The sequence below is a fragment of the Novosphingobium sp. PP1Y genome (assembly GCF_000253255.1).
Classification (GTDB): Bacteria; Pseudomonadota; Alphaproteobacteria; order Sphingomonadales; family Sphingomonadaceae; genus Novosphingobium.
The window spans coordinates 265,554-378,090 of the sequence record NC_015580.1 but is presented as its reverse complement, the minus strand read 5'-3'; the positions used below and the strand labels follow the sequence as shown (position 1 = coordinate 378,090).

Genomic DNA, 112,537 nt, shown 5'->3' with positions numbered 1-112,537 from the left:
CCTGGCACCGCAGCGATACCGACCTCGTCGTCATCGTTGGCTGGAAGCTGGTCAAGGACAAGTACCTGAACCTGCTGCAGGCCGCAGGCGAAACCGCGACCGAGCGCGAGGCCGCGCATCGCATCCTCACGCTGCCAAAGCAGCTGGCGGGCAAGCGCGCCGTGATCGTGCCCTTCTTCCCCGAAACCTCGATGCTGATCACCAGCCTCGATAACCTCTCGATCTATTGGCAGGAGGAAACCCGCCGCCGCCAGATCAGGGACGAGCCCGCGCTCGACCAGATCGAGAACTACGAATCGGTGAACGAAGACTACGTCGTCGAAGACTACGGCCGCACCGCCCTCGTCGAGAACGTGGTCATGGGCAAGAAGCCCGCCGCCTGATTCCGGCCCTCCGGTAACCGAACCCAACACCGCTCCACCTGACAGGACACGCACATGAGCCTCGCTCGCCGCCACCGGGACCGCATCCTTGCCTCCCAGACCGTCGCGTCCGCTCCCGATGGTGGAGCGGCTGCCGCCCCCGCTGCAGCCCCTCTTCCGGCAGCGGGGGCGGCCAACGCTGCCCCGGCCGATCGCGCCGCCGCGCAGATCGCCCTTCGCCTGACACATGACCTGCGCCGCCTGAAGGAGATCAAGTCGATCGACCTGAAGATCGCGGCCAAGCGCGAAATGCTGCCGCATTACCGTGACTGGCTTGTCGGCCTGCACAAGGCTGACGCGGGCGTGGGAAGCGGCATCGCCGCCGAAGTGCTGCCGACCTGCATGGTCTGGATGATCGATGTCGGCGAATATTCAGACGCGCTCGACCTTGCCGAATTCATGATGCGCCACCGCGTCGAGATGCCCGCGCGCTACCAGCGCGATACCGCGACCGTGATCCTCGAAGAAATTGCCGAGGCCGCGCTCAAGACGCAGGCGGCGGGTGAAGAGTTCCCGCTCGCCATTCTCGATGGCGCAGATCACCTGACCCATGGCGAGGACATGCACGATCAGGCCCGCGCCAAGCTGCTCAAGGCCATCGGCGTCGAGCAGCTGCGCAGGGCCGAGGAGTCCGAAGCCTCAACCAGCGCGCCGCGCCTCAATGCCGCGCTGGATGCCCTGCGTGAGGCCCAGCGCCTCCACGATCGCATCGGTGTGAAGGACCGGATCAGGCGGGCGGAAAAGCTCCTCGTCGCCGTCACGCCCGAACCCGAAGAAACCAACGAACAGGGCGGCCAGAACGCCGCCTGACAGGCTCGCCCCCGGCGCTCGGGGGCGGATCGCGCGGGGCGGGAGGCTTCCTGAAGCCGCAGGGCCGCCCTCTGACCCGATCCCCACCCCCGTTAGCCGGCGGGCCGAACAGGAGGCACCATGACATTCGTTGCCCGCCCGCCGGAAGCGGAAATCGATCAGGCCCCGCCTGCCGAAAGCGCCGTGATCAATGACGGCTTCTTTCCGGATATCGAGCCCGCCCGCGTGCGCGAGGCTGCCCGCATCCCCACCAGCATCACGCCCGCCCGCCTGCGCGCCGCCATCCTTGGCGCGATCATGTCGGTGGAGATCGATCTGCGCACCTGGGCGAAGGACCGCATGGCCGAAGGCTGTGCCACTCTCGCCGCCGTTCCGGCACCGCAGCTGGACGGGCAGAGCGTCCAGTCGATCCGCTACAACCGCGCCATTGCCCTGTTCACCAAGGCCGAGCTGATCGAGCGGCACCGCGATTTCGATACGACCGCGGCCGGCAGCAATCAGGCAGACGAGCTGGAAGTGTCCATCGGCGAACTGCGCCGCGATGCCATGCACGCGATCCGCGACATCCTCGGCACCACGCGCACTACCGTGGACCTGATCTGATGGCGGCCGAGCAGCGCCTCGTGGCCCGCGCGGGAGACAAGTTGGACCTGCTGCTGTTTCGCGAGGCCGGGCTCGGTCCGTCCGACCTGACCCGCATCCTCGATGCCAATCCGGGCCTTGCCGATCTTGGCCCGATCCTCCCGCTGGGCACGATCGTGATCGTTCCCGCCACTGCCGAGATAAGCGCCCCGCGCGTGCGGCCCCTCATCCAGCTCTGGGACTGAAACCATGGACCTGCGCACCTTCCTCCCCTCCATTGCCGATGCCATCGGATCGCTCACGCCTTCGCTAATCGGCTCGGCTGTTGCCCAGGCATGGAAGCCGGGCCTCTCGTGGCGCCAGCGCTTCGTGCAGTGGATCGTCGGCTCCACCGTCAGCTTCTACGCCACCCGCGCCATCATCGAACTGACGGGCTGGAATGACTTCGTCGCGCAGTCGATCGCCTTCGGCATCGCGCTGCTCGCCTTCGACGCCACACCCCGCCTCGCAAAGGCCGCGACCGACGCGCTTGCCAGCGTGCCGGGCCGCCTTGCCGACCGCTTCCTGCCGAAAAAGGACTGAACCCATGCAGCTGTCGCCAAACTTCAGCCTGGACGAATTCACCGCATCGGCCACCGCCGAGCGCGAACGGATCGCCAACTCCCCCGATGCGCAGCAGATCGCAGCCATGAAGCTGCTTTGCACCAAGGTGCTGGAACCGCTTCGCGCCCATTTTGGGCAGCCGGTTCGGATCACTTCCAGATTCCGGTCTCCCAAACTGTGCCTTGCTGTCGGTTCGACCACGGGCAGCCAGCATGCGAAGGGTGAGGCTGCCGACCTTGAGATCGCCGGCATCGACAATCTCACCGTGGCCACCTTCATTCGTGACCGCCTGCCCTTCGACCAGCTGATCCTTGAGAATTACGTGCGCGGCAATCCGAGCAGCGGTTGGGTGCATGTCAGCTATCGTGACGGTCGCCTGCGCAAGGAAGCACTGACCTTCGCGCGCCGTAACTATTTCAAGGGACTGCTCGCTTGATCGGCGCATCCCACCTTGCCCTTGCCGGGGCGCTGGCCACCTGCCTCTCCGGCATCGGCGGCTTCGCCTACGGCACGCATATCGGCGTGACGCAGGAGCGGGCCGCGCAGAAGCGTGCGGACGATGCCGCAGATGCCGTCCGCCGCAAGCTGCAGGGCCAGATCGATGCGTCTGCCGAGCGCGCCCAGGCCGCCGAATATGCGCGGCAATCCAGCGTCAGGGAAATCTATCATGAAAGCCAGAAGGTCATCGAACGCCCGGTCTATCGCAATCTCTGCATCGATGCTGATGGCGTGCGCCTGCTCGACCGTTCCGCCGCGATCGCCAATGCCGAAGGTGTCGCCCAGCCTTCTGGCACCGCCACCGCCCCTGCCGAAGGTGCAGCGCAATAGCGCAGGCGAGATGGATGGCGCGGATGCCGTCGCCAGCCTGAACGCGCTGTACGATGTGGCTGGTCAGATCCGCGCCATGCTGATCGAACTGCAGGCACAGGTCCGCATCGCTTCGGAGGCGGATTATGCGCAAGGCCGATAGCCTGCGGCGCTGGCTGACCGCCTTCCTGCCCGATTTGAAGACTCACCCGGATCTCCTGCAGGTTTACCTCGAAGGCGGCCAGGTCGGCGCGCGCCGATCCGCTACGCTGTCATTCGCCTATGCCTATACGGTCAAAGCGCTCATCACGGACTTTGCGGGCGATACCGATACGATCATGGTCGCCGTTCTGGCATGGATCGAGAAGGAACAGCCGCAGCTGCTGCAGGCAAGCGATAACAAGCCCTTCCGGTTCGAAGCCGAACTGCTCGACAGCGAAACTTACGACATAGAGCTGTCGATTGACCTGACCGAACCCGTGCTGGTCATCCCACGCGTGGACGGCAGCGGCTACGATGTGACCCACCCCGAGGAACCGGCCTTCCCGCCGATGTTCGACGGCGTGACCGCGTCCTTTCTGCAGGGCTTTGGCAATGTCCAACTGCTCGCCGAGACCACCGATCCTGATGCCGTTCTGACACCGGCGATTCCTCCTGACGCATGACGGACGATCTGGCCGAAGTCGAACGCATCGCAGGCGCCCTGCTGCGCAGCCTTTCGTCGGGCAAGCGGCGCGCGATCATGCGAAAGATGGCCCGCGAACTGGCAATCAGCCAGCGCCAGCGCATCACCGCCCAGCACCAGCCCGATGGCAGCGCCTTCGAACCGCGTAAGGCCAAGCAGCCGCCGGTATCGGGCCGGGGTACGGCCTGCTTTCTCTATCCCGCACACGGCGGCGGCCCGCCGCGCCGCGTGATCATGAAGAGTTTCACTTGGGGCACAGGCCGCTCGATGACCGGCTTCGATATCGGGGCCGGCGGCATCCGCACCTTCGAATTCGACAAGGTGGTCAAGTGGCTCCCCGTACCGGAAGAATATCGCAACCGCGGCGCCGGCAAGCTGCGCCGTCGTGGTGGCCTGCGCCGCAGGGCCATGTTCCGCCGCCTGGCAAGTTCGCGTTTCCTGAAGACCCAGACCGACGACCAGGGCTTTTGGGTCGGCTTCACCGGCAAGGTCTCGCAGATCGCCAGCGTCCACCAGCAGGGTCTTCGCGACAGGCCATCGCTCCGGGCAAAGGCCGTGCCCTATCCCCGGCGTGAACTGCTGGGCGCCACGCCTGCCGATCGGGAACGCATGCTGGACGCGCTATACCTGTACATTGCTGGAACTTGATTTTAAGTAGCGTTTTCAGATCTTTATTCTGAACAGCAATTCTTTCGGATGCTCTGACAGAGCCCTCATCGCGCATATGGTCAGTATGCGCCCATTCATGCCGTTCAACCGGAAAAGTCGCGCGCCTACGAGTGGTCAGTCCGGTTATGGCCGGAGGTGAGCCGAAGGCTGACCGGCGGCTGCGAGTCTCTACGCATTGTCAATGGCGTGCTCGCGGTTTCGCAAGTATTTGCGTTTCACACTCGATCTACTGCTAGTTGGGCGGGTTGAAATGATTCGGGGGAATGAATGCTCAAGGTTACGGAAACCGGACTGCTAAAAGCCGACTTGGCGAGGGGCGTGAACCTATTCACAGGTGCAGGCTTTTCGACGCTTGCCCGCAACGGCGGCGGCGACACGCTGCCCGTAGGTGATGGGTTAAAGACGCTCCTGATCAAAGAGTTCGGCCTCGACGCATATGCGTCGCTCGACCTTGCTGGGCTTTACGCGGTGCTTCTGTCCGACCGTAGGGTGGCGCTGAGGGAGTTCCTGGAGAAGTTATTCACGGTCGGAACGTATGATGATAGATATGACGCACTGCGCAGGTTGAACCCCGAATTCCTGTACACCACGAACATAGACGATTTGCCGTTTCACATATTCAACGCCCGTCAAGGGGAGCACACGCGCGTGCTGCATGACGTCACGCCCCTAGGCGCCCCGAGGCAGCCCGGCGAGGTCGTCCAGTTCGTCGCGCTACACGGGAACGTACGGCACTCGGATGCCGACTTCCTGTTCACTCCCGGACAAATCTCCTCGGCCTTCGCCTCAGACCGAGAGACTTGGTATGTGTTCCAGCGGGAGTTGCAGGCAAGGCCGACCTTGTTTCTAGGGTATGGAATGCATGATGCCGGCGTGCTTCAGGGTCTGCACGACAGCTCGTCTCGCTCCCAATTCAACCGCTGGATCCTCCTGCGGCGGGAGGACGAAGGCGCAACGGCCCTCTATACCGCGCTCGGCTTCCACATATTGTTCGGCGAGATCGAGGACTTCCTCCGCTATGTTGTCGATGAGGTCGGTACGGACGCGGTGACGCAGGCAACACCGAGCCATCGAGCCTTCACCGGCCAGGTTCCCGCGCCAGGCGAGGTCGCGCAGCGCCCGATACGCAACTTCTTCCTCGGCTCCGAGCCGGAATGGTCCGACGCCTATTCGAACCAATTGGTGCGGAGGCGGGTGAACGCAGCGGTAAAGAACTCAATCTACAACGGTCGCCATGTAGCACTGGTTGGATTGCCGCTCTCGGGAAAAACGACCGTGCTTATGCAGGTTGCGTCCGAAATCGCGCCGGAGCGCCCGGTGCTCTACTTTGATCGCATCACCGCGCCGCAGGCCGACCAGATCGTAGCGGAACACTCCGGAAAGCCCGATAAAGCCTTGGTATTTGTAGACAATCTGATCGATTCCCGCGATCCGATCGACCGCCTTGTGCGGGACATCGGCGCGCAGATCGTATCTGCTGAGCAAAGCATTTACTTCGACTCAGTCGGTCTCAGATCGATGCAGGGCCGACTGGACGTACATTCGAGTTCCGAGATCATTCCGCAGGATCTGCAGGGGATTATCGACTCAATACCCGTGGATATCCGGAGGTGGCATCCGGACAATCTTGAGACGGTCGAACGTGACAGCGGCGAGGTTGGACTGTTCGAGTCATTCCGTCGACACGTCTTTGACGAGAACCTGACTTCGAGGTTTCGCGCCAAGCTCTCCGAATTCGAGAAGAGGGATCCTGTAGCGTTCGACGTTTACATGATGGCTTGCTACGTCGCGGCCTGTCGCACAGTTGTATCTTTTGACATGATTTACGCTTTTCTATCCGGGCCCCAAAAGCAGTACACCGATGTCTATGATATCGCGAAGCGCATAGACAGTTTCCTCGTGGAGGTGGACTTGGAGGACGACCCCCACCAGGATTACTTCTCAGTACGCTCCGGCGCTCTGGCGCGCATCGCGCTCCGAGAGTGCCAGCCACGGGCGTTCAACCGCATATTCAGTCGCTTCCACAGCGCCGTCCCAACCCGTCTTATCGTCGATTACCCGGTTTTCAGGCGATACGCATACGACAACGACTTCGCCCGACGAGCGTACCCTCGGGTTGCAGATGGACAGCGGTTCTACGAGCGGCTAGTGGCGTCGACGGAAAACGCATACGACTATCAGCACGGAGCCATCTATCTCTCTAAGATGAAGAGCTTCACCGAGGCCTTCTCTTGGATTGACACGGCCCTTTCTCGGAGTCGAGGCCGCGTATTCTCAATTAGGAACACCCACGCGCGTATCCTCTTTGAGGCAAACATTGACGTACTTAGGCGCAATCTCGCCGATCGCACGGCCCTCGACGGCGTCGAAGAGAGCATGGAGGTTCTCGAGCAATGCATCAAGAACGATGCGCGGAGGTCCTACCATCTGCTCAGATACAGTGACCAAGCTCTGCAGTATGCGCAGATAGCGGACGACGAGAAGGCTGTAGCATGGCTGCAGCACGCCTTCAAAAACCTCGATCTGATCGTGGAACAGGCCAAGGTATCTCGAAGCAGGGAAAGCTACAATCTGCGCAAGTACCGTAATCTCATGTCCGAGGTACGGGCCGCCCTCGCGGGGCGGTGACGATCTAACTGGCGTCAGCGGCTCCATGAACAAATGTCCGCTAACATCAGGAGCAGAAGTTCACGGCGGCTGGTCCGAACGGCGTGTTCTGGTCGACAGCCAGCTCCGAGTGAGCGTCAGCTAATCTCACAACCCGGCTCCGAACCAGACCTTCGCCTACCGGCCCCTCTCCGCCATTCGAGCCGCAGGCGCTTCCTCTCCAATGCTGCTCACCAGTCGATGACCTAATGGCCTGAATTCCGGCGTCGACACTCGCATTTGGTCAGCCGCCCATCCAAATGCAGCCCATAGCCATCGCCCTGCCAGCCCAGCGACATGGGCGGCATGGCCGATGCTACCTTCACCGCTGTCGATCTGTCGCGCCTGCCTGCGCCCGATATCGTCGAGGAACTGGATTTCGAAACCATCCTTGCCGATGCCGTCGCGCGCATGCAGGCGCAAATGCCGGAGTTCATCACGCGTGACAGCGATCCGGCCACCAAGCTGCTGCAGGTGTTCGCCTATTTCGCCCAGCTGCTGCGCCAGCGCGTCAACGATGCCGTGCGCGCCGTCATGCCCGCCTATGCGGTTGGCGCGGATCTCGACAACATCGCCGCCCTCTTCGGCATCACCCGCTTTACCCTGGCCTCGGCCGACGAGGCGCTGGGCATTCCCGCCGTCATGGAAAGCGATGCCGATTTCCGCCGTCGCATGGTGCTGGCGCCGGAAGGCTATTCGGTCGCCGGGCCGGAAGGCGCCTATATCTTCCACGCCTTGTCGGCCGATGCCGATGTGCTGGATGCCAGCGCCACCAGCCCGGCCGCAGGCGAAGTGCTGGTCTCCGTCCTCTCCCGCACCGGCTCGGGCGCAGCTTCGGCCGCGCTCGTCAGCAAGGTTGCCGCCTACGTCTCGGACGAAACGCGCCGCCCGCTGACCGATTTCGTCACCGTCCAGTCGGCAGAGATCGTCACTTATGCCGTGGAGGCTACGCTCACCACTTTCAGTGGCCCCGATGGCGGCGTCGTCCTCGCCGCCGCGCACGCCAATCTCGATGCCTACATCGCGAGCAGCCACCGCCTTGGCCGTGACATTACCCGCTCAGCCATCTTCGCCGCCCTCCATGTTGAAGGCGTGCAGAATGTCGAACTCAGCGCCCCCGCTGCCGACATCATCGTTTCGCGCACGCAGGCGCCGCACTGCACCGGCACCACGATCAATTACGCCGGGACCGGCGAATGACGTACCCAACGCTGCTGCCTCCCGGTTCCACTGCGCTGGAAAAGGCGCTCGAGCAGGTCGCCGCCGGTCTGCTGGAGATCCCGACGCCCGTCCGCTCGGTCTGGTCGCCCGACGACTGCCCGATCGAGCTTCTGCCCTGGCTGGCATGGGGCCTCAGCCTCGATAACTGGTCGACCAGCTGGCCCGAGGGCATCAAGCGTGAGCGCGTGCGCCAAGCGATCTCCATTGCCCGGCGCAAGGGCACCGCGGAATCGGTGCGCGCGGTCATCGCCAGCTTCGGCGGATCGGTTGCCATTCGTGAATGGTGGCAGAGCGAGCCGAAGGGCGCCCCGCACACCTTCGATCTTGTTCTGAACCTCGATCAGGCAGGCGCCCCGGCCTCGGCCGCCTTCGTCGATCAGGTCATTGCCGAGGTCAGCCGCGCCAAGCCGGTGCGCAGCACTTTCACTTTCACGCAGGGCATCAACACGCAGGCCGGTGTCGGCCTGGTCGCTGCCGTGCGCCCCACCATTTTCGCCCGCCTGTCCTGCACGGCGCCGGCCGCGACCTGACCGGAGGAATTCATGGGTCTCACCCTCACCGTCACCAATGCAGGCCGCGCTGCGCTCGTGGATGCGAGCAACACCGGGACCGCCCCGGTCACGATTGCTGAGGTCGGCCTGACCGGCACCGCGGTCACGCCCGATCCCGGGGCGACTGCTCTGCCCGGCGAGTTCAAGCGCATCGCCACGCTCTCGGGCGATGTCGTGGCCGACGATACGATCCACCTGATCGTGAGGGACGAGACCGGCGACGTCTTCACCGTGCGCAGTCTCGCGCTCTACCTTGGCGACGGTACGCTCTTCGCCATCTACGGGCAGGCGGACGTGCTGGTCGAGAAGTCGGCGCAGGCGCTCATGCTGCTCGCGATCGACGTCCAGTTTGCCGATGTGGACGCGACGGACCTGACCTTCGGCGATGCCAATTTCCTGAACCCGCCTGCGACCACCGAGCAGATGGGCGTCGTCGAACTCTCGACGCTGGCGGAAGCCATCGGGGGGACCAGCGCGAGCCGCGTACCGGCTGAGAAGATGGTCAAGGACGCCGTGAATGCGTGGCTCGATGCCCGCTTCGGCGCGAACAATGCCGGTATCTGGCACCCCGGTAACGATGGCGCAGGTTCAGGCCTCGATGCCGATCTGCTCGATGGGCAGCAGGGCAGCTGGTACAGCAACATCCCGGCACGCCTCGGCTATAATCCCGTCCAGCAGGGCACCGGCAACGGGCAGCTTGCCGGTAACGTCATCAAGATCGGGTGGTCCAGCGCCAGTCGCCTCAAGGCGACCGTCGACGTCACCGACCAGGGCAACCTGGTGACGGACCCTTATCTGGCGGCCGGCGCTCTTACCGTGAATGGCGCCGCCATGAGGCGCGGCGGTTATGATGTGTGGGGGCCAGATAATGACGGCGCCGGATCGGGCCTTGATGCCGATTTGCTGGACGGCCAGCACGGTAGCGCGTTTGCAAGGCTAAATTTGCCACAAAGCCAGGCTTTCAGCGGCAATTTGCTTGTCGGCATGGGGCAGGCAAGCGGCTTTGAAGGCGGCCAGATTGACTTTGCAAAGGCCCCATCCGGGGCAATGACGGGCGATCCGTCAATTGATATCTATAACAATGGCTTCCGGATGATCGGCCCTTTTTCCGGCGGCACTAGGACTCTCGAATTTGATTTCGGCGCGAGCGGCGGCAAGGTTTGGCACGCCGGCAACGACGGCGCCGGGTCGGGCCTAGACGCCGATTTGCTGGACGGCCAGCACGGCAGCTATTACGCCGACATTCCCGCCCGGCTTGGCTATACGCCGTTCAATAGGGCTGGCGACACGGTCACGGGAACTTTGGCGGTTTCCGGTTCTGGAAAGATCCTGTTCTCGTCGGTCCACACAAGCGAAAAACACATTGAATTCGAGCGGAGCGGCCAAACTGCGTACATGTACGGCAGTGCCTCGGGGCTGGGCGTCTATGACACGCAATATGGCGAGGTCTGGCGCTGGGGTTATGGCAGCACATTCACGATCCAGGGCGCCCTTGCCTGGACAGCAGGCAATGACGGTGCCGGATCTGGCCTGGACGCCGATTTGCTCGATGGCCAGCAGGGGGCCTATTACGCGGACATTCCCGCCCGGCTTGGCTATACGCCCGTCAGCAAGTCGGGCGATAGCTTCACGAACGTACTTTCATTCACAAGCGGCGACAGTCAGGGGATTGCGTCAAGGCCAAGCGATTCGACGCCTTTGGAAGTGAGAGGCAACGGCACCGGCGCGGCCGTCATGACGTTCCACCGGCCCGGCTCCTTCGCGGCATTCCTGGGCCTCGATACCGACAATTCGTTGCGCTTTGGCGGTTGGTCGGCCGGCGCCGTTTCGCACCTTCTCTGGCATTCGGGCAACGATGGCAGCGGATCGGGCCTTGATGCCGATTTGCTCGACGGCCAGCAGGGCAGCTATTACGCGGACATTCCCGCCCGCCTTGGCTACACGCCAGTCCAGCAGGGCGGCGGCATTGGTCAGGGCACGAACAAGATCTACATCGGGTGGAGCGGCGCACGACTTAAGGCCACCGTGGATTCCACCGATCAGGGCGCGCTGGTCACCGAGCCGAACCTCAACGGCAATGTCCTGAACATCAAGGGCGCCAGCATGTGGCGCGGCGCCTATAACCTGTGGGGCCCCGATAACGACGGCGCTGGCAGCGGCCTGGACGCCGACTTGCTCGACGGCCAGCACGCCAGTGCATTCGCAAAGATGGCGGACTTCGCAGGCGACTTGTCTGCAGGCGGTTACCAGAAGCTGCCGGGCGGCCTGGTCCTGCAATGGGTGCGCGGGGCTTCGGGGGCCAGCGAAGGGAGCCAGGCGCTGAACTGGCCTCTCACCTTTACCGCCGTGATCGATGCTTTCGTCTCGACCTCGGTGTCATACGCATCGTCCAGCGCGGACGTCTGGTTCCAGCTTGTCGGCTCACCCAGCAACAACGGCTGCACGGTCATGCGCGGCTACTCAGGCAACACCGGGGAAGTCGCAGCAGCGCCGGTCGTTTTCGCACTCGGAAGGATTTGAGGGCAAACATGGCACGCTATTTCAGCTCACAGTCGTGCGGGTTCTATGACAGCGACTTGCACCTGGTGGTCCCTGCAGACGCGGTGGAGATCACGCCCGAGCGTCACGCCGAACTTCTGCAGGCGCAGGCGGAAGGCATGGTCATCAAGGCAGATGAAGCGGGCGAACCAGTCGCGGTCATTCCGGCGCCGCCCAGCGAGGCCGAGCAGTGGAGCGCACTGCGCAAGCGTCGCGGTTATCTCCTGAGTGCCAGCGACTGGACGCAAATGCCCGACAGCCCGCTGACCTATGAACTCCGAGCCGATTGGGTCGCCTACCGGCAGGCCCTTCGCGATCTTCCAGAAACCGTCACCGATCCGGCCGCCGTCGAATGGCCGGTCGCCCCAGCCTAGAAAGGAACTTCCCGTGTCCGAACTCTCGTTCAAGATCGGCGCTTTCAATGCCCAGACCCGCGCCGTCCCGGTCACCTTCACCAGTGGCGAGATCGTCCACAAGCGCGACGTCAATGCCGTGCTGAAGGCGGACGGCAGCTACGACAAGACGGCCACCAAGGCCCGCGTCGAGGAAGTTGCCATGGGCGTGGCGCACAAGATCGCCGCCGGCGTCATCACCAACCCGGAGCCAGAGCCAGAGCCGGCGGAGGTAGCGACCGCTTCGGAATAATGCCCGGCGGCGGGGCCGCCCTGCCGCCACCCGGCCCCTTTACGGAAGGGGGCTTCGGATGTTCCCGCATCCTGAAAACCGCGAGCCTGCACTCGCACTCTCAAGGCGGCGCGCCCGCCTTTTCTGAGTTCCCTTCCGTGGCATGCCGCGAAGGGCAATCGTGCAGGAAATCCAACATGTCTACCCCTTTTGTTCTCGTTCGCCCCGTTTCCCCCGCTGCCGGGTACATCGGCGGGAAACGCAACCTTTCCAAACGGATCTGCGCCATCATCGAGCGTACGCCGCACACCAGCTATGCCGAACCATTCGTTGGCATGGGCGGCATCTTCCTGCGCCGCTCGCGCCGCCCAAGGGCAGAGGCGATCAACGACATTTCGGGCGACGTCGTCACCCTGTTCCGCTGCCTGGCCGAACACTATCCCTACCTCATCGACATGCTGCGATTCCGCGTGGCGAGCCGCGCCGAGTTCGAACGCCTTCTGGCGCAGGCCCCGGATACGCTCACCGACCTCCAGCGCGCCGTGCGCTTCCTCTATGTCCAGCGTCTGGCCTTCGGCGGCAAGGTTTCTGGCCGCAACTTTGGGGTCGATGCTTCTGCGCCCGCGCGGTTCGATGTCGGCAAGCTGGAACCTATGCTGGCCGATCTCCATGATCGCCTCCAGTCGGTCACCATAGAGCGCCTGCCCTATGGCGACTTCATCCGCCGCTATGACCGCGACGGTGCGCTGTTCTACCTCGATCCGCCATACTGGGCCTGCGAGCGCGACTATGGCGCGGACGTCTTCACCCGCGACGACTTCGCCGCGCTTGCGGATCAGCTGGCTGGCATCAAGGGCAAATTCCTGATGTCGCTGAATGACAACGCTGGCGTACGCGAGACCTTCGCGGCCTTCACCATCACGTCGATCGACACGACTTACTCGGTAGGCGCGAAATCCCGACAGGCTCGCGAAGTGTTAGTTCGCAATTTTTCGTCTGCCTAGAATGATGTTTGGTGGGCCTGCTGGAAGCGTCTTGTAAATGTTTGCTTTATAACAATAGATTAGGGCGCATAGGTGTCGACGCGATCAACGGGAGACAAAGTCAAATGTCAATATCGAGTTTGGCTGCGCTGCTCAAAGCTGCAGCTACAGCTTCCCCCAAGCCATCGGTGCGTGACTTGTCGCTCGCTGCTTGGGCTGACATCGATCCGAAGTTGGTTTCCTCGGTAAGCGACGCACTAAATGAAACCGAAGAGTTGAAGGAACTCTGGGGAAAATGGGCGCAATTCTCCGATTTCGGGTCGCTTGTGCAGCTCCAGCAGGCCGCATACTCCCTCATAAATCGTGCTCGCGATGGGTACGATTCAGAGGCGATTGTAAGCGACCTTTTCGAAATTGCGAAGACAAGCGAGGTTTCTTTCGCTTCGGTACGAGCAGTCACAAATCTCGTAGTGGAAGAACGCGTCAGTTTGGCGGAGGGGGTTTACTTAGCGCCCCCCAAAGAACTTCCCAACTCGAATGCAAAATATGCTGCGTTTGAATCAGGTATGCAAGGAGATGGTGGCGCAGCTATATCGTCGGGAAAATCAGCTCTAGTTGTTGAGATCACATGCAAGCCATTTCGATCTCCGCCCAATTCTTCTGGACCTTCATCAGAATTCAGCCCTGAACTGACGCAAGAACTTGAACAGAAATTTGAAAGGGCGCGCGCGGCGCTGATATTAGTGGGGAATGCCGCACCAGAGTTTGGCGTGAGCTACGGGTATGTCGCAAATGTCGGATGGCCAGGGATGCGATCACCTGGGTTCGGTGCCGCCTTTAGGGTTCCACGACAGCCTGACCGTATTTCTTTAACCCACGAACCGTCATTGAAGTCAATATTCGAGCAAGTACGCACCACCGACCCTATAATTTCACTAGCTATTGATCGGTTGAAAGCTTCAAGAAAGCGCGATACCGATCTAGAAAAAGCTATTGATCACGGGTTGTGCCTTGAAGTATTACTTATGCGTGGAGCGAAGACCGAAACAACAGAAATTACGAACAAAATTTCACACCGATGCGCATGGCTTCTTGGTAGAAATGCGGAGCGTCGACACGAAATACTGAAAATTGTCAAAATGGCGTACAATCTTCGATCAAAGGCCGCGCATGCAGGCGCCCTTCCTGCAATTAGGGATTCGGATCAAGCAGATACGAGGAAGAGGCACTTTGAAGACTGCGAACGTCTCATCGTGAATCTCATTGTCAGACTAATGAAAGGTTGGCCTGATTGGGACGAGCTTACCTTGGGGTTCGAAACCCGGGCGTAGGAACTTAATCGCTGCATTTGGTCAGCCGCCCATCCAAATGCACCCCCGCGAAACCCGATGAAGAGCGCGCCATGGTCGCCCCATGGCGCAACCCCTCGATCCTGAACAGCTAACCGGCGACGTGCTTCGGCTCGGCGTGATCGCGTCCGTCGATCATGCCCAGGCCACCTGCACTGTCGAAAGCGGCGATGTGGTCACCGGCGACCTGCCGTGGATCGCGCCACGTGCGGGCGGCCTGCGCGTCTGGTCTCCCCCCACGGTCGGGGAACAGTGCCTGCTGCTCTCGCCTGAAGGCGATATCGAAAATGGCGTCGTCATCGTCGGCCTCTATTGCGATGCCTTCCCTGCCCCCTCTGCCAACCCGGATCTGGTCCACCTCGAATTCGATGACGGCGCCGTCATTGCCTACGATCTTGCGGGCCATGCGCTGACCGTCACGCTGCCCGCAGGCGGCACTGCGACGGTCGATGCGCCGGGCGGCCTGACGCTCAACTGCGATGTAACCGTCAACGGCACACTTAGCGCAAGCACCGACGTCGTCGGCGCCGGGATCAGCCTGAAGGGCCACAAGCACGGCGGCGTGCAGGCTGGCGGCGCGCAGACCGGGGCGCCCGTGTGATGACCGGCATGGCCCGCGATACCGGCAAGGCACTCGATGGTCTGGACCATATCCGCCAGTCGGCCGCCGATATCCTCTCCACGCCCATGGGCACGCGTGTCGGTCGGCGCGAGTATGGCTCGCTGCTGCCGGAACTGATCGACCAGCCCATGACGGCGGCGAACATCCTGCGCGTCTATGCCGCGACCGCCGTGGCGCTCACCCGGTGGGAGAACCGCATTCGCCTGCGCCGCGTGGGCGTGGCCGCCGGGGATCGTCCCGGTGCGGCGACCGTGATCATCGACGCCACCCGCACAGACACCGCCCCCGCCAACGCGCTGGTGCGCCTTTCCGTCCCTCTTGCCGCCTGAACCCAAGGAGCCGCTCATGGCCTTCAAACATGGAATCACCGTTACCGAGATCAGCACCGGCGCCCGCACGCTGGCTGCCGTCTCCACCGCCATCATCGGCCTTGTCGCCACGGCGTCGGATGCCGATGCGGCAGTCTTTCCCCTCGATATGCCGGTGCTTGTCACTGACGTGGAAGCCGCAATCGGCGATGCCGGTACGGACGGCACGCTTGCCGCCTCGCTCCGCGCCATCGCCGACCAGTCACGCCCGATCGTCGTCGTGGTCCGCGTGGCCGAAGGCGCGGACGAAGCCGAAACCGCCAGCAACGTGATCGGCACCACGACGGCAGAGGGCATGAAGACCGGCATGCAGGCGCTGCTTGCCGCGCAGGGCCAGTTGGGCGTGAAGCCCAAGATCCTCGGTACGCCGGGGCTTGAAGCGCAGGCCGTCACCGCCGCGCTTGCCGTGGTGGCGAAGAAGCTGCGCGGTTTCGCCTATGCCCGCGCCGTGGGCGATACCGTGGCCGACGCCGTCCTTTACCGCGCGAACTTCAGCGAGCGTGAACTCATGCTGCTGATGCCGGACTTCCTCGCCTGGGACACCGCCACCAGCGCCAACGTCACCAGCTTTGCCGCTGCCCGCGCCATGGGCCTGCGCGCGAGGATCGACGAACTCTACGGCCCGCAAAAGACGCTTTCGAACGTGGCGGTTTCCGGCGTCGTCGGCCTGACCAAGGACATCCACTGGGATATCGAGGACATGGCCAGCGATGCAGGCGTGCTGAATGCATCGGAGGTGACCGCACTGGTCCGTTCCGACAGCGGCTTTCGCTTCTGGGGCAACCGCACCTGTTCGGACGATCCGCTGTTCCAGTTCGAAAGCACCACCCGCGTGGCGCAGCTGCTGGCCGATACCGTGGCGCGCGGCATGGACTGGGCGATGGACAAGCCGCTCACCCCGGCGCTCGCCCGGGACATCATCGAGACGGTCAACGGCTTCTTCCTCGAACTCAAGGCCGCCGGCGTCATCCTCGGCGCCAATGCCTGGTTCGATGAGGCGAACAACTCCACCGCCAGCCTGCAGGCCGGAAAGCTGCGCATCGATTACGATTACACCGTGCCGCCGCCGCTCGAAGACCTCGGCTTCAACCAGCGCATCACCGACAGTTACTTCGCGGACTTCGCGAGCCAGCTGACGCAAGCCGCCTAACCGGCGCGCCGCCCTTCCTCCCCCGTTTGCATAGGAGCCCACCATGGGACTGCCCCGCACGCTCAAGAACCTGATGCTGTTCAACGAAGGCCAGAGCTACGTCTGCGACGTCAAGACCGTCACCTTGCCCACGCTCACCCGCAAGATGGAAGAATACCGCGGGGGCGGCATGTCTGCCCCGGTAAAGCTCGACATGGGGATGGAGGCGATGGAGCTGAAATCCGTCTTCGCCGGGCCAGAGCGCGACATGCTGCGCCAGTGGGGCCTCACGAAGGTGAACGGGGTCTATATGCGCTTTGCCGGGTTCTACCAGCAGGACGATACGGCAGAGACCGACACGATCGAAGTGATCGTGCGCGGCCGGCATTCGGAAATCGAAATGGGCGATCAGGAAGTGGGCACGCCCGCCGATTTCACCGTCACCTCGGCCCTCGCCTACTACAAGCTCATCTGGAACGGCCGCACCGAGATCGAGATCGATCCGCTCAACATGGTCGAAATCGTCGACGGCAGCGATCGACTGGCAGAGCAGCGCAGCGCCCTCGGCCTGTTCTGACCGTCCGGCCCGGCGCATCCCGCCGGGCCGCCTTCCTTTCTCCCCCATATCCGGAAGCCAACATGACCGAAGCCATTGCAGAAATCCGCACCGTTGCCCTCGACGCGCCCATCCAGCGCGGCGAGCAGACCATCGAATCGATCCAGATCCGCAAACCCAAGTCGGGCGAACTGCGCGGCCTTGCCCTGGTCGAACTGGGGCAGCTGAAGGTCGATGCCCTGACCAAACTTCTCCCGCGCGTAACCATGCCCATGCTCACGCCCGCCGAAGTCTCCAACATGGACCCGGCGGACCTGCTGGCCTGCGGCGCGGAGATCGGAAGTTTTTTGCTGCAGAGGGCGCAGCGCACGGATGCCCTCGATCGGTAGACGATGCGATGGCGGACGTCGCGGTCATCTTCCACTGGCCGCCCGCCGCGATGGACGGAATGGACCTGTCCGAACTCATGGGCTGGCGTGACCGGGCGGCCCGCCGTTCCCAACAACCGGAGGCACCGGGGAAGCGCTGATGGCTGACAGAAACCTTCGCCTGCAGATCATTCTTGAAGGGCTGGACCGGGTGACCGCCCCGCTCAAGTCCATCACCGGCGCGTCATCGGCCGCGCGCCGGGATCTGGCTGAAACGCACAAGCAGCTGAAGGGGCTCGATGCCCTGCAGCAGCAGGTCGGCCGCTACAAGGCCACCGAAACCCGCTACGCCAACGATGCGCGGCAGTACAAAGAACTGCAGGCGAAGCTGGCCGCCTTGGGCCAGCAGCTTGAGGAGACCGAGGAACCCACGAAGAAGCTGCGAAACGAGTTCGAGAAAGTCGAACGGCAAACCGCACAAGTGGCGCGCAAGCTGGAAAGCGGCGGCGCCGAACTGCAGCAGCTGTCCTCGAAACTGTCGGACGCCGGCATCGACGTTGCAGACCTTGCCCGGCATGAGGACCGCCTTGCCGAACGGACGCAGGATGCAACCGAAGCCTTGCGCCGCCAGACTGCCCAGCTGGAGAAAGTCGATCGGGCTCGGCGCAATTCCGAGAAGCTGAGCGACATCGGTTCCAGGGCCACCGGCATGGGCGTGGGCATGATCGCGGCCGGCACCGCAGCGGGCGCGCCGATTGCCATGGCCACGAAGCAGGCGATGACGCTGGAAAGCGCCATGGCCGATGTGCGCAAGGTAGTCGATTTTCCCACGCCCAGGGCATTCGCCCGGATGTCCGATGACATTCTGGAAATGAGCACCCGCATTCCGATGTCGGCCGAAGGCATCGCCCAGATCGTCGCCGCCGCCGGGCGCGCCAATGTCCCGCGTCAGGAACTGCTCCGGTTCGCCGAAGATGCCGCGAAAATGGGCGTGGCTTTTGACAGCACTGCCGAGGAAGCGGGCAGCACGATGGCAAAATGGCGCACCGCCTTCGAACTGCCGCAGCAGGGCGTCGTGGCCTTGGCAGACCAGATCAACGCGCTGACCAACAGCTATGGCGGCAACGTCGGCGCTGTCACCGATATGGTCACCCGCATTGGCCCGCTCGGCAAGGTGGGCGGCCTTGCCGCGTCGCAGATCGCAGCAATGAGCCAGGTGCTCTCCAGCGTTGGCGTGGAATCGGAAGTGGGCGCCACCGGCATCAAGAACATGATGCTGGCGCTGACCAAGGGCGAGGCAGCCACCAGATCGCAGAGCAAGGCGTTTCAGGCGCTCGGCCTCGATGCCGTTCAGGTCGCAAAGGACATGCAGCGCGATGCCGGCGGCACGATCATCGACGTGATGAAGCGCCTGCAGCAGCTACCCAAGGAAGCACAGGCAGGCGCGCTCACCCAGCTGTTCGGATCGGAAAGCGTCTCGGCCATCGCGCCCATGCTCACCAGCCTCGATCAGCTGCAGAAGAACTTCGCGCTGGTGGGGGACAAGAGCCAGTACGCGGGCTCGATGAACAGGGAATACCTCAACGCCGTCGCCACAACCGCAGGCTCAACTCAGCTCGCGGGCAATGCGATCGACGCTCTCAGCACCAAGATGGGAGATCAAATGCTCCCGACGGTTTCAGAGGTGTCGGAGAAGGTGAAGGAAACCGCAAACGGCATGCGGGATTGGGCGGAGGAGAATCCCAATCTGGCCAAGGGCATCATGATCTTTATGGCCGTTGGTTCGGGCCTGCTCATTTTGCTCGGCGGCCTCGCACTGGCATTCGCTGCGCTGACTTTCGCTGCCGCTCCCCTTGGAATCGCTCTCGGTCCGCTATTGCTGATCGTTGCGGCTGTGGCTGCCGTCGCTGCCGCAGCCTACCTGATTTACAGCAATTGGGGCGCGATCTCTGCCTGGTTCAGCGATCTTTGGGCAACCATCAAATCGGCCGCCGGCACTGCGATCGATTGGCTCGTCGATGCCTTCATGAACTTCTCGCCAATCGGCTTGCTCATGAAGGCGTTCGACGCTGTCCTCACCTACCTGCAAGGTCTCGATTTGAAGGAGATCGGGCGAAATCTCATACAGGGCTTGGTCAACGGCATCACCGGAATGCTCGGCACGTTGAAAACTACGGTCATGAATGCCGCCGGATCGGTTGCCAGGTGGTTCAAGGAAAAATTGGGCATCCATTCGCCCTCGCGCGTCTTTGCCGGGCTGGGTGGCTTTGTCATGGCCGGGCTCGATCAGGGCCTTGCGGACAACAGCGCAGGACCATTGCGGCGCATTTCCGCCCTGTCGGACGCCATGGCGGCAGGCATAACGGCCAATCCGATTGCGCCCCTTGTCAGAAGCGCACAGCCGGAAGGCGGCGGCATTCTTTCCCGCATTGCCGATAGTTCAGGCCGGATGGCCGGCGCGCTCGTAGCCGGGGCCGCCGCGCCCGCTGTAGCGATGGCCTCGCCTGCAACCGCGCCCGCCGATACGCGCGCGGCGCCATCCGTTCCCGGCGCAACCTACAACATCACCGTCCATGCCGGGGCCGCGCCCGCGCAGGACATCGCCGAGGAAGTCCGCAAGGCGATCGAGCAGATTGAGCGCGAGCGGCGCGGGCGCGGCTTCGGCGACGAATAGGGAAGGCTCCGCGATGCACCTGATGGCCCTTGGCATGTTCCTGTTTCAGATCCCGACGCTCGCTTACGACGATCTGCAGCGCAAGACGGACTGGCGCTTCGCCCGCTCGGCCCGCGTGGGCGCGCGCGATGCCGTCCAGTTCATCGGCCCGGGTGATGAGAAGGTCAGCATGTCGGGCGCGGTCTATGCCGAAATCGCCGATGGCCGCGTCTCGATCGACCAGCTGCGCGAAATGGCCGATGCGGGAGAGGCCCTGCCTCTGGTCGACGGCAGCGGCACCGTCTTCGGCAATTTCGTGATCGAAGCGATCGATGAACGCCACGTCGCCATGATGGCCGATGGCCGCCCGCTGCGGATCGATTTCGGCATTGATCTGCTGCGCGTCGATGATCCGGCGCCCACCAACAACGCGGAAACGGCGGCATGACTCAGGCGATCACCAATATCCCGGACTGGCGCGTAACGCTCGATGGCAAGGACCTGACAGAGCGCATGCGCCCGCGCCTGGTCTCGCTCACCATTTCCGAAAAGCGCGGGGACGAGGCCGATCAGCTGGACATCGTGCTGGACGATACGGACGGCGGGCTGGCGATCCCAAAGGAAGGCGCGCTGCTGACCGTAGCACTGGGCTGGAAGCAGGGCCGCGATGTCACGCCCGGCCTGATCGACAAGGGCAGCTACAAGGTTGACGATGTCACCCATAGCGGCCCGCCCGATCAGATCCGGATTCGGGCCCGCGCAGCGGACTTTACCAGCCAGATCCGCAACCGCCGCGAACAGAGCTGGAAGAACACCACGCTGGGCGCAGTGCTTCAGGATATCGCCGGCAGGAACGGCCTGACACTGAAAGTGGCCGCCGATATGGCTGCAACCGCACTATCCTCGATCAGCCAGAGCCGCGAAAGCGATGTGGCTTTCCTGCGCCGCTTGGGGCGAGAATACGATGCGGTGGCCACCATCAAGGACCGGCACCTGATCTTCGCACGCAAGGGCGCGGGAACGACCGCCAGCGGCAAGGCGCTGCCCACGCTCACCCTGACCCGCCGCAGCGGAGACGGCCACAACTGGCAGCGGCAAAAGCGGGATGGGCAGGAAGGGGTGACCGCCAGCTGGCATGACCGGAAGGACGCGAAACGAAAGACCATTACCGTGGGCAAGGCGGACGGCGCGAAGAAGCTGCGCAAGGTCTATCCGGACGAAGCCTCAGCCAAGCGCGCGGCCATAGCCGAGCGGGACAGGCTCAAGCGCGCGCCCGCCACGCTGGACCTGAAACTGGCGCTGGGCAGGCCGGATGCCTACCCGGAATGCCGGGTTACCGCGTCAGGCTTCAAGGATGAGATCGACGCGACGACCTGGCTGATTTCCGAGGTCACCCACCGTCTCGATAATGGCGGGGGCTATGCGTCCGATCTGAAATTGGAAACAGCACCCCGATTCTCGGCCTGAAAATTTGGAAATCTCGCTCATCGAAGCTGCATGGCGAAAGCTCGAACAAGGCGTCTCATCGATGGTGCAATCATGCTGGCCGGACAATCTGACGCCTGGAACAAGCCTCTTCGCTTTGTTCTTGGTCGATTTTTGTAATTCGACAGATATTTGCGTTAAATAATATTATATGTGATTTTTACTTGCATAAATTATATTATATAAATGCTTGCGCACTGGCTGTTCGCTCACTATTTAAGAGTCAGCTACCAGTCTCTATAGGCGGTCACCGGCTTTATAATCAGAAAGCCATTTCCCTCAGCTTAGGCTCTTAGTCGTATCGCACCTATACTGGTTCGGTGCACTCTTTTCATATGGATATATTATGTCACATTTTGGCAAGATCAAGAGCTACGACCCCAGCAAGGGCGCTGGTATGATCACCCCTGAGAAGGGCGGCGACGCGCTTCCATTCAAGAAGTCGGACCTTCAGCAGCAGGCTCAGGAGCCCAAGGTTGACCAGCGCTACGGCTACGAAACCAGCGAAATCAGCGGCGGCAACAAGCGTGCTGTAAACCTCCAGCAGCAGCAGGGCGACGGTCATAACCAGAAGGACCAGGCGCGCAATCAGCAAGGCTGACGCCCCGGCGAGGGCTGAAGGCACACAACCTTGGCCCTCGTCATCTCTTCGCCATGAGAACCTCGCAATTGGGCTGACGCCGCGTTCGGGGGCATCTGAAGCAAGGCACCTCTGAAGGTGTACCAGTTAAAACTGGTCTGCTCGGTACTTTCCCCGATCCGTTCTAACGCTCACGAAAGAATGCAGGAGTGCCTGCAATCAGGCGACCCGAAGGTGGGCAAAGCGTTTTCGTAATGCCAACCTCAACTTAATGGCCTCCGATCCCATATAGGGCGGAGGTCCTTTTTGTGAGTGCGTACCTCGGCGGCGTCCAAAGCAGTCTTTAGCCGCGGAAGATGACGTTGGGGGGAATCGATTACAGCTGTGTGTCAGCGACAAGCTGGAGTTCAGGAACCGTCGCGGGAAGGAGCATGCGTGTTCGGCAAAGACAAAGGCCTGCAATACGGAGTCATTCCGTTCTGAGCAGGTCTGCGGTGTTTATGTCGGAAGCGGCTTCGAGAGGTATGATATAGCCATGTTAATATTGGATATTAATATTGACTGGCGTTTTTCTCATAATACTTATTGCTATTATATAATTAGTAGCCATATACATAATTAGATATAATTCTTAATTGACGAAGAGATCGCAGGTTTATTCAACACCTCTCCCTTCTTCTCCGCCTGACAGCCCCCGCTCAAGTGGTAGCTAACGATTTCGTGCTCGGAATTGAAGGAACATGGTATGACTTATTCCGGCAAGATCGCGACATACGATAGCGCAAGGGGCCAGGGCACGATCACTCCCGACAAGGTCGGGAAGCTCCCGGCGAGAGCTTCCCGGACTTTTGGATAACGGCCAAACTTGCATTGCCAAGGAAAGGTGCCTTGCCATGGACCTGAATTTCCTTCTTCACATCCATCAGATCCACGTGATCAAGGCGAATGCGACCAGCGACGAAAAGAGTCGGCAGATCCACTTGGATAAAGCGGCTCTGCATGCGGAAGAAATCGGATCGTTGCGGGTCCCGCCGCTTCAGGCGGTCACCTTGTTGTCCTCGGTGTCCGCGGACACACTCTCCTATGGAACATACGCATGGGATAGGCCGGTAAAGCCAACATTCTCGCTGGATTCCTGGGAGAATGAGGGCGGGGCAGTGCGCCAACCCGATGTTCCGGACGCACTTGAAACCAAGTTGACCCTGACCCCGCAATATTTCGTGGGATCGGCGGTCTTCTCCGATCTCGCGCAGGCAGTAGCAGAACATGCGCGGCAAAAGAGCGATAAGCTGCAGGGCGACAATTAATCGCCCTGTTGGTTTGTCGTGAGAGTGTCGCCCGACAAAAGAACCTGAAGCGATCGGCATGCGTCGGCGACTTTCCGACATGCTTGCCCGACCTGAGCGCGCAAAACGAATTCGTCGCACGGCAAGCCCGCCGTCGGCTCTTTGAACAGCGCAATCGATCTTAAGAAATCGGTGAGCCTGACTCCCGTCATGGCGCATCGCCCATTTTGGCCATTTCAAGGACAACTCCAATGAAAAGACATACCCTCACAACCATGACGGCAGGCATCATCCTGTGCCTGAGCGGATGCGCAGCCACACAGACATCTGAGATGAATACAGGGGAAAGGATCTCGCAGCGTGGCGGGCAGATCAGCCATTATGGCGAATCGTGGTCAGCGGGACAAAAGGATGCAAAGCTGGGCCAGCGCATGGTCGACAAGAGCAACAGAAGCTCGGACAGCGCGCGAAAGCAACTTGCCGATGCCCGCGCGGACGTCCTCAAAGCCGAGGCCCGGATACAGGCTGCTTCGGATGCCAAGATCGAAGGCGAACAACTGATCCTGGACGGGACTATGAAGATGAATCAGGCGGAAGCGGACTATGCTCGCGTCAGAGCGGGGCCATCGGCAAAGAGTGGCAATCCCAAATTCTGATTTCATACGCTGAGTGCTTAATGGCTTCCCGCCTTTTCGTCCGAGCCTGGAACTGACCCAAGAATTCCGAGGCCGACAATGACGCCTACCGCGATGAGGCAACCTTTGCCCAAGCCCTTACCTTTCCCCTTTGCGGGGGTGCCTTCGCTCATTCAATTCCCCCTGTGCGAAATTTCCGAGCGGTCGCTATATGCGGCCTAAAGCGCTCTCCACATTGATTTTTCTTCTTGGCGCTGGATGCCGCTGCCGTGTGTTCGATGTGACAAGGTTTTAATCGAAAGCAGGTGTCTCAAGGTTGTTTTGCCGGGGAAACCAAAATCATTTCACTTGCCCCTTTCCTACATGTTCCGCTTCAGGCAGGTGGGAACAAACAAGGAACAAAAGGAAGTGAGCAGTGGGTCGCGATGTTATCCGTCTGACGCCTGGGTGCGAGTTTGGTTGCTCGCAGTGCAGTGTCAGGTGCGCGACCGTTGTTCGGCTTCGGGATGAGCTTTGGCGGGAACTTGAGGATCTGCTTCGCCAGCAATCGATACAGCCGCGACTGGATCGAGCAGAACAGGTCCGATCGCTGCGAGCCCAGATGGAAGCCGTCGAGCGAGAATTTCAGCGACTTCGTCCTTTGTCGCCCCATCCGGGACCATTACCAGCAGACTGCGGAACATATCGCGCAGTGCAGCTTCACTAGGCAGGATGACCGGTAAAGTGACGCACAGCTGTCTTGGCTTGTGCGCTTCGATTTCGCGGGCTTCCGGTTCGGCTTCGTCCTCACTGAGGCCCGCAAGCTTCATGACCTCTGCAGGATCGACTCCATGATTGGCGAGCACGGAAGCGATCATTCTCGTGAGATCGAGCGGAAGTGACGGCTTCTTGTATCTCGTCGATTCATAGTTTGAGTAGGTGCCAAGCGGCATATCGAGAGCTGCCGCCATGGCGCGTACCGTAAGTCGCGGTACTGCCTTCTGCCTTAAATCGCGGAGCCGATTTGCTACTTTTTCCATGCGCGCACCGTGCGGAAATTTCGGACAAAATCAGCCCTCATTTTGAGATTGCCTTTTGTCCTAAAATATCGCACAAGATCGACATGGTCTCGTCGAACAACATTTTTGACACCTTCGGAGGTATCAGGTCGATGGCTCGAGCAATCGGTGAGCCTTCCTCGACGGTGTTCTCTTGGAAGCGGGGAGGACGCATTCCAGCCCATAAGCAGCCCATTGTGCTCGAGGTCGGTCAGGCGCTCGGATTGCCTGTCACCGCAGAGCATGTCGTTTTCCCCCTTGGCCGCCCGGATCTCTCCGCTCCAGCTCTTGTAGCTTCCGAACGGCTCGCTGTCGTTTGCGATCGGCAGGCTGGATTGCAACGAAAGGGACGGGGTCGATGACCAAGATCCGCGATCCCCTCACGTTTTCGCTCGCCATCAAGATCGTCGCCGAAGGCATTGGCTGGAATCTCGTTGCCGACGCCACCCATCGCGCTGAACGCACCGTCCGCCTTTGGTCTGAGAGCGACAAGAATGGCACGCCCACGCTTGATCAGGCCATCGCGCTCGACCGCGCGTTTCTGGCTGCCGGCGGCGGCTATGCTCCCATTCTGGAAAGCTACGTCCGCCAGCTGGACGTGTCGCTGTTGGAACTGATCGCCTGCCGCGCTGCCCTGGCCGATGACGTCGCCAACGTCTCGCGTGAGATCGGTGAGGCTATCAGCTTTTGCATTATGGCCGCGCAGCCCGGCGCGTCGCCCGCCGTGATCCAGCGCGCCATCGTAGAGACCGAGGAGGCTGACGCGCTGCTGCCGCGCCTGCTCGGTCGGCTGAAATCGTTCATGCCCGGCAATGGGGCCGCGCGCGAAACCATGGGGAATCATCGGTAATGTCAGGTCGCCCTGCGCAACTTCCACACGTCACCTGCCCGGCCTGCGGTGGCAAGGCCTTCGCCCGCTCCGTGGGCAAGAACACGCCGCTTTACCGGGAGATCTACTATCATTGCCGCAACCCCGATGCCTGCGGGCATCAGTTCGTGGTCGGCATGGAACCGATCCGCACCACCCGGCCAAGTCGCTTCCCCCGGCCCATCGCCGTCTTGCCCCAAAGCCAGTGGCACTCCGCAGCGAATGACCGCGCCGCCAATGACGATGGGCCGCCCACCGAACCCCACGCCGGATCGATGCACAGCCGATAGCCTGATCGCCACCTGATCCACTGACAGATCAAAGCCCGCAACCCGGCGCCCCCATCGCCGGGAACGCCCCCGCTTTGCCTTTTTTCCAAGCCCACAACGGGAGATTGTCCATGCAGAATGCTAAGCAAACCGCAGGCCCCAACGCACCTGTGCCGCCGGTGCGACAGTCGTTTTCCTTCACCTGCACCTGCTGCGAACAGACCGAGCATCGGCCCACGCCCGAAGCGCCTGCCGATTGGTCTATCGAGTACATCGACGAAAACGCCTACATCTTCTGCCCGCCCTGCGCGCTCGATCTGCCCCGGGGCGACCTTCAGTGAGCGCGCCGCAGCACTTCCCGCCGCAGTCCTGCACAGAGGTGGACCTGCTGTGGGATGCCCGCGAGGGCCTCGTCATTCTGGAACACGATCCGGAATGTGCCGCGCTGGCCGCAAAGCTGGCCGCGCAATCGGCGGCTCTTCGCTTCCTCTTTCCCCTCTTCCTGATCGGCGCGGCGGTGTTCGGCGCAGGCTGCGCGGTCGCCCAAGCCATGAAGTGGATCGCCCTGTGATTGCTGCCCGAGACGAACAGATGACCATCCCGGTCGAGATCCAAGAATCGCGGCGTCCCGTAGACGATCGCCTGCGCCTTCTGGTTGAGCGCGTTGAGCGTCTCGAGGAAGAAAAGAAGGGCATCAGCGAGGATATCCGCGACGTCTACAACGAAGCGAAAGCCGTCGGCTACGATGTGAAGATGATGCGCCAGATCGTGCGCCTGCGGAAGATGAAGCCGGACGATCGCCGCGAAATGGACATGATCCTCGATACCTACCGCGCCGCGCTGGGGATCGATTGACCATGCGCCGCCGCTCGAAGACTTCGCTCCACCCACTGGGATGCAAATGCAGGGCATGTGCTCCCAGAAGCGGCAGCATCCCAATCGCCGGTCAAGCGATCAAGGCGATCACGCGCGCCCTGTTCCTGATCGCGGCCGTTCTGGCGATCCCATTCATCGTCGCGCTTGCCCTGTCGAATGCCAGGGGAGAGCGCCAGTGAGCGCCATGATGCTCGAACTGGCTTCGGACTGGACCGGCCAGTTGAACGAAGAACGCCTCGTCCTCTGCGCCGAGGCCCTGTTCATACACCAGCTGATCGGCGCGCCCGCCCACCAGCACATCATCACCAACATCCGCAACCGCGCCGAAGCCCAGAGGGAAATCCGTGCGCGCCGCAGGGAGAAGGAATTGGAAAATGTCTGTCAGCCGCCCGTCCAAATACAGGGGGCGTGACCGAAACTCGCCAGAGGCGGCAACATTCGCACCGATCACCACGATCGGGTTGCGCCCACCCCTCTAATTTCCCCAGCCAGCTCATCCAGAACAAGAAGGCTTCAGGCCCATGCAATTGACCTCATCCAAATCCACCCACCACCTTGGAGGCGCACATGTCTGAAGCAGCTCCGGCGCGCTCCAATCGCTTTCTCAAGATCACGGACGTCGTTGCCGAAACCTCGCTATCGCGGGCCACGATCTATCGCCTGATCGCCAAAGGCGATTTCCCCTCCCCGATTCGCGTCAGCCCCCAGCGCGTCGCATGGTCAGAGCGCTCGGTGCAGGGCTGGAAAGACCAACAGGCAAACAATCTTCTGAATTAGCACACAGGGGCAACAACTGGGGCATCCAGTCAAATTACCCCTCTACAAATCCAATTATTTCATAGGTTTAACGATGCAATCCAATTCCTCGCGGGGCATCCACTTTCCTGAACATTTTGGCTAGTTCCCTGTGTTTTCGCTGGGGTCGGTCGCTAACCTTTTACGATGGTTAGCCATTACCTTCGTCATTGCGGCGTCGGCGCGGGCGGCTCGGACTGAGTCGGCGGCGTATCGGAGGTATTCTCGTTCGGTCTTGTGACCGGTGATCGCCATACCCTCTTCGTTGGAACAACCGGCCTCTCGGCAGCGGCGGCGACGGATTTTCTGAGGCCGTGGGGAGAGCAGTGCGGGAGGCCTGCATCGACGCTGACCGACGCGACTTGTTAATCCTTGGCAATCTGCCCCAGCAATTCTGGCAGCATGGGGGCATCGCCAACCCGGCTGCCGGTAACTTCGATGGCCCGGATCTCCAGTGTCCGGGCGTCGACGTCCAGGTGGAACTTGCGCCACTGGCGGCGCTTGGAAAGACCATGTTTGCGCGCACCACTCACCATCACCCACGGCCTTGATGCCAGTGCTGTCTATCAGCAGGTGCAACGCCCCAGAACCAGGCTGGCAGGGAATTTCCACGAGCAGGGCCTTCTGCCTGCGGCTCAGTGTGCTGAAGTCGGGCACCGGCCAATCGAGCCCGGCCATTTCCAGCAGGCTCGCGACCATGCCGGTGGTTTGGCGCAAAGACAGCTTGAACAACGCCTTCAGCGTCAGGCAGGTCTGGATCGCGGCATCCGAGAAGACGGGCTGGCGCCCGCGCTTACCGGTGGGCGCCGACAACCACTGCATCCCGGGATCAAACCGGATCTGAAGCGAGCCTCGCTGTGCCAGCGCTGCGTTGCAGGTTTTCCAGTTCGTCGTGAGGTAGCGTGCGCAGGGCGGCTCGCTCATCGCCGCCCCTTAACAACCTGGATTCACTATCGGAATCCCTCGGTCACTTATGCAACAAAGCCCAACCAGACTACGGCATGTAACAGCGGCGGAAGCGCTCACTCCGGAGAGCGATGCGTCCAAACATTTGCAGAACCGAGGCAATCTAAGCCGATCCAGTACCACTGGCGACGCTAGAGCGAGGCTCAATAGTGGAGCTGTGGTAGACCCCGTTTCGAAAGAAACGGCAGTCTCATCACCCCTAATCGACCAAATCTCTAATTTTCATAGAGGAACTGGAGCGGGCGAAGGGATTCGAACCCTCGACCCCAACCTTGGCAAAATATTTCGGCCACTTTTCCTAAACTTTCCCAAGTACGATTATCTACGCTAAATCAGATATTTATGATGTTCCACTTTACGATTGTCTCCGCCCATAATACCCTCGAAACGCTTAAATCTGGAGACAAAATGGAGACAAAGCACCCCTCTGAAATCTTTGTCTCCAAATGGAGGGTCAAACATGCCGACAGCGAAGTTGAACAAGCGCAATGTGGATGCATTCGCGCCGCCTAAAGATAAACAGGCCGTCCTGTGGGACAGCGAGATTCGGGGTTTCGGCTTGCGGGCGCTTCCGTCGGGGCTCAAGACCTTCATTGTTCAGTACCGCAACATCGAAGGGATCAAGCGGCGCATCAATCTTGGCCGTTATGGCGTCATAACGACGGAGCAGGCTCGGGATCTGGCGAAGATCAAGCTTGGCGAAGTTGCTGGTGGTCAGGATCCAGCAGAGGCAATTCACCAGGCCCGCAGTGGCATGACCGTCGCCGAGATCTGCGACTGGTATCTCGTTGAAGCCCGCGCCGGCAACATTCTTGGCCGCAAGAACCGTCCAATCAAGGCCTCCTCGCTCGCGATGGACGAGAGCAGGATCAACACGCACATAAAACCGATTCTAGGCCATCGCATGGCGAAAAGGCTGACAATTGCGGATGTCGAGCAGATGCAGGCTGATGTCCGAGACGGTAAAACCGCCAAGGCTAGGGGTAACGGCCGTGGTGGGCGGCCCGCTGGCGGACCTGGCGTCGCGTCGCGGTGCCTCGGGTCGCTGCAAGCCATTTTGGGTCATGCCAAGCACAAGGGGCTGATTGCGGAGCACCCAACCAGAGGAGCCAAGAAACTCGCAATCAACAAGAAAACGAGACGGCTCAGCACTGCCGAACTCGTCGCGTTCGGTAAAGCCATCGCCTATGCCGAACGTAATGGCGAAAATCCGACAGCACTTGCGGTGGTACGGACACTTGCGCTGACAGGATACAGACGGGAAGAGGCGCAGTCGATGAAGCGCGCCTGGGTGCATGCGGAGGGCGGGTTTGTCTCCTTCCCGGATACCAAAACCGATGCTCAGATCCGCTCGATCGGCCCAGAAGCACTGAAGGTCGTTCTCGCTCAACCCGAGATTGTTGGTAACCCCTACGTGTTCCCGTCAGTGACGGGCGCTGGCGCATACCAGGCTGCACCAGCCTGTTTCCGGAGAGTTTGCCAGTGGGCGGGAATTGAGGGCGCAACACTTCATACCCTTCGCCACACTTTCGGCAGCATCGCGGGCGAGCTCGGATTCACAGAACTGACGATACGGGCCATGCTTGGGCATGCTTCGCAGAACGTCACCCAGGATTACATCCATATTGATGAGGCGCTGAAGCTGGCGGTTCGCAAGACGTCGGACGAAATCGCCCGACTGCTGGCTGAGGGCGCTGAAGCATTGCGGCCGGTCAGATCGCATGCCGCTGTTGAAAATTAACCTTAAAGGTGTATTGCGAATGGGAAGACCCTGATCGATGTCGTGCTGACGTTGTTCGAGAAGGATTGAAGGTGACGCAGCCACGGATTCATCCCGAGACCGGCCAGGTCCTCCGCCGCGACGCTCGTTTGCAGACGGTCAGCGTTGGGTCGATGTCGCGCGAAGTCGAGGTGCCAGGCTGGTATCCCGAGGACGATAGTGATTCCATCCATTCAGGGGCGGAGCTGCAGGCACTGGATCAGGCCCATCTCGAACTGCGAACGGCTTACGCGGCGCGCGTCAAGGCTGTTCGCAAGAAGCTCGGCCTCACCCAGGAAGAGGCAGGCCGGATTATCGGTGGCGGACGGCGCGCATTCCAGAAGTATGAAAGCGGGGCCACACCGCCCAGCGAAGCAGCAGTAGGCTTGATCGAGATTCTGGACCGCCATCCGGAGGAATTGGAAACCCTCCGCAACCTGCGCAGCCTCGCCCCGCGGGAGGGTGTTGGCGGCCGCCTCACGCCGACCGGCAAGAGACAGACACCGGCGAAGGGCGTTCGAAGTGCTGCGGCATGAGTCCAGCCCAGGCGCTCGGATGGCCCCGGGACAACAATCGCGCTTCAATTTTCAGGAAGCGTAACGTATCGCTGTTCGCGTCACAGGTTTGCGACGCGAGGGGATGGAAAGTAGAATAGATGTCAAACGCCAAGCAAATACTGGCGATGTTACGCAGTCGCGCGGAAGGTGACGACGCGCAGTTCTATTCTATTGCCTTGCAAGTTGCCGCATCGGAAGCCCGTCAAGGGCACCGTGACACTGCGAATGAACTTCGTTCCGCAGTCGATGCCGCGCGCGGCGCGGGCGGGGTCAAGGCGTCTATTCCCGTATCTTTTGCTGCCCCGCGCGGCGATCTCGAAGGACTGCTAGACTATCGCGATCCTGTGGTTGATCTTCAGGACGTTGTTCTGAGCGCGTCGGTGTCCGAGCGGCTCAATGGGATGCTCTTGCAGCAGCGCAAACGCGATTGGCTGCGCGAACATGGCAAGGTTCCGTCAAGAAGCCTGCTGTTCGTCGGCCCCCCGGGATCCGGCAAGACCATGACGGCAGAGGCGATCGCAGGTGAGCTGAAGCTTCCGCTCTTTATCATTCGACTCGAAACACTGATCACCCGTTATATGGGTGAGACCGCAGCAAAACTGCGTCTGGTTTTCGATGAGACCCGGCGTCGGCGCGGGGTCTATTTGTTCGATGAATTCGACGCTGTCGGCGGTCATCGCACCGCGACCAACGACGTCGCTGAAATGCGTCGCGTCCTCAACAGCTTCCTCCAGTTCATGGAAGAGAAGACCTCGACGGACAGCCCGATCATCGCAGCCACCAATCATCCGGAGCTGCTGGACCGGGCGCTCCTCCGCAGGTTCGACGACGTGCTCGAATTTGAGATGCCGACCGCAGCGCAGATTCGCGCGGTGATCAAGGCCAACCTCAAACCCCTCAAGTTCCAGCGCGCAGGGTGGGCCGCGATCGAGGAGGCGGCGCGCGGGCTTAGCCAAGCCGAAGTCGCCCGCGCTGCGGATGAAGTCGTCAAGACCGCGATCCTCGAGCAGAGGAAGCAGACGACCACCCAGGAGGTCGTCGCCAAGCTCACTGAGCGCCAGGCCATGCGAACAGCGTTTGCGGCGAAGCTCTGAGTCCTGTGAGCGAACACAACCGACCGCACATCGATATCACTCCGCTTGCCCAGCGACGTACCTTCAAGTCGCCAGGCAGTAACGCACGGCAGCGCGCGCTAAACAGAGTGCGTGCGGATCACGGTCTCCGCCTCATCGCGGAAATTGGCAATGCCTTTGCGGAAGCTGAGGCCGGACAGCGTGGCCTGCCCGAACAGCCAGTGGACCTTGAGCCTGCTGGTGGCGTTTTCATTGAGGTTGAACTCAATCGCGGCACAGCCGCCACCAACCTTGAACGGCAAAGGGAAGGCACACGGCAAGCGGCCGAAATCGTCGACGAGAACGGCGTGCGCCGCATTGCCCTGTTTGTCCCGGATGACATGCGCGATGCCTTTTCCCAAGTCTTTGAGGACTACACAAACGGGGAACTGAGCGAAAAGGGTTCGCCGCCCAAGAAGACCCGGGTCGAACCGATCGAGCACATTCGCGCGGCACGCCTGCAAAGTTTCTGGCGCGACGCTCCCGAGGCATTGCCGGAAGACCCCCAAGCGCAGATGTGGTGGGCGCTCTGGTGCTTTAACGATCGCATCGACAGAGTTCTGGGCAGCGCCGCGGTTTTGGGGCTGCATGTCGGCAACCCCGACACCTTTCTGCGTTTTCCGGAGACGACGGTGATCCCGGCATACGGACGGCGCGCATCAATCGAGATGTTGCTGTTCGCAACCGCAGGCATTTCGGAGCTGCGTCGCGCGAGCGACAGCCCGCTGGTGTTTACCCGGGACCTGAAGGACGACGTTCCTGCATTTATCGATGATCTCGCAGAGCGTGTAACCTGGCCCGGCAATGACGCGCCGGCGGTCTGCCTGCTCGACACAGGGGTCAATCGGGCGCATCCCCTGATAGAACCCGCTTTGTCGCCAGAAGATCTGATGGCGATCGACACGGCCTGGGGCGGGGACGATCACGAACACGGCGCTGGCCATGGGACCGGCATGGCGGGTCTTGCCTTGCATGGGGATCTTGTCGGTCCACTCGCGAGCGATCAGCCAATCGAGCTCACCCACCGTCTGGAATCTGTCAAGATTCTGCCCCCTCCCGGTGTGCCGGACAATGATCCCCATTCCTATGGACCGATCACCCAAAGCGCCATTCTGCTCGCGGAGATCAACAACCCGGATCGTGACCGTGTTTTCTGCATGGCGGTCACCAACGAGGGGCGCAGCGGATCAGACGCGACGGCGTGGAGCGCGGCCATCGACCAGGCGGCGGCCGGAGCGGAATCGGACGATGCTGAAAATCCGTCGCCTCGGCGGCTGATACTGCTCTCTGCTGGCAATATTCCTGACAATTCCATTGCCGCCGAAATCGCGGATGCTGACGCTTTCCCGGCAGAAGACCCGTCCCAAGCGTGGAACGCCCTCGCGATCGGCGGATATACGGACAAGACCGGGATCGGCGAGCCAGGCTACGACGGTTGGACCACGATGGCACCGGTTGGTGCCGCCAGTCCTTACAGCCGGACATCCTTCCTCTGGGACACCAGCCAATCTCCGTTCAAGCCCGAACTCGTCTTCGAAGCAGGGAACAGGGCGCTCAGCCCGTGCGGTGCAGAAGCGGTAGCGGGACTCGATTCCCTGTCCCTCCTTACTGCCTCTCGCCTCGTCGCCCAGAAGCCGCTGGACGCATTCTGGGCGACAAGTGCCGCAACCGCTCAGGCGGCCCGAATGGCAGCTCAGCTGACTGCGGCCTACCCGCAGTACTGGCCGGAAACGATCCGTGCGCTGATGGTGCATAGTGCCCGTTGGACCGGGCACATGGATCAACTCGTCGCGCAGTGCGCGACAAAGCGAGAAAAGGCCGACTGCCTCAGGCGGTTCGGTTACGGTATCCCCGATCTGGGGCGTGCGATGGCGTCGGCCATCGATGATCTCGCCCTGGTCGCACAAAACACGATACGTCCGTTCCGCATGGAAGGCAGCAGCGTGCGATTCAACGAGTCGCATATCTATCAGCTCCCCTGGCCCCAGGATGTACTTGAGGCGCTCGACAACACTCGGGTGAGATTAAAAGTCGCCCTCTCCTATTTCGTGGAACCCAACCCCAGCTTTGCCACCAATCTGGACCCGGCACGCTACCAGTCCTTTGGCCTACGTTTCGATCTCAAGCGCTCACGTGAGACGATTGGGAACTTCAATCGCCGCAACAATGCCGAAGGATACGACAAAGACGCTCCGCGCGCGGTCAATGAAACGAACGACGGCTGGCTATTTGGCGAAAAGCAGATCTCGTCGGGTTCGCTGCATGTCGATATCTGGGAGGGGCCAGCCGTCGAACTTGCCGCCCGCAATGCTCTATATGTCCACCCGATTTCAGGGTGGTGGCGAGAGCGCAAATCACTCGGAAGATATGACCAAGAGGCGCGCTACGCGCTTGTGATCAGCCTTGAGACCCCGGGCGTTGAAGTCGACCTTCACACACCAATTTCCGCATTGGTCCCCGTGCTGGTCGAGGTCCCCATCGAGATCTGAATAGCGAGCAAGGCCAATGCCGAAGCCTTCGATCCGGGCCATTCAACGCCTCTACGCCATGTCGGGCAATCGCTGTGCCTTTTCGGGCTGTACTGCGCCTATCATCGAAGACAGCCCAGGAATGGCCGGCATCAACATGGGCGAAATCTGCCATATTCGCGCCAGCAAAGCAGGTGGTGAACGCTATGATCCCGACCAAACCGATGTGGAGCGGCACGGCTACGAGAACCTCATCCTGCTATGTCGTCGTCATCACAAGCTGATCGACTCAGACACGATTGAATTCTCCGTGGCCAAGCTCCTCGCGATGAAGCAGGAGCACGAGCAGTTGGCTGGCCGTCCAGAGAGGACAGCGGACAGGTTTTCAGCAAAGCGCCTTCTTGATGCGATGGACCGCATCACAATCCCCGACAACAAGGGCACCGTGGTCATTGTCGGCGCTGGCTCCAATGTCAGCATCCGTCAGCCGCGATCCCGTGTCACGATGGCACCTCTTGCGGGGACCATCGGTGCTGATCGCGATATGGTGCGGTACACGAAGTATCTCGCGAAGCAGTATAATCAATTCGCCTCGTGGGCGCCGCATCGTACCGAGAAATTCCGGCCCGCGGTGATCTATGCAAACATCACGAAAGAGTTTGGGTCGAAGCTCGAACTCATCCCGGAGGATCGGTTCGATAGCGTCTGCGCCTTCCTTCAGCAAAGAATTACGCGCACCCGGCTGGGCCGCAAGCAGAACGCAGAGGGACATCGCTGCTACGCGTCATTCGATGAGTTCTTGGACAAAGGTAAACAGCACCAATGAGGTGCAGGCGTGCCTGATGGCCGGCCAACAGCCACGGCGACTAGAGGTCGAGCTCAACGCCGGTGTGCTGCTCGATCTTCTTCTTGATCAGCCCTTTGGCGAGCGCCTTCAGGAGGTCGATGCTGAAACCGCCGGCCTGTTTGGCCCCGGCCTTTGTCTCGCGCCAGATGGCAGGGTCGCGGATTGTGTCAAGGAAGTCGTGGCCGGCCCAAGTGATCTGACCGATCTGCCAGACCGCACCGGACAGCTTCGCCTGAATCGTGATGAGACCCGCCTCGTCAAGTAAAGCCAGGTGGTATTCGATCAGCTCAGCCTGCTCGCGCGGCATTTTGCCTGCACCATCTTCGCCGAGTATCTCGGCAATCTCCGGCGTCAACAAATCGAATGCGCGCCGACCGTCCTCGATCTCCAGCAGCAGGTTGCGGACCAGATCCATGTCTCGTTTCATGGCATAGACCATACTACAGACGCGACGGAAGGACAGCGATCTATCGATGCCTTCCGTGCGCCATTCGTCGTGATCTTACCGGCGTCACTGGCGTTCACGCGCGAACGAGGTGATAGCGTCCATTCTTTCGGGCACCGACAAAGTGCAGAAGATCGCAGGCGCATACGCCCGTCATTTTGGCTCAACTGATGCTCGATTAATTGCTGACAAATGCGATGGCCCCGCCCTGAGGCGAGGCCATCGTCGGTGCTTCAGCTCGGCGGGTTCCAGATGATGACCTTCTTCGCAGGGTCATCGCCGGGAGCATTGGCGATGTTGCCATAGATTGTGCCGAATTCAGGAGCCGAGAGCGAGACCGAGACATATTCTGCGCCGGTGTTCTGCGAGAAGCGCTTCCAGCCTGCGCCCAATTCGAAGCCGTTCTTGCGGCTGACGATGCGATAGTCGGGTTCGCTGTCCTTGGTCTTGCGGTTGTTCGGGATGATGGCGATCGGTGCGGACACAGTAAGCGTTGCGAGGTTGCCTTCGAAGCTGTCGTCGGACTTCACGGTGAGGTTTGCGATGGTAGCCATGTCGTTTCTCCTAAAGGTGGTCGGGGACCATCCCCGATGGCGCCAAAAGAAGGGGCCGGGAGCCGCCGTCACCGCAGCGTCAGCGAAGGGCGAACCCCGCACGGGGTTGACGGTATTAGGCGTGACGAGACCCGCAGACAGGCGACAAGGAGGGGTGGTTTTCGTTCCGCCCGAGAACGAATGTCAGTCGGCAATCGCCGCTTTCGTCGACCAAAAGTCGGAGGCTTCCTCCCCGCCGGATCACTGCCTTGAGCGCAGCAGCAATCATCCCTCACACGCAGCCACTGGCTGATCGAGAGGCGTCGTTGCCTTGGACAGCGGACGGGCAACAGCGGAGGGCTCTCGCTGCATTACGCTAATCGTAATGTGCAATATCAGCTCTCATGTTGACTTTTGTGCAGAATATGAGCATATGAAGCCATGAAAGGATGTGCCGATATGGGTATCCAAGCTGCAGCCAAAGCGCCTGCAAAGGGACTTGATCGCAAGGATCTGACGGGGCCAGCCCTGCGGACGTTCTTCCGCATTGCCGATGCCTGGGGCCTGAAAGAGCAGGAGCAGATGCGCTTGCTCGGTCTGGAGAGCCGCTCGACCTTCCAATCCTGGAAGCGCGGCGTGGTCGCGGCGCTGCCCAAGGATGCGCTGGAACGGATTTCCTATGTCATGGGAATCTACAAAGGCCTGCAGATCCTGTTGCCGAAGACGGCGGATGAGTGGGTGCGCAAACCCAACAAGGCGCAGGTTTTCGGCGGCGCCTCGGCGCTTGACCGGATGATGTCGGGCAATGTCGCCGATCTCTATGTCGTGCGTCAGTATGTTGACGGGCAGCGCGGCTGACCCGTGGACATTCCCACGTCTGAAGTCCGCTGGACACCCTGCTACCGCATCATCCCGAGCCGATTTCCGCCGATCTCGCTGTTCGAGGCGGTTGCCGATCCTGCAGATCTTGAAGCGGTCTACGCCATCGAGGCGATGACCAATGATCGTCTGCGCGACGAGGCAGGCGAGCTGTCGCTCGTGCCGCCTGAGGACCGCATCTCAGGCCCCGGTACGTCGGCGATCATGGCGGCGTTCACCCACCTCAATCCGGTCGGCGACCGCTTCACCGACGGTAGCTACGGCGTCTTCTATGCCGGCCTGACACTGGCCACCGCCATCGCCGAGACCCGCCATCACCGCACGCACTTCCTTAAGGCCACCGACGAACCGGCGCAGGAACTCGACATGCGGGTCTATGCCGTCGATCTCGACGCGAGCCTTCACGACATCCGTGGGCAGCGGGAGGCGTTGCCCGCGCTGTACCATCCGAGCAGCTATGCCGTGTCTCAGGAAACCGCGCGGACCTTGCGCGATGCCGGGTCGGACGGGATTGTCTATGAAAGCGTCCGCAATCCCGGCGGAGAATGTGCCGCTGTGTTCCGGCCTCGGTTGTTATCGAACTGCCGCCAGGAACGGCATCTCTGCTATGTCTGGGATGGCAGCGTAATTGGCACAGTCTATGAGAAACGGTTGCTGGATAGTTGAAGGGCTGCCAGTATTTCATCCCAGATCAGTCGCTCCGCCGCCGCAAACTTTCCCAGAGGCTATCGTGAACTAAGTCGGTTTTTGGCTCGCCGGAACAACAGAGTCTCGGACTTGGCTGTCTCTCCAAAAAGCATGCTGAATGACTGGCTTTTCCTGAAGCAGACTCGAACTTGGTTTTGAGTGCAAACTGCGACAATCAAACCCGCTTTTGATTCGCTCACCGAATGGGGCGACCGCTTGCAATCTAATAGAATGCCCGAAGGCGACAGTCTTGCCCACTAAACCGGCCTAGTACCGCCGCCAGGCCGGGGTCAGGCAGTGCCCCAAAGGTATGGAGAGGCAAATGGTGCCGGATCGGCAGAAAATCGCGGCAGGCGCGCAGCAACCCGAAAAGTTCGATGTGATCATCGTCGGCGCGGGCATTTCCGGGATCGGCAGCGCGACCCTGCTGCGCAAGCATTGCCCGGATTTGAGCTTTGCCATTCTCGAGGCGCTGGAGGGCCACGGCGGCACTTGGCTGATTCACAAATATCCTGGCACCCGTTCCGACAGCGACCTGTTCACCTTCGGCTACGGCTTCAAACCTTGGACGGGGCAGCCAATTGCCTCGCGCGACCAAATCCTCGACTATCTGGGCGAGGCGATTGCCGATGCCGGTCTCGGCCCCTCCATCCGCTATGGTCACAGCGTGAAATCTGCCGACTGGTCCAGCGAAACGGCCAGATGGCAGCTGACGGTCGAACGCAAAGGGGCCGGCGATGTGGTGCAGATGGAGGCGAGCTTTCTGTGGATGTGTCAGGGCTACTACCGGCATGAGAAAGGCTACACGCCCCAATGGCCAGGCATGGACAAGTTCAAGGGCCAAATCATCCACCCCCAACACTGGCCAGAGGGTCTCGATCTGGCGGGTAAGAACGTAACTGTGATCGGTTCGGGTGCGACCGCGGCAACCCTGATCCCGGCGCTCGCTGATAAGTGCGCGCATGTGACCATGCTGCAACGCACGCCGACCTATTTTGCCGCCGGTCGCAACGCCGATGTGCTGGCCGAGGAATTGCGTAGGCTCGATGTGGACCCTGAATGGATCCACGAGATCATGCGGCGGAAGGTAGTGCGCGACCGGGCCGATCTGCTCGACCGCGCACAATCATCGCCCGACAAACTCAAAGCGATGTTGATAGGCGGGGTTCAGGCGTTGCTTCCGCAAGGGTTCGATGTCGAAAAGCATTTCACGCCGCCCTATCGCCCGATGCAGCAGCGCGTGGCGTTTGTGCCGGACGGTGACCTGTTCAATGCCATTGCCGCGGGCAAGGCGTCGGTCGTGACTGATACGATCAGCACCTTCGACGAAGCCGGGATCGTGCTCGCTGCGGACGAGCGGATCGATGCCGATGTGGTGATCACCGCAACCGGCTTCGAGATGGCGGTGATGGGCGAAATCCCGTTCAGCATTGATGGCGTGCCGGTCAACTTCGCGCAGACGGTGACCTATCGCGGGATCATGTTCACCGGCATTCCCAACATGGCCTGGGTCTATGGCTATGGCCATTATAGCTGGACCCTGCGCGCAGATCTTGTCGCCGGCTTCGTGTGCCGCCTGCTCGATCACATGCACAATGCCGGTGCGAGCAGCGTCATGCCGACGCTGCGGCCCGAAGATCACGACATGGAATTGAAGCCATGGGTCGATACCGATTACCTGAACCCCGGTTATCTGCTGCGCAGCCTCGACCGGCTGCCCCGGCGCGGTGACACCCCCGAATGGCAGCACAGCCAGGACTATTTCTACGAAAGCGAGGCGATCCCCGCGATCGATCTGGCCGACCCGGTGTTCGCCTATAGCTATTGGTCAGAGCAGCGCGCAGTCGCCGGCTTCAAACATTTGGAAACGATGAGGACAGCAGGATGAAAAGCATGAAAAGCGGGGTGGCCGTGGTTACCGGCGGGGCTTCGGGCCTTGGCAAAGCCATGGCTGAGGAGGCTGCGCGGCGCGGCATGAAGGTGGTGATCGCCGATGTCGAGGCCGGAGCGATGGAGCAGGTGGTCAATGATCTGCGAGCAACTGGCACCGAGGCCATCGGCGTGCTGACCGACGTGACCAACGCGGAGTCGGTCGAGGCGCTGGCGGTCGCCACCGAACAGAGCTTCGGGCCGCCCAATCTGCTGTTCAACAATGCCGGTGTCGCGTCGGGCGGGCCGATCTGGGAAAGCACCGAAAAGGACTGGAAGTGGCTGTTCGGTGTGAATGTCGATGGCGTCGCCAACGGTGTGCGCAGCTTTACCCCGCGCATGATCGCAGCCGCCGCTGCCGATCCGGGCTATGAAGGCTGCATCGTCAACACCGCATCCATGGCGGGCCTAGTGACCGCGCCGGGCATGGGCATCTACAGCGTGTCCAAGCACGCGGTGCTCGCCTTGTCCGAATGTCTCTACCACGATCTCGACCTGATCGGGCCGCAGGTGCGGGCGGCGGTGTTGTGCCCTTTCTATGTCAGCACCAACATCAGCCAGTGCCACCGCAATCGCCCCGCCGATCTGGCCAATGACAGCGGGCCGACCCGCTCGCAGCTGGCCACGCAGGCGATCTCCGCCAAGGATCTCGCCAACGGCACGCTGACGCCCGAAGAGGTGGTTGCGATCACCTTCAAGGCGATCGAGGAAGACCGTTTCTACATCTATCCCAGCCCCGAACAGCTGCCGATCGTCAAAAGCCGACTCGATCATCTGGCCAGCGGCACCAATCCCGACATTCCCTATGAGGACATTCCGATGTTCAAGGCGCGGCGGGACAGTTTGAAAGCCGCGCTGGCCGGGTGAGCGGGTCCCGCCTTTGCCGTTCCCGTCACTTGTTGTAACCCTCTGGCGGTGGGCTGCATCGATCTGGCGGCGCGGAGGGTGTGCTTGACCGAACCGGGAAAACTCGACGAGGAGCTGGACGCCCTGTTGCGTCGCCATGCGCGGCAGCGCGTGCTGGCGCGGGGCGAGGCGCTTTACGGGCACGGTTCGCCGCCCGATGCCCTGTTCTGCGTCGATCATGGCATCATTCGGCTGAGTGTCACCAGCCCCGCCGGCCGTGAAGCGGTGCTCAGTCTGGTCACGGCAGGGCACTGGTTCGGCGAGGCATCGCTGTTCACCCGCGAACCGCGCGGCAATGATGCGATTGCGGTCGTGGAAAGCGCCGTGCTGATCGTGCCAGCCGCCACGCTGCACGCCCTTATCGATGACCGGCCCGAATATTTGCGACAGTTTCTCGCCATGATGGGCCAACGGTACAGGACGGTGCTCAGCCGGATGGACGACACGGTGCTGCTGCCATTGCCTGCGCGGCTTGCGCGGATCATCGTCCAGATGACGGATGCAGGCGGCGAGGCGGGCGATCCGCTGATCCTTCACTTCTCGCAGGAAGAGGCGGCTCATATGCTTGGCGCATCGCGGCAGAGCATCAACCGAGTGCTCAAGCGATGGGAGGCCACAGGCATTGTGAGCTTGGGCTATCGCACGCTTACTCTGGCCAATCTCACTGCCATACGGCGGCTTTGCCTCGCGTGAGCTGCATGGCGAGAGGTTGCATCTCGAGATGGAGCAAGCCAACCAATGTGGCCTGCGATGAATACTAGAAAGCAGCTATTCGCTTTGCCACCCAGCTGCGGCCATGCGCACGGTGGCGCGCGATCCGAAGACCGGAATATCGGCTTTGGGCGCAACCAGAAGTTCAATTTGTTGGAAGTGAATGACCGGTCTGGTCGGCAGCCGACAATGCTCAAGTCGGCTTGGATGAAGCTAACGGTTAAACCGCTTCTCCCGGAAATCCCAGAGCGGAATGCCCATCTTGCGCGCCTTGTCAGCCAGATTGTCCTGGATGCCGGTGCCCGGAAAGACGACCAGGCCCACGGGCAATGCTTCGAGCATCCGGTCATTGCGTTTGAACGGCGCGGCCTTCTTGTGTCGGTTCCAGTCAGGCCGGAAGGCGACCTGCGGCACGCGGCGCGTATCGGCCCAGCAAGCGGCGGCGCGTTCTGCACCAGTGGGTGTGGCGCCGTGGAGCAAGACCATGTCGGCATGACGCGCATGAACCCGGTCGAGGACGTCCCAGATGGCCGAGTGATCGTTGCAATCGGGGCCACCGGTGAAGGCAATACGGGTGCCTTCGGGCAGCAGAACGCGGGCATTCTCCCTTGCGCGTTTGTCGAGGAAGTCGCGGCTGTCGATGATGGCTGAGGTCATGGCCTTGCGGTTGACACGGGATCCGGTGCGGGGCGTCCAGGCCTTGCGTGCGTGAATGCGAAACTGGTCGGCGGCGGCTTCGCGGAAGAATTCCATCGTGTCGCGGCGTTCGATTAGCGAGATGCCTTCGGCAATTTGGCGCTCAAGTTCGACCGAGCGCACTTCGCTGCCATCCTGTTCGCGCTGAAGGCGTTTTTGCGCCTGTTCATTGTCGTCAAGATCGCGTTCGACCCGCTCGCCGGCGCGGTGGAAGATGTTGACGAGGTTCCAGAGCAGGTCTTCGAGATCAGGTTCAATCCGGGTGTCGATCAAGGCCGAGACAAGCCCGTCGAACATGTCGGCGACCGCGCCACCGGCAAGGCGGGCATCGGGTAGCGGCCTGCCATCGGGTTCGTCCTCGAAGGGCCGATAGCCGTAGAGCTGCATTTCCTGGAGGAGATAGGCGGTTGAGCCGAGTTCGGGGGTGGTGTCTTCAAGGGGAAGATCTGGGGCGCTTGCCATGATGGTCTCCGTGTCCTGAGCCGCGCCTCTCGCGGCCTTCGTGGCGACGACCAGCGGCGGCGGCACGGGTCTGCACCGCGCGAAAACGCGCGGCCGCAGCGCCAGCGGAGGATGGCGAAGCAAGGCTATTTTGTTTCGCGATGCAAAGGGGCGCAGCCCCGGCGGAAAATAGCCGCCGCGTAGCCATTGCGGTGCCCGTGTTCGCTGCCGCAGTCGCCCCCTCCCGAAGGCCGAGGGCGTGGCGACCTTCAAGGACCGGGAGAGGTGGCCATGCGTCCCACTTCCCCGGACAATCCCCCGCTTACCGGCCAGCTTTGCTCACCGTTTGAGAAGCCGCACGGCATCGGCGGCGCTGAGCTGCACCCGAATGGCCGCTGCCAACCGCTCGTGGCCATAGGCGGTAAGGTCGCTGTTGAAATCGTCGAGCCGGGGTTCAAGCGGTATGACCGCAATGCCAAACGGTTCGCAGCGCTCGATCAAGGTCGACAATGCCGTTGCCCCGGCAGGATCATCATCGCGCGCGACATAGAGGCAGCGTAGCGCAGCAGGGAACTGGATGGCAGCGAGATGGGCGGCTGAAAGTCCGGCAATCATGGGAATAGATGGCATCACCTGCCGCAACGACAAGAGAGTTTCGAGGCCTTCACCGGCAACCATGACACCGTCCGCTTTGCCGAACCGGACGCCCGAGCCCAGCAAGTGCCCCATGGCGCGTCGTGGATATGCGACGGCGGCTTTTTCGCGGGATTGTGGATCAAGCCAAGTGCGGTGAACCCCCGTGACAGTGCCCTCATTGTCGGTGACTGCAGCGATCATGGTGGGCCATGCCTCCCGCACACCAGGGACATCATCTTCAGCAGGCCGATAGTAGCAGCGCGGATGGAAACGCAGCTGATCTATGCCGGACAGATCAGTGATCGACCGGCGGCCAAGATAACGTGCTGCGATGCTGTTCATGATCGGCTTTGAAGCGGCCCATAGGCGCCGTGCCGCTTCTGGTGTGCCGGTCGGCGCCTTGCGTATGGTCGGGTTGCGCGGCGCGGTTTCCGGTGGCGGCGGCAGGCTCAAGAATTGGCGGGCTTCATCAAGTGTCTCGCGCATGGTCCGGTGGGCGCAACTCGCGGCGATGATGTCGAGTAGATCGCCATGGTCGCCGCTTTGCGCGTCTGTCCATTTGCCCGCGCCTCCACGGCTTTCGGCTGTTGCTGACAATCGGACGTAAAGACTGCGACCCGGAGAATTGTGCACATCGCCGACCAGCCAGTAGCGGCCTTCACGGCGACCATTGGACAGGTAACGGCGGCAGACCGCCTCGGCTGAGGCGGCAAGGCGGCGGGCGATATCAGTGGCGGGACTGTCCATGCGGGGCTCCTTCAGGCGGCTTTGCGTGCCGCGATCCGCTGGATCGGAAACCGGTCGAGCAGCTTGGCGAGCACATCCACCCCGACAGCCCCTGTCGGTATGTAGAGCTTGAGTTTCCACGAGACGATCTCGGAGATCAAGCCCATTGCCTTCAATCGCTCGATGCCAAGATCGTTGAAGCCGGTCAGTTCGATCCGCCAATCATTCATGGCGCGGACGCGAGCGAGCGTCTGATCTTCGGCCAGATGCAGTTTGGCATCTCCGGCACACAGCATCGCCCAAGCATCGGCAGGCACGACGGACGCCGTGTCCTGCTCAATCACCGTGGCGACCCAAGCGGGCGAAACCTTGCGGCCAATGACGCGCTCGCCAGCATCGGTTTGCAGGCGGTAGACGCGGGTCGATTCGTTGGGGAGCCGCCGCCAGATCGGCAGCAGCAGGCCGGACACCATGTGCAGGGTCGAGGTTTCGAACTCAGGCAAGTCGGCAAGTTCGGCCTGCCAGACTTCGCTGAACCGCTCACGGTCCACCGGCTCCCAATGGCTGGTCGCGAATACCTCGGCGAGAATATTGGTCGCCTCCAAAGGCCGGACGAGGCGGATGCGCGGGTGAATGCCGCCATCATCGTCGATCAGGCTGCGCGCGCGCAATTTGACTGCCGCGCGCCCAGACCGGGTGTTGATCACCAGTTCGGCATCGCGATCCACTGCCATTTCTAGCGCCCGCTCGAGCACAACCGGCTCGATCAGGTCTTTGCGCTCGATGGTCAGGAGGTGGGTCACAGCTCCGGTGCCGGGATGGGTGTAGATGGTTTTGCGGTCGGAGACCGAGAAGCTTTCGGCGCGCAGGGTTTCGAGGCCCATTTCATAGGTTCCGCTGGCGATTGCGCCTTCGACACGGGCCGTCAGCAGACCCTCGAAGGCCTCGAACAGAATGTTCTGCATGGAAATGGTGAGCGCCAGCATCCGGTTGAGGAAGGTCGTGATGGGCGGAAGCTCGTCCTTGAGCCCGCCGTCACTGTCGAGCAGCGACAGGCCGGTGGCCGTTTCGAATTGCCCGAGCGAACAGCCATCGATCTTGCCGCGCACCAGCAATTGGTAAAGCTGGCGCAGGGCATCGCGGGCATAGTAGGATTCCAGATTGTCGCTGGCGCTGAACATGTTCTGGCCGCCGGTTTGCCGCTGGCCGCGCGTGATCGCTCCGAGACTGTCGAGCCTTCGGGCGATCGTCGAGATGAAGCGCTTCTGCGCCTTCACGTCGGTCGATACCGGGCGGAACAGCGGTGGCTGCTTCTGATTGGTGCGGTTGGTGCGGCCAAAGCCCTGGATGGCGGTGTCGGCCTTCCAGCCTGCCTCGAGCAGGTAGTGGACGCGGGGGCGCTGGTTCTTCACGCCCAGGTCGGCATGATAGGATCGCCCCGTGCCGCCAGCTTCGGAGAAGACGAGGATGTGCTTCTTGTCATCCATGAACGCATGGGTTTCAGCAATATTGGCTGAAGCGGGCCGGTTTTCGACGGCGAAGCGCACCGAACCATCGTTGCTGGCGCGGGGCACTATGCGACGGGAACGTCCGGTCACCTCGGCAACCGCATCGCTCCCGAAATGCTGGACAATCTGGTCAAGCGCACCGGGCACAGGCGGCAAAGCGGCAAGCCGCTCGAGCATGGCATCACGGGCTCGGCAGGCTTCGCGATTGAGGATGGGGTTGCCGTCTGCATCAAAAACAGGCCGCGAAGCGAGATTGCCCTCGCTGTCGGTGAACGGCTCATAGAGCTGCACAGGAAAACTGTGCGCGAGATAGTCGAGCACATATTCTTTGCAGTCAAGATTTATGTCGAGCGGTTCGCATGCGGGCGCGGATTTACGTGATGAAGACATAGTTTCTACTCCAGATAATTAATGTGGTGGGACGATGCCCGGAGGCGTGAGGCCTCCGGAGTTATGCTCGTTTCCGGACGTCGTTGAGCATCATGATCAGCGGGTCAGCCGGAGGTCTGAACTTGCCTGGTTTGATAGCCGGCGCCCCGTGCGCAGCGAGGATTTGCAGCTTTTCTTGGGGGTCAGCGCGCAGATAGGCTTCCGTGCTCTGGATGCTGGCATGCCCGAGCCAGAGCGCCACTTTGCGGATGTCGCCGGTCGCAGCAAGCGTGTGCATTGCGCAGGAATGCCGGAGTACGTGAGGCGTGACCCGCTTGCGTAGCAAGGACGGCTGCTTCTTCGCGGCCGTGGCCACATGCTTGGCCAGCCTGAACGCAAATCCGTCACGGCTCATTGGTTCGTCGTTGGCGTTGAGGAATATCTCTAGCGCGTGACATCGCGGCCTGACGGCGAGCCAGGCCCGCAGGGCTGCCTGCGTTTCGCGCCAGAGGGGTAGGACGCGCTCGCGTCGGCCCTTGCCGATGATGTGGACCGTGGCGAGCGAACGTTCCGGAAAGTCTTGCATTTGTAGCGACAGCAGTTCGGCGACACGCAGGCCGCCAGCATAGGCGAGATGTAGCATAGCGCGATCCCTCGTACCCAGGCGGGAACGGGGATCCGGTGCATCCAATAGCGCGGTGATCTCGTCCCGTGTCAGATAATCGATCAGGGTCGTGTCGGTCCGCTTAGTCGGCACGGAACGGATACGTAGCGCGAGGTCGAGGCAGACGGGGACGCGATACTCGATGTAGCGGAAGAACGCCCGGATCGCCGCGAGCCGGGCGTTGCGGGTTCTGGGACTGTTCTTACGTGCATTTTCCGCATGGTCGAGGAAGGCCATGATCAACTCAGGGTGAAAATCCTCGATCGTCAGATCGGTGGGCCGTCGCTTGAGCCGATCGGCCGCGAAGCGGACCAGCAGCGCGAAGCAGTTCGCATAGGTCGTCACCGTGTGCGGGCTGACATTGCGCTCGCGGGGCAGATGATCGCGCAGGAACGCGGCGAGATGGGAAGCGAGCGCGGTCATGCTGCGTCTCCCAGGAAAAGCTGCTCGCCGGCGACGGCAATATCGCGAAGCAGGACCGGTGTTGCCTCGAGATACCAATATGTGTTGGCGACATCGGCATGACCCAGATAAGCGCTGAGCGCCGCCATATGATGGCGGATCGCCTCCCGATCGCGAGAACAGGACTCCAGTGACCGGACGGCGAAAGTGTGCCGCAGATCGTGGATGCGGATACCCGGCGTTCCGGTTGGTCCACGGAAGCCTAGCTTGCGAGCCAATCTGACGAAGACGATGTGAACAACAGTCTGGTGGGGTGCCCGCCCTCTCGTAGTGACGAACAGGTCATCACCGCTGGCGCCCAACCTCCTGCGGATATCCAGATATGTGTCCAGAGCCTCGCGCGTCGATGACAGGATCGGCACGAGACGTTGCTTGCCGAACTTGCCGTTGCGGACGATAAGACCATCGTCTGCGATATCCCCGCGCTGGAGTGCCAGAGCCTCGGATATCCGCAGCCCCGTCGTTGCCAGCAGGCCAAACAGATAGTGGTAGGTATATCGGCTGATTTTGCCTTCCGGCGGAAGATCAAGGGCAGCCTGCATAATCGCTCCAAGCTGCTCGGGCTCGATGATGTGGGGCGTCGGGCGACGACGCTTCCCACTCCCGAATACGCCCGCTGGCGGCACCTCATGCTGCTGATCCTCGGCATGGGCATAAAGGCAAAAGCGGCGCAGGTGGTCGAATCTGTCCCGGGCGACGTTCTGGGAACTGGCTGACCGGCACCAATCATATAGTCTCTCGGCTTTGATCTGCCGATCGCCAAAACCATCAGCATAGCGGGCAAATTGTCGAAGCAACCGGTCCTGCACGTCGAACTTGCGGCCGAAACTGCGATGCAACGCGACATAGCGTTCGATCTGAGTGTTCATCATGCCGCGTCCCCCGGCCATTCCTGAGCGACCTTAAGCAGCATCGGTATGTCGACCTTGGCGTAGATGGCGGTCGTCGCCGGGGAACGGTGACGCAGGATCGTGCCGACCGACTCCAGACCGGCACCGGCGCGCAGCATCCGTGTGGCCAGCGAATGTCTAAAGGCGTGGGCACCCGTCGGCACGCCCTCAATGGCGCCTCGATCAAATACACGGGCTACGATACCGGCGATCTCCGCTGACGAACTGAACGGTCGGAAAGGAGGTTGCACGCGCACGAACAACCGCTCCTCGCTAATCGGCGGCCGTGCCTGCTCCAGATAGTCGAGGATCGCATCCCCGACATCCTGGGGAAGCGGCAGGCGGTCGGGCCGCCTGCTCTTGCCACAAACCCGTAGATATCCTTCGTTCCAGTCGATATCCGTCAGGTGTAGCTGCCAGATATCGCCCGCTCGCAGGCCGAGCCTGGCCAGCAGCAGGATGATGGCCTTGTCGCGGATCTCCACCGCGGTGCCGGTCTGGCAGGATGCGATGATCTTCTCGATCGTGGCCTCATCCATGTAGCGTGGCAGGGTGCCGAGTCGATAGCGCCTTATGGGCGGAAAGGCGTGCTGGAGAGCTGGGGCGCACTCTCCGCGTGAGACGAGAAAGCGCACATAGCTCCGCATGATGCCGGCGATGGTCGATGCGGAACCGGGTGCCTCAGTGATGCGGTGGCTGACGATCCGCCTGATAACGGCCGCGTCAATATCCGACGGTGGGTCGAGCATGGGAAGCCATCGCTTCACCTCTCCGCAGTAGCGCCGGATCGTCCCGGCAGAGCTGCCGCAATGAGTCGTTAGCCATGCCTTGTAGGCGGCCAGATCTTCGTCTTGATGTTGCCGGCTATGCGCCTGCGAAAGGATATGCCGATCACGCAGAAAACCGAGGAAGCGCCGCGCGCCTTTGCTGCGTCGTAACGGTCCGTGGTGGCCGATCAGCGTTCCGCGCTTGCGGTATACCGGGCACCGACAATCGTGGCCGGCGTACTGGATGACATGTTCGTCAGTGACATCATCCCAACGCAAGCGGGAGATCCGAACCCAGGCAGCAAAGTGTGCTGCCTCGGATCGATAGCTCTTGATGCTTGCTGCGCTGTAATGCTCCTGGACGAGAAATGGCGCGTACTCCGCCAACAGTGTGTCCATCTGATCGACATCATCGGGTACGTCGACAATGCCCAGATCCTCCAGGAAGCGGACGAAACGCCGGACCTTGCTGGTGAACTTTGGTCGGTTGGGCTCATGCCGGGAAAAGCCCTGACAGCGACACTGATGCTTCTCGAAACGTCGTACGACGGGGTCATCGACCGCCGACACTGCAACGTCCTGCTGCCCGATCCAGAACAGGAAATGGCGAGCGGCGGCTTTGTAAAGCGCAGCTGATCCCGCCGCGCTCCCCAGAAGAGAAGAGTGGAAGGCGGTGGATAGAGCTTCTGAGGTGGGAGTGACTCCGGCCCAAGGTTCTGGGCGTCCGAATGAAACAATCGTCTTTGGCAACATGGTGGTTCCTCCAGCTGGTTGGGGCTGGGGCCACATTAATTATCTGGAGTAGAAACTATGTCTTCATCACGTAAATCCGCGCCCGCATGCGAACCGCTCGACATAAATCTCGACTGCAAAGAATTCGTCTTATCTGGAGATCCAGATAACACATATTCACGCGGCGTGATGTCCACGGAAACGTCATCCCATTCCTCGGTCGGGATTTCGGCAAGACGGCGTTCCTGAAGGGCTTCGCCGGTTGAGACGATCTGAACAACGCAGGCATGGCCAGCCTCAAGATCGCGCTGCATCGCCTGAATGGTGCTTGGCGTCTGCATTGCGGTGATCAGGTGGTTGAAGAAACGCTGCTTGGCGCTTTCGAACGCGGATCGCGCTGCCGATCGGGCCTGTGCGTTCAAGGTCCCATGGGATGCACTGGTGACGCCCGATGCTTCGAGCGCCGCATCGAGATGGGCGTGAATGACCTGAAATGCCCCGGCATAGGAATCGTAAATCCGCACCTGCTCAGGGGTCAGTTGGTGCTCGAGCAGGTCATATTCGACGCCGTCGAATGACAATGAGCGGGCAGCGTAGAGGCCGAGCGCCTTCAGATCGCGGGCCAGAACTTCCATGGCTGCGACGCCGCCATCCTCAATCGCGGCCACGAAGTCGGCGCGTGAGGCAAAAGGGAAGTCTTCGCCGCCCCACAGCCCAAGCCGCTGGGCATAGGCGAGGTTCTGCACCGTCGTGGCGCCGGTGGCCGAGACATAGACGATGCGGGCATTGGGCAGGGCATGTTGCAACCGCAGGCCTGCCCGGCCCTGCTGCGACGCTGAGACGTCGCCGCGCGCGCCTTTGCCGCCTGCGGCATTGGCCATGGCGTGCGCCTCGTCAAAGATGATGACACCATCAAAGTCACGGCCAAGCCAATCGACGATCTGCTGAACCCGGCTCGCCTTGCCGCCCCGCTCCTGCGAACGCAGGGTCGCATAGGTCGTGAACAAGATGCCTCCCGCCAGCTTGATAGGGGAACCCTGCCGGTAGCGTGACAAGGGCGTCACCAGCAGTCGTTCCTGCCCCAAAGCTGACCAGTCGCGCTGAGCATCCTCAAGCAGGCGGTCCGATACCGAAACCCAGAGTGAACGGCGGCGGCCTTTTAGCCAGTTGTCGAGAATAATGCCTGCGACCTGACGGCCTTTGCCCGCACCCGTGCCGTCACCCAGAAACCAGCCACGGCGAAAGCGGATGGCTGCGTCGTTTTCTTCAGCCGCCGCCGAGACGAGATCCCATGTTTCGTCAACGGTCCATGCGCCTGCCAGATGCCCGGAATGGGCCTCGCCAGCGTAGATTACGGATTCCAACTGCGCGTCGGACAACACGCCGTCAGCCAACAGGTGCTCGGGCAAGTGCGGGCGATAGGTTGGTTTCGGCGGGGCCACCGAGGCCATTGACGCCGATTGAACCAGCGGCGTCGGGTGCGGTAATGCGCCGGGAATGGCGACCGATTGAAGTCCATATCGTTCGTAGATGCTGTCACCGAGTTGCCCCTCGGGCGGAGCCCAGTCAGCAGTCGAATAGGTGAGTTCAGGCGCATCGGCATCGACCACGGGATTGATCGGGGCAGTTCGAGCAACCGCGCGGCTCGCGGGCGACGGCGAAGAAGCGCAATGCAGTCCGGCACGGGGCAATGGGGCAATCGGTCCGCGCGGCGGCACCTGCGCTTCGACCCATTTGAGCAAGGTCGCGGTATCAGAAGCAGTCCCTGCACTCGGAACGAAAGTCGTGGGATCGGAAGCTGGCAGCTTGTCGATCACCGTCAATCGCGTGTCGATCGTCGTGCCGTGCTTGCGATAGACCTTGCCGTCGATGGCGGCGGTGAAGACCACACGTCCGGTCCCCTGCAGCCGGATGAAAGCATCGCGCCATGCTGGAGCATCCGGAGAACAGCCAGCGCCGGTAATGACCACCAGCCGCCCCCCATGCTCGAGCTGGGCCAAGGCGGAAGCGATATGGCGAAGCGCGGCGTCCTTCATCGTCCGGTCGACATGCGCGACGGCCGAAAATGGCGGGTTCATGAGGATAACGCTCGGGCGCGCGGAAATGGGCAAGCGATCATCAATCGACGCCGCGTCATGTCCGCTGACAGCCACGCCTGAGAACAAGCGTGACAGCAGTGCTGCCCTGCCTTCAGCGAGTTCATTCAGCACGAGCTGTGCACCCGCCAGTTCGGCCTGAATCGCCAACATGCCCGTGCCGGCAGAAGGTTCGAGCACAGTTTCGCCCGCGCCAATCGAAGCAGCGACAACGGCCACGAACGATAGACCCGCAGGCGTCGAATATTGTTGCAAGGCCTGGCTGGTTTCAGAGCGCCGGGTGTGGGTCGGCAAGAGAGCCGAAACTCGTTCGATCAGCGCAAGGGAGCGAGATCGAGGGCCACCGCGTGACAAGATTGCCGGGCCAAAACGGCGCAGGAAAAGGATTTGTGCAACCTCACAGGCATCATAGGCACTCTTCCAATCCCATGCGCCTTCAGCATCGGTGCCGCCAAAGGCTGCCGTCATTGCCTCGCGCAAACAGGCGGATTCAACGGGCCGCCCGATTTCGAGCAGGGGTAGAAGCGAGGTTACTGCGGTCAGCAGCGCACGCGCACGCGCGTCAAATGCGCAATGCGTGGCGAGCGGCGCAGCGCCAAGCGCTGCGTCCGTAAGGATGTGGGCCATTGGTGGGATCTCCGGGAGAGCAGAAAGGGCGGATCACGCCCGGACACTCTCTCTCAAACCCGGGCGGTTCGCCCGCTCCCGGCTAGCCTCTCACTCGATTACAGCCTGATGCATATTGGTCAGTTAATTGGAATGAGCCGATCCGCCATTACTCCGGGATGAGTTTTTTGATCTCAAGCTCAGCGGAAACAGGCATATTCTCGCGCTCAAGCCTGCGAACCTCAGCCACAATCTTCTTGGCGCGCTCAACCTTGTCTTTTCGCCATTGCGTATCGGTTGGCGTTGCCAATTTTTCGAATGTTTCAAGCAGGTAGTCACGCTGGGTGCTGATGTAGAAATATGATTGATCGACAATCCATTTTTCCAGCGAGTATGAATCAAAGACATAGCCGTTCTGGGCATTCCAAAACTTCACGAGCCTGATGGTCGGCTTGATGAGGTGGTGATTAGCAGTGTTCTTTTCGGTCAGCTTGCCATTGAAATCATTAGGGTTTGTATTTTGCCACGCGCTTGTTCCATCTGGAATCTGGTAGCCTCCCCACATGTTGGCAAGTGCGGGCACAAGGTCAAATTTGATGTGGTTGAGTTCCAGCACGATGGTCGGTGAGGACTGCTTGATGTCTGACGATGAGTAATAGGCATCGACGAAGGCCCGAAGGCGGTTGAGGTAGGTTTGAGGGGTATAGCCCCCTTCGGCAAACACCACCATGTAATCAATATCGGAATGACCATCCATGCTGCGAGGCAAAATCGTACCGCGCGTAGAAGAACCAAAACGAAAATGGCTGTTTAGTTTGGAACCAAAATATGAATTGAGGCGCGTTTGCAAGGTAGCAACCGAACGGTTTATTGAATCCTGTTCGCCGGTTGAAAGTATTGCGTTGCTGGCACGATTGGTGAGGTAACTGTTGACTGTCATATGATTATTTATCGACTGCATGAGTGGATTCGCCAGCATCGATCCCGTCTCGGGCGACCTTGAAATCCTTGGTTGAAAACTGTGGACTGGCTTGGTTCAATTCGTTTCTGCGCTTGGTGAACTCATCCAAGCCGTCAATCGCCGACTGGTCGTCACAGACGTTTTCAAGCCGAATCTGCCGGAATACGCGCGCATCATTTCTGAGCGAGAGATATTGATCGCCGGAACTCTTGTGCGATGCGGCACGTTCAAACGGCTTCAAGAATGTCGATAGTGCGGTCAAGACGGCAACCACCGATGCAATCGCGCCACCGATTTCGGGGTAGTCCTTAAAAAAGGCCAAGCCCGCGATGCTACTTAAAATGACCGACGGGATTCCCAGCCAATAATGAAACCGGCTCCACCGCTCGTGAGCGTTGAAGTGAGATTTGCCGGAATGGATGCAATCCTCTTCGATCCGCTCAAGTTCGAGGCGGATTGCATCCTTCGGGGTGGGCACGGGGGTTGGGTTAGACATGCGATAATTGTATCACGAATTGGGGCTGTCGCGCCCATCGGGTTCTTTGGCGACGCCCTTGAACGGCGATCCGCCATTCTTGACGCTCATAAACTCGCCAGTGCGCTCGTTGCGCTTCTGGTAGTTGCCATCGGGGCGCTCAAATTGGGTACGGGCTGTAACTGCGCCGCGACGAAAGTTGTTGCCGGTATTCTTGGCCATAAATGCTCCTGTGATCTTAGTTGAACGTGTAACGCTTCCAAGGGATGGCGTTGGTCGGCACCCCAGAAAGAAAATTGGCAATGTCGCGGCGACCGAAATATGTCGGCACCCCGCGAGAATCCTGAGACATCAGGACAATCGGCATTCCCGGAAAGCAGCGACTAAAACTCTGCATTGCCGACGACGCTTCATGCCGATTGTCAGTGACATGACGCTTGACCACCACGACCGCGAAGGTCTGGCCTTGTTCCTTAATGACAGCACCTTCGAGCTGCATGGCAGTTCCTTTCTGCTTGGACTCGAGCACGATGCCCTTGCCTCGATTCGCTATATGACGGGATTTGGAAATAGCGTCAATGCAAACATATGCTATGTCAATCACACAAACATATGTTTGTGTGATTGACATAGCTGGCGTATTGGTTCAAAGGCACGGCCATGAACGAGTGGTCAATCTATTCGGCGTTGGGGGAAGCTGTGGCGATAAGGCGAAAAGCCATTGGCCTCACACAAGCACAAGTTGCTGTGAAGGTGGGCATTTCCCGCGCCTCAATCGCTAATATTGAGTCCGGTCGACAGAAGGTTTTGCTGCATCAAGTGTATCTGTTTGCGGAAGCCCTGAAGCTGCCGTCGATCATGCAACTTTTGCCCAAGTCGCTAGTGCGTGGCGAAAACGATATGGTTGTCCCCATTTCGCGCAGTGACATTTCAGAGCGTCAAAAGGCTCAGGTGAGCGATGCGCTGATGGGCATGTTTGGCAACGGCACAACGCTTGCTGCTTCGGACGATTCCTAGTGACCAGCCCAGCTCAAATTGCTCGTGACCACGCGCAGCGTATCCTGACAGAATACGCTGTGACGGCGCTACCGGTGCCAGTCGAGAAAATTGCAAAAAGTCTCGGCATAGCCGTGCGCTTTTCGCCGCTCGATCAGGAGCTTTCGGGCATGGCGCTCATCAAAGACGGCGTGTCAGTGATCGGGGTCAATGCGCTCCACCATCCCAATCGCCAACGGTTCACCATCGCCCATGAACTGGGGCACCACATCATGCACCGCGAACTGATTGATGGCACGGTGCATGTAGACAAAGGCTTTACGCTCTGGCGCGGCGAGTTGGCGACTCAAGGGACTGACCGGGTTGAGGTACAGGCTAATGCGTTTGCCTCGGAACTCCTGATGCCAAAGCAATTTATCAGTCAAATCGAAGGAATTGAAAGCCTAGATATTGACGATGAGGTTGGTATGAAGGCGCTCGCCAAGCGTTTTCGTGTGAGCGTGACAGCGTTGCAAAATAGACTCTCCTCATACATCTAGCTGACTGCGGAGGGGCGCATGGGGTTTGTCTTTTACGATACCGAGACGACTGGCATTGACACCTCCTTCGATCAGATTTTGCAATTTGCGGCAATCAGGACCGACGAAGACCTGAACATCCTGGAACGCTTTGAGGTACGTTCTCGGCTCCTGCCGTTCATTGTTCCAGCTCCAGGCGCACTTCGTGTCACCAAAATGACCATCGATCGGCTGCACGATCCCGCCACGCCATCGCACTACGAGATGGTCAGAGCCGTTCGCAGCAAGCTGGCCGAATGGTCGCCGGCCATTTTTCTTGGCTACAACAGTCTGCGGTTTGACGAAGAGCTCATGCGCCAAGCCTTCTACCAAACTCTGCACAATCCATATCTGACCAATCGCGACGGTAATTGCCGGGGTGACGTGTTGCCCCTCGTTCAAGCCTGTACTGAATTTGAACCAGATTGTGTGACCGTTCCCTATGGTGGCAACGGCAAGCCAGTTTTCAAGCTCGACCAACTCGCACCCGCTAACGGCTTTGCTCATGACAATGCCCATGATGCATTGTCGGATGTAGAGGCTACGATTCACATGTGCCGCCTTGTTCGGGACGGCGCTGGCGATCTGTGGAATCGTTTTTTGCGGTTCACGCAAAGAGCCGCGGCCGCCGAGTTTTTGGATGAAGATGAGCCATTCCTCCTGACGGAATTCTACTTCAACCGTCCCAAGCATATGCCGGTATTGCGGATTGGTCAGGACAGCGAACAGTCCAATGTTTCGGTCTGTTTCGACCTGGCACACGATCTCGATAAGTTTCGCAATCTGACCGATGCTCAGTTGCAAAGTCTCGTAGTCAGCTCACCAAAGCCGCTTCGCAAAATCAAAGCCAACGCCGCGCCGACCATGACGCCGCTAGAGGATGTGCCCGACCACCTTTTCGGTGATCTGACGCAGGATGACATTGCGGTTCGGGCTAGTGATCTTCGCAGCGACGACGCACTCAAAACCCGTTTGCTGGCCGCGTATGAGGCTACCAAAACTGTGTATGGGCCCAACGAACACGTTGAAAAGCAAATCTATGAGGGGTTTGCAGGAAATGCTGATGAGCAGCTGATGACGCAATTTCATGCGATGCCGTGGGAACACCGCCATACGCTGGCCAGTCAATTTCAAAATCCCAAGTTTGGCTTCTTGGCCAAGCGTCTCATTTTTGCCCACGATCCAAACTGTTTGCCCCTCGTCTGCCAACAAGAAATCTCTGCGCATATCTATTCGCGGATCGCCGCTCCGGATGACAGCGGGGTCAAGTGGACGACATTGACGAAAGCCCGGTCAGAATGTGAAAAGCTCATGGCAAGCGCAGCGGCCGCAGATCTTTCGCTGCTTCAAGGTTACCATGATTATCTGACCGCTAAAGTGGCTGCTTTGGCATAGTTTTTTCCGAGTAAGCGCGGCCAGGAATGGTGTCTGAAGATTGTGTCACTCTGACATTCCAGCCAATCGACAACCCGATAGGATGCTGGAGGACCGTACCATCTCAGGGTGCGCCGAAGGATTGATAACGAACCCGTGCCGTCCAGCAGCATACTCCCCAACCGACACCAGAAATCGTCGCGTTTCGTCGCTATTCCGATCCCCTCCGACGGTGGCCAGCGCCTCTACCATGCCAGGATGATCGGATGATCGAACGGCAGAAATCACCACCCAGTCCTTTTCGTGGCGGCGGGCAAACTGCTGGCGGTCGCGAGTGAATGATTCCGCCGCTGACAACGTGCGGCCATGGACGGCCTCCCAAGCATCGGGATACCAATCGCGCATCGCTCTGTCTGCCATTGCCTGTTCGCGGTAGGTGAACAGGTCCGGGTAACCTGCGGCGACGAGCGCCCATTCGGCGTCTTCTTCATACCAGCCGCCAGATAGTCGCAACGCGGGATCCATCCCCGCATTGCGTGCCCGGTCGAGCTTGAAGCCGCCATGGCCGGCAGTGGAATGAAAGACGATCCCCTCCGCGTAGATGGTCGCCGATTGAGACATGCCCCAAGGCGTGGAAACGCGCAGGATCGTATCGACGCGACCGAGCGCGTTGCGTTGGCGGACATGCAGCGCGATGTCGGCAATATAGGCGCGGAAGGAGACTTCATCAGCCACGGCACCTTCGGCGCAATAGACATCTGACCGGGACCATTCGCCAATCGGCCGGTTGAGCTTCCAGCCGGACACGATCGAGAAGCCTTCCTTGAGCGGAATGGCGATATAGGCGAGCCCATCGACCCGTGCGGCCATAAGGCCGTCGCTCGTCGTGCCATATTCGACACTGATGTCGTTCATGCCGCCCTCCTGAGTTCAGAGGGCAAAACTGCCAGATCAGCGTCGGTCACGATCTCGGCGCGCATCCCGGAATAGGGATTGTCGCGCATCCATGCTTCTGCCGATGACATGTCGGCCGCGAGGTGGCGCAATTCGTCCTTTCCCGAAACGTGGTCAAGACACGCACTTGCCCAGGTTTCGGCACGTCGATGATCTCGAAATTGAGCGGGCTTTCGACGCTGTAGGCGCGGCGCACGGTCATGACGATGACGCCCTGAGTGCCGTAGGTCGCCAGATGGAGCATGAAATGCGCCGGCGAACGGTAGTTGTCGGTAACCTGGCCGGGGTAGCGCTCAACGAGGCGGCCGGTGCCATTGTCGTTGTTCCAAGCGGCAAGTTTGCGGCGGAAACGCTCGGGCGGGCGCGGCTCGCCGTTAGAATAACGGATGAGGCTGCCCAAGGGGGCGGTGTCGTAGAGGTATTGCGCTGACATTTTCAGGTCTCCTTGAAACGCGAAAACCCGGCGCAATGGCCGGGCTTCTTGGGATGATTGGACGGGAAATTTCAGGTGGAGGGCGGTAGCTCGCCCAAACGCCCGAGCACCTCTTCGATGTAGGACGCGGTCGACATCGAATGAACCTCGTCAGCCGTTATGACGGTCGCCATCCCGCCAAAGCCGTCGGGCCGCATCTTCGTGCAAGTCCACGCTGCGATGATCTGCACATGGTCAAGGTCAGGCGATCGCCGCACAATGTCCTGGAAGATCAGGTCATAGCCGATCATCGAGAAATCGAGCTCGAACTCGTCTTCGCCAAGATCACCCTTGGCGATTTCCGCGCGCACCACGTCAGCGATGCGACTGACCATGCCATTATCCTGACCGAGCAATTCGACCAGCTCAGCGGTCGCGATCCAAGCCGTGTCGGCGACATTATCGCTGGCGAAAAAGTAGACCGCTTGGTCATTGCCTTCATGCTCGAACAGTTCGCACAGCAAACGGCGTTCGAGCGGGGTCATCGCCGCGACTGGTATATCCGGTTGCACGACCGTTGGTGAATGATAGTCAACCATGGCGTCTTCCGCAGGAGGGCCCGGGAGTTTTGGTTTTCCGCATTTGCAGTCTCCCCAAAAAGAGGCGGCCCGGCGTGGTGGCCGGGCCGGAGTGAGATAAAACAATCGGGATGTTGAACCCGCGCGGTTCGGATCATTCGGCGGCGATCGCGTAAGCCGCCTCGTCATCGTCAAGGAACGCGGGGAGCTCGAGCCCTTCACGATCAACGTCAGGCGTTGCGCCATGACCACCGTCGGCGTCGGGCGTGCGCAGCGGCTCTGGAAGCCAACCGGCATCTTCCAGCAGCCGTTCCGCTTCGCGGGCCATGTCGCCTTTTTTCAGGTGATCGATCATGCCAGCGAACTGCTCCCCGCGCGCTTCGGTCACATCGGCAAGGATGCGCGGTTTGGTCACGCTGCGGAAATAGCCATCGACTGTGGGCTTCCAGCCTGCCGCCACGACATCAAGACTGACTGCATGCGCCAGCACATGGCTGTGAGCGATGCGGCGTGCAATGCTATGCGTCGACACCCGGCCATTGTCGTATTTAGGGACGATCTCGGCCTGCGCGTTCACCGCGAGCGATGTGCAATGGGCAAACAGACTAGCCTGCTCATCGGCATCGAAGGCCAGAAGCGCGTCCCAAAGTTCCTTGTCGGACTCTGGCAGTCGATCCTCCCAGCGCTTCATGCGCTCGGCGATGGCCCGCGCGGGCGCACTGTCGCGCAGACCTGCAGGTGGATTGGCAAAGGACACCCGGTTCAGCGACAGTTGCAGGCAGCTCTCGCGGCTGTAGCTGTAGAAGGTGTCGAGCACGAGCGCGTGCAACACCGTCGCGAAGGCGGTGGCGGGGCTTTGGGCAAAGGCATCCTGCAACGCGAGTGTGCGCCAGGCGGTCAGGTCGGCAATCAAGCGGTCGGGCAACGGCTTGAGGATGTCGTCGTCGGCATCTTCTTCTTCAGTTCCGATAGGTGCCGAACCGCTGGCGCTTGGTGCGGTCCCGTTGTGGTTTGCGCCAAGTATGGGCTCGCCCGAAACAGGATCGACCCCGGAGCCATCGTCTTCGCCGCCCACTTCCACCACCGGTTCGTCTTCGGCTCGGACGTAGCCCCGCTCAATGCAAAGCGAACCATCCGCCTCGATCGTCACAAAGGCACCGGCGATTGCCATTTCGGCAGGATCGAAAATCATGGGCCGGTCGACCAGCTGGCCGATTTCCGTTTCGAGCCCTTCGATCCGCGCATAGACGTCCTGCGGCACGTTGGGGTCGTCGGCCCATTCGGTCTCGATCTGCTCGATTTCAGCCTGAAGCACCGTGAGCCTTGCCTGCTCGTCCTCAGTCATGGGCAATTCTGCGCCAACGATCTCACGGTGTCCGTTGGTCGCATTCCATGGCAGGTCGACGGCAGTCGCCACCCATTTCCAGCCTTCAGTGCCAATGCGGTTGCCCTCGGCTACAAGTTTCGCGTCGACCAAGCGGTCGAGCAGTGCGGGATCGGTGAGCCAGCCCCCGTCATCGTCCTCGAACAGGTCGCGCATCACGCCGCCGCCAGCCGCGACATAGGCATCGACGGACACGAACCGCACCCGCTTGTCGGCAACCCGGACGCTGTTTTCCGTCAGGCGCTGGCGGATGTAGGCGGCGGATTTGTTGAAGCTGTGGGTCAGCATTTCCCACACCTGCTCATGGCGCTCATGATCTTCGGACACGGTGAACGCCATCAACTGGTCCAGCGACATGCCGTCCTCGGCGTAAATGTCGTGGAGTTTGGGCGAGACCGACGCCAGTTTGAGACGCTGGCGGACGACAGCGGGCGTGGTCATGAAATGCGCGGCGATGTCTTCGGCGGCGCTACCCTTGTCGACCATGGCTTGCATGGCCCGGAACTGGTCGAGCGGATGCAACTGCTCCCGGTGCGCGTTTTCGGCATAGCTGTCTTCTTCCGCCGAGACGTCATTGTCCGCCGCCTTGACGATGCAGGGAATCGGCGCGGTGCGCGCCAGGCGCTTCTGTTTCACCAAATGCTCAAGGGCACGGTAGCGTCGGCCACCGGCCGGAACTTCGAAGATGCCGGTCTCCTGACCTTCGGCATCAAGCACCGGGCGCACGTTGAGGCTCTGAAGCAAAGTCCGGCGTGCGATATCCTCAGCAAGTTCGGGGATCGACACGCCTGCCTTCACGCGGCGGACATTGGATTGTGACAGGATTAGATGGTCGAAGGGAATGTCACGCGACGGGCTGAGGGTGATTTTTGCAGGCTGTTTGGCCATTGCAGGTCTCCATGACGGGCCGCCGCGAGACACTCTCTCGGCTTCCAAGCCCGTCACGAAGGCCCTGGCCTTCCTCTTCCTCTAGGGCCGCCACAAGCGGACCAACCCGCGATCTGGCAGGCCGCCAGGCTACCAGATTTCAGCCATCCCCTTCTGGCATGGCGCGTTCCCTCAGCAGCTTTTCAGCTCCCAGGATCGAACCCGCCTGACGGGCTGCCGCGACGTAGGCCGATATGGGCAACGCGGTGTCGAAGAGGATATCCCGCTCGATACCAAGGCCGAACGGCAGACGCAGCGACTGCAATTCCCGCAACGAAAAGCTGCCGAGTTCAGGGCAGCCAAGGCCGAGATCGGCAAGGCCGAACAGGATGTCGTCCTCGTCGAGTTCGGTGGCAAGCCAAGTGGCCGCGCCAAGCGGATTGAAGAAGCGGACAACGGGAACCGGATCAGGCTCTCGTTCGCCTTGTGCCTGCGCATTGCGGCGCGCGAGCATGTTCGCGAGCAAGGCCGCACGGATTTCGGGGGTGAGGAGGTTCATGCCGCCAACCTCCCTTCCAGGTCGAAGCCGTCGACTTCGTCCTCACCAGCGACATCAAGGCCAGTCGATGCGGTGTTACGACAGGCGAGGATATAATCTGCCGCCTTGGAGGCAGCGCTGGCGGCGCGCAGGATGGCGCGATTGTCTTCCCGGATAATCTGGAGCCACGAGCCGATGTAGTCAGCGTGGCGAAAGCTTGGCACAATCCCAAGTGCGGCGCAGACAAAGGCTCCGGCCATTTCGGCGATCAATTCTTCGCGGCCATAGTCCTTGGAGCCGAAGCTGCCGGTCTGATCGCGGCCAAGCCGGGTGGCATGGCCAGTCCAATGGCCCAGTTCGTGAAAAGCCGTGCGATGCCAGTTGATCGGCTCATGGAAATCGTCGGGGCGCGGCACCGCGACATAGTCATGCGACGGGCTGTAAAAAGCGGACGGGCCACCGATGCGGAAGTCGGCGCCCGTAGCAGTGATCAGCTCCTCGGCGTGTGGCAGGATCAGGCCATCCGGGATGGGCGGCGGCGGGAGACAGATATGTTCGGGCAGGTCGTCACACTGGTCGACCGAGAACACCGTGAAATGCTTGAGGAACGGAATCCCGCCACTGGTTGCGGTGCCTTCGGTATCCGCTCGGCGACGTTCGCTGCTGGGCACAAAGCGGCGGGTGTAGATGATACCGACCCCGCGTTCGCCGCGACGCACCGAGCCCCCCAAGGCCGCAGCCTGCCGGAACGTCAGGAACGCATGGTTTGAGAAGCCTCGGGAGACGACGGCATGCCAGAGGGTAAGCACATTGATGCCACTGTATCGACGGGAACTGACAGCATTGTGCGGCATGCCGATGCCGGCATTGGCCGTTCCCCAGGGCTGAACCCATGGGACGCGCCCAGCCTCGAGATCAGCGATGATCCGGTCGGTGATTTGCTGGTAAAGATTGGCACGCTCAGGTCTCGAGCGCGCAGCATGTCGTTGCGCCATAGCAGGTCTCCGCGGCGGACCACAGCGAGCCTCTCTCGCCGCTCTCAGCCCGTCACGGGACAATCACGCCCTCTTCCTCTTGCGGGGCGTTGCGGGGCGGCAGTCCCGCACGAAGGGGTCTGAAGAGACCGGGCGGGCTCAGCAGCAGGGGAAGGCTTTCCCCTCATGCTCTGGACCGATTTTATCGAGACATTTTAGGGTGGTTCGTGCCATGCTGGAGACGGGAGGCCTTCGATTGACCGAATTCACCTTTGTACATGCCGCTGATCTTCACCTCGACAGTCCATTACTTGGATTGGCGGGTAAATCTGCGGAATATGCCGCGCGCGTCGAGGCGGCGTCGCGTGAGGCCTTCGATAACCTGGTGGCCCTTGCGATCGATGAGGGCTGCCGGTTCATGCTGTTGGCCGGTGACATTTTCGATGGCGATCTGCGTAACTTCCAGACGGGTCTTTACTTCATGGAGGGAATGCGCCGGCTGGACGAAGCTGGCATCTCGGTGTTCATGGTCCTTGGAAACCATGACTCCGCCAATCGTTTTGCCGACAAGCTGTCCCTTTCCGGCAATGTCCATGTCTTTCCAAAGACCAAGGCCGCCACACATCGTCTCGATGATGTCGGGGTTGCGATCCATGGGCGGAGCTTCCCCCGCCCGGACGTCTCCGAAGATCTGGCGCGCGAATATCCGTCAGCAACCGAGGCACTGTTCAATATCGGCGTTCTCCATACGGCCTGTGCGGGCAGCGAAGGTCATCACGCCCGCTATGCGCCCTGCACGCCCGAGCAGCTCACCAATCATGGCTATGACTATTGGGCGCTAGGCCACGTCCACGCCCATGCCGTGCTCGGGGAGCACCCGCACATCGTCTATCCCGGCAATCTTCAGGGCCGGCACCCACGAGAGACGGGTCCAAAGGGAGCCGTCCTGGTCAAAGTCAATGACGGCAGAGTCACCAGGCTCGAGCATCGCGCGCTGGATGTGGTGCGCTGGGCATCGATCACAGTTGATGTGTCGGGAACGAGCGAACACCCCGAATTACTGGATCTCATTCGCGGCCATATCGCCCAAGCCGCTGAGCAAGCCGATGGACGGCCCCTTGCCCTGCGCCTGACGGTGACTGGAACGACACCGCTCCATTCCAGATTGATCCTCGAGCGCACCGCTTTCCGGGAGGACGTGGAAACACTGCTGGCAACGCTCTCGGATGACGTGTGGCTCGAAAAGCTGAGGTTGGAAACGGCCCATCCTGAAGCCCCGGACGCCGTCGATCCAACGGTGGCTGGCAAGCTTGATCAGGAAGTGACCCGCCTCAGCCAGGACAGCGCAATTGCGCAAGTGCTCGAAGCGCGGCTTGCCGAGATTCGGACGAAACTGCCCGCTGGCGCACATGCCGATGCCTTCATTGAGCAGATGCGTGCCGAGATACCCGAACGCGCCGCAGCCCTTGCGCGCAGTCTAGTCAGCGAGGCTGGTCATGCGCCTGACTGAACTCAGCCTTGAGAAATATGGCGGCTGCGCAAGTCGCGAGCTCGCCATTCCGGAAACAGCGGGCCTCACGGTGGTCTACGGTGCCAATGAAGCAGGCAAGAGCACCTGTCTCGAGGCGATCAGCGACTTCCTGTTCTCGATCCCCAAGAATACCCAGCGCGGCAGTTTGTTCGGCTACGATGGCATGCGCATTGGGGCCACGATGCTGATGGCTGATGGCAGCACGGTGACGCTCAAGCGCCGCAAGGGCAACGGCAAGACACTGGCTGACCTGTCTGGAACGGCGCTCGATGACACCGTCCTTGCGCCGGTGCTGGGTGCCATCACACGGGAGCGGTTCGAAACCCTCTTTGGTCTGAACCACGAAACCTTGCGCAACGGCGGGGAGCGATTGCTTCACGCCGATGGCGACATCGGGCGTCTGATCGTCGAAGCAGGCGGCGGCTTGCGCACGCTGGTATCTCGCCTCGAAGGTATCGACGGCGAAGCGGACAAGCTCTTCGATACGAGGCGGTCGGTAAATCGTGTTTTCTACCAGCAGCTGACGGCATTCGAGGCAGCCGAGAAGACGGCACGCGGCGCGCAACTGACCCGAGAAACCTTTGAGCAGACGCGCAAGGCATCGCTCGCAGCCGCGGAAAAGCTCGAGGCCCTGCGATCAGAGAGGCGCAGCCTCGGCGCATCGACGTCCCGGCTGGAGCGCGTCCTGCGAGTCGTGCCCTATTTGCGTCAGCTGGCCAACTTTACACTGGATCTGGTCGGCTACGACGATGTCGCGTCCTTCCCGGATGATTTCGCGGCCAAGATGCGGACTGCTCTGGACCAGCGCAACAAGGCTGAAACGCGGCTCGAGGCCGCGATCGAGCGGCGGGACCGCCTGAAGGCACGGCTTGATGCGCTGGTGGTGAACCCGGGTCTCAAAGCCGCCGAACAGCGGGTGCGTGATCTGGCTGAACGCGCCCTTCACGTCAGCAAGGCCCGGTCCGATCGTGCCAATCGTCAGCGCGAGATTGATGACGGCGAGGCTCAACTAGCGGCGCTGCGCCGGATGCTGGGCCTGCCGGCCGATGTGGACCTTGCACCACTGATCCCGGACCCGTCTGCCCTCGATCTTGTGCGCTCAGCTGCCGACGAGATGGTGGAGCGCCGTCCAAGTCTGGCTTCTGCCAGAAAGCGCCTTGGCGAACTGGCGGCTTCGCTTGCGGCAATTGACGATCGTTTGGAAGCGGCACGCCTGGCGGGGCATGATGCTCCGCCCGAGGCGTCGTCATCGGCCTTTGCCAGCCTTGCGGCCCAGAAGTCGGCGCACCAGGCACGTCAGCAGGTGCTGGAAACTGACAGCGCAACATTGACCGGACGGCTCAAGGCGCTTGGCTTCGATACCATCGATGCGCTTGCCACCCTGCCATGCCCCAGCGTTGACGATATTCGCAGTGAGCAGGCCGCGCGCGAGACATTGACCTCGCAGATCGAGGATCAGGCCAAGCTGAAGCGACAGGCCGAGCGCGACATTTCCGCTGGTGAGGCTGAGATTGGCTCGCTTCAGGCATCCGGGACCATTGCAAGTGATGCGTCACTTGCCGAGGCGCGCACTCTGCGTGCCGATGCCTGGAGGCCGATAAAGACGGCATATGTCGCGGGACAGCTGCCCGATGACGGCGCTGCTCGCCTGGCCGTTGCTGACGGTCTGGAAACGGCAATCGTGTCTGCAGACGAACTTGCCGATCGCCGCGCCGCAGAGGCAGAACGGGCTGCATCGCTCGCACTCGCGTTGCGGCGCGTCGCAGAGGCAAGGACTGCGGTCACGGCGGCAGAGGCCGAGACGGCCGCGCTTGTCGCACAAGGCGAAGTGCGCATCGCGCAATGGGGGAACAGTTTTCCGCAAGTTCTGGTCAAACACCCAGAACTGGCGTCGCTGCTCCAATTTGCCCAGGCCCGACAATTGGTGCTGGATGAATCAGAACGCTTGCGGAATTCGGCAAATGCACTGGCTTTGGAAGAGGCCCAGCTTGCGCCGGCCGTTGAGCTGCTCGAGCGAATCGAACAGAGCCGCAAGCTCGATACCACATTGTCGTTCGCGGCCCGGGTCAGCGCGGTGCAAAACGCCATTTCCCGGCACGAACAAGCACATGCCGAATATGGCAGGGACACGCGGGACCGGGAGGAATTGGCGCGGCAGCACAAGCTGGTTGAGGCGGAAGTGCAACAATTGTCGGACGCACAGGCCGCCTGGGATGCGGCATGGCCTGCGGCAACAGGTGCGCTGGGGCTCAAACCCGACATTTCTCCGGCAGATGCCAACAGTGCGGTCACCGAATGGGTGGGCGCACGCGGTGTGCTTACGGCAATAGGGCAGGCCCGCCAGCGGCTAAAGCGCATGGACGACGACGAGACGAGCCTTGCGAAGGATGTCCGCAGCCTCGCGACCGAACTCGCCATCGAGATCGGCGAAGACTGTGTGGTTGCAGCGCAGATGGTGCTGGCCCGATTTACCGACAACGCAACAGCGCAAACGCAATATGACGGGGTGCTGCCCGACTTTGAAGAGGCGAAGGTCGAGGCCGACCAGGCGCAAGAGGCCCTTGGCACCGCTCGGGAGGAGCTGGCGACGCTCGCGGCTTCGGCAAAACTTGATGGCGGCGATGATGGGGCCCTTCTGGAAGCAGCTTCACGGTGTGAAGCACGTATGGCTTTGTGCAATGAGATCGCTCTGGCGGAACGCACCGCGACGGACGTGGGCGACAAGCTTGATCTCGCTGCCTTGCGGGCGGAATGGGATGAACGCGACCTCGATGAGGTTCGCGCGGAACTGACCGAGCAGACATCGCGTGCTAGCGAGATCGAGAGCGAAATCGAGGCAGCCATTCTCGCCGAGAAGGCCGCAAAGGACGACCTTGCTGCCTATCTGAGCCAGAGCGAGGTCAATCACGCCGTTGCCGAACGCGAAGCGGCGGCAGCGCAGATGCATCTCGCCCTCGAGCGCTATCTCGAGTTATCGGTTGCGCGCGAATTGGTGACGTCGGCCATGGCAACGATCCGCGCAGAGCAGCAAGATCCGCTCATTGCGCGGGCAGGCGAGCTGTTCACGGCAACGACACTCGGTGAATTTGCCGGAATCGAGACCGATATCGATGACAAAGGCCATCCGGTCGTGGTTGGACGGCGAGCCAATGGCGGTATTGCTGCGGTTGCTACCATGAGCGACGGCACCCGCGACCAGCTTTTCCTCGCCTTCCGGCTGGCAAGTCTTGAGAATTATGCCAGTGCGACGGAGCCGCTGCCCTTCATCGCGGACGACATTCTGGTGCATTTCGATGATGAGCGCAGCCGGTCCACGCTCGACCTGCTCGCCGAGTTCGGCAAGACCAACCAGGTCCTGCTGTTCACACACCATCGCAGCGTCCGGGGCCTCGCCGAACCGCTGGCGCAACAAGGCCTTGCCAACATCATCGATCTGGATCGAGCTACTTTGGCTGGATGAATTCAAACGTCGTCCCAAAGCGTAACGGTGCATTCGCTGTCGGTGTTCATGAAACCGTCGACACCACTTGTAAGGTTCCAAGCCAAGCGGTCACCGTCATCTAAATATGCTTCAATCCAACGATCATGAAAACGCCGATCTTCGCCGCGCGACTTGAGTTCGAGAAGGAGCGGAACACGGCCCATGAAGCGCCGATCCCATTCCCGCTCCATATCATCCACTGTGCGCTGCGTTGTTTCGAAGTTGTCATTTCGCGCGCTTTCCGCATCCCACGCAATGACTGTGACACGCGAAACGCCCGGCACCTTTCGGGCTAGGTGAGAAGCGAAGTCTGCCGTGAGCAGTCGGTTGCGGCGTCCGGCCAACGCATATGGATCGCGAATGATGAGATGCTCGATCGCGCGCTTTCCCAGATTGTCGGCAAAAATGTCCCAGGCGCGATCATCTCCCTGATTATAGCGGACCATTCTCGGTGCCTTGTGGGAGTGTTCAACAGGTTGATGGCGTACTGAAAGGGTCGGACGCTGCTCCGGGGCCTCTGGTGCCAAGTTTGCTGGAACCGCATGAACCACAGCATCCGAAGCTGTCTGATCGGGCTGATCGGTGGCCGCCGGTTCGAACAGGCTCTCAAACAAATTGTCCAGGTCGCCATTGGTTTCGCCTGGCATCAGAAGCTGGGCGCTCAATCCACGCTTGCGTTCCATCAGCTGGTCTAACTTGAAGTCAAAACTCGCGTCGCGGAGACTGGGGTCGGGGTGAACCGCCAGAGGTAAATGCACCGTGACATCGCGAGTTTGACCGATGCGATAGACACGGTCTGTAGCCTGGTCTTCGACTGCAGGGTTCCACCAGCGCGAAGCGTGGATGACATGATTGGCAGCAGTCAGAGTAAGGCCTACGCCGCCGGCTTTGGGGGACAGAATGAGCACGTCGAACCCAGCTGGTCGTGTCTGAAATGCGTTCACAATCTGTTGTCGCATCTGAGGTCCAACACCGCCGTGGATCCGGGCAACAGGATGAGAAATGTCAAAACGATGACGGATTTCGGCAGCGAGCCTTGCTTGCATCGCAAGGTCTTCACAGAAGACCAGTGCTTTTTCTCCGGCCATTTTGATCTGCTCAAGCGCCGTGAACACCGCCTGCAACCTTGCCGAATGTGCTGGATCGAATTCAGCGCCGTCCGGACTTCCCGGATAGAGCGAGGTGCTCCGCAGTTCGTGTAACACCTTGAGCATCAAGCCCCGTTGACCACTTCCGCGCAGTGCTACCGCTTGTTCGATTGCGCGAGAGTAGCGGTCCGCCTGGGCGGGCGGCATATAGATCTGATGCTTGACGATCCGCTTCTGGGGCAGACCGTCAAGGACTTCGCTCTTCATGCGCCGAAGCATTACGGGTGGACGCCCGTCTTGCCGATCTACTAGCTGGCCGCGAAGTTCGCCTAGCGCAGCGGCATCGTCTTCAGTGTAGCGGCGTTCAAAATCCCGACTTGCACCAAGCAGCTTTGGCCAAGACCAATCCATAATGGTCCATAAATCCTGCAACCGGTTCTCTACCGGCGTACCAGTCAACGCTATCCGAAAGCGTGCGTTTACAGTGGTAGCAGCGCGGCGGATCTGGCTGGTAGCGTTCTTGATCTTTTGCGCCTCGTCGCAGACTGCGACGGCAAACCGCTGACGCGCAAAACTCATGTGATAGTCCCGCAAGGTCTCGTAGGTCGTCAGGACCACGCCATAGCCCTCGAAGGCGCTTGCCGAGAGTTGTGCTGATCCCGACTGCGTATCGCGGCCTCGGCCCTGCCTCAGCAGGCCAAGATTGGTGCCAAATGCAGGTAAAATTTCTCCGAGAGCGCCCTCAACAAGATGGAGCTGCATTTCCTGGCGCCAGTTTTCGAGCAGGCCGGTAGGAGCAATTATCAGAAAAGGTTCTGTGACGCGCTGATCATGGCGCAGCCATGCAAGGAACGACAGGAGCTGGTACGTTTTCCCCAAACCCATATCATCTGCGAGCAACACGCCCGGCATCCGGTTAGCCCACGCTTCTGCTAGCCAGTTAAAGCCTGTTCGCTGATGATCCTTGGGTTCGCTGGAAACCGCATTCGGGAATTGAGGGCTAGTGAAGGTCTGGACAGCACCAAGGGCACTTTCCTCATACTCAACTTGCTCGAAGTTTTCCGACACTGTCAGGAACAATGGGCATGCCTGGTCAGTCGGTTCACTGTCTGGGCTCGATGATGCGGCTACAGGGGTGATCCGATCGCGAAGGGCACGAAGCGAATCCAATGCCTGTGCCGTGGCAGGCACTGTGGCGTTCCCAATCTGGACGCTATCTTGTCCTTCTACGACAGCCTTCTCTAAAGCGTTGATGGCTTCATCGAGCTGCTCAGCAGCAATATCGACTTGCTCGCCCTCGGGAGGATCACCGATATAGAGGCCAAAGCTTTCGGGAAGCCAACTGTTCGCTTTCGGCTTGATCCAAGGCAGAACCGGCTTTCGCCAGATGTCGATGCCGTTGACCCGTTCAGAATATTGCTGCGTCTCGATAAAGAGCGCGTCGACCGACCCGTCGGCCAATGCGCCGTCCGGCATGGCTTCAGAGATGTAGCGCCTCGGGCTCAACGCAAACTTGCGGCGGCTTTCCTCATCCAGCCCTTGGGCGCGGCGCACAATTTCGAGTGCACCTTTAAGTTCGGGGTCCAGATAGACAATCGTGCAATCGTCTAACCGATAGGCATTGAGGGCACGATCAGACCCACGAAACTTCTCAACGAACCTTTGCTGAAGGGACGGAGGTAACAGACCGTCATCCTCCCCATCTGGCATTTCGCCTTCCTGGGCAGCGTTGCGCCGCGCCCGACTGAAGAGGATGGGGTCGAAATCAAAATGTCTGCCATCGGTCTTGAGATCGAGTGAGAAGCCAGCCGCATAGCTAATTCGCAACCGCTTGAGGAAACCATTGGGATGCAGGATGTCCCCTTCTGCGGCACTAAGTGTTTCGCGGAGCTGCGACATCGCAAACTGTTGTCCGGCGTCATCCGTAGCGCCATTTACCGCCCGAACAGCTTCGAGCGTTGACCATAGTGGTTCAGCTAACCGCCAATCCTGGGCATTGAAGCGCAGGCGACCAGCAACCGGAGTTACGCGGGCAGCCAGACCACCTGGTCGAACCCATCGTGTTTCCAGTCGGAATCCTGGACGACCAAACACGCCTGATGTTTCGATCTCCAACTGAATGCGAATTGCAGGTGGGAGTGCGAGAGCCGCTGCTTCCTGCTCCGAAAATGCCGCAACAACGGAACCGTGGAGGAGCACAGAGCCATCATCTGTTGGGGTGATCAAAGGCGCCCCGTCAACGCCGCGAGCATCATTGGCCCAACGATCGAGCAAGTCAGCAGCGATGCCGCGCGCATGCGCTGGTGCTTTGAGTGTCCAATCGTCGAATGGCACAGTTTCGCCAGTTTGGCCGATCAGTGTGAGCAGTTCGCCTTCAGGAACCGCCTTCGACGAAAATCCTACCATCCCCATAGCGATACCGGCCTTGGTCCTTTGTAAGGTATGCGTGTTGTGGTCGCGATGTGATCTGCAAACTTTCTGTACCATTTGCCTTGGTGAGCGATCGCTTCAAACCCCGTTCCACCACTCATCGAACGCAGCGTCTGGCCTTCATAGTATTTGCTGTTGAATTTTGGCAAAAATCTCGAGTTCTCTGCCGCATCGACCCAGAAGCGCGCGCGGCCGTTGTCGCTCCATTCGGCAACAATAAGGTCGCCGATTTTCATGAGCAGAACGGACTGGCTGGATGCTGCACCGCTGCCGCCTACCCGACCGAATAGCAATCCATGCGATGACTTTGCGATCTGGGCCAGACCTCGCGCATCTTGGCCGAGAGCGAACCAGGCACGTTCGACAAACTTATTGTCGAGATAAGCCTCCCAGAATGCGCGCCTTTCTTTCCACTGATCGGGGCGATCCGTCGTCCGAGCAATGAGATCAAAAAAGAGTCGGACTGTTTTCTCGGTGATCCACTGATGCAGCACCCTTAGAACTTCGGCCGCATCACGAAGGCCTTGGATGCGTGACAGCTTTTCAGCCAAGGTATCCCAATTGTTTTGGGACGTCCGGGGGTCGCCAAGCCTGTCCAGGAGTAGCGCCATGACTTTGTCCCGATAGGCATCGTCGGGATCCATCGCTATCCAGGGCTTTAGCAGAACATATGCGAGTAACTCGGCATTCGCCTTGATCGTGCTTTCACCGAGTGATGCACCCAGGCTCAGAATGTCTTCTCCCTCGACCTGACCGACCGACCGCGACTGTGGGACATTCTGCTTTGCAGCGAGAGATTGTAGGAGGGCACCGAACGCGGCGTCGACAAAGCCGCCGCTGAGGTCTTGGACGCGTAGATTGGCCATTGCCAGGAATGCTTCGCGATCCTCGGCTCGCAAAAGTCTGTCGCCCAGTCCAGGAGGACCGAGTTCGGAATCCCAAATTGGAATACTGCGTGAGAGCTCGCTCCATGGAGAACCCAACTGCTTTTGCCGACTTTTGCAGTACAATCCGAGTTCTACAAATAACGGAACGCCGACTTTGAACCGATTCCAATATGCCCGGGCAAGCCGTCGATCCAGTGTCCGTTTCGCGATTGCAGAACAGTGTCTAAGAAGGTCGGGAACACAGTCTTCTAAGTCTGGGTGGTCCCAAATTTCGCTGGCCAAGCGCCTGAGATCTCTTCGAGCCAGTTCGGACGGCTTGTACGGATTAACCCGCAGAACAAATTGATGCCATGGCTCTGCGTCGACGCGCTCGTCAGTGCCCATCGCGCCCCATTCACGGGTCAACTTTGCCAAAGCCCGGATCTGCGGCGGGCGGGGCATTGCCCAATCGCTAGTGATTTTCGCACTAACAGCGAGCAAGCCAGCCATTATTTGGACCTCAGCATTTGGGCAGCTTCCTGGGCAGCATCGCTCTTAGGCGTTACCATGATAAAGCGAAGATCAATGCGGCGATGACGTGCCTTCTCCGTTTCCGGCAAAGGTCGCCCCCCTGCTCCCAAAACTGGTCGATATGGACCATAGCCTGCAACGCCGAGAACTGGCGTGGGATAAACATCATCGCCGTTTGTCAGTATCGCCAAACCGGGCTGGGCTTGGGTCAGGGCAAGATAGGTCCGTGTAGCTCGTCGGGCAGAAAGATCGAGATTGCCCAGTCCAGTCGTGTCCCCCCGGATGGGGTCGCGGTCAGTGTGCCCTTCGACAAGAAGTGTATCGATCTTGTGCTCTTCTTCTCGGCCGTTACACCGAATCAGCGCTGAGTTTGTGGATCTTGTGTAGCAAGGTAAGCGCATGGCGAGTACTTGCGCCACGAGGCTAACTGCCTCGCGTCCGCGGTCACTAAGCTCAAACTCGTTAGAATTGAAAAGTACCTCTTCAGGCAGTCTTAGAATGCCTGTTTCTGTATTAATCGATATATCCACGCCTGGAAGCTTTTGCTCGATGTCCTTTTCAAGCTGCTCCAATAGCCGTCGTCGGGCTTCTCCAGCACCAACTAAGTAATCTTCTTTTTGCTTGAATGTAACTGCAAAATAAACAAGCAAAATTATGAACACAAAAAGGAGTCCTACCAACATGTCGGACATGGAGATGAAGTAGCTCTCTTCTTCTGGCTCTCCTTGCCTGCGTCGGAAAGAAGTGTCGCTCATGTCAGGACTTCAGCTTTTCAAGGAGGGCTGAAATTTCGTCGGCAAGCTCCTCGAGCGGCTCAAGTGCGTCCCTGAGATTACTTACTGCCTTCGCCAGCTCGCTATCTAGCTCACCGATTTGTTGGTTGACGGCTGTGGCATGCTCGGCAGTTGCAGACACCAGTCCATCGAGCGTCTTGCCCAACGCATCGTCGACGCCGGCAAAACGGCCTTCGTAGTTTTCCCAGGCCTTCTCCGCGGAACTCGCTGTAGCGATCAACTGTCCAGTGAGCTCTTCAGTAGCGGACTCGTGCGATTTCAAAGCCGAAGAAATCGAGGTAGCGGCTTCGCTGACAGAGCGGGTTGCCGAGGCCACTGGTGCCAGAGCTGCGTTCAGCTCAGTTATTGCCGCTGACAGTTTGGTCCCGGCCTCTTCAGTAGATCGTCCGGCAATCTCCAGTCTTTGTGCCTGCTGATTTGTGGAATCCGCTGCGCGCGCCATGGCTTCGCTGAGGGGCCCTGCGTTGTTTGCAAGAAGGGCCAAGCGATTAACAAGTTCATCTGCGGACTGCGACATTTGCTCCCCGAACTTCGCAAATGCGCCTGAAAGAGCTGCACCACTGGTATCGGCTGCAGTCTCGATGGTATTTTTGAGCTTTCCCGCCAGATCTTCGGAGAACTGACCTGTGACGCCTTCCAGTTTTGCGGCAACCTGCTCCAGCTGACCAGCCATTTGCTCGCCTGCCTCGCGCTGGCGACGGCGCGTTTCTTCCTGTTCTGTCTCGAACGACTGACGAATGTCACGAAGGCTTGTTTCCAGAGACTGTGGCACACTGGCAAGTCCGCTCGACAGCGTCTCAAACTTGCTTGTCATGCCCGTCAGCGATTGCGCCAACGCCTGCATCTCTTGTCCAGCGTGCTCGCGCAGAGCTGATCCCAGGTCCTGACTGATGCGATCAAACCCACCGCTGCGAAACTGCTCGATGTTGGTGCTGATGTCACCGAGGACTTGCACGACTGGTGACATGCGATTGTTCAGCGCATTATCGATAGCTGTGGCCAGATCTGTACCCAGAACTTGGAACGCTTCAGTTTGGCGCTTCATTTCACGGAGCTGATCAACTGCGATCCGTTGCGGCGGTGTATACAGGGTCGCCCTGTCTAGCAGTTGGCAAATATTTTCAAGACGATGCTGAAGCTTCTCGTGCCAACTCCGGTCAGTCCGCCTCAAAACGATTGAACAGATAATGCCGGTGACCGAAGTCCAAAATTTGGCAGCAGTGATCTGTAGGAGGCCTTGTAGAGCTTGGGTCGTCTCGGTGCCGTTCGTAGCACCTGAAAGTGTCCCCATCGCCGAGGTGAGGGCGGCGATTAGACCCAAGAAAGTGGCTGTTAGCCCGATGGCAACGGCGATATTAGCTCCCCAGGCGAGCACCCGTGTGTCATCCGCGAGATGCAGAAAATAGGACTCTGCTCTGGCCGTCGTCCGAATGGTCGGTTCGCTCTCGTCGATGAATGTTTCACGGAATTGCTCCCATGCGAGCGCCAGTTCCCGTCGATCTGGTCGCGCCATGACCTCGGCGATGTTGTCGAAATCTTCTGAAAACCAGACTTGGGCCTCAACAGGATCCTGTGCGGTGCTAATCTTCGATAAGGCCTCTTCCCGGCTCTGCAGCGCAGCCATTGCCTCGTCGTAGTGCAATTTTTTATTGCGATTGATGAAACGCCAGCACCAGAAGGCCCCGAGGGCACACAAAACGAAAACGCTAGCGTCATAGCGCAGAAAGAATAGAAGCGCCTGACTGGCCCAGTGAATAGGTGCCCCAACACCAGCCAAGACGTTTTCAAGCAAGCCATCCATTCCATTCACCTGTCTAATGATCCGCTCGCTTGCATGAAAATGCAGCCAACAAAGAGGTGCGATAAGTCTCGCACTTTATTGTGAAACCTCTTTGAGAAGTACTTCTGCTTGGGCAAGCACAGTCTGCACTGCCTCGTCAGCAAGATCGGGCGGGTAACCATACCGTTTGAGAATGCGCTTCACTAGAACCCGCATTCGGGCACGTGCACTTTCCCTATGGTGCCAGTCGACTGTCACGTTTTGTCGGAGCTGTTCCAGCAGCTCATGAGCAATCAGGCGTAGCTGTTCGCTACCCATAGCTTCGACAGCACTCTCGTTCTCGGCAAGCGCGTCATAGAAGGCAATTTCTTCAGGTGAGAGACCCTGGTCCTCGCCGCGTCGCTGCGCAGCTTTCATGTCCTTGGCTAACGCGATCAACTCATTGATCATCTCAGCTGCCGACAAAGCACCCGCATGGTAGCGGGCCACAGCATCCTCAAGCCGTCTGGAGAAAGCGCGGCTCTCAACGACGTTGGTCCGCATGCGGCTGGTAATTTCTCCGGCCAACAGCTTCTTGAGCGCTTCCAAGGCGAGGTTCTTTTTCTCCATGCCCTGGATTTCCAGCAGGAACTCTTCGGACAGAATGGAGATGTCTGGGGAGTCGATGCCTGCAACTTTAAGGATATCGACAATTTCCGCCGAAGCGACGGCGCGGTCAATGAGCTGCTGGACAGCGAACGTCTTATCCGCCTGGCTAAGTTTGCCGGTGGCCGTGCTTTTGGCGATCGCAGCACGGACAGCTTGAAAGAACCCTATCTCGTCTCGGATTTCTCGGGCCTCGTCACTGGCCGAAGCGAGAGCATAGGCCTTGGTCAGCTCCAGCACGAGATCGAGATAGCGGCGATGAGCCTTCTTCTTGTCCTCCGGTGACTGGGCCTTGCCCGCCTCGATTTCAGCCCACTTGAGCACCCAGTCGATGGCGCCGGCGAGGCACTGCAGGCGCTCCATCGGTGCGCCGTGGATGCCTGGCAGGTAATCGAAGCCATGGAAGATGCCGCTGACGATCTCGTATCGCTCCAGCAGGGCGGCGACGGCATCAGCCTCATCGATACCGGTCTTCTCCTGATCGGAGTCGGTATAGTCGCTGAGCGCCTTCTTCAGGTTCTGCGCGATGCCAATGTAGTCGACGATCAGCCCGCCGGGCTTGTCACGAAACACCCGGTTCACACGCGCGATCGCCTGCATCAGGCCATGGCCCCGCATCGGCTTGTCGACATACATCGTGTTCATGCACGGCGCGTCAAAGCCGGTCAGCCACATGTCGCGCACCAGCACCAGCCGCAGCGGGTCTTTCGGGTCACGGGCACGTTTGGCCAGGCCGTCGCGCCTGCGCTTGTTGCCGATGTGCTGCTGCCAGGAGAGCGGATCAGACGCCGCACCCGTCATGACAATCTTGATCACGCCATCCGCATCGTCATCGGAATGCCAGTCCGGGCGAAGGGCGATGATCTCGTTGTAGAGGGCGACGCAGATCCGCCGGCTCATGCAGACGGCCATGCCCTTGTATTCGGTGCCGTCGGTGCGCGCCTCAAGGTGGGTCACCATGTCGGCGGCGATCTGTTTGAGGCGCTTGTCCGAGCCTACCAGGGCCTCGACCGTTGACCATTTGGCCTTGGCCTTTTCCGCTTCGGTCAGGGTGTCATCCTCGACCAGAGCTTCGATCTCGGCGTCGATCAGTGGCTTCTCGTCCTCGTCCAGTTCAATGCGGGCAAGACGGCTCTCATAGTAGATCGGGACCGTCGCGCCATCTTCGACCGCACGGCTGATATCGTAGATGTCTATGTACCTGCCGAAGATGGCGGGCGTGTTGACATCCGCTGCCTCAATAGGCGTGCCGGTAAAGCCGATGAACGAGGCGTTCGGCATCGCCTGGCGGATGTAGTGGGCATAGCCGTAACGCCGTGCGCCCGTCTTGACGTCCAGCTTGGCGTCGAAGCCGTACTGGCTGCGGTGGGCCTCGTCGGCCATGACGATCACGTTGCGGCGGTCGGTCAGCATCGGGAAGCTCTCTTCCCCGCGTTCGGGCGAGAACTTCTGGATCGTCGTGAAGATGACCCCGCCAGAGGCCCGCGCCAGCAGACGCTGCAGATCTTCGCGGCTCTCGGCCTGCTCGGGGTTTTGGCGGAGAAGGTCCTTGCAGAGGCTGAATGTAGAGGCGAGCTGGTCGTCCAGGTCGTTGCGGTCGGTCAGCACGACGATCGTCGGGTTCGAAAGCTCCGGCGACTTAACCGCCAACCCGGCGAAGAACGCCATCAGGAAGCTCTTTCCCGATCCCTGCGTGTGCCAGATGACGCCGATCTTTCGGTCACCCAAGGGGCTGCTCGCATCGACAGCTTCGCGGATAGCTTTTCGCGCACCATGGAACTGGTGATAGCCGGCAATGATCTTGAACGGCCCCGCGCCCGCATCGCCGAAAACAATGAAATCTCGGATCAGGGCAAGGATATTTGCACGCGTGAATACGCCGCGCAGCAGGGTCTCCAGTTCCGGTTGACCGCGATGGGCGAAATCCTCGCCAGTTACCGTGCGCCAGGGCATGAAGCGTTCTTGGTCAGCTGCCAGTGAGCCAATCCGTGCTTCGATCCCGTCCGAGGTGATCAGCACTGCGTTGGTGCGAAACAGGCTGGGAATTTGAGCAAGATACGTCTGCAGCTGATGGAACGCGTCAGAAATTGTGGCGTTTTCTGCTGCGGCGTTTTTCAGTTCAAGCACTGCCAATGGTAAGCCGTTGACGAACAGGATCACGTCAGGGCGCCGATTCTGACTGCCTTCCACGACGGTAAACTGGTTGACTACCAACCAGTCGTTGGACTCGACTTTGTCGAGATCGAGTAGCCAGACCTTGTCGCCGACAATGCGGCCATCCGTATTGCGGTATTCCACAGGGACGCCATCGGTCAGCAGTCGGTGTATGCGGCGGTTTTCCTCGACCAGTGAGCCAGTCTCACTCGTGAGCAGCCGACGGATCGCCTCTGCCCGTGCCGCTTCAGGCAGCGTGGGGTTGAGATCGGCCACTGCCTTCTCCAGGCGCGGTAGCAGGATGACATCGGAAAAGGCTTGGCGTTCAGCCGCCACACCATCCGGCGCGATGACCGAGCCATGCAGATAGTTCCAGCCGAGATCCTGCAGGATCTCGATGCTGGCTAGTTCGACGATATCTTCGGAGAATTTGGTCATACAGGGATGACCTCGTCAATCGTCGGCACGTCCCAAACGCGGCAGGCGAGCTTGGTGAGGAACAGTTGGCGAGCTTCGACATCCTCCATGCTCCACTTAGGCCAGCATTCGAGTGCTTGAACGGTTTTGGTAATCTGGTCCGCCACACCAACAAGTTGTGCCTGCGCGTCAGCCTGACACCTCGTCAGAAGAAATTTCGATTGCGCGTAGCCCTTTACCTTCTCGGAATACCGCGTGTTCGAAATAGAGCGATTTATCGATTTTTCGATGAGCAACAGATTGCCGAGGCTTTGGATCACAGCATCATCCTGCGCACGTTCGCCAAATTCCGCGACCGCCTCTGCATCCGCTCCAGCAGCCATGATATGCTCGATGTCATTGCCGCCAGCCGTGTAGTCAGCCAGCCGATCGCGTGACTCACTTGGGCCATATGCTTGGATATCCACGGCCTGTGTGATCTTCGCGAGGAGGTAGCGAAGGCGGAACTGTCGCAGCCAGGTGGACTTCATCTCCTTCATCGTACGGGCAAATTGCGGCGCGAGGTCTGCGCGCTCCTTGGCAAAGGTCTCAGCGATGAAACCGTCAAACTGATCCGGTTTGACGTGGCGCAGCTTGTGAGCGCCATCCACGATTTTGCGCTCATACTCCTTGGCGGAAATCCAGGTGACCAGCCAAACGAACATCGTCTTTTCGACCTCCGCCGCTAGGCGGGAAAACTGCGCCGGAGGCAGATGTCGACCTGCCAGGAGCAACATGAAATGCTGTTTGATCGATTGCCCACCCAGCAAGCGTGTATTCTCGATGCCCGGCTCGGGCTGACCGAGAACGTTCTGTCCGCGCGAAAAATTGGCATAGGCCCGGGCGGCTTCTCGCAAGCGCTTGGCAAAAGCCAAAGGTTCGGTCGTATGGCCGGTAAGCTTGGGGTTCTTCTGGAACCAGTCGTAGATCGCATCCTCGCGCAGCTTGCTGTCGAGATCGAACGTGGCGAGTAGGTAGTAGCGCAGGAACCGCAGTGGCTTCTCATTGACGGCGTAGATCTCGTCGGTCAGCGCCTTCCATACACTCTTCAGCTCGGTGAACTCCTGGCCCTTGGCGTGCATGAACAGCAGGTTCTTGAGGAGGTCCATCGCGTCGAGCCCGACGCCGCGGTCGTTGATCGTTTCAAAGATTTTCAGTGCCTTGGCGATGGTCGGCGTTTCGATCCGGATCACCTTCACTTTGTTGGTGAGGTAGCCATAGAACCGCAGCACTTGGGCTTGGTCGTCGCTAAATGTGGTCGAGAGGAATTCCCGCACGGTGTCGTAGGCGCCGCCCAGATTGCGGATCGAGCGTGACCCATCACGCGGGGTATCCGCCGCCTTGGCCTCGGCATAGCCTTGTAGCACACCGCCCGCATCTTCGTACTGTACATCCAGCCGCAGCCGATAGGTGGTCAGCCCTTGCCAATCGATCGTGCTTGCCGCGATTTGGTTGCCCAACTCTTCGGGTACGGCTGCACCGAGGTCTGCCAGCGCATCGCGGATCGCACAAAGGGTAAGGTAAGCGGTGGTTGTACGCTGTTGCCCATCGATGAGCTCGAAGACCTGATCTTCACCCTTGCAAACAACGATGGTGCCAATGAAATATTCCGGCGCGAAGTGCTGGGTTGCTGCCTCAAACTCGATGTAGATATCAGACAGGAATTGGTCGACCTGATCGCCGCCTTCACCCTTAGCGTCGGCCTCGCCCCAGACATATTCGCGCTGATAGTCAGGCACGCGGTAGAAGTCCTGAAACAGGCGTTTCAGGGTCATGTCCTGGGAAACGATACTCTGCTCGGTCATGCGGCAATCTCCTGCGCGGCATAGCCCACGCGCACTTCGCCTGACATCAGGCGGGGCAGCAGGTAGTCGCGGGTTTCGGCGAGGGTGCGATTTTCGAGGAGCGACGCCTGCAACTTCTGGAAAATTGGCGTCATCAGCATGTCGAACGCTGTTTCAATGGTTTTTGGCGGCACGACCACTCTAAGGCGTTTCAGGTCTTCCTTGGTCACATGACCCAGCCCAGTGGTCTGCTTGTCCCGAGCTATCTCGGCGAATGTCGGATTGAGGTATTTCAACATAGCAAAGAGGAAGCCGAGGGTTCGGGTGCCGTTGGGCCGAACTGCAAAGATGTGCTGGTTGAGCCAGGCAGGTCCGCCAGTCCAAATAAAGGTATCGATTGAGGTGTCGGGATTGCCTGACCAGGAGAAAAGCAATTCCCCGTCGTCGATGCGGTAACGGCTTCCGAGATCAGTGTTGGTGAAGCCTGTCGTGGACGTCACACCCGCTTTGAGCTCAGCGATCTTGATGACCGGCAGCCCCTCTCCTGGGGCCACGAAGTGCATTTTCTTGTAAGCGGCGCCATTAACCCAATTGGCCTGGTCAATGACGGGCTTCACATCCCAGCCAATGGGAAAATCGCTAACTTCGAAGTCCATGGGGAATAGCGCCGCCAGCTCCGCAGCGTCTGTCGGATCAGGCGTCAGCCCGCCCATGATCGCGACTGGGTCAATCACGCCTGCCATTTTGCGTCGTACGGGGCCGAAATCGACGAACCAATCGCGGAAGATCGCTTGCGCCATGGCCTCCAGCGTCTCGTTCATCCGTCGGTTCAGCTCGATCTTGTCGTCGATCGACCCAAGGAGTTGGGAGATCGAGAACTGCACTGGCTTTGGTGGAATTGGCAGGCGAAAATTCGGGACATCTGCGCATTTCAGACTGTCGAAGACCGCGCCGACGTTATTGTATTTCTCGATCTCGGCCCACCAGTCAGGACACACGACCAGCCAGCGTAAAAACTCCGGATTGACCACATCTCCATCCGCCCGCAGCAAGACGAGGTTCTGTCCTAGGGCAAAATCAACATCAGTGCCGAACGTAGCTGTGACTCCGGGATTGGTCCGTCGGGAAAGGACGACATCATGGACCTGCGGTCGGGCCTTCTTGGTCCACTCCACAAAGTCTGCGTGGGAGATCCGACGAGCATCGGAGAAATCAACGCGACCATTCTTCATCTGAGGAATGGCTACATAGGGATAGCCGACAAGCTGCGCGGTCGGTGTCTTATGCACGCAGTCGATCAGGCGAATTCCAGCCTCGCGAAAACTCATGATGGGCCAGCTACTCAACGGCGTAAGTCTTTCCCAGCGCCGCCTCAATCCGCGCCTCCAGCACTCGCCCCGCCTCAAACTGCTCTGCCAGCTTCGCCCGAAGACCCCCGAACCGTTCCTCGAAACTGACCCCATCGTCCTCCAAGTCTGCGGCACCGACGTAACGGCCAGGGGTCAGGACATGGCCATGGCCACGCACCTCGTCCCGCGTCGCTGAACGGCAGAATCCGGGCTCGTCGGCGTAGGGTTGCAGCCCGGCCGCCGCTACCTCTTCAGGCTTGCCCCGCCAGCGGTGGTAGGTGTCGGCGATCAGGGAGATGTCTTCGACGGAGAATTCCCGCCGGGTTCGGTCAACCAGATGGCCCAGCTTGCGGGCGTCGATGAACAGGATCTCACCCCGGCGGTCGCGGTGGCCGTTGGCGCTCTTGTCTCGGGCAAGGAACCACAGGCAGGCGGGGATCTGGGTCGAGTAGAACAGCTGGCCCGGCAGGGCGACCATGCAGTCGACATGGTCGGCCTCGATCAGTGCCTTGCGCAGCTCGCCTTCGCCCGATTGCTGCGATGACATCGAGCCGTTGGCAAGTACTACGCCGGCCGTGCCGCGCGGTGCCAAATGGTGCAGAATGTGCTGCAGCCAAGCGAAGTTTGCGTTGCCCTGCGGCGGCGTGCCGAAGGACCAGCGCGCGTCGCCCTCCAGTTGCGGCTGCCACCAGTCGGAGATGTTGAACGGCGGGTTGGCCATGACGAAGTCGAACTTCGTTTGGGCGAACTCGTCACGCAGGAAGCTGCCTTCATTGTTCCAGCGAATGTCGGCGTCGATTCCGCGTACGGCCAGGTTCATGCGGCAGAGGCGCCAAGTGGTGTGGTTGCGCTCCTGACCATAGATGGCAATGTCCGATCGGCGACCCTGATGGTCCTCGATGAATCGCTCGGACTGCACGAACATGCCGCCCGAGCCGCAACATGGGTCGTAGACGCGTCCCTGACCGGGTTCGAGCATCTCGACGATGGTCTGGACCACCGAGCGAGGCGTATAGAACTCGCCGCCGCGCCGGCCTTCCGCCCCGGCAAACTGCGAGATGAAGTATTCATAAGCCCGGCCGAGCCGGTCGCGTGCTTGCCCATGATCACCGCGCATATCGACGTTGGAAAACAGGTCGATAAGCTCGCCCAGCATGGTCTTGTCCAGCTGTGGACGGGAGTAGTTTTTGGGCAGGACGTCCTTCAGCACCTTAATGTTGGCCTGTTCGATTGCCTCCATCGCATTGTCGATCAGCCCGCCGATGTCGCCCTTCTTTTCGCGGCCGGTGGTTACGTCAACAAACGTGATTTCAGGGCGCTTGGCATTGGCCTGCAAGTGCGCCCAGCGTGCTTCCGGCGGCACCCAAAACACGTTGGCGGCGAGATATTCTTCGGGATCCTCCGGGTCGGCATAGTCCTCTCCCGACAGCCGGGTATGCTGTGCTTCGAAGGCCTCAGAAATGTATTTCAGGAAGATCAGGCCAAGCGCGATATGCTTGTATTCTGACGGTTCCAGATTGCCACGCAGCTTGTCCGCCGCCTTGAACAGATCCGCCTCGAAGCCAAGATCGCCGCCGGAATTGCTGCTTGCTTTGGCCGCTTTTGCTTTCTGGGGCTTAGGTACGGACGCGGGGCGTGCCTGAACCTCACTGCTGTCTCCGACTGCCAGTGAGACGGACCCACCGCGTCCCCGCCCGGACAGGATCGCGCCGGATTCAATCAGTGCGTCTTTGACGTTGGAGTAGACTTCTTCGTCCCATTGCAGAGTGTCACGCAGGCGGACATTCCCGGCTGCGCCGCCAAGCTGCGTCAACGCCTCCAGAAACCCGTCCTTGTTCGCCTGATCAACCATTCTGCCCCACTTCAATCGCCTTCAGGCGTTCATATTCTTCGACCGCCAGTACAACAACCACAGCCCGACCATGCTTCTCAACAGTAACGGGCTCAGCCCGTGCCATGTCGATCAGTTTGCCGAAGTTGTACTTCGCATCCTTGGCAGATAGTATGTGCATGGTTTGACGCCCGCTCTCGATGTGCCACTTTTGGCCAAAGTGGCCATAAATGCAAAGGCATTTTGCCTTGCTGGCGAAATCAAATGGCAACAGTCATTGCCGCCGATTCAAAGCGGCAGATATCTGTCCCTAGATTGAGCTAGCTATCTGGGAGGCGTAGCTTTTGATTTGCCGCCCGACACTTTCAAACGAATTTGGACATGGCCCGATTCCGTGCGGCGCGATTCGAATGGGCCCGCCTTGTCGACGAGATCACTGAGCTTGGCTTGACCATAGGTGCGAGGATCGAAATCCGAGGCAAGTTCGGCGAGACGCTGACCCACTCGGCCCAAGGGAACCCAGCCACCATCATCGTCCATCTGCGCGATGGCCTTGCGAATGAGAGGTGCGGCGGCGCTCGGCGATTGTTTGGCTGTCGCGGGACGCAGGTCGGCGCGTTCGGGCTCTTCCGAGGTCGGAGCCTCCGGCAGAAGATTCTCCGTGTAAATGAAGCGTCGGCAAGCCTGCCGGAAGCTCTCGGGGGTTTTCTGCTCGCCGAAGCCATAGACATCGATGCCTTGCTCGCGGATGCGGGCCGCAAGCCCGGTGAAATCACTGTCAGACGATACCAGACAGAAGGCGTCGAAGCGCCCGGTATGCAACAGGTCCATGGCGTCGATCACGAGCGCAATGTCAGACGCATTCTTGCCGGTGGTGTAGGCGAAATTCTGTTGCGCCCGGATTGCGTGGGTTGAAAGCACCTCTGCCCAGGATTTGAGGCGGGTTCCGGAGAAGTCGCCATAAATCCGGCGCACACTGGCTTCACCGATCTTGGCGATCTCTTCGAACAGACGGGTAGCGATACGGGAGGAGGCATTGTCAGCGTCGATGAGGACAGCAAGACGTGGAGCACGGGGTTCATTCGACATGTTGAATCCTTACCACGCCGCCGTTAAAATTTGTCTCCAAAATAGATCAAACAGATTTGAAGTTAAATTTCGGCATCCGCCTGACTGGGCAAGTAAATTTACGGATCGATCTCTGACCTCATTCCATTATCGCGAATTTATATTGCGATTTCAGTCCGATTGCGCCTCAATGTCGGGAAGAAAGAGAATGGGGGAGCGATAGCAGTATGACGATCGAGGTCCGGCAACTCCGATACGCCGTTCTGACCGCAGATACCCGCAGCTTTTCCCGTGCTGCCACGGCGCTCAACATGAAGCAGGCAACGCTGAGCCTGCGGGTTACGCAACTTGAGGACAAACTCGGCATCAAGTTGTTTACACGTTCGACGCGGGGAGCTGAGCCGACCGAGATGGGCCAGGTCTTTCTGGAGTCCGCGCGGCGCATCATCACTGACATCGACAATCTGCAAACCACCGCGCGGGCGGTCAGCTATGGCGAGCAGGGACGGCTTGCCGTCGGTTACAGCTCGTCACTGATGGCAGGCAATCTGAAGCAGACATTCTCCGAGTATCTAACCCGATTTCCTGACGTCCAGTTCGATGGCGAGGAAGCCGCTCCCGAAAAGCTGCTGAATGCCTTGCAATCGCGGACCATCGATGTCGCGGTGGCACCGGCCGGGATGGAAGAGAGCGGCATTCTGGCGCGTTCGGTCTGGTCTGACAGGCTGATGGTCACCTTGCAGTCGGGCCATCGGCTTCTCGAAAGCGACCGGATCTACTGGAGTGATCTGCGCCGCGAAGTGTTCGTGGTGCCGGGCGGCGGCATTGGTCCGACTCTAGCCAATCTGCTTGCGGCGCGGCTGACCGGACAAGGCGGGCGGCCGAACATCATCGTGCAGAATACCAGCCTCGAGAGCGTGCTGAGCATTGTGTCGGTCGGTCGTTTCATATCGATCGCAACCGAAGCCTCGCAGGGCGTGACATGGCCGGATCTCCATTTCCGCGATATCCACGATCAGAACGGCACGACGCGTCTCGAATTTTCGGTTTACTGGCGCGAAGACAATGACAATCCGGCGCTGCAACGCTTCTTCACCCTGATCAACGAGCGTTATCCCGTCTGAGGTGTCTTGCGCGCTTTGGCAAAAGCCCGGTCAGTTGCGATAAACCGCTCAAGCATGGGCGGGATGAGCCGCTCAGCGGTCGGCGCACCTTTGGCATCTCCGCCGTTTACGGCGAGTGCATAAGCCACCAGATCGCGGTGCAGCCGTGCAGAAAGCTCGATGGTGAGCCGCACCGGTTTTTCATCGGCCAGATCAGCCAGTTTGAGACGGGTCATCGCGCTCCTCCTGCAGGCATCGGTTCGAGCACAAGATCACGCGTGACGATGATGCGCAGCGAAAATCCGGGCCGCACGGTCAGGGTCGGCGGCACGTTCAATTGCCGCTGCACAACCTGCCTGCCAGTCTGGCTTATGGTGTCCTGCGTGCCGAAACGCAGCGCCCGAATGAGATCGCTATCACCGTTCGAGATGAGCTCTGTGCCAGCGCCCAGCAATGTCGAAATGAGCGCGGCCTTGAGCATGTTGCCCCAATGATAGTTGGTCTGGTCTTCAAGGCCGGCCATACCGGCAGCATCAGCGCCGGGCAGGCGATCAAGCAGGATCGAATGACCTCCGGGAAGGATGAGGCGGTCCCAAGCCAGCAGCACGCGGTTCTGTCCGGCGGCTACGTCGCTGTCATATTCACCGATCAGCCTTGAGCCTTGGGGGATCAGGAGGATCCGGCCAGTGGGGCTGTCATAGACGTTCTGCGTAACCTGCGCTGTGATCTGACCTGGAAGGTCGGACCGGATGCCGGTTATGAGCGCTGCCGGTATCACGCTTCCGGCCTGCACAACGTAAGGCGATGCAAGGCGCATGATGCGCTCAGGGCTTTCCGTGCTGCGGTTGCCGCGCTGTCCGAGAAATGCGCGGCGGCTTGACGTGGCTGTTGGTGCAGACGGTTGAGCTGGATCCGCACCTAGTATCGAAGCTGATGGCGCTGGCCCTACTGCGGTTGCAGACCGATTGTCGGTCGTTCCGGTCTCTCCGGCAAGAAACAGGCGACTGGTCCGGGCGCTGTCACGCTCCTGCGCGGCGCGCTCGCGCGCTTGTTCGGCGGCTGCAATCCGCGGATCGGGCTGTCCTGGGGCCGGAGCGGCACCAATTGGCGGGATCGGGACATTCTGTCCGCCACGCTGTGCGGCAACAATAGGACCGCCGAGGTCGCCGGGCAGTGCAGGCCCCAACTTGGGCACGTCGCCGTAGTTGGCAGGCGCACCGTTGACCGAGTCCGCGCGGTTGCGGCTGTTCGTATCGTAGAGATTCTCGGCTGGCGCGTGGTTCTTGGGTTGCAGTGCGTAGATTAGCGCACCGCCAATCCCGACGCTGGCGAGGAGGCCAAGAGTCGCCAGTGCCTTGCGCGACAGTCGCATGACGCGCGGCGGTTCCCCGCCAAGGCGAAACCCGTCCGGACTGGCCGCTGCAACCGGGCTCTCGTCGTCAGGCTCGTCGCCTTCGGCATCGGCATCAACGTCAGTTTCAACGTCGGTCTCGACTTCAGCCTCGACAATCCGGTTGGTGACCGGTGGCACACTATGATCCTGCGGTCGCGTGCTCATGAGCGGCTCCGGCGGCGTGCGCGTTCACGCTCAATGCGAACCTGCTTGGCGCTGTTGCCTGCGCCAAGCCGCAATTCCGCATGCTCAAACAGCCGGTCGACAACCATATACCGGCCTTGCACACGGTAGTTCACCAGCTCAGCTGCCTGGTCCGCGCCGATCACGAACAGCGGCGGCATATCGCCGCTCGCAATGTCGCCCGGAAACTCGATGAACACCTGCCGGCCATCATCGAACACCCGTACTGGCCGCCATCCGGGACGATCGCCCGCAATGCGGTAGCGAAAGTTCAGGCTTGAGAAATTGATACCCGCCGCCACCGGAGCTGTGCGTTCACGCTCGGCCTCAGCCGTTCGCAGGGCGATCAGGGCGTCCTGCGGATAGGTCCAGGAGACTGCGGCCATATAGGTCGAGTTCGTCGCACTGAGTTCAAGATGATAGGTGCGCCGATTGGTATTGATGATGAGGTTGGTGCGAATGTCGGCCCGCGTCGGCTTGACGAGGATGTGAACGCGGCGCGATGATCCGCTCCCGCTTACCGTGTCGCCGATGATCCAGCGGACCGTATCGCCCGATGCGACCGGCCCCGGTCCAACGAGTTCTTCGCCTTCCTGCAGCATGATGTCGGTAATCTGCCCCGGTGCGCTGTAAATCTGAAAAAGGGCTCCATCGGTATAGGCATATTGCTGGATGGCATTGAAATAGCTGGTGCGCTCCGGTTCGACCCGCGCTGCGGCGTTGGCTCTACCGACACGGGTGCGCGGGTCGGCAGGCTCAACAGTCTGCGCCGATGTAGCAGGAATTGCTTGCGGCTGAGCGCGCTGTTCGCGCGCCATGGCTTGGGCAGGGATGCAGATCAGTGTTACCGCTGAGAGCATAATGGATGTGCGCAGGGCGCGCGTCGGGCGGATCATTGGCTAAGCTCCTTTGACCAGTTGATGGCGTTGATGAACAGGCCGAGCGGATTCTTGCGCAGGGCATCGGGGGTGCGTGGTGGCTGCACAACGGTGGTCAGGATCGCTGACCACCGCGAAGTCTCGATAAGTGCGCCATCCTGGTAACGCCGCTCGGTCCAGCCAACGCGGAAGCTGTCGTTCGACGCACGAACGACGCTCGACACATCGACTGCGACCTGCACCTTGCCGACTTGGGCGAAGGGATCGTTGCCCCGCGCATAGTCGTTGAGCGCCTGCGCGCCGCGGTCGGTGGTGAAGTCGTAAGCCCTGAGCCAGTCTTGCCGCAGCACGATCGGATCGGCGGGAATGGCGCGCACCTGTTCGATGAAGCGAGCAAGGTGGAACGCCATCTGCGGGTCGGTCGGGCGATAATCGACATCGGCAGGGGCGATGGCCTGCGCTTGTCCGAGCTTGTCGACCTCGACCACCCAGGGCGTGATCGTGCCGCGCGCCGATTGCCAGACGAGACCGCCTGCCAGCCCTCCCGAAAGCGCAAGGCAACCGAAGAAGGCAAGCCGCCAGTTTTTCGCCTGCACCCGTGCTGAACCGATGCGGTCGTCCCAGACCTGTGCGGCGCGTTGATAGGGTGTGACGGGCTCTGGACTGGTCCCGTAGCGGATAGAGGGGCGTCGAAACATGTCGGATCCTTTTCGGAAGTTTCAGCTTTTGTCGGAGATGTCGGGGCCAGAGCCGCCGCCGTGGCTGTCGCCGCCCTTGAGGGTATGCGAGGCCATGTTGGCACCCTGCGTCATCGCCTGACGCCGTTTCATCGCGGTGGCCCATGCAGGAGGGCCATCGGCGGCGCCGGTCGCTGCCGCATTGGCGGGCGTTCCCGCCTTGCCAGCGGCATAGTTCGCTTTGAGGCTGTCCGCGGCCCGGCGAAGTGGTGACGCCGCGCTGCTTGCGGCTGATTTTGCGACATTGGCGAGACCCGAAGCAGCCGCAGCCCGTCCGGTTTTGCCAGCGGCTCCGGCTGCATAGGCACCCGATGCGCCGCCTGCCGCGCGAGCACCGCCCGTGGCCGCGCCCGCCATGGCCGAGCCGGCGGCACCTGCGGCGAGCTTGGCACCTGCGATGCCGCCCGCAATCGTCGCGCCGGCAGCGATCGCAGTGCCTGCCGCCGCCCCTGCGCCAAGCTGCGGTCCGCCCGACACAATGCCGTTGGCGATGCTGGGACCAAAGATACCAAGGCCGAGCAACGTCAGCGCTGCGAGCGCAATCGCCATGACCTGCTGGATGTCGGGTTCGACCCCGAGTCCGGCATTGATGAACTGCGTGAAGAGTGTCGTGCCAATGCCGGTGATGACGGCAAGCACCAGGACCTTGATGCCGGAGGAAATGATATGGCCAAGGACGCGCTCGGCCATGAAGGCGGTGCGCCCGAAAAAGGCGAACGGCAGCAGCACAAAGCCGGCGAGCGTCACCAGTTTGAACTCGATGATGGTGACGAAGACCTGGATCGCCAGCACGAAGAAGGCGATGACAACGATCAGCCAGGAGATCAGCAAGATCAGGATCTGCACGAAATTGGTGAACAGACCCACCGGCCCGACAAGATCGGCGGTGGCGTCGAGCAGCGGTTGTCCGGCATCAAGACCGGTTGCGGCCACAACGCCGGGGCGCATGAAATCGCCGATCGCCATGCCGCTGCCACTGGCCTGCAGGCCAAGCCCGGCAAAGCTCTGGAGCATAATGCCAGCGAGATTCGAGAAGTTGCCGATGATGAAGGCGAAAGTGCCGATGTAGAGCGTCTTCTTGATCAGGCGCTGCAGCACATCCTCGTCGGTGCCCCAGGCCCAGAACAAGGCAGCTATGGTCACGTCGATGACGATGAGGGTGGTCGACAGGAAGCCGACCTCACCGCCGAGCAGACCGAAGCCGCTGTCGATGTATTGGGTGAAGACCGTCAGAAACTGGTCGATGACGCCGGTATCATTCATGGCTGCCGGTCCCTTCCATGGAAAAATCGGCGGCGCTCAGCTTCCCAGACCGCATCGCATCCCGATTCCGGCATGGTGATCGTGCTGCAGCGCTTGAGTTCTGCGGCGTGAGGGTTCGGAGATCCTGTCTCGTCCGCGACATAGGTCGTTGTGTCGTGCCGAGCCGACGGCCGCGTTGCCGAAACAACCGCGACCGCGATCAGCAATCCGCCAAAAGCGGCGGCTGCCGCCAGCTTGACCGACCTGCTCATGTCAGTTCCGGGTCCGGAAGCGGCGGAAACGCTCGCGGCCCTCGGCCTCGGTCGCGGCATTGCGCGCGGCCTCGATCGACTGTGCGCGGCCCTGCGCCGCAATGGCGGCAGTCAGATCGGCCAGCTGCTGGGTTTGCAAAGCCAGTAGCTGATTGCCGGCCTGTGCCGCCTGCAAAGCCCCGGTCGCTGATTGGCTAGCGCCGACCAGTGTCGTGATCGAGCTGCGGGTCGCACCCAGATTGCCGACGATCCCCGCCTGCACCTTCATTGCGTCTTCGAAGGCGCCGACGCTGTCCTGCCAGCGCGCATTGGCGTTAGCGACCATCTGGGCTTGCCCGCCGGTCAGTGCCGCCCCCTTGTAACGGCCGTTGAACACCTGCTGCACGTCGGTCACGTCATAGGCGATGCGCTGGGCCTGGTTCAGCAACTGGCGGGTCTGGTCGACCTGTTGCTGAAGCGTCTGGATCGTCGAGACCGGCAGACTGGTAAGATTGCGGGCCTCGTTGATGAGGCTGGTCGCCTGGTTCTGGATCTGCTGGATCTGGTTGTTGATCTGCTGCAGCGTCCGGGCGGCGGTCAGCACGTTCTGCGCGTAGTTGCTGGGATCATAGACGATCCCGCCAAACTGGGCCTGCGCTGGCGCGGCGATCATGGTGCCTGAAACCAGCGAAGTGGCGATCGCCGTCGCCATGAGAGCGCGGCGGAGGACGGGTATTTTCATGGGCGGTTTTCCTTGTCCGTTAGTGCGGGCGGCGGGGGAGGAAGCAGCTCGGCCGCCCATGCGAGGCTGCGGTTATGGAGCCAGGCCGCTGCAAAGCCTTCGCGGCCATGGGCTGCGACAAGCTCGGCGATACGGATCTGATCGGTTTTGGAAGAGGCGGCGCTGAAGGCGAGTGCGACATCGCCCAGGCCCAGCTCGAATAGCCGGTTGCCGCGTCGCGATTGACAGTAATAATCGCGTTTCGGGGTAGCCCGGCTCAGGATTTCGATCTGGCGATCATTGAGGCCGAACCGCTCATAGACCCGTGCGATCTGCGGTTCGGCCGCGCGCTCGTTGGGCAGAAAGATGCGCGTCGGGCAGCTTTCGATGATGGCAGGCGCGATGGCCGACGTCTCGATGTCGGCAAGGCTCTGGGTCGCGAAGATGACGCTCGCATTCTTCTTGCGCAGCGTCTTCAGCCATTCGCGCAGCTGCGCGGCGAAGGCCGGGCTGTCGAGCACGAGCCAGCCTTCATCGATGATGATTATGGTCGGCGAGCCGTCGAGCCGCCCTTCGATCCGGTGGAACAGGTAGGCGAGCACAGCCGCGGCCGATGTTGCGCCAATCAGACCTTCGGTTTCGAAAGCCTGCACAGAGGCCTCGCCCAGATGTTCCTGTTCGGCATCGAGCAGCCGTCCCCATGGACCGCCAATGAGATATGGGGCTAGTGCCTGCTTCAATTCCTGGGATTGCAGGAGGACCGCGAGACCGGTGAGTGTGCGCTCGGCAGGTGGTGCGGACGCAAGCGATGTCAGGGCCGACCAGAGATGCTCTTTGGCGGCAGGGTCAATCACCATGCCTTCCCCGGCCAGCATCGCCGCCAGCCATTCGGCGGCCCAGGCGCGTTCACCGGCGTTGTCGATCCTTGCAAGCGGCTGCAGGGCGACAGCATCGCTGTCGCCTTCCTCGGCATGCAGAGCGCCTCCGAGATCCTGCCAGTCGCCGCCCATGCCGAGCGCGGCAGCGCGGATCGATCCACCAAAATCGAAGGCGAAGATCTGGCTGCCTTTGTAGCGCCGGAATTGCAGCGCCATCAGCGCCAGCAGCACGGATTTGCCTGCCCCTGTCGGGCCGACGATCAGACTGTGGCCGACATCGCCGACATGAAGAGAAAGGCGGAACGGGGTCGAGCCTTCGGTCTTGCCGTAAAGCAAGGGGGCGTCACCGAAATGCTCGTCCCGTTCCGCTCCCGCCCATACCGCTGACAGGGGGATCAGGTGGGCGAGATTGAGTGTGGAAATGGGCGGCTGCCGGACATTGGCGTAGACATGGCCGGGAAGCGATCCGAGCCATGCCTCGAGCGCATTCATGCCTTCGATCGTGCAGGTGAAGTCGCGGCCTTGGATGACCTTTTCGACCAGCCTTAGTTTCTCCGCCGCCAGCGCCGGGACGCGGTCCCAGACCGTGAGCGTCGCAGTGACATAAGCAATGCCGGCATGATCTGCGCCAAGCTCCTGCAGCGCCATGTCGGCATCGGCCGCCTTGTTCGAAGCGTCCGAATCCATCAGCACTGACTGCTCGTTAGTCATCACCTCCTTGAGTATGGCGGCGACCGATTTGCGCTTGGCGAACCATTGCCGCCGAATTTTCGAGAGCAGCTTGGTGGCATCGGTCTTGTCGAGCATGATTGCCCGCGTCGACCAGCGGTACGGGAAGGCTTGCCGGTTCAGCTCATCAAGCAGCCCGGGAAAGGTCGCCGTCGGAAAGCCGGTGATCGTGAGCGTGCGCAAATGATGGGCGCCGAGCATGGGCTCAAGCCCGCCAGTCAGCGGCTCATCGGCCAGCAGCGCGTCGAGATAGACCGGCGTTTCGGGCACGCGAACGCGCTGCGTCCTGGTCGATACCGTGCTGTGGAGATAGGTCAGCGTGGCAGCGTCATCGAGCCACGCTGCCTCGGGCATAAATCCCTCAACCAGATGCAGCACGCGGTCGGTACGATCGGCGAAGGATTTGACGAGTTCCTTGGGATCGACCCCGGTCGACGCCTTGCCTTCGTAGAGCCAGCCTTCGGCGCGCGCGGCTTCCTCGGGCGGCGGCATCCACAGCAGCGTCAGATAATAGCCGCTTTCGAAGTGCGCGCCTTCCTCACGAAACTGTTCGCGGCGCTCCCTGTCGACCAGTGCCGAGACAGGATCGGGAAAGCGGGATTGCGGATAGGCTTGCGCCGCGGTGCGCTGCGCTTCGACGAAAACCGCCCATCCTGAACCCAACCGCCGCAGGGCGTTGTTGAGACGGGAGGTGACGGCCACGAGTTCGGCGGGCGTGGCACTGTCGAGATCGGGACCGCGAAAGCGCGCTGTCCGCTGGAACGATCCGTCCTTGTTGAGCACCACGCCCGGCCCCACCAGTGCGACCCAGGGGAGGAAGTCTGCGAGACTGGCGGATTTGGTCCGATATTCCTGAAGCGACATCATGGCCGCACCCAGGTCGGATATTTGAGATGGCGGCGCGCGACATCGACAAACTGTGGATCGCGGCGTGCAGCCCAGACCGAAAGCACATGGCCGATTGCCCAGATGGCAAGGCCAGCGAGCCAGAGCCGCAAACCGAGGCCAATCGCGCCCGCCAGCGTGCCATTGACGATGGCGAGTGCACGCGGCGCACCGCCGAGCAGGATCGGCTCGGCCAGTGCGCGGTGGACCGGGGCATAGAAGCCGGGGATGTCGTCTGCCGACGTCATCAGATCAGCGCCCCGCCGCCGAAGCTGAAGAAGCTCAGGAAGAAGCTCGATGCGGCAAAGGCAATCGACAGGCCGAACACGATCTGGATCAGCCGGCGAAAGCCCCCCGACGTGTCCCCAAAGGCAAGGCTGAGGCCGGTGACGATGATGATGATCACCGCCACGATCTTGGCGACTGGCCCCTCGATGCTCTCGAGGATCGACTGCAGCGGAGCTTCCCACGGCATCGACGAACCGCCGGCATGCGCTGGAGTGGCAGTGGCCACCATCACGTAGGCAGCGGTAGCTGCGAGCGCAACACGATTGGTGCCGCGCCGGAGGGCATGGATCATAGGGAGTCTCCTTGGGTTTGGTTGGCGGAAATCAGGCGATAGTCGCCGGTGACCGGGTCCAGCCCGTCGACGCGGGCCAGTTCAGCGAGGCGCCGCCCGGTGCCATCGCGCACCAGCACGGCAATGAGGTTGATGGTCTCGGCGATCAGGGCGCGCGGGACGGTGACGACCGCTTCCTGGATCAGCTGCTCCATCCGCCGCAGGGCACCAATCGCGCTTCCGGCGTGGATCGTCCCGATTCCTCCGGGGTGGCCGGTGCCCCAGGCCTTGAGGAGATCGAGCGCCTCGGCGCCGCGCACTTCGCCAATCGGAATCCGGTCAGGGCGAAGTCGAAGGCTCGAGCGGACCAAATCGGATAGCGAGGCAACGCCATCCTTGGTCCGCATCGCCACAAGGTTTGGCGCGCGGCATTGAAGCTCGCGGGTATCTTCGATCAGAACGACCCGGTCGGTGGTCTTGGCGACCTCGGCGAGCAGTGCGTTCGTGAGCGTCGTTTTGCCGGTGCCAGTGCCCCCGGCGACAAGGATGTTCAGCCGCTGTGCAACGCCCGAACGAAGCCTGTCGGCTTCAGCTGCGCACATGATTCCTGCGCTGACATAGTCCTCGAGCAGAAACACCGCGACGGCGGGCTTGCGGATGGCAAAGGTGGGAGCCGCCACCACCGGTGGCAGGAGGCCTTCGAACCGTTCTCCGCTTTCCGGCAGCTCCGCTGACACGCGCGGTGCATCGCCGTGAACTTCGGCACCCACATGATGGGCAACCAATCGGATGATGCGTTCACCATCGGCTGCGGTCAGGCGTTCACCGCTGTCGGACAGTCCGATGCCCAACCGGTCGACCCAAAGGCGTCCATCAGGATTGAGCATGATCTCGATGACCTTGGGGTCAGCCAGCCAGGTCGCGATCGATGCGCCCATCGCCGTGCGCAGCATGCGTGCGCCGCGTGAACGTGCTTCAATTCGGACTGGCTCAGCGCCCATCGGATACCCCGCTTCGGGAGCGGGACAGGATCGTCCGGCTCGACGGGGATGAGTAAGAGACGCAGAAAAGGGGCTAGTTCAACAAGGATTTAGCGTCGTAGCAGTGGGGGATAGAAAAACAGGGAGGAGCGTAGGTCGCAGTTCTTTGACGATGGCCTGTGCGCCGCCGACGCACGCCTGAGGGAGTCAATTACAGCGCGAACGGTGCGCAACGGCAGAGATGGAGAAATTCTTGAAACTTTCACTATTAGGAAGTATTGAGAATTTTATGTCCAGCCTAGCGCAACAGGTTTCCGCAAGCGCGCTGCGCGATCGGGTCTTCAATGAACGCCAGCTCAGCGAACTGCTGGGGGGAGGCGATGCGCGGCGTTATGGCATCGTCAACCGCGCCCTCAAAGACGGGTCACTCATTCGCCTGAAGCGCGGGGTTTATACGCTTGCCAAGGCGCATCGAAGCGCTCCGGTGCATCCCTTCGCGGTGGCGCAAGCTTTGCTTCCCGGGAGCTATATTTCCTTTGAAAGCGCGCTGGCTTACCATGGCTGGATCCCTGAAGCCGTGCTTGTCACTGCCAGCGTGACGCCGGGGCGCAAAACGCTGGAGATCCCGGCCACCGAATTCGGCTCCTTCAAATATCATCCGCTGGCCATTGCCGATTATCGCTTCCTTAGCGGCGTCGAGCGCGTGACCTTCAACAAGCTCACCGCCTTTGTCGCTAGGCCGCTGCGCGCCCTTATGGATCTTGTCGCCCTGCGCAAGGTGGAATGGTCTAGCCTCGATTGGCTGACCAATGGCATGCGGATCGATGACGAGGCGCTTCTGGCATTGACGCAAAAGGACTTTGCCGCAGTGAAGTCGGTCTACAAGCACAAGGCAGTGAACGCCTTCCTTTCCGAGCTTGAAGATGTGGTTCTGACGACAAAGCGGGCTCAAAGCAGGGGATCGCTGCATGATTGACATCATCAAGGAAAAGCTCGGCCGCTATGGCGCCACCAATGCGCTTGAAGAGGAAAACGCGCTCAAGGAGATCCTCCAGGAGATTGCGTTATACGCGCTGTGGCGCGCCGATTTCTTCGATTGCGCCCTGTTCCAGGGCGGCACCAGTCTGCGCATTTTACACGGCCTGCCACGCTTTTCCGAGGACTTGGACTTTCTCCTGCGCGTGCCGAACATGGACTTCGACTGGTCCCCTTACCTCGAGGGGATGACCGAGGTGTTCGGCCAGTTCGGGCTGACGCTGGAAGCGCATCCCAAGCCGCGCATGGATACGGCCATTCGTCAGGCGCTGCTTAAGGACGATTCCATCGCCAGCCAGCTCGACCTGTCATTCGCAGGCACCGGCCATCGCAAGGCGATCAAGATCAAGCTGGAAATTGATGTGAACCCGCCCGCAGGATCGGCCGAGGCGACCACCTATCTTGATTTTCCAGCCGACTATGAGGTGCGCCATCAGGATCTGGCATCCAATTTTGCGCTAAAGATCCATGCCTTGCTATGCCGAGGCTTCCTCAAAGGTCGCGACTGGTTCGACTTCTCCTGGTATGTTTCGCGCGGGCTCGAACCCAATTTCGTCCTTTTGCAAAACGCGCTGGTTCAGGCAGGGCCATGGGCCGGTGACGGGTCGCTCCTCGTCGACATGGCATGGTTGAAGGCTGCGCTTTCTGGCGCAATCACTCGGATCGAGTGGAAGGAAGCGGCAAAGGATGTCGAGCGCTTCCTGCGTCCTGCCGATCTCAAGTCGGTTGATCTGTGGAGTGAGCGCTTTTTCCTCGCCAAGGTCGATAAGCTGGTCGCGGCGTCTGACAGCCAAGCTATAGCCTAAAAGCCGACATGGCGGGGTATCCGTGGAGCGTCGCGCTTGGCTGCCTCCGAAGCGGCAGCCAAAGGTGACAACCCTCATTTTGCATTGAGCGTGACCGCTTTTGTTATCAAACTGGCAATGATGTCCGTTTGGGTAACGATGCCTTGCAACTGCATGTTATCGTCCACGATCATGACCTCGTGACCGTGACCATTGGCGAGAGGGGCGAGCAGCGTTGCCGCGGGCGCCGTCAAATGCGCCGTATCTGCCGGTGCCATGATCTCCGACGCAAAAGCCCCCTGTTTGTCGAGGTCTGGCCATGTGATCACGCCGATCAGCTGGCCAGTGGCATTTTCTACCGGAAGCGCGCGCAGTCGTCTGGCCCGAAGCAGAACATGCGCGTCTTCCACTAGTGCGGTTCCCGCAATCGTGATGACATCGCGTGACATGATGTCGCCGCAGGTTAACTCCCCGACCTGTCGTTCCGTCGCGCTCAGTCCCGCCAATTCGAAGAGTTGCAAAAGATCGTCGCGATTGATGTCGAGCGTATCGCCAAAACGTGCCAGCGCTACATCAATGTCGTTCGGCCTTACCCCGCTTCTGCTGAGTGGCGCAGAATCCTGCGTGCCGTGGGCGCTTTCAGTCAGCTTCGCCCGATGCGGATAGGTGTGCCCTGTCATGCGATGGAATGCCAGGCCAGCGAGGATCAGCAGCAGCGAGTTCAAGCCGACGGGGTAAAGCGCGAACATGAACGGGTGCGCGCTTCCGGCGGCCCCACCGAGCACGGCTGACAAGGCAACAGCGCCGCCCGGCGGATGCAGACAGCGCGCCAGTGACATGACCGCAATGGCAAGGCCGACACCAAGACCCGCTGCAACGGTAGCATTGGGGACCGCAAGGGCGACCGCTATGCCGACCACGGCCGACAGGACGTTCCCGCCCAAGATCGACCATGGCTGTGCTAGAGGGCTTGCCGGAACAGCGAAAAGCAGGACAGCGGATGCCCCCATTGGTGCCACGAGCAGAGGGTGCGCAGCGCCGGTACCGGCAAGAACGCCGCACAGCAGTCCCGTCGTCACAATGCCGATGATGGCACCTGCCACCGCAATAAGCCGCTCACGAGCGCCGGGGCCGGGCGGAGCCGCTACAAACGTGCTGTAGTAGCGGCTCCACACCAATCGCGGAGCAGTGTCCGGGCTCAAATCGGTAACTTTATCCATGTGCTCAGACAGGGGTTATTGCCCCAGACTGTCAATTGCCATCCACTTCTGCGTAGAGAACTTCTTCTTTGCCAATGAGGATGTCAGCAAGCGCCCAATAGGCCTCTCCCCATGCACCCAGCACCTCGTCGGTTGCAGCATCGCCCAAAACATCACGGATCGCGGGCAGCAGAGCATTAGCTACCAGTGGGTAGTGTTCTGCCTTTACGCCCGTTTCCACATGCCGAGCAGCCATGCGCATCACCGGCGCCGTCAAAGCCTCCAACTTGTCGATGTTCTGCGCATAAGCAAGGATAGCGCCAGCAAGACGGCGCGGTTGCTCTCCGCTTTCCTGTGCGGCTTGGTCGAACATGGCCTTCACGTCGGGGTCGATAAACAGCCGCTCGTACATGCGCGTCGTGATGGCAAGGCCGTGCTGCTGCAATGCAGGTGCGGTCGATTTTACGATGGCTTTTGTTTCAGCACTCAGTGGTTTGCGCACGGATAATCCTTTTGTTGTTGTGGGTGGAAAAAGCGGAGAGAGTAGATCGGGCAGCCAGGTGCCGCGTTGACGATTGCCCGGCGCGAACGCCCGGAACATGAACCAGTCGAACGCGTAGACACCGCCGCTGAAGACGACATCACCGGGCAACCTTGGCGACGACCAGGATCGTCCAAAGCGGTTTGATGCCGAATGTCGGTTTATAGCTTTCCATTGCACTGCCCCTTAAGTTCAGAAAAGGCCGTGACTGCCGCCAACTGCGCCGAGAATCGCAACTACGCCCAAGAGCGTCAGCACCTGATGCAATCGCATCATCCGAGCGAAATCAGCTTCGGGAGTGGCCGATTGGGTCATGCGGTGGTGCAACACCAAGGGCTCCAGCACGAACAGCATCAGCGCGAACACGGCCCACAACGCCACCATCAGATGCATCCACCAGAAGCGTATCTCGGCAAAACGGCTCCACATATCCGCGCGGTAGATCAGCCACAGCCCGCTCGCACCGGCCAGCATGACCCAAATGCGCGCCTGCCATGCAAAACGTCCCTCGATCTGATGAAACCGTACAAGGCGGTCTGTGGGACGTTCGCTTGCCCGCAGCGCAGGCATGATAACCCAAGTGACAAATCCGACGCCGCCGATCCAGAACAGCACAGCGATCACATGGATAGCGCGCGCCAGGGCAAGGTCATCCATTGATCGGTCCTTCGCTCGGATCAGGGCGTTCGCGCCAGAACTCAACCTGCATGCGCATCACCCCGACTGGCACGACATAATGCGTCGCCTGTGGTGGGATGATCGCGGGAGTATCAGGCGTGACACGGTGTTCCGTATGCGGTTCGGTGAAGATCAGCCGGACTTCGCCTTCCAGAACGCGCAGCAGCCCCCACGTCCCAGTCTTGGTGCGATGATCGTTGCGCAGCGCATCGGGCAGGTTCTGCTCGTCGAAGATGGGGGATTTGGCATAAGGCGTCGACATCAGGCAGCCGCCTTGGCGGAAATTGCGGCGAGACCACCGCGCTCGATCTGAATGCCGGTCAGCAGGCTTTCGCCGATTCGCTGCGCCGCGTCGCGAAACCGGTCCGCAACTTGCTTGTTCGGCGCAATCTGAGTGAGTGTCGCATCCCATAAAGACTGCCAACGGGCAAAATGTGCTGCATCGAGCCCACCGACAGCCATATGCTTACGCATGGGATTGCCACTGAAACGACCCGATTCCAGCATGATCGAGGCCCAGAAATCCTTCATCCGCGCCAGATGATGCGGCCAGTCGCTGACCTTTGCACCAAATATCGGGCCGAGCATCTCATCGGCCCGAATGGCCTCGTAAAAATGCTCGACGAGATGTGAGATGAATGCCTCATTGATCCCTAAGGCCAATGCATCGGCCATCTTACGTGCGCGCGCCTGCGCGACATGATCTGATGCGTTCATCGCTACGACTCGTTTAAGATGCATTTCATATGCATTGTTTAGCCAGTTGGCGATTAAATGCAATATATGATATGCATCTTTTATGAGACTTTCGCTTCAAACCGATTATGCCTTGCGCACCCTCATGTTTCTGGCGGTGAAGGACGGCCATCATTCTATCGCCGACATTGCCAGCGCTTATGGCATTTCAAAGAACCACCTGATGAAGGTGGCACAACGGCTCACTGCTGAAGGCTTTGTCGAAAGCGTGCGGGGCCGAAGCGGCGGCCTCAAGCTGGCGCTCCCGCCTGCTGAATTGAATGTGGGCGTCATTGTCCGGACCATGGAAGATACCGGGGCGTTCGTTGAATGTTTCGACCCGGCAACCAACACTTGCGTTGTCACCCCAGTCTGCGGGTTACGGCATGTATTGACAGGCGCTTTGGAGTCATTTGCCCGGCATCTGGATCAATTCTCAATCGCCGATCTGATTCCCAAAAAAGAGAGGTTTGAGAGGCAGCTCGACGGGGGGGCACGCGGCAGTCATGATGCACGGCACCCCGGCACTCAGATTCTCAATCCGGCAGTTTTCCGGTAACGCGCCTTGGAGTTTGCATGACAGGGATTGGCGTGTTGATGAAGCTGAGGGTGATCTCCCTGGTCAGCTGATTGATGCGTCGGACTTCCCAAGTTCGACTTCATCCCGCAGCTTTGGTCCCGCCTCCATGCGCCGCGAGAGTGATTCCACAAATCCGTGCCACCTCTTCTTGCCCATCGCCTGCGCCGCCTTCATCGCGGCATCGGGCAGCGGCGGATTGCTGGTGAGCCAGAAGCGCACGAACAGGCCGATCGCTTCGTTCGTCAATTCCACATGCCATTCGAGCCGATCCAATTGCCGCGACAGACGATCGAGCCGCCTCGCCAGAGCGGCTTCCATCCGTTCATCCTGATCGGATTGCAGCAGGGACATCAACGCCGCTTCCACCACTTCGGTGCGCGAGACTCCACGGGCATGCGCGCGTTCCTCCAGCAATTTGGCCAGTTCGATTTCGAGCCGGAAGGTTTGTTTGCTGTGGGGCTTCTTCCTCACAGGTCGATGCCGTCATCGGGGTCGAGCGATGCATTGCGGGCATTGCGGTTCATAGTGCGATCAGCTTCCCGTTTCGCCCTGGCTGCGTCATCCTCGGGCGCATCGCGATCAAGATCGAACTCGTTGACCGGTGGCTTGGGGGCGGGAACGACATCCTCATGTTCCCCCAGTTCGGGTTCTCGCCTGATCCCGGAGTTTGCCGTATCATTTTCGGATTCGGCCCCATCGGCATCTGACGGCACATCCGGCTTTGGCTGATCAACAGGCGGCTGTTCGGAGCTTTTCGCTTCGGCCTGGGCTGGTTTGACCGGCAGCGGTGCCGCAATGGGTGCGAGCGCAGACCAGTCGTCCTTTGGCCGTTTCTTCGGGTGCAGCGGTTTGGGTGTGGGTGCCGGTAGAAGGCGCGCGCGGAACCTCGGGTCGAGAAAGTATTTTGCCTTTTCCGCGCGGATCGGCGGCGTGCTGGCCACCAGCACAATCTCCTCGTGCTCCGAAAATTGCTGAACTTCGCCAGGCGTCAACAATGGCCTTGGGGTCTCAGTACGCGAGACCATGATATGGCCGAGCCATGGCGAAAGGCGATGTCCGGCATAATTCTTCATCGCCCGCATCTGGGTGGCGGTGCCGAGCGCATTGGAAACGCGGCTGGCGGTATTGTCATCATTGGCCGCGAACGCGACGCGGACGTGGCAGTTGTCGAGAATGGCGTTGTTTGACCCATAGGCTTTTTCAATCTGGTTGAGCGACTGCGCGATCAGGAATGCCTTGATCCCGTAGCCTGCAACAAAGGCCAGTGCGCTTTCGAAGAAGTCTAGCCGCCCCAAAGCCGGGAATTCATCGAGCATGAACATCACGCGCTGCCGGCGACCCTTGGCCTTTAGCTCTTCGGTCAAGCGGCGCCCGATCTGATTGAGCATCAGGCGGACGAGCGGCTTGGTCCGGCTGATATCGGAAGGAGGAATGACCAGATAGAGCGACACAGGTGCCGCTGAATCGACAAGATCGGTGATGCGCCAGTCCGAGGCTCCGGTGACCTGCGCAATCACAGGGTCGCGGTAGAGGCCGAGGAACGACATGGCCGTCGACAGGACGCCAGACCTCTCATTGTCAGACTTGTTCAGCAGTTCCTGTGCTGCGGCAGCCACAACGGGGTGAACACCATCTTTGCCGAGGTGCGGGGTCGTCTTCATCCGGTGCAGCGTGGTTTCTATCGAACGACGCGGATCGGAAAGGAAGCCAGCGACCCCGGCCAGCGACTTGTCCTTCTCGGCATAGAGGACGTGCAGGATGGTGCCGACGAGTAGCGAGTGGCTGGTCTTCTCCCAATGCGTGCGCTTTTCCAGTGACCCTTCGGGGTCGATCAATATGTCTGCGATGTTCTGGGCGTCACGCACCTCCCAATCGCCCTTCCGGACTTCGAGCAGCGGATTGTAGGGGTTGGATGCGGGGTTGGTCGGATCGAACAGCAGGACGCGGCCATGCCGCGCGCGAAAGCCAGCCGTCAGATCCCAGTTCTCGCCTTTGATATCGTGGACGATGCAACTGCCCGGCCAGGCGAGCAGCGACGGGATGACGAGACCAACGCCTTTGCCGGAACGGGTCGGCGCAAAGCAGAGAATATGCTCGGGGCCATTGTGCCGCAGATACCGGTTCTTGTGCGAGCCGATCACCACGCCGTCCTGTTTCAGGAGGCCAGCCTTGCGGATTTCCTTGTCGGTCGCCCAGCGAGCCGAACCATAGGTCTCTGACTGCTTCTCCTCCCGCGCGCGCCACACCGACATGGCGATCGCGATAACTATGGCGGCCATGACACCCGAGACCGCGATGAATGCCCCGGTCTGGAAGATCTGTGGTGCATAGGCGTCAAACGCAAACCACCACCAGAAGAAGGCGTAGGGCGGGTAGATTGGCCAAGGTCCAAGCCAGAACCAGGGCTGGCCGAGCTCGGGTTGATGCGCAAGGGCGTGGGCCGTCCATTGGGTGGCAGACCAGATGCCAAGCAAAGTAACGCTGATGACGGCGATGACCTGACCCCAAAGAATACGGGTGGCGTTCATTGAAAGTTACTCCTGATGAGGGGGTAAATGAGGGTCACAGGCTGATCCCGCGTCCGCGGCCCAAGGCCCAGTCGACAGATCCGCCCGGCGACATGGTGCCGGTGATGTGCTGGCCGAGGTGCTGATCGAGCGCCGGGCGCCAGGGCACGAGCTGGAAGCCCAGCCCTTCGTCGATCATCGCGAAGCGGCCCGTCGAAAGCGTCACCCGCTCCCGGTAGATGCCGCTGACATAGTCGCCTGCGCCCGACGGTTTGTGCTCAAGTCCTGTGCGCGCGGCGATGGCCTGCGTGGCGACCGTCAGTTCCTGATTTTTCAGCGTCCCGACGAGATCCTGAGCAAGGATGACCCGCTGGCCCTGCCGGCGGGCAAGCCCTTGCGTTTCGAGATGGCTGGCGCGGGCATCCAGGGCATCGCGCACCTCGCGCCCGAAACCATTGCCTGTTGCTAGGGGATCGCGGGCCACAAGCTGGCGATCAAGCCACGTCGCGCCAGGTGCTTTGATCTGTGCCTCGAGGGGTATGTCTGATCGCGTGGCGAGCGACAGCCGGTCATGCCCTTTGGCATCCTCCCATGAGCGCAGTTCGACAATCGATCCGGCTTTGGCGTCGCCGGTCATCTCCATGTCCTTGAACCGCAGATGGTGCGTGCGACCATCGACACCGTCGACGATGGCATAGGCGCTGCCCGTGAGCTCGTCGTGGAGGCCACGTTCGACCAGGCGTCCGATGACCGGTTCGCTTGGAACGTCCTGATGCAGGGCCAATGCCGATACATCAAACCGCCCGCCGTCGCGGCTCATGGCATTGTGCATCGTCTTGATGATGTCGTTGCGCACCGAAAGATCGCGCAATGTGTTTTCGGCACCGGGCTCCAGCACCCACACCGCAGGCCCTTCGCGCGCCGCCAGTCCCAGCTGTTCCAGTTTGGCGGCACGGCCCAGAAGCAGCCGGCGCATCTCGGGATCGGCGTCGCCGCCTGGACGCAGATCGACAAGGCCTGCAGTATCCTGCCCCAAGCGTTCAAGCTGCCGGTCAAGACTGGTCCAGCGCTCGGTATCGACCTCGCGTTCGAGCGCGGTGCGGATGTCCAGCTCTGTGCGCGGCCCCAGTTCGAGCGTCACCCGCTCTTCCGCCCGGAACCGCAGCCCTTCGCTGATATAGCCCCGGTCAATGACAAGATCGGCGCCGTCGCTGGCAACGCCGCGCACCAGCACATGGATGTGCGGATTGTCGGTGTTCCAATGGTCAACGGCGACCCAGTCCAGTTCTGTGCCCAGATCCTTGGCTGCATCGGCCATCAATTCGCGGGTGAAGCTGCGCAGGTCTTCCATGTCCCTGGCATCTTCGGGCGAGACGATGAAGCGAAAGTGGTGCCGGTCATCTTCGCAACGCCCTGCAAAGGCATCCCGATCAGCCCTGTCGGTCTGGGCATCGAACATCGAGGCGTCGCGCCCGTCGCGGGACACGCCGTCACGCTCAAGATAGGTGATGTGCTTTGCCAGCGGGGCGGCGCGGTAATGTGATCCTTTGTGCCGAGCGATACGCGCCATGACAGTAACGCGGCGTTGGCCAGGTGTGCGGCGCATCGCGGCAACCGTCCGACGTCCGCGCGCGGCTTTGCCGCTGCCAATGCCGCGTTTCAGACCCGCTCGCCGTGAACCCGCATGGCCCGCCTTGTTGGCGGCCCGCTGGACCTGAGCCGCCAGCTTCTGGCTTCGCCGTCCAGAGGCTGCACCGCTGTCCCTGCTTCTTCCCGGCCGCACCCGAAACTCATTGTCGTCGCGGCTCATTTTGAAGGTGCCAGACGATTACGCCGCAGTTTTGCGGGTGATTGGGAAACATCGTATGGCAGGGTTTGCCCGGTGCCATACGAAATTATCTCGCTACAACAACCACATGAGGGCCAAGTGCTGGCACTCCTTTTATCTTGCCCTCCAAAATTGCCATCTCGCTCAAATACACGCTTCCCCGTCGCAACTTTCCGACACGACGCCCGAACCGTCAGAGATGCGCTGGTGTAACCCATCACGGATTTCGCGGTGAAAGCGACACAAACAGGGGGTGCGGCGCGGGGTTCGGTGACGGCAAAGAGGCCGACGGCGACGCAAGCTGGGTGCGCTGTGGCTGCACATCGGCAGGACCGGCATTGCTGCTCGCTTCTCCATCGCCGCGCGGTGTGAACAATGTAGCCTGACGCCAGGGATGAGCATTGGCAGGTGGCATGGCAGCAGGCGAAGCGATGCTAGCCATTCCAAGACTTGGCGCGATCTGGGCGACGTAGTTGACGGTTTCTGCCGGAAGACTGCGACGACCGGCAGCATAGTCATCGGCACGGCCTGGTCCCGCATTGTAGGCCGCCAGCATCAAGCTGACATTGTGATATCGGTCCCACATGGTGCGCAGATAGGCCGCACCTCCAAGGATGTTCGCACGCACATCGAACGGGTCAGAGCCAAGGCCATGCCGCGCGCTCAGCATCGACCAAGTGCCGGGCATGATCTGCATCAGCCCTATGGCTCCTGCAGACGAAACCGCGCGCGAATTGCCGCGACTTTCCGCCCGCATCACCGCCCATATCCAAAGCTCGGGAATGCCGAAGCGCTGCGATGCCTCTGCGACATGCGGCGCATAAGGATGCGCTGCAAACTGGTCAGGCACCGTCGCAACTGCGGCAACCGGAGACGTCGCCGCTGCCAAGCCGAGAGCGAAACAAGTGCCGGGAAGGAGAAGGTGAAGGCGCAGCCGAACGGCAATCCGAACTACGGAACACTTGCGACGGCAAAGCGAAGCAACGGTCATGGCCTATTTCCGATCGCGATTGGTCGGACGCGACCAGAGCAGGTGATGCTCGTCGTCACGGGACATGGAGCGAAGCAGGTTGGCGCGCAGGGGATGGGCAAAGGCCGGGTCGTCGATCTGCACCGCGACAAAGGCACCGGCGCGCTCGCCTGTACGGTTCCAGCCAGCGCCGATCTCGCTGCCGGTTTCGGCATCGCCGAGCAGCACACGCCAGTCGGGTGCATTGTCACTGTCGTTCGATGGAGCCGGGACGAGCGTCACGACTGCATCGAGCGTGAGGGTTCGGATTTGCCCGGTGAAACTGTCCTGCGCGGAATGAAAGACGCCGATCATCATGGCCTGTGCTCCTGGTTGGTGGTTGGGGAAGCGGCGGATGCACCAAAGCCTCGCCAGCGCAGGGACTGGTCAGGTGCATCACGGGTAAGGATGGGGTGTGCCGTGCCGATAAGACCGGCTGCCGGCAGAGCGCCGAAATAGCGCCCATCAAGACTGTCGGGCGCCGGGTTCAGCAGGAACAATTCGTCTGGCCGAACGCGGTGACAGCCCTGCCAGCTTGGCAAAGGCCGACCCATTCTGTCGTGCGATTTGGCTATGGCGACACGGTTGCCGTCCACCGAGACGACAGCGCCGGCGCGGCACGCCCATTGCCCGGGCAGAGCCACGACATGTTTCATGAGCGGCACGCCAATTGGCAGATAGTGGCGGTCGGCCATCATCCGCGCGGTCGCAGTCGGCGGCACAATGGCGACCAGTTCGCCGAGCCTTGGGCGTGTATCGGCCTCGAGGCGATAGAGGCCGACGGGCGCACTGGCGCTCGCGTTCCACATTATTCGCGGTCGCGGCGACAGCATGGCGACTGCTGCGAACCCGGCGCTGAACAAGCCTGCCCACAGTATCGTGGCGCGAACATAGCGGCGGCGGCTCATGCTTCGAGCGCCTTGCGCCGGAGCCAGGCCGCGTGCCGCTCCGCTGTGTAAGCCCTGAACGGCATTCCGGCATTCAGCCGGTTGCCGACGTGGCGCCAGTGATCGGGCGATGCGTCGCACGGATCAACACCGGCGGCTTCGACCGCATCGACGGCCTGCAACACCTGTGCGACCTTGGGCCAGCCCTCGATGTGCAGCAGAATGTCAGCGCCGGGACGGACAAATGGCAACGTCGTGTAGGCCTCGCCCGGTGCCACTGCCATCACGATGTCGATGCACGAATGGATCGTGCCATAGTCGTTCGAGGTCCAGCGCACGAAAGCGAAGACCGCGCCGGGACGGAAGGCGATGACGCGCGTGCGGCGGTTGATGATCGTGTCAGCCGCAATGCGACCGAAGCGGATCCATTGTTCGTAGCGCTTCTCGATCCAGGTCACTTCGACCTCGGTAAGCGCGCTTGCTGTCGCTGACCTGATGGCCTGCGAGGAGCTGTGCCGCTGCGCAGTTGGCTCGCTCATGGCCGCGCTCCTGCCACCGCGAACCCGACACGCTTGACGCGGGCGTTGAGCAGGCCCGTCGCACCGCGATTATCCACAGGCTGCAAAAGGGTTAGCAAGAATCCGAAGGATTCTTTTCTATTAGCATCGTTAGAGGAGCGCCGATTTGCCGCAGAATTCTGCGGGTTTCCGCATGGTCTCGGTTTTCGATAGGCCGAGGATCGGGTTTCCGATGGGCCGAGTCCGACGGTTTTTAATAGGCCGAATGTCATGCCAACTTCTCCACAGGGAAACCGACGCGCCGGGCAGCGGCAACGAACGGGTCGACGGGGATGGGTTTGAAGATCAGCCGCTCGCGGCCGAAGCTGTGCTCAAGGCTCAGATGGTAGCCCGGGAGAGACTGCCGCCGGACGATGGTCCGCAGCTCGAATGCGAATTGCTTGAGCGGCGAAAGCGCACCTGATTTGAGATGAAGGTGCGGAACGTCGAAGCTCCAGCCACCGCGCTGATGTCCACCATGCTTGCGCACGATACGGTAGAGCCAGCGCTCGACGCCCCCTGTCAGCGCAAAATAGGCGCGGTCGATCGTCAGGATCAGGCCGCGATCAAGCACACCCGCATAGAACCAGTCGGGCAGGATGAGCTCGATGCCAATGGCGCGGCCACGGTCGTCGAGTGTCTCCCGCCATTCGTTGATCCAGGAGAAGCGGTGGCGTCGGCGCTGGTGTTGCTGGCGGATCGACGTGGCAACGGTCGTCGATTGCAAGCGGTCGAGCGCTGCGCGCAGCCGCTCATAATGGTCCTTGCCCGTTCCGCGCCCGATGAAGGTCAGAATCTCGTGCGGACGGGCGGCAATGTGCCGAGATGTCGGCCGGCCTGCGTCGCGCGCTTCGACGAGCTGACTCGCCGCCCAAATCAGAATGTCGGCATCCCAGATGGTCGCCATGCCGTGTTCGGCTACGGCTTCGACCGAGATCCATGTGGCCCCCATTGCGAAGTCGATCGGCGCGGAGCGCCGCGACTTGGCAAGGCTGAAAAAGGGCCAGGACATCAGATCCTGAGCATCGCGCGCGGCAATGTCACCGGGCATCGAGTAGAACAGGTCGGGCTGTTGCTGGGGGCTCACCAAACGCATCAGCGGCGCACCGGGCGTGCAGACAGGCAAATGCCTTGTCCGGGATCGGATGTTGAATTGCGGCGACCATTTTGCGCCCAGGCATCGAGATCGACTATGGCATAGACAATCCGCCGACCGAGCTTGTGAAAGGCTGGCCCCGTCCCATAGCAACGATGCTTTTCAAGTGTGCGGGCTGAGAGACCCAAATGCACGGCAGCATCGGGCGTCCTGACATAGCGCGGGAATACCGGGACGAAATCTCCATCCATGAAACGTCTCCTGTGAAGTGCCGGACACAAGGGGTTGGCCCGGCGAGCAGGAGGCGAGATTTGAGATTTTCAGGGACTTGGGTGAACGGACATAAGGCGTTGCTGCCGAATGTCCCGATCAGTGGCCGCTCAACAGGGCGATATAGCCGCCGTCGCGCATAGCGAGCGCCTGTCGCTGCCAGCGAGCAATCCGTTTGCGCTCGCTCGACGTATCCCATTCGGCGGCCGAATATTGCCCGGTATCGCGGGCGATAAGTTCGATGGCCAATTCGCGTGTGGTTGCGCCGCCAGACAGCGCATCAAGCAACCGAAGCCATTGGACCAGACGCCAGTGCTCTGACGGACCGGGCGCAAGGCAGAACGGGAGCTTCTTCACATGCCCGAGACGGCAATGATCATGAAAATCGGAAACGGCGGCCTTTCGTGTTTCCCAAAATGCGTCGCCCGGAAGAACATAGGCGAGCGGTTCGGTCTCTGTTGTCTCGCCGCGAATATTCAGGCGGTAGCGGCGCTTCGCCGTCGAGAGGACGAGATGCCGCCCTTCCTCATCGCGGTGCTCGGCCGCGATATCCATGCCGTCGACAATTTCGGCTTGGCTGCAGCCGTCACAAGGGAATGGTGCCGGGCGCAGAAGGATGACGCTGGCCGCTGTAGATGGGTGCCAGACAATCGGGAGATGGTGGGCTGGAAGATCAGGGTCCGCAGCGAAAGACCAACCCCCAGTGCCGAGCCAGACGACTCAGCGCGAGTGGCGCATCGTCAACGGCTTCAGCATATTGGTCGCGGTATTCAGGATTGCGGCGCAGGAATTCCTGCGCGAAATCCGTGCGGTCATAGTTTTCATACGCTTTGGCGTAATTCTCCGAACGCCAGTCGGGCGGCTTCTCCATCGCACCTCTCCTATGAGGTTTTTTTGGAGTCGAACGATCACGTCGGAGCCGTGACGAGAGAAGTGCTCGAGTCAGTTCCGGGCTCCCCCGCGGCAAGGCACAATCGATTGCGCCAGATTGGTGCTAAATGCCCAGTTTCATTGGGTTCGCGGGACCATCAGGTGCTTGTAGCCGTGTTGCGTCATCCACTTGGCGCGGGCGAGATGAGTATCATAGACCCTTCGCGCGCGATCCGGCTCACTGGCAGGATCGATGGCGAAGATGATCGAAACCACCTCTTCCCATGATGCCTCGTCCTTTTCGGCATCCAGCAGGCGAAGATACGTGACAAGGTGGCGCTCATCATAAGCGCTCAATCGGTCTGACTGCGGTGGTTCATCGGCAAACTCAGGAGCCGACATGGGTCTCTCCTTGTAGCAAAACCTGTTTAGCGACTGCGCCCCTGCAACGCGCGCAGAGAAGCAGGGTGAACTTATCCCCAATCGGGCAGTGCGCTATCCCCAGCACGGGATAATGCCGAGCCCAGATTGCCGGGACAAAACATTCCCAGAGGCAATGATCTGCCTGTTGTAGTTCAGAAATTGTAAAATTGCTGCTGAGATTCGGTGAATGGCGGTGGGTTTGCGTTCAACGACCGCCAGGTTTTTCGAAAAATCGCACGGGATCGACGGCAAGTTCTTCTGCGAGTCGCTCAATTGTGTCGAGCGTCGGCGAATTGGCTGCGCGTTCGAGAAGGCCGACATAGTTTCGGTTGATTCCGGCACGATGCGCCAATTCCTCCTGCGAAAGCCCACTGGCGTGTCGCAATCGCCTTAAATTCGTCCCAAAAATCTCCCGAAGCCTCATGCTTCGTGGGTCGGCGTAACCCTAATATACTGCCACCCAATATACTAGGGATTCGTCATCGCCCGGTGTGACCCGGGCGATGACTTGGCCGATTCAATGGTCGTTGCGGCGGCTCGGGCGGTTCCAGACCAGATCGTGACTGCCGTCCTCGGCTTCGAACAGCTGGGCGAAAATGGGTGCCATGAAGCTGGGGTCGTCGAGCTTCACCGAAAGGTACGGACGGTCGTCCTGGGTGTGCTTTTTCCAGGCTGCGCCGATTTCGACTTCGCCGATGAGGACCCGGTGAGTGGGGGCATTGCCGCTGGTGTTTTCTTCCGCGACGATCCTGACTGATTTGGCCTGAAGGGCGAGAGTGACGATCTGGCCCCGGAGTTCGCCCGAAACCATCTTGAAGTTGCCGATCTTTGCCATGGGTATTTCCTTTCCGTTGGACGGGACCGCGCCAGTGCGGCCTCGATGCGCGGATAAGGGTCAGCCAGTGGCAGGCGCCGCAGCGTCAGCCCGCAGCGTTAGCGAAGGACGGTGTGGCCGGGCTTTCTTGTCTCGCGAGGAACGGCGGAACGCCGGGGGAAGAAAGTTCGGCAAGCACCGTTGCGGCAAGCCTGCCAAGCGAAGCGTCTGGCTGACATGGGCGCGGATCGAAAGAGGCCGTACTGGTCGGTTCTGCCGGGAAGGACGCCAGTTGCTGATCGCATGCACTGGCTCGGGTGAACGCTGGCACTGAACCCTCGGTTCAAAATCGGCAAAGCAAAGGAAGCGACTGGACCGGCGGTATTGGCCCCTCACGCCATCACTCGGCCGACATGGATTGGCCTGTAGAGGCTTGCCCAGCCACGGGAACGGCAAACTGTGGGGTGACGCACGTATCACGCTCCGACATCGTCACGCTTCGCCATGCCGAGAGGGATGTCGCCATAGCAGCGATGGAACCAAGGATCGCCAGCAGCATGCTGTTGTCCGTTGCCAGTGATCCAAGCGCGTGCGCGGCCTGAAAGCCGGCGAATCCCGCGGGTATGGCAAAGAGGAGCGCGATCCCGGCACGGATCATGGGAGAGCGGATAAAGGCAATGAGGCTCTGTCCAATCAGAAGCGTAGCAATGCCTGCCGCCAGTCCGCCTAGGATTGCTCCGAGATGGCCAACATCGTGGCCGAGCAGCAGGAAAGCACAAGTGAGCCCGGCATAGACAGGCAGCGCGTAGCTGGCGAGGCGGAAGAGCAGCGCGAGCACATAAAGGCCAGCAACGGCCCCGAGGATGAGAAAAATGGTCATAAGCGTCCCTTGTCTGGACGCGCTCGCCACCACCACCTCAGCGCAATCTGCGGTGCAAGAATAGCACGACAGGGCGCAGGCCGAAAAGGCGAAATGTGCCTGAGATTAGCGGCTGAAGGGGTCATATTCGCGAACCACCTGTTCGGGGTCGCCATCAAATTCGTCAGCGGGGATGACGAAGTAGCCCTGATTGGTTTCAATGAGGACGATGACCGTCATCAGCGTCCGGGAGAGGTTCCAGCCAAGCGATTGTGCGGTTGCCAGTGGCATGTTGCGGCTCCTGCCTTGGAGCGGGACCACCCCGCTCGACAGTCGCCCCACAGGCCGGGGGCTGGCCGCAATCACCGCAGCAAAGCTGCGGCCGCACGCGCACGCGTAGCGGACCCTTTACGGGTTGATTGAAGGAGGACAGGCTTCGAGCCCAGGGATCAGCGGCTAATGCGAGCGAGTGGTTCTGCGGCGGTTCGAGTTATGCCAATTGCGCCAGTCAGATTCCGGCGGTGACATATTCTTCAGGCATCCGCCGTTGACGGCCAGTTTCTCAAGATCGGTCAGGCGCTACGCGGCCGGCAATATCGATATGTGCGACCTCGGCGATCCGAAAAAGACTTTACCTTGCGCTGTTCTGGCGCAGCACGCTGCCCCTCGGCCAAGGCGCCCGACTGCTAGCAGCGAGATGAGCCGTTTCACACCACACGTCAGGCGCAAGTTCGGGCGACATTGATCGACAATTTAGCTGCAAAAAGGGGGCTCAAAATTCACGAGCTACGACCGGCTTTCCCCACGACGCCCCAACCTGTACCAAAATTGGAGACAATATGGAGACAATGGGGGTCTCGGTGAGGCGTTGTCTCCAGAATTTCAAGGGTCGCCGGTCGGCGAAATCGTTGATTTTCTGAGAGAAAACTGGAGCGGGCGAAGGGATTCGAACCCTCGACCCCAACCTTGGCAAGGTTGTGCTCTACCCCTGAGCTACGCCCGCTCTGACGTTCGAGGCCTGCCGTGTTTGCCGGTAGGCCCGGGGTGGAGGCGCGCCA

Annotated in this window: 118 protein-coding genes, 1 tRNA gene and 2 pseudogenes (1 of these 121 running past the window's edge); 57 read left to right on the top strand and 64 right to left on the bottom strand. The window is 60.6% G+C overall.

Annotation, left to right across the window (positions count from 1 at the left end):
• The 30 genes from PP1Y_RS07995 to PP1Y_RS07850 form a co-directional block, all read left to right on the top strand.
• A protein-coding gene (locus PP1Y_RS07995; protein ID WP_013831780.1) for a phage major capsid protein, P2 family crosses the window boundary here: on the top strand, nt 1-383 show its 3' end. It extends 709 nt beyond the left edge of the window; only the last 383 of its 1,092 coding nucleotides appear in the window; its start codon lies beyond the left edge, outside the window; its stop codon occupies nt 381-383.
• 54 nt (nt 384-437) lie between these two features.
• Complete coding sequence (gene gpM, locus PP1Y_RS07990; protein ID WP_013831779.1) at nt 438-1,232, top strand: phage terminase small subunit; 795 nt, start codon at nt 438-440, stop codon at nt 1,230-1,232.
• 120 nt (nt 1,233-1,352) lie between these two features.
• The gene (locus tag PP1Y_RS07985; RefSeq protein WP_013831778.1) at nt 1,353-1,835 is read left to right on the top strand and encodes a head completion/stabilization protein; all 483 of its coding nucleotides are present in this window, start codon (nt 1,353-1,355) and stop codon (nt 1,833-1,835) included.
• Nucleotides 1,835-2,059: a tail protein X gene (locus tag PP1Y_RS07980; RefSeq protein WP_013831777.1), complete on the top strand. Its 225-nt coding sequence runs from the start codon at nt 1,835-1,837 to the stop codon at nt 2,057-2,059. The genes PP1Y_RS07985 and PP1Y_RS07980 overlap by 1 nt, the downstream gene beginning before the upstream one ends.
• Before the next feature lie 4 nt (nt 2,060-2,063).
• Complete coding sequence (locus PP1Y_RS07975; RefSeq protein WP_013831776.1) at nt 2,064-2,396, top strand: hypothetical protein; 333 nt, start codon at nt 2,064-2,066, stop codon at nt 2,394-2,396.
• 4 nt (nt 2,397-2,400) lie between these two features.
• Nucleotides 2,401-2,853, top strand: coding sequence for a D-Ala-D-Ala carboxypeptidase family metallohydrolase (locus PP1Y_RS07970; protein ID WP_041558680.1), 453 nt, complete (start codon nt 2,401-2,403; stop codon nt 2,851-2,853).
• Complete coding sequence (locus PP1Y_RS07965) at nt 2,850-3,245, top strand: hypothetical protein (RefSeq protein ID WP_013831775.1); 396 nt, start codon at nt 2,850-2,852, stop codon at nt 3,243-3,245. Before PP1Y_RS07970 ends, PP1Y_RS07965 begins: the two co-directional genes overlap by 4 nt.
• 10 nt (nt 3,246-3,255) lie before the next feature.
• On the top strand, nt 3,256-3,387 hold the full coding sequence (locus PP1Y_RS26480; protein WP_255327357.1) for a hypothetical protein: 132 nt from the start codon (nt 3,256-3,258) through the stop codon (nt 3,385-3,387).
• A complete protein-coding gene (locus PP1Y_RS07955; protein WP_013831774.1) occupies nt 3,371-3,889 on the top strand; it encodes a phage tail protein in 519 nt (172 codons plus the stop codon). The genes PP1Y_RS26480 and PP1Y_RS07955 overlap by 17 nt, the downstream gene beginning before the upstream one ends.
• Nucleotides 3,886-4,557, top strand: a complete 672-nt coding sequence (locus tag PP1Y_RS07950) for a phage virion morphogenesis protein (protein WP_013831773.1) — start codon at nt 3,886-3,888, stop codon at nt 4,555-4,557. Before PP1Y_RS07955 ends, PP1Y_RS07950 begins: the two co-directional genes overlap by 4 nt.
• Before the next feature lie 288 nt (nt 4,558-4,845).
• Nucleotides 4,846-7,206 carry an SIR2 family protein gene (locus PP1Y_RS07945; RefSeq protein ID WP_013831772.1) on the top strand — a complete coding sequence of 787 codons (2,361 nt, stop codon included), beginning with the start codon at nt 4,846-4,848 and terminating at the stop codon, nt 7,204-7,206.
• Between the two features lie 324 nt (nt 7,207-7,530).
• Nucleotides 7,531-8,424, top strand: a complete 894-nt coding sequence (locus tag PP1Y_RS07940) for a baseplate J/gp47 family protein (RefSeq protein WP_013831771.1) — start codon at nt 7,531-7,533, stop codon at nt 8,422-8,424.
• A complete protein-coding gene (locus PP1Y_RS07935) occupies nt 8,421-8,975 on the top strand; it encodes a phage tail protein I (protein WP_013831770.1) in 555 nt (184 codons plus the stop codon). Before PP1Y_RS07940 ends, PP1Y_RS07935 begins: the two co-directional genes overlap by 4 nt.
• Nucleotides 8,976-8,987: 12 nt before the next feature.
• Nucleotides 8,988-11,516, top strand: a complete 2,529-nt coding sequence (locus tag PP1Y_RS24640) for a hypothetical protein (RefSeq protein ID WP_013831769.1) — start codon at nt 8,988-8,990, stop codon at nt 11,514-11,516.
• 8 nt (nt 11,517-11,524) lie between these two features.
• Entirely contained in the window at nt 11,525-11,908 is a 384-nt protein-coding gene (locus PP1Y_RS07925; protein ID WP_013831768.1) for a tail fiber assembly protein, read from the top strand.
• Nucleotides 11,909-11,921: 13 nt separating this feature from the next.
• The gene (locus PP1Y_RS07920; protein ID WP_041558678.1) at nt 11,922-12,179 is read left to right on the top strand and encodes a hypothetical protein; all 258 of its coding nucleotides are present in this window, start codon (nt 11,922-11,924) and stop codon (nt 12,177-12,179) included.
• 176 nt (nt 12,180-12,355) lie between these two features.
• Complete coding sequence (locus tag PP1Y_RS07915) at nt 12,356-13,162, top strand: DNA adenine methylase (RefSeq protein ID WP_013831767.1); 807 nt, start codon at nt 12,356-12,358, stop codon at nt 13,160-13,162.
• Nucleotides 13,163-13,266: 104 nt separating this feature from the next.
• Nucleotides 13,267-14,472 carry a HEPN domain-containing protein gene (locus PP1Y_RS25735; RefSeq protein WP_013831765.1) on the top strand — a complete coding sequence of 402 codons (1,206 nt, stop codon included), beginning with the start codon at nt 13,267-13,269 and terminating at the stop codon, nt 14,470-14,472.
• 82 nt (nt 14,473-14,554) lie between these two features.
• Nucleotides 14,555-15,091, top strand: coding sequence for a phage baseplate assembly protein V (locus PP1Y_RS07910; protein ID WP_013831764.1), 537 nt, complete (start codon nt 14,555-14,557; stop codon nt 15,089-15,091).
• Nucleotides 15,091-15,441, top strand: a complete 351-nt coding sequence (locus tag PP1Y_RS07905; RefSeq protein WP_013831763.1) for a GPW/gp25 family protein — start codon at nt 15,091-15,093, stop codon at nt 15,439-15,441. The genes PP1Y_RS07910 and PP1Y_RS07905 overlap by 1 nt, the downstream gene beginning before the upstream one ends.
• A gap of 16 nt (nt 15,442-15,457) precedes the next feature.
• Nucleotides 15,458-16,630 (top strand): phage tail sheath subtilisin-like domain-containing protein, encoded by a 1,173-nt coding sequence (locus tag PP1Y_RS07900; protein WP_013831762.1) that lies wholly within the window; start codon nt 15,458-15,460, stop codon nt 16,628-16,630.
• A 43-nt stretch (nt 16,631-16,673) separates the two neighbouring features.
• Nucleotides 16,674-17,186 carry a phage major tail tube protein gene (locus PP1Y_RS07895; RefSeq protein WP_013831761.1) on the top strand — a complete coding sequence of 171 codons (513 nt, stop codon included), beginning with the start codon at nt 16,674-16,676 and terminating at the stop codon, nt 17,184-17,186.
• A gap of 62 nt (nt 17,187-17,248) precedes the next feature.
• On the top strand, nt 17,249-17,554 hold the full coding sequence (locus PP1Y_RS07890; RefSeq protein WP_013831760.1) for a phage tail assembly protein: 306 nt from the start codon (nt 17,249-17,251) through the stop codon (nt 17,552-17,554).
• A gap of 8 nt (nt 17,555-17,562) precedes the next feature.
• The gene (locus tag PP1Y_RS07885) at nt 17,563-17,694 is read left to right on the top strand and encodes a GpE family phage tail protein (protein WP_041558677.1); all 132 of its coding nucleotides are present in this window, start codon (nt 17,563-17,565) and stop codon (nt 17,692-17,694) included.
• Nucleotides 17,694-20,207 (top strand): phage tail tape measure protein, encoded by a 2,514-nt coding sequence (locus PP1Y_RS07880; RefSeq protein ID WP_013831759.1) that lies wholly within the window; start codon nt 17,694-17,696, stop codon nt 20,205-20,207. Before PP1Y_RS07885 ends, PP1Y_RS07880 begins: the two co-directional genes overlap by 1 nt.
• Nucleotides 20,208-20,220: 13 nt before the next feature.
• A complete protein-coding gene (locus tag PP1Y_RS07875; RefSeq protein ID WP_041559200.1) occupies nt 20,221-20,634 on the top strand; it encodes a phage tail protein in 414 nt (137 codons plus the stop codon).
• A complete protein-coding gene (locus PP1Y_RS07870) occupies nt 20,631-21,653 on the top strand; it encodes a contractile injection system protein, VgrG/Pvc8 family (protein WP_013831757.1) in 1,023 nt (340 codons plus the stop codon). Before PP1Y_RS07875 ends, PP1Y_RS07870 begins: the two co-directional genes overlap by 4 nt.
• Before the next feature lie 364 nt (nt 21,654-22,017).
• A complete protein-coding gene (locus PP1Y_RS07865) occupies nt 22,018-22,272 on the top strand; it encodes a cold-shock protein (protein ID WP_041558676.1) in 255 nt (84 codons plus the stop codon).
• Between the two features lie 872 nt (nt 22,273-23,144).
• Nucleotides 23,145-23,558 carry a hypothetical protein gene (locus tag PP1Y_RS07860; protein ID WP_041558675.1) on the top strand — a complete coding sequence of 138 codons (414 nt, stop codon included), beginning with the start codon at nt 23,145-23,147 and terminating at the stop codon, nt 23,556-23,558.
• Nucleotides 23,559-23,788: 230 nt separating this feature from the next.
• Nucleotides 23,789-24,193 (top strand): hypothetical protein, encoded by a 405-nt coding sequence (locus tag PP1Y_RS07850; RefSeq protein ID WP_158511839.1) that lies wholly within the window; start codon nt 23,789-23,791, stop codon nt 24,191-24,193.
• A gap of 455 nt (nt 24,194-24,648) precedes the next feature.
• Here PP1Y_RS07850 and PP1Y_RS07845 read toward each other — a convergent pair whose 3' ends face one another.
• Nucleotides 24,649-25,122 (bottom strand): hypothetical protein, encoded by a 474-nt coding sequence (locus PP1Y_RS07845; RefSeq protein ID WP_051009999.1) that lies wholly within the window; start codon nt 25,120-25,122, stop codon nt 24,649-24,651.
• A 152-nt stretch (nt 25,123-25,274) separates the two neighbouring features.
• Here PP1Y_RS07845 and PP1Y_RS26615 point away from each other — a divergent pair, with 152 nt between their 5' ends.
• The 8 genes from PP1Y_RS26615 to PP1Y_RS07810 all read left to right on the top strand — a co-directional run bounded on the left by PP1Y_RS26615 (nt 25,275) and on the right by PP1Y_RS07810 (nt 27,999).
• Entirely contained in the window at nt 25,275-25,571 is a 297-nt protein-coding gene (locus PP1Y_RS26615) for a carph-isopro domain-containing protein (protein ID WP_369799497.1), read from the top strand.
• Nucleotides 25,568-26,059 (top strand): hypothetical protein, encoded by a 492-nt coding sequence (locus PP1Y_RS07840; RefSeq protein WP_051009998.1) that lies wholly within the window; start codon nt 25,568-25,570, stop codon nt 26,057-26,059. Before PP1Y_RS26615 ends, PP1Y_RS07840 begins: the two co-directional genes overlap by 4 nt.
• Nucleotides 26,059-26,367, top strand: a complete 309-nt coding sequence (locus PP1Y_RS07835; RefSeq protein WP_041558672.1) for an ogr/Delta-like zinc finger family protein — start codon at nt 26,059-26,061, stop codon at nt 26,365-26,367. Before PP1Y_RS07840 ends, PP1Y_RS07835 begins: the two co-directional genes overlap by 1 nt.
• A gap of 110 nt (nt 26,368-26,477) precedes the next feature.
• Complete coding sequence (locus PP1Y_RS25730) at nt 26,478-26,687, top strand: hypothetical protein (RefSeq protein WP_148274920.1); 210 nt, start codon at nt 26,478-26,480, stop codon at nt 26,685-26,687.
• On the top strand, nt 26,684-26,917 hold the full coding sequence (locus PP1Y_RS07830; protein WP_148274919.1) for a hypothetical protein: 234 nt from the start codon (nt 26,684-26,686) through the stop codon (nt 26,915-26,917). Before PP1Y_RS25730 ends, PP1Y_RS07830 begins: the two co-directional genes overlap by 4 nt.
• A 20-nt stretch (nt 26,918-26,937) precedes the next feature.
• Nucleotides 26,938-27,201: a DUF2312 domain-containing protein gene (locus PP1Y_RS07825; RefSeq protein ID WP_013831749.1), complete on the top strand. Its 264-nt coding sequence runs from the start codon at nt 26,938-26,940 to the stop codon at nt 27,199-27,201.
• A 196-nt stretch (nt 27,202-27,397) separates the two neighbouring features.
• A complete protein-coding gene (locus tag PP1Y_RS07815) occupies nt 27,398-27,634 on the top strand; it encodes a hypothetical protein (RefSeq protein WP_148274918.1) in 237 nt (78 codons plus the stop codon).
• Nucleotides 27,635-27,789: 155 nt separating this feature from the next.
• Nucleotides 27,790-27,999: an AlpA family transcriptional regulator gene (locus PP1Y_RS07810; protein WP_013831747.1), complete on the top strand. Its 210-nt coding sequence runs from the start codon at nt 27,790-27,792 to the stop codon at nt 27,997-27,999.
• A gap of 386 nt (nt 28,000-28,385) precedes the next feature.
• Here PP1Y_RS07810 and PP1Y_RS25310 read toward each other — a convergent pair.
• Nucleotides 28,386-28,941, bottom strand: a pseudogene (locus PP1Y_RS25310) (IS5 family transposase); the annotation flags it as partial.
• 502 nt (nt 28,942-29,443) lie between these two features.
• On the opposite strand from PP1Y_RS25310, the gene PP1Y_RS07800 reads away from it, so the two are divergent.
• The 5 genes from PP1Y_RS07800 to PP1Y_RS07780 all read left to right on the top strand — a co-directional run bounded on the left by PP1Y_RS07800 (nt 29,444) and on the right by PP1Y_RS07780 (nt 35,705).
• Nucleotides 29,444-30,724, top strand: coding sequence for a site-specific integrase (locus tag PP1Y_RS07800; protein ID WP_013831745.1), 1,281 nt, complete (start codon nt 29,444-29,446; stop codon nt 30,722-30,724).
• Between the two features lie 71 nt (nt 30,725-30,795).
• Complete coding sequence (locus tag PP1Y_RS07795; RefSeq protein ID WP_013831744.1) at nt 30,796-31,278, top strand: type II TA system antitoxin MqsA family protein; 483 nt, start codon at nt 30,796-30,798, stop codon at nt 31,276-31,278.
• Nucleotides 31,279-31,397: 119 nt separating this feature from the next.
• Nucleotides 31,398-32,393, top strand: coding sequence for an AAA family ATPase (locus tag PP1Y_RS07790; RefSeq protein WP_013831743.1), 996 nt, complete (start codon nt 31,398-31,400; stop codon nt 32,391-32,393).
• Between the two features lie 5 nt (nt 32,394-32,398).
• Nucleotides 32,399-34,900 carry a S8 family peptidase gene (locus PP1Y_RS07785; protein ID WP_013831742.1) on the top strand — a complete coding sequence of 834 codons (2,502 nt, stop codon included), beginning with the start codon at nt 32,399-32,401 and terminating at the stop codon, nt 34,898-34,900.
• Between the two features lie 16 nt (nt 34,901-34,916).
• Nucleotides 34,917-35,705, top strand: a complete 789-nt coding sequence (locus PP1Y_RS07780) for an HNH endonuclease signature motif containing protein (protein ID WP_013831741.1) — start codon at nt 34,917-34,919, stop codon at nt 35,703-35,705.
• A 40-nt stretch (nt 35,706-35,745) separates the two neighbouring features.
• On the opposite strand, the gene PP1Y_RS07775 is transcribed toward PP1Y_RS07780, so the two are convergent.
• On the bottom strand, nt 35,746-36,141 hold the full coding sequence (locus PP1Y_RS07775) for a DUF2513 domain-containing protein (RefSeq protein ID WP_232512581.1): 396 nt from the start codon (nt 36,139-36,141) through the stop codon (nt 35,746-35,748).
• A gap of 263 nt (nt 36,142-36,404) precedes the next feature.
• Nucleotides 36,405-36,725, bottom strand: coding sequence for a DUF736 family protein (locus PP1Y_RS07770; protein ID WP_013831739.1), 321 nt, complete (start codon nt 36,723-36,725; stop codon nt 36,405-36,407).
• A gap of 438 nt (nt 36,726-37,163) precedes the next feature.
• Here PP1Y_RS07770 and PP1Y_RS07765 point away from each other — a divergent pair, with 438 nt between their 5' ends.
• The 5 genes from PP1Y_RS07765 (at nt 37,164) to PP1Y_RS07745 (ending at nt 41,798) form a co-directional block, all read left to right on the top strand.
• On the top strand, nt 37,164-37,562 hold the full coding sequence (locus tag PP1Y_RS07765) for an antitoxin Xre-like helix-turn-helix domain-containing protein (protein ID WP_013831738.1): 399 nt from the start codon (nt 37,164-37,166) through the stop codon (nt 37,560-37,562).
• A 3-nt stretch (nt 37,563-37,565) separates the two neighbouring features.
• Nucleotides 37,566-38,249 carry an RES family NAD+ phosphorylase gene (locus PP1Y_RS07760; protein WP_013831737.1) on the top strand — a complete coding sequence of 228 codons (684 nt, stop codon included), beginning with the start codon at nt 37,566-37,568 and terminating at the stop codon, nt 38,247-38,249.
• Between the two features lie 343 nt (nt 38,250-38,592).
• The gene (locus PP1Y_RS07755; RefSeq protein ID WP_013831736.1) at nt 38,593-40,158 is read left to right on the top strand and encodes an NAD(P)/FAD-dependent oxidoreductase; all 1,566 of its coding nucleotides are present in this window, start codon (nt 38,593-38,595) and stop codon (nt 40,156-40,158) included.
• Nucleotides 40,155-41,066, top strand: a complete 912-nt coding sequence (locus PP1Y_RS07750; RefSeq protein WP_041558667.1) for an SDR family oxidoreductase — start codon at nt 40,155-40,157, stop codon at nt 41,064-41,066. The genes PP1Y_RS07755 and PP1Y_RS07750 overlap by 4 nt, the downstream gene beginning before the upstream one ends.
• Nucleotides 41,067-41,144: 78 nt before the next feature.
• Nucleotides 41,145-41,798: a Crp/Fnr family transcriptional regulator gene (locus tag PP1Y_RS07745; protein WP_013831734.1), complete on the top strand. Its 654-nt coding sequence runs from the start codon at nt 41,145-41,147 to the stop codon at nt 41,796-41,798.
• Nucleotides 41,799-42,029: 231 nt separating this feature from the next.
• Here the strand turns inward: PP1Y_RS07745 and PP1Y_RS07740 are convergent, their stop codons facing one another.
• From PP1Y_RS07740 to PP1Y_RS07690, 11 genes and pseudogenes are all read right to left on the bottom strand, one after another.
• Nucleotides 42,030-42,974, bottom strand: coding sequence for a DUF2493 domain-containing protein (locus PP1Y_RS07740; protein WP_013831733.1), 945 nt, complete (start codon nt 42,972-42,974; stop codon nt 42,030-42,032).
• Between the two features lie 318 nt (nt 42,975-43,292).
• Nucleotides 43,293-44,336: a toprim domain-containing protein gene (locus PP1Y_RS07735; RefSeq protein ID WP_013831732.1), complete on the bottom strand. Its 1,044-nt coding sequence runs from the start codon at nt 44,334-44,336 to the stop codon at nt 43,293-43,295.
• A gap of 11 nt (nt 44,337-44,347) precedes the next feature.
• The gene (locus PP1Y_RS07730; protein WP_232512580.1) at nt 44,348-46,144 is read right to left on the bottom strand and encodes a strawberry notch C-terminal domain-containing protein; all 1,797 of its coding nucleotides are present in this window, start codon (nt 46,142-46,144) and stop codon (nt 44,348-44,350) included.
• Between the two features lie 130 nt (nt 46,145-46,274).
• Nucleotides 46,275-47,279 carry a tyrosine-type recombinase/integrase gene (locus PP1Y_RS07725; RefSeq protein WP_013831730.1) on the bottom strand — a complete coding sequence of 335 codons (1,005 nt, stop codon included), beginning with the start codon at nt 47,277-47,279 and terminating at the stop codon, nt 46,275-46,277.
• Nucleotides 47,276-48,190, bottom strand: a complete 915-nt coding sequence (locus PP1Y_RS07720; RefSeq protein WP_041559195.1) for a tyrosine-type recombinase/integrase — start codon at nt 48,188-48,190, stop codon at nt 47,276-47,278. The genes PP1Y_RS07725 and PP1Y_RS07720 overlap by 4 nt, the downstream gene beginning before the upstream one ends.
• A complete protein-coding gene (locus tag PP1Y_RS07715) occupies nt 48,187-49,728 on the bottom strand; it encodes a tyrosine-type recombinase/integrase (protein WP_013831728.1) in 1,542 nt (513 codons plus the stop codon). The genes PP1Y_RS07720 and PP1Y_RS07715 overlap by 4 nt, the downstream gene beginning before the upstream one ends.
• Before the next feature lie 146 nt (nt 49,729-49,874).
• Nucleotides 49,875-52,430, bottom strand: a pseudogene (locus tag PP1Y_RS07710) (strawberry notch-like NTP hydrolase domain-containing protein); the annotation flags it as partial.
• 148 nt (nt 52,431-52,578) lie between these two features.
• Nucleotides 52,579-53,349, bottom strand: a complete 771-nt coding sequence (locus tag PP1Y_RS07705) for a nucleotidyltransferase (protein ID WP_013831726.1) — start codon at nt 53,347-53,349, stop codon at nt 52,579-52,581.
• Between the two features lie 4 nt (nt 53,350-53,353).
• Nucleotides 53,354-53,866, bottom strand: coding sequence for an SLATT domain-containing protein (locus tag PP1Y_RS07700; RefSeq protein ID WP_013831725.1), 513 nt, complete (start codon nt 53,864-53,866; stop codon nt 53,354-53,356).
• A 12-nt stretch (nt 53,867-53,878) separates the two neighbouring features.
• A complete protein-coding gene (locus PP1Y_RS07695; RefSeq protein ID WP_041558666.1) occupies nt 53,879-54,067 on the bottom strand; it encodes a hypothetical protein in 189 nt (62 codons plus the stop codon).
• Nucleotides 54,068-54,083: 16 nt separating this feature from the next.
• Nucleotides 54,084-54,374, bottom strand: coding sequence for a hypothetical protein (locus PP1Y_RS07690; protein ID WP_232512578.1), 291 nt, complete (start codon nt 54,372-54,374; stop codon nt 54,084-54,086).
• Nucleotides 54,375-54,505: 131 nt separating this feature from the next.
• Between PP1Y_RS07690 and PP1Y_RS07685 the strand changes: the two genes are divergently transcribed.
• The 3 genes from PP1Y_RS07685 to PP1Y_RS07675 are packed head-to-tail and all read left to right on the top strand — an operon-like array spanning nt 54,506 to nt 56,793.
• Nucleotides 54,506-54,862, top strand: a complete 357-nt coding sequence (locus tag PP1Y_RS07685) for a helix-turn-helix transcriptional regulator (RefSeq protein ID WP_013831723.1) — start codon at nt 54,506-54,508, stop codon at nt 54,860-54,862.
• Entirely contained in the window at nt 54,862-55,380 is a 519-nt protein-coding gene (locus PP1Y_RS07680; protein ID WP_013831722.1) for an ImmA/IrrE family metallo-endopeptidase, read from the top strand. The genes PP1Y_RS07685 and PP1Y_RS07680 overlap by 1 nt, the downstream gene beginning before the upstream one ends.
• 18 nt (nt 55,381-55,398) lie before the next feature.
• Nucleotides 55,399-56,793 carry an exonuclease domain-containing protein gene (locus tag PP1Y_RS07675; protein ID WP_013831721.1) on the top strand — a complete coding sequence of 465 codons (1,395 nt, stop codon included), beginning with the start codon at nt 55,399-55,401 and terminating at the stop codon, nt 56,791-56,793.
• Nucleotides 56,794-56,838: 45 nt separating this feature from the next.
• Here the strand turns inward: PP1Y_RS07675 and PP1Y_RS07670 are convergent, their stop codons facing one another.
• The 6 genes from PP1Y_RS07670 to PP1Y_RS07645 all read right to left on the bottom strand — a co-directional run bounded on the left by PP1Y_RS07670 (nt 56,839) and on the right by PP1Y_RS07645 (nt 62,500).
• Nucleotides 56,839-57,687 carry a hypothetical protein gene (locus PP1Y_RS07670; RefSeq protein ID WP_013831720.1) on the bottom strand — a complete coding sequence of 283 codons (849 nt, stop codon included), beginning with the start codon at nt 57,685-57,687 and terminating at the stop codon, nt 56,839-56,841.
• Nucleotides 57,688-57,733: 46 nt separating this feature from the next.
• The gene (locus tag PP1Y_RS07665; RefSeq protein ID WP_013831719.1) at nt 57,734-58,159 is read right to left on the bottom strand and encodes a hypothetical protein; all 426 of its coding nucleotides are present in this window, start codon (nt 58,157-58,159) and stop codon (nt 57,734-57,736) included.
• Between the two features lie 71 nt (nt 58,160-58,230).
• Nucleotides 58,231-58,737, bottom strand: coding sequence for a hypothetical protein (locus PP1Y_RS07660; RefSeq protein ID WP_013831718.1), 507 nt, complete (start codon nt 58,735-58,737; stop codon nt 58,231-58,233).
• A gap of 133 nt (nt 58,738-58,870) precedes the next feature.
• Nucleotides 58,871-60,988 (bottom strand): ParB/RepB/Spo0J family partition protein, encoded by a 2,118-nt coding sequence (locus PP1Y_RS07655; protein ID WP_041558665.1) that lies wholly within the window; start codon nt 60,986-60,988, stop codon nt 58,871-58,873.
• 139 nt (nt 60,989-61,127) lie between these two features.
• Nucleotides 61,128-61,526 carry a DUF2958 domain-containing protein gene (locus tag PP1Y_RS07650; protein ID WP_013831716.1) on the bottom strand — a complete coding sequence of 133 codons (399 nt, stop codon included), beginning with the start codon at nt 61,524-61,526 and terminating at the stop codon, nt 61,128-61,130.
• Complete coding sequence (locus PP1Y_RS07645; protein ID WP_013831715.1) at nt 61,523-62,500, bottom strand: ArdC family protein; 978 nt, start codon at nt 62,498-62,500, stop codon at nt 61,523-61,525. The genes PP1Y_RS07650 and PP1Y_RS07645 overlap by 4 nt, the downstream gene beginning before the upstream one ends.
• 235 nt (nt 62,501-62,735) lie before the next feature.
• Between PP1Y_RS07645 and PP1Y_RS07640 the strand changes: the two genes are divergently transcribed.
• On the top strand, nt 62,736-63,989 hold the full coding sequence (locus PP1Y_RS07640; RefSeq protein ID WP_041559191.1) for a DNA repair exonuclease: 1,254 nt from the start codon (nt 62,736-62,738) through the stop codon (nt 63,987-63,989).
• Nucleotides 63,976-67,470: a YhaN family protein gene (locus PP1Y_RS07635; protein ID WP_013831713.1), complete on the top strand. Its 3,495-nt coding sequence runs from the start codon at nt 63,976-63,978 to the stop codon at nt 67,468-67,470. The genes PP1Y_RS07640 and PP1Y_RS07635 overlap by 14 nt, the downstream gene beginning before the upstream one ends.
• Nucleotides 67,471-67,472: 2 nt before the next feature.
• On the opposite strand, the gene PP1Y_RS07630 is transcribed toward PP1Y_RS07635, so the two are convergent.
• The 10 genes from PP1Y_RS07630 to PP1Y_RS07585 form a co-directional block, all read right to left on the bottom strand.
• Nucleotides 67,473-70,985, bottom strand: coding sequence for a DEAD/DEAH box helicase (locus PP1Y_RS07630; protein ID WP_013831712.1), 3,513 nt, complete (start codon nt 70,983-70,985; stop codon nt 67,473-67,475).
• Nucleotides 70,979-72,385: an EH signature domain-containing protein gene (locus tag PP1Y_RS25305; protein ID WP_083835183.1), complete on the bottom strand. Its 1,407-nt coding sequence runs from the start codon at nt 72,383-72,385 to the stop codon at nt 70,979-70,981. Before PP1Y_RS25305 ends, PP1Y_RS07630 begins: the two co-directional genes overlap by 7 nt.
• Nucleotides 72,385-73,161 (bottom strand): OmpA family protein, encoded by a 777-nt coding sequence (locus tag PP1Y_RS07620; protein ID WP_013831710.1) that lies wholly within the window; start codon nt 73,159-73,161, stop codon nt 72,385-72,387. Before PP1Y_RS07620 ends, PP1Y_RS25305 begins: the two co-directional genes overlap by 1 nt.
• A gap of 1 nt (nt 73,162) precedes the next feature.
• On the bottom strand, nt 73,163-75,001 hold the full coding sequence (locus PP1Y_RS07615; protein WP_013831709.1) for a hypothetical protein: 1,839 nt from the start codon (nt 74,999-75,001) through the stop codon (nt 73,163-73,165).
• Nucleotides 75,002-75,076: 75 nt separating this feature from the next.
• The gene (locus PP1Y_RS07610) at nt 75,077-78,217 is read right to left on the bottom strand and encodes a type I restriction endonuclease subunit R (protein ID WP_013831708.1); all 3,141 of its coding nucleotides are present in this window, start codon (nt 78,215-78,217) and stop codon (nt 75,077-75,079) included.
• On the bottom strand, nt 78,214-80,040 hold the full coding sequence (locus tag PP1Y_RS07605; protein WP_013831707.1) for a DUF262 domain-containing protein: 1,827 nt from the start codon (nt 80,038-80,040) through the stop codon (nt 78,214-78,216). Before PP1Y_RS07605 ends, PP1Y_RS07610 begins: the two co-directional genes overlap by 4 nt.
• A complete protein-coding gene (locus tag PP1Y_RS07600; RefSeq protein WP_013831706.1) occupies nt 80,037-81,347 on the bottom strand; it encodes a restriction endonuclease subunit S in 1,311 nt (436 codons plus the stop codon). Before PP1Y_RS07600 ends, PP1Y_RS07605 begins: the two co-directional genes overlap by 4 nt.
• A gap of 10 nt (nt 81,348-81,357) precedes the next feature.
• On the bottom strand, nt 81,358-83,220 hold the full coding sequence (locus tag PP1Y_RS07595; RefSeq protein WP_013831705.1) for a class I SAM-dependent DNA methyltransferase: 1,863 nt from the start codon (nt 83,218-83,220) through the stop codon (nt 81,358-81,360).
• Nucleotides 83,213-83,470 (bottom strand): type II toxin-antitoxin system Phd/YefM family antitoxin, encoded by a 258-nt coding sequence (locus tag PP1Y_RS07590; protein WP_232512576.1) that lies wholly within the window; start codon nt 83,468-83,470, stop codon nt 83,213-83,215. The genes PP1Y_RS07595 and PP1Y_RS07590 overlap by 8 nt, the downstream gene beginning before the upstream one ends.
• A gap of 53 nt (nt 83,471-83,523) precedes the next feature.
• Nucleotides 83,524-84,288: an NYN domain-containing protein gene (locus tag PP1Y_RS07585; protein WP_013831702.1), complete on the bottom strand. Its 765-nt coding sequence runs from the start codon at nt 84,286-84,288 to the stop codon at nt 83,524-83,526.
• Nucleotides 84,289-84,494: 206 nt separating this feature from the next.
• On the opposite strand from PP1Y_RS07585, the gene PP1Y_RS07580 reads away from it, so the two are divergent.
• A complete protein-coding gene (locus PP1Y_RS07580) occupies nt 84,495-85,391 on the top strand; it encodes a LysR family transcriptional regulator (RefSeq protein ID WP_013831701.1) in 897 nt (298 codons plus the stop codon).
• On the opposite strand, the gene PP1Y_RS07575 is transcribed toward PP1Y_RS07580, so the two are convergent.
• From PP1Y_RS07575 to trbB, 11 genes are read right to left on the bottom strand one after another with little or no spacing between them, the layout of a single operon-like run.
• Nucleotides 85,379-85,606 (bottom strand): DUF2274 domain-containing protein, encoded by a 228-nt coding sequence (locus PP1Y_RS07575; RefSeq protein WP_013831700.1) that lies wholly within the window; start codon nt 85,604-85,606, stop codon nt 85,379-85,381. The two genes, PP1Y_RS07580 and PP1Y_RS07575, sit on opposite strands and share 13 nt — an antisense overlap.
• Nucleotides 85,603-86,928: a TrbI/VirB10 family protein gene (locus PP1Y_RS07570; RefSeq protein ID WP_013831699.1), complete on the bottom strand. Its 1,326-nt coding sequence runs from the start codon at nt 86,926-86,928 to the stop codon at nt 85,603-85,605. The genes PP1Y_RS07575 and PP1Y_RS07570 overlap by 4 nt, the downstream gene beginning before the upstream one ends.
• Nucleotides 86,925-87,842, bottom strand: coding sequence for a P-type conjugative transfer protein TrbG (gene trbG, locus PP1Y_RS07565; protein ID WP_041558664.1), 918 nt, complete (start codon nt 87,840-87,842; stop codon nt 86,925-86,927). The genes PP1Y_RS07570 and trbG overlap by 4 nt, the downstream gene beginning before the upstream one ends.
• Nucleotides 87,839-88,522 (bottom strand): conjugal transfer protein TrbF, encoded by a 684-nt coding sequence (gene trbF, locus PP1Y_RS07560; protein ID WP_013831697.1) that lies wholly within the window; start codon nt 88,520-88,522, stop codon nt 87,839-87,841. The genes trbG and trbF overlap by 4 nt, the downstream gene beginning before the upstream one ends.
• Nucleotides 88,523-88,543: 21 nt before the next feature.
• Nucleotides 88,544-89,824, bottom strand: coding sequence for a P-type conjugative transfer protein TrbL (trbL, locus tag PP1Y_RS07555; protein WP_013831696.1), 1,281 nt, complete (start codon nt 89,822-89,824; stop codon nt 88,544-88,546).
• Entirely contained in the window at nt 89,821-90,075 is a 255-nt protein-coding gene (gene trbK-alt / locus PP1Y_RS07550; protein WP_041558663.1) for a putative entry exclusion protein TrbK-alt, read from the bottom strand. The genes trbL and trbK-alt overlap by 4 nt, the downstream gene beginning before the upstream one ends.
• 1 nt (nt 90,076) lies before the next feature.
• Nucleotides 90,077-90,796: a P-type conjugative transfer protein TrbJ gene (trbJ, locus tag PP1Y_RS07545; protein WP_013831695.1), complete on the bottom strand. Its 720-nt coding sequence runs from the start codon at nt 90,794-90,796 to the stop codon at nt 90,077-90,079.
• Complete coding sequence (gene trbE, locus PP1Y_RS07540; protein ID WP_013831694.1) at nt 90,793-93,249, bottom strand: conjugal transfer protein TrbE; 2,457 nt, start codon at nt 93,247-93,249, stop codon at nt 90,793-90,795. The genes trbJ and trbE overlap by 4 nt, the downstream gene beginning before the upstream one ends.
• Nucleotides 93,246-93,515 carry a VirB3 family type IV secretion system protein gene (locus PP1Y_RS07535; protein ID WP_006964035.1) on the bottom strand — a complete coding sequence of 90 codons (270 nt, stop codon included), beginning with the start codon at nt 93,513-93,515 and terminating at the stop codon, nt 93,246-93,248. Before PP1Y_RS07535 ends, trbE begins: the two co-directional genes overlap by 4 nt.
• Complete coding sequence (locus PP1Y_RS07530; protein WP_013831693.1) at nt 93,515-93,847, bottom strand: TrbC/VirB2 family protein; 333 nt, start codon at nt 93,845-93,847, stop codon at nt 93,515-93,517. Before PP1Y_RS07530 ends, PP1Y_RS07535 begins: the two co-directional genes overlap by 1 nt.
• Entirely contained in the window at nt 93,844-94,779 is a 936-nt protein-coding gene (trbB, locus tag PP1Y_RS07525) for a P-type conjugative transfer ATPase TrbB (RefSeq protein ID WP_369799494.1), read from the bottom strand. The genes PP1Y_RS07530 and trbB overlap by 4 nt, the downstream gene beginning before the upstream one ends.
• A gap of 316 nt (nt 94,780-95,095) precedes the next feature.
• Here trbB and PP1Y_RS07520 point away from each other — a divergent pair, with 316 nt between their 5' ends.
• Both PP1Y_RS07520 and PP1Y_RS07515 read left to right on the top strand, forming a co-directional pair.
• The gene (locus PP1Y_RS07520) at nt 95,096-95,782 is read left to right on the top strand and encodes a hypothetical protein (RefSeq protein ID WP_013831691.1); all 687 of its coding nucleotides are present in this window, start codon (nt 95,096-95,098) and stop codon (nt 95,780-95,782) included.
• The gene (locus PP1Y_RS07515) at nt 95,775-96,647 is read left to right on the top strand and encodes a nucleotidyl transferase AbiEii/AbiGii toxin family protein (RefSeq protein WP_013831690.1); all 873 of its coding nucleotides are present in this window, start codon (nt 95,775-95,777) and stop codon (nt 96,645-96,647) included. The genes PP1Y_RS07520 and PP1Y_RS07515 overlap by 8 nt, the downstream gene beginning before the upstream one ends.
• A gap of 74 nt (nt 96,648-96,721) precedes the next feature.
• Here the strand turns inward: PP1Y_RS07515 and PP1Y_RS07510 are convergent, their stop codons facing one another.
• The 5 genes from PP1Y_RS07510 to PP1Y_RS07490 all read right to left on the bottom strand — a co-directional run bounded on the left by PP1Y_RS07510 (nt 96,722) and on the right by PP1Y_RS07490 (nt 99,761).
• Nucleotides 96,722-97,846 (bottom strand): HPP family protein, encoded by a 1,125-nt coding sequence (locus PP1Y_RS07510; protein ID WP_013831689.1) that lies wholly within the window; start codon nt 97,844-97,846, stop codon nt 96,722-96,724.
• A gap of 31 nt (nt 97,847-97,877) precedes the next feature.
• Nucleotides 97,878-98,327 carry a globin domain-containing protein gene (locus PP1Y_RS07505; RefSeq protein WP_041559188.1) on the bottom strand — a complete coding sequence of 150 codons (450 nt, stop codon included), beginning with the start codon at nt 98,325-98,327 and terminating at the stop codon, nt 97,878-97,880.
• A gap of 231 nt (nt 98,328-98,558) precedes the next feature.
• A complete protein-coding gene (locus PP1Y_RS07500) occupies nt 98,559-99,023 on the bottom strand; it encodes a membrane protein (protein ID WP_013831687.1) in 465 nt (154 codons plus the stop codon).
• Entirely contained in the window at nt 99,016-99,306 is a 291-nt protein-coding gene (locus tag PP1Y_RS07495; protein WP_013831686.1) for a DUF1971 domain-containing protein, read from the bottom strand. Before PP1Y_RS07495 ends, PP1Y_RS07500 begins: the two co-directional genes overlap by 8 nt.
• A complete protein-coding gene (locus PP1Y_RS07490) occupies nt 99,306-99,761 on the bottom strand; it encodes a group III truncated hemoglobin (protein WP_013831685.1) in 456 nt (151 codons plus the stop codon). The genes PP1Y_RS07495 and PP1Y_RS07490 overlap by 1 nt, the downstream gene beginning before the upstream one ends.
• A gap of 82 nt (nt 99,762-99,843) precedes the next feature.
• Here PP1Y_RS07490 and PP1Y_RS07485 point away from each other — a divergent pair, with 82 nt between their 5' ends.
• The gene (locus tag PP1Y_RS07485) at nt 99,844-100,338 is read left to right on the top strand and encodes an Rrf2 family transcriptional regulator (protein ID WP_013831684.1); all 495 of its coding nucleotides are present in this window, start codon (nt 99,844-99,846) and stop codon (nt 100,336-100,338) included.
• 63 nt (nt 100,339-100,401) lie between these two features.
• On the opposite strand, the gene PP1Y_RS07480 is transcribed toward PP1Y_RS07485, so the two are convergent.
• The 17 genes from PP1Y_RS07480 to PP1Y_RS07405 form a co-directional block, all read right to left on the bottom strand.
• Nucleotides 100,402-100,830: a ribbon-helix-helix protein, CopG family gene (locus tag PP1Y_RS07480; RefSeq protein WP_013831683.1), complete on the bottom strand. Its 429-nt coding sequence runs from the start codon at nt 100,828-100,830 to the stop codon at nt 100,402-100,404.
• Entirely contained in the window at nt 100,827-102,887 is a 2,061-nt protein-coding gene (locus PP1Y_RS07475) for a conjugal transfer protein TraG (protein ID WP_013831682.1), read from the bottom strand. Before PP1Y_RS07475 ends, PP1Y_RS07480 begins: the two co-directional genes overlap by 4 nt.
• A 34-nt stretch (nt 102,888-102,921) precedes the next feature.
• Nucleotides 102,922-104,676, bottom strand: coding sequence for a DUF3363 domain-containing protein (locus tag PP1Y_RS07470; protein WP_013831681.1), 1,755 nt, complete (start codon nt 104,674-104,676; stop codon nt 102,922-102,924).
• Between the two features lie 235 nt (nt 104,677-104,911).
• Nucleotides 104,912-105,544: a lytic transglycosylase domain-containing protein gene (locus tag PP1Y_RS07465; protein ID WP_041559186.1), complete on the bottom strand. Its 633-nt coding sequence runs from the start codon at nt 105,542-105,544 to the stop codon at nt 104,912-104,914.
• Nucleotides 105,545-105,688: 144 nt separating this feature from the next.
• A complete protein-coding gene (locus PP1Y_RS07460; protein ID WP_013831680.1) occupies nt 105,689-106,021 on the bottom strand; it encodes a DUF736 domain-containing protein in 333 nt (110 codons plus the stop codon).
• Nucleotides 106,018-106,611, bottom strand: coding sequence for a S26 family signal peptidase (locus PP1Y_RS07455; RefSeq protein ID WP_013831679.1), 594 nt, complete (start codon nt 106,609-106,611; stop codon nt 106,018-106,020). The genes PP1Y_RS07460 and PP1Y_RS07455 overlap by 4 nt, the downstream gene beginning before the upstream one ends.
• Entirely contained in the window at nt 106,608-107,129 is a 522-nt protein-coding gene (locus PP1Y_RS07450) for a DUF2840 domain-containing protein (protein ID WP_013831678.1), read from the bottom strand. Before PP1Y_RS07450 ends, PP1Y_RS07455 begins: the two co-directional genes overlap by 4 nt.
• A 247-nt stretch (nt 107,130-107,376) precedes the next feature.
• Nucleotides 107,377-108,243, bottom strand: a complete 867-nt coding sequence (locus PP1Y_RS07445; RefSeq protein ID WP_013831677.1) for a replication initiator protein A — start codon at nt 108,241-108,243, stop codon at nt 107,377-107,379.
• Complete coding sequence (locus tag PP1Y_RS25295; RefSeq protein WP_006964014.1) at nt 108,243-108,494, bottom strand: AlpA family transcriptional regulator; 252 nt, start codon at nt 108,492-108,494, stop codon at nt 108,243-108,245. The genes PP1Y_RS07445 and PP1Y_RS25295 overlap by 1 nt, the downstream gene beginning before the upstream one ends.
• Before the next feature lie 118 nt (nt 108,495-108,612).
• Entirely contained in the window at nt 108,613-109,068 is a 456-nt protein-coding gene (locus PP1Y_RS07440; protein WP_013831676.1) for a DUF2285 domain-containing protein, read from the bottom strand.
• 118 nt (nt 109,069-109,186) lie between these two features.
• Nucleotides 109,187-109,384 carry a transcriptional regulator domain-containing protein gene (locus PP1Y_RS07435; RefSeq protein WP_041558662.1) on the bottom strand — a complete coding sequence of 66 codons (198 nt, stop codon included), beginning with the start codon at nt 109,382-109,384 and terminating at the stop codon, nt 109,187-109,189.
• 137 nt (nt 109,385-109,521) lie between these two features.
• Complete coding sequence (locus PP1Y_RS07430) at nt 109,522-109,785, bottom strand: DNA -binding domain-containing protein (RefSeq protein WP_013831675.1); 264 nt, start codon at nt 109,783-109,785, stop codon at nt 109,522-109,524.
• A 226-nt stretch (nt 109,786-110,011) separates the two neighbouring features.
• Entirely contained in the window at nt 110,012-110,158 is a 147-nt protein-coding gene (locus PP1Y_RS07425) for a helix-turn-helix domain-containing protein (RefSeq protein WP_231382252.1), read from the bottom strand.
• Nucleotides 110,159-110,323: 165 nt separating this feature from the next.
• Nucleotides 110,324-110,641: a DUF736 domain-containing protein gene (locus PP1Y_RS07420; RefSeq protein WP_006964005.1), complete on the bottom strand. Its 318-nt coding sequence runs from the start codon at nt 110,639-110,641 to the stop codon at nt 110,324-110,326.
• Nucleotides 110,642-111,020: 379 nt separating this feature from the next.
• On the bottom strand, nt 111,021-111,500 hold the full coding sequence (locus PP1Y_RS07415) for a hypothetical protein (RefSeq protein ID WP_013831673.1): 480 nt from the start codon (nt 111,498-111,500) through the stop codon (nt 111,021-111,023).
• 105 nt (nt 111,501-111,605) lie between these two features.
• A complete protein-coding gene (locus PP1Y_RS26095; RefSeq protein WP_006964003.1) occupies nt 111,606-111,770 on the bottom strand; it encodes a hypothetical protein in 165 nt (54 codons plus the stop codon).
• 637 nt (nt 111,771-112,407) lie between these two features.
• Nucleotides 112,408-112,482: transfer RNA gene (locus tag PP1Y_RS07405), tRNA-Gly, on the bottom strand.
• Nucleotides 112,483-112,537 lie beyond the last annotated feature (55 nt).

Coding starts and splice junctions, on each gene's coding strand:
- PP1Y_RS07880 (WP_013831759.1), top strand. CDS start 17,694: ATGGCTGACAGAAACCTTCGCCTGCAGATCATTCTTGAAGGGCTGGAC.
- PP1Y_RS07735 (WP_013831732.1), bottom strand. CDS start 44,336: ATGGACAGTCCCGCCACTGATATCGCCCGCCGCCTTGCCGCCTCAGCC.
- PP1Y_RS07800 (WP_013831745.1), top strand. CDS start 29,444: ATGCCGACAGCGAAGTTGAACAAGCGCAATGTGGATGCATTCGCGCCG.
- gpM (WP_013831779.1), top strand. CDS start 438: ATGAGCCTCGCTCGCCGCCACCGGGACCGCATCCTTGCCTCCCAGACC.
- PP1Y_RS07875 (WP_041559200.1), top strand. CDS start 20,221: ATGCACCTGATGGCCCTTGGCATGTTCCTGTTTCAGATCCCGACGCTC.
- PP1Y_RS07500 (WP_013831687.1), bottom strand. CDS start 99,023: ATGGATGACCTTGCCCTGGCGCGCGCTATCCATGTGATCGCTGTGCTG.
- PP1Y_RS07460 (WP_013831680.1), bottom strand. CDS start 106,021: ATGATGATCGGCGTCTTTCATTCCGCGCAGGACAGTTTCACCGGGCAA.
- PP1Y_RS07610 (WP_013831708.1), bottom strand. CDS start 78,217: ATGACCAAATTCTCCGAAGATATCGTCGAACTAGCCAGCATCGAGATC.
- PP1Y_RS07980 (WP_013831777.1), top strand. CDS start 1,835: ATGGCGGCCGAGCAGCGCCTCGTGGCCCGCGCGGGAGACAAGTTGGAC.
- PP1Y_RS07850 (WP_158511839.1), top strand. CDS start 23,789: ATGAAAAGACATACCCTCACAACCATGACGGCAGGCATCATCCTGTGC.
- PP1Y_RS25735 (WP_013831765.1), top strand. CDS start 13,267: ATGTCAATATCGAGTTTGGCTGCGCTGCTCAAAGCTGCAGCTACAGCT.
- PP1Y_RS07495 (WP_013831686.1), bottom strand. CDS start 99,306: ATGTCGACGCCTTATGCCAAATCCCCCATCTTCGACGAGCAGAACCTG.
- PP1Y_RS07665 (WP_013831719.1), bottom strand. CDS start 58,159: ATGTCAGCGCAATACCTCTACGACACCGCCCCCTTGGGCAGCCTCATC.
- PP1Y_RS07695 (WP_041558666.1), bottom strand. CDS start 54,067: ATGGCCAAGAATACCGGCAACAACTTTCGTCGCGGCGCAGTTACAGCC.
- PP1Y_RS07775 (WP_232512581.1), bottom strand. CDS start 36,141: ATGGATCTGGTCCGCAACCTGCTGCTGGAGATCGAGGACGGTCGGCGC.
- PP1Y_RS07570 (WP_013831699.1), bottom strand. CDS start 86,928: ATGAGCACGCGACCGCAGGATCATAGTGTGCCACCGGTCACCAACCGG.
- PP1Y_RS26615 (WP_369799497.1), top strand. CDS start 25,275: ATGGTCTCGTCGAACAACATTTTTGACACCTTCGGAGGTATCAGGTCG.
- PP1Y_RS07790 (WP_013831743.1), top strand. CDS start 31,398: ATGTCAAACGCCAAGCAAATACTGGCGATGTTACGCAGTCGCGCGGAA.
- PP1Y_RS07450 (WP_013831678.1), bottom strand. CDS start 107,129: ATGAGCGAGCCAACTGCGCAGCGGCACAGCTCCTCGCAGGCCATCAGG.
- PP1Y_RS07575 (WP_013831700.1), bottom strand. CDS start 85,606: ATGACCCGTCTCAAACTGGCTGATCTGGCCGATGAAAAACCGGTGCGG.
- PP1Y_RS07515 (WP_013831690.1), top strand. CDS start 95,775: ATGATTGACATCATCAAGGAAAAGCTCGGCCGCTATGGCGCCACCAAT.
- PP1Y_RS07750 (WP_041558667.1), top strand. CDS start 40,155: ATGAAAAGCATGAAAAGCGGGGTGGCCGTGGTTACCGGCGGGGCTTCG.
- PP1Y_RS07675 (WP_013831721.1), top strand. CDS start 55,399: ATGGGGTTTGTCTTTTACGATACCGAGACGACTGGCATTGACACCTCC.
- PP1Y_RS07970 (WP_041558680.1), top strand. CDS start 2,401: ATGCAGCTGTCGCCAAACTTCAGCCTGGACGAATTCACCGCATCGGCC.
- PP1Y_RS07520 (WP_013831691.1), top strand. CDS start 95,096: ATGTCCAGCCTAGCGCAACAGGTTTCCGCAAGCGCGCTGCGCGATCGG.
- PP1Y_RS07535 (WP_006964035.1), bottom strand. CDS start 93,515: ATGACGTCGGCAGACGACATCCCCGGCTTCTATGCCCCGGTCCACCGC.
- PP1Y_RS07510 (WP_013831689.1), bottom strand. CDS start 97,846: ATGGATAAAGTTACCGATTTGAGCCCGGACACTGCTCCGCGATTGGTG.
- PP1Y_RS07765 (WP_013831738.1), top strand. CDS start 37,164: ATGGGTATCCAAGCTGCAGCCAAAGCGCCTGCAAAGGGACTTGATCGC.
- PP1Y_RS07440 (WP_013831676.1), bottom strand. CDS start 109,068: ATGGATATCGCGGCCGAGCACCGCGATGAGGAAGGGCGGCATCTCGTC.
- PP1Y_RS07865 (WP_041558676.1), top strand. CDS start 22,018: ATGTCACATTTTGGCAAGATCAAGAGCTACGACCCCAGCAAGGGCGCT.
- PP1Y_RS07810 (WP_013831747.1), top strand. CDS start 27,790: ATGTCTGAAGCAGCTCCGGCGCGCTCCAATCGCTTTCTCAAGATCACG.
- PP1Y_RS07615 (WP_013831709.1), bottom strand. CDS start 75,001: ATGGATGGCTTGCTTGAAAACGTCTTGGCTGGTGTTGGGGCACCTATT.
- PP1Y_RS07595 (WP_013831705.1), bottom strand. CDS start 83,220: ATGGTTGATCAGGCGAACAAGGACGGGTTTCTGGAGGCGTTGACGCAG.
- PP1Y_RS07860 (WP_041558675.1), top strand. CDS start 23,145: ATGGACCTGAATTTCCTTCTTCACATCCATCAGATCCACGTGATCAAG.
- PP1Y_RS07580 (WP_013831701.1), top strand. CDS start 84,495: ATGACGATCGAGGTCCGGCAACTCCGATACGCCGTTCTGACCGCAGAT.
- PP1Y_RS07770 (WP_013831739.1), bottom strand. CDS start 36,725: ATGGCTACCATCGCAAACCTCACCGTGAAGTCCGACGACAGCTTCGAA.
- PP1Y_RS07910 (WP_013831764.1), top strand. CDS start 14,555: ATGGCGCAACCCCTCGATCCTGAACAGCTAACCGGCGACGTGCTTCGG.
- PP1Y_RS07435 (WP_041558662.1), bottom strand. CDS start 109,384: ATGGAGAAGCCGCCCGACTGGCGTTCGGAGAATTACGCCAAAGCGTAT.
- PP1Y_RS07670 (WP_013831720.1), bottom strand. CDS start 57,687: ATGAACGACATCAGTGTCGAATATGGCACGACGAGCGACGGCCTTATG.
- PP1Y_RS07585 (WP_013831702.1), bottom strand. CDS start 84,288: ATGTCGAATGAACCCCGTGCTCCACGTCTTGCTGTCCTCATCGACGCT.
- PP1Y_RS07905 (WP_013831763.1), top strand. CDS start 15,091: ATGACCGGCATGGCCCGCGATACCGGCAAGGCACTCGATGGTCTGGAC.
- PP1Y_RS07870 (WP_013831757.1), top strand. CDS start 20,631: ATGACTCAGGCGATCACCAATATCCCGGACTGGCGCGTAACGCTCGAT.
- PP1Y_RS07630 (WP_013831712.1), bottom strand. CDS start 70,985: ATGGTAGGATTTTCGTCGAAGGCGGTTCCTGAAGGCGAACTGCTCACA.
- PP1Y_RS07475 (WP_013831682.1), bottom strand. CDS start 102,887: ATGAACGCCACCCGTATTCTTTGGGGTCAGGTCATCGCCGTCATCAGC.
- PP1Y_RS07485 (WP_013831684.1), top strand. CDS start 99,844: ATGAGACTTTCGCTTCAAACCGATTATGCCTTGCGCACCCTCATGTTT.
- PP1Y_RS07950 (WP_013831773.1), top strand. CDS start 3,886: ATGACGGACGATCTGGCCGAAGTCGAACGCATCGCAGGCGCCCTGCTG.
- PP1Y_RS07890 (WP_013831760.1), top strand. CDS start 17,249: ATGACCGAAGCCATTGCAGAAATCCGCACCGTTGCCCTCGACGCGCCC.
- PP1Y_RS07755 (WP_013831736.1), top strand. CDS start 38,593: ATGGTGCCGGATCGGCAGAAAATCGCGGCAGGCGCGCAGCAACCCGAA.
- PP1Y_RS07530 (WP_013831693.1), bottom strand. CDS start 93,847: ATGATCCATGCCCTCCGGCGCGGCACCAATCGTGTTGCGCTCGCAGCT.
- trbK-alt (WP_041558663.1), bottom strand. CDS start 90,075: ATGAGCAGGTCGGTCAAGCTGGCGGCAGCCGCCGCTTTTGGCGGATTG.
- PP1Y_RS07635 (WP_013831713.1), top strand. CDS start 63,976: ATGCGCCTGACTGAACTCAGCCTTGAGAAATATGGCGGCTGCGCAAGT.
- PP1Y_RS07655 (WP_041558665.1), bottom strand. CDS start 60,988: ATGGCCAAACAGCCTGCAAAAATCACCCTCAGCCCGTCGCGTGACATT.
- PP1Y_RS07420 (WP_006964005.1), bottom strand. CDS start 110,641: ATGGCAAAGATCGGCAACTTCAAGATGGTTTCGGGCGAACTCCGGGGC.
- PP1Y_RS26480 (WP_255327357.1), top strand. CDS start 3,256: ATGGATGGCGCGGATGCCGTCGCCAGCCTGAACGCGCTGTACGATGTG.
- PP1Y_RS07955 (WP_013831774.1), top strand. CDS start 3,371: ATGCGCAAGGCCGATAGCCTGCGGCGCTGGCTGACCGCCTTCCTGCCC.
- PP1Y_RS07915 (WP_013831767.1), top strand. CDS start 12,356: ATGTCTACCCCTTTTGTTCTCGTTCGCCCCGTTTCCCCCGCTGCCGGG.
- PP1Y_RS25295 (WP_006964014.1), bottom strand. CDS start 108,494: ATGGATGGAGATTTCGTCCCGGTATTCCCGCGCTATGTCAGGACGCCC.
- PP1Y_RS07700 (WP_013831725.1), bottom strand. CDS start 53,866: ATGTCTAACCCAACCCCCGTGCCCACCCCGAAGGATGCAATCCGCCTC.
- PP1Y_RS07725 (WP_013831730.1), bottom strand. CDS start 47,279: ATGACCGCGCTCGCTTCCCATCTCGCCGCGTTCCTGCGCGATCATCTG.
- PP1Y_RS07415 (WP_013831673.1), bottom strand. CDS start 111,500: ATGACCATTTTTCTCATCCTCGGGGCCGTTGCTGGCCTTTATGTGCTC.
- PP1Y_RS07925 (WP_013831768.1), top strand. CDS start 11,525: ATGGCACGCTATTTCAGCTCACAGTCGTGCGGGTTCTATGACAGCGAC.
- PP1Y_RS24640 (WP_013831769.1), top strand. CDS start 8,988: ATGGGTCTCACCCTCACCGTCACCAATGCAGGCCGCGCTGCGCTCGTG.
- PP1Y_RS07430 (WP_013831675.1), bottom strand. CDS start 109,785: ATGTCGGCTCCTGAGTTTGCCGATGAACCACCGCAGTCAGACCGATTG.
- PP1Y_RS07825 (WP_013831749.1), top strand. CDS start 26,938: ATGACCATCCCGGTCGAGATCCAAGAATCGCGGCGTCCCGTAGACGAT.
- PP1Y_RS07895 (WP_013831761.1), top strand. CDS start 16,674: ATGGGACTGCCCCGCACGCTCAAGAACCTGATGCTGTTCAACGAAGGC.
- trbF (WP_013831697.1), bottom strand. CDS start 88,522: ATGTTTCGACGCCCCTCTATCCGCTACGGGACCAGTCCAGAGCCCGTC.
- PP1Y_RS07940 (WP_013831771.1), top strand. CDS start 7,531: ATGGCCGATGCTACCTTCACCGCTGTCGATCTGTCGCGCCTGCCTGCG.
- PP1Y_RS07705 (WP_013831726.1), bottom strand. CDS start 53,349: ATGACAGTCAACAGTTACCTCACCAATCGTGCCAGCAACGCAATACTT.
- PP1Y_RS07605 (WP_013831707.1), bottom strand. CDS start 80,040: ATGACCGAGCAGAGTATCGTTTCCCAGGACATGACCCTGAAACGCCTG.
- PP1Y_RS07975 (WP_013831776.1), top strand. CDS start 2,064: ATGGACCTGCGCACCTTCCTCCCCTCCATTGCCGATGCCATCGGATCG.
- PP1Y_RS26095 (WP_006964003.1), bottom strand. CDS start 111,770: ATGCCACTGGCAACCGCACAATCGCTTGGCTGGAACCTCTCCCGGACG.
- PP1Y_RS07720 (WP_041559195.1), bottom strand. CDS start 48,190: ATGATGAACACTCAGATCGAACGCTATGTCGCGTTGCATCGCAGTTTC.
- PP1Y_RS07455 (WP_013831679.1), bottom strand. CDS start 106,611: ATGAGCCGCCGCCGCTATGTTCGCGCCACGATACTGTGGGCAGGCTTG.
- PP1Y_RS07945 (WP_013831772.1), top strand. CDS start 4,846: ATGCTCAAGGTTACGGAAACCGGACTGCTAAAAGCCGACTTGGCGAGG.
- PP1Y_RS07650 (WP_013831716.1), bottom strand. CDS start 61,526: ATGAACCTCCTCACCCCCGAAATCCGTGCGGCCTTGCTCGCGAACATG.
- PP1Y_RS07470 (WP_013831681.1), bottom strand. CDS start 104,676: ATGAGCCGCGACGACAATGAGTTTCGGGTGCGGCCGGGAAGAAGCAGG.
- PP1Y_RS07490 (WP_013831685.1), bottom strand. CDS start 99,761: ATGAACGCATCAGATCATGTCGCGCAGGCGCGCGCACGTAAGATGGCC.
- PP1Y_RS07835 (WP_041558672.1), top strand. CDS start 26,059: ATGTCAGGTCGCCCTGCGCAACTTCCACACGTCACCTGCCCGGCCTGC.
- PP1Y_RS07645 (WP_013831715.1), bottom strand. CDS start 62,500: ATGGCGCAACGACATGCTGCGCGCTCGAGACCTGAGCGTGCCAATCTT.
- trbE (WP_013831694.1), bottom strand. CDS start 93,249: ATGATGTCGCTTCAGGAATATCGGACCAAATCCGCCAGTCTCGCAGAC.
- PP1Y_RS07445 (WP_013831677.1), bottom strand. CDS start 108,243: ATGCGTTTGGTGAGCCCCCAGCAACAGCCCGACCTGTTCTACTCGATG.
- PP1Y_RS07740 (WP_013831733.1), bottom strand. CDS start 42,974: ATGGCAAGCGCCCCAGATCTTCCCCTTGAAGACACCACCCCCGAACTC.
- PP1Y_RS07685 (WP_013831723.1), top strand. CDS start 54,506: ATGAACGAGTGGTCAATCTATTCGGCGTTGGGGGAAGCTGTGGCGATA.
- PP1Y_RS07780 (WP_013831741.1), top strand. CDS start 34,917: ATGCCGAAGCCTTCGATCCGGGCCATTCAACGCCTCTACGCCATGTCG.
- trbG (WP_041558664.1), bottom strand. CDS start 87,842: ATGATCCGCCCGACGCGCGCCCTGCGCACATCCATTATGCTCTCAGCG.
- PP1Y_RS07985 (WP_013831778.1), top strand. CDS start 1,353: ATGACATTCGTTGCCCGCCCGCCGGAAGCGGAAATCGATCAGGCCCCG.
- PP1Y_RS07620 (WP_013831710.1), bottom strand. CDS start 73,161: ATGAGCGACACTTCTTTCCGACGCAGGCAAGGAGAGCCAGAAGAAGAG.
- PP1Y_RS07660 (WP_013831718.1), bottom strand. CDS start 58,737: ATGGTTGACTATCATTCACCAACGGTCGTGCAACCGGATATACCAGTC.
- trbB (WP_369799494.1), bottom strand. CDS start 94,779: ATGCTGCGCACGGCGATGGGCGCATCGATCGCGACCTGGCTGGCTGAC.
- trbJ (WP_013831695.1), bottom strand. CDS start 90,796: ATGAAAATACCCGTCCTCCGCCGCGCTCTCATGGCGACGGCGATCGCC.
- trbL (WP_013831696.1), bottom strand. CDS start 89,824: ATGAATGATACCGGCGTCATCGACCAGTTTCTGACGGTCTTCACCCAA.
- PP1Y_RS07845 (WP_051009999.1), bottom strand. CDS start 25,122: ATGGCGGCAGCTCTCGATATGCCGCTTGGCACCTACTCAAACTATGAA.
- PP1Y_RS07900 (WP_013831762.1), top strand. CDS start 15,458: ATGGCCTTCAAACATGGAATCACCGTTACCGAGATCAGCACCGGCGCC.
- PP1Y_RS07840 (WP_051009998.1), top strand. CDS start 25,568: ATGACCAAGATCCGCGATCCCCTCACGTTTTCGCTCGCCATCAAGATC.
- PP1Y_RS07715 (WP_013831728.1), bottom strand. CDS start 49,728: ATGTTGCCAAAGACGATTGTTTCATTCGGACGCCCAGAACCTTGGGCC.
- PP1Y_RS07600 (WP_013831706.1), bottom strand. CDS start 81,347: ATGAGTTTTCGCGAGGCTGGAATTCGCCTGATCGACTGCGTGCATAAG.
- PP1Y_RS25730 (WP_148274920.1), top strand. CDS start 26,478: ATGCAGAATGCTAAGCAAACCGCAGGCCCCAACGCACCTGTGCCGCCG.
- PP1Y_RS25305 (WP_083835183.1), bottom strand. CDS start 72,385: ATGGCTGGCTTGCTCGCTGTTAGTGCGAAAATCACTAGCGATTGGGCA.
- PP1Y_RS07885 (WP_041558677.1), top strand. CDS start 17,563: ATGGCGGACGTCGCGGTCATCTTCCACTGGCCGCCCGCCGCGATGGAC.
- PP1Y_RS07935 (WP_013831770.1), top strand. CDS start 8,421: ATGACGTACCCAACGCTGCTGCCTCCCGGTTCCACTGCGCTGGAAAAG.